Source organism: Streptomyces sp. CHD11 (assembly GCF_018638295.1).
GTDB lineage: Bacteria > Actinomycetota > Actinomycetes > Streptomycetales > Streptomycetaceae > Streptomyces.
The window spans coordinates 1-113,487 of sequence record NZ_JABTTS010000030.1; the positions used below are offsets into that span (position 1 = coordinate 1).

The window sequence follows — 113,487 nt, forward strand, 5'->3', positions numbered from 1 at the left end:
GCAGCTGGGTCCGGTGGGTCAGGTGCTGGCCGGGCCGCAGATGGGCTGTGATGTGGAGTTCTGGCAGGACGGGGCCGATGTGCTGGCCGGTCCTGAGGCGGAGGCGGAGCTGGCGAGGGTGTCGCCGCAGGCGTCGGCCGATGTGCTGGCGGATTCGCTGGTCGCCCCGCGCCGCAACCGCATCGCGGACGTCCTGCCGGCCGACGAGCGGAAGCCCGCGACGGTGACGGTCCGGGGTCGTGATGTCCCGACGCTGGAGGCGTTCACCGTGACGACGGTGGACGACGTGACGTTCCCCGTCGACGTCGTCTACACCTGGGTCGACGGCGAGGACCCGGAACTGCGGGCCAAGCGCGAGCGGTATTCCGCCGGATCGGATGCCGGCATCGCGGCGCGGGAGGTCGGCGAGTCCCGGTACACCAGCCATGACGAGCTGAAGTACTCCCTGCGGTCACTGCAGATGTACGCCGACTTCGTGCGGCACGTGTACATCGTCACCGACGGCCAGACTCCGGAGTGGCTGGACACCGAGGCGCCCGGCGTGACGGTCGTCGACCACAAGGACATCTTCCCCGAGGGGGTGCTGCCCGTCTTCAACTCGCACGCCATCGAGACGCGGCTGCACCACATCCCGGGGCTGTCCGACCACTACCTCTACTTCAACGACGACGTCTTCGTCGGACGCCCCGTCACCCCGCAGCACTTCTTCTACGGCAACGGCATCGCCCGTATCCCGGTCTCGCCCTACCAGATAGGGGTGGGCGCCCCGCATCCCATGGCATCCGCCCCGAACTCCGCCGGCAGGAACGTGCGCGGGCATCTCCTGAAGACGTTCGGGCGCTCCATCACGTACAAGTTCCTCCACACCCCGCATCCGCAGCTGCGGGACGTCATGAACGACCTGGAGCGCGACTACCCGGAGGCCATGGCGCAGACGATGCGCTCGAAGTTCCGCTCCATCGACGACGTGGCGCCGGCGACCTCCTTCCATCACCATATGGCGATGCTGACGGGCAGGGCCGTACCCGAGAAGTTCAGGTATCGCTACGTCGATGTGGGGAAGCCCCACATGGAGAAGCGGATGGAAGATCTGAAGGAGCGGCGCGGTTATGACTTCTTCTGCCTGAACGACGTGGACACGGAACCTAACCGACGGGAATACGTGCGCGCTTACGTCCGTGATTTCCTGGATTGGTACTTCCCCTGCCCGAGCAGCTTCGAACGCGCTTGACGGGCACGTACTCACGTCAAGGAACCCCGTTCTGCCGGGGCGTTCACGAGAGCCGCATCGTCCGTGAGGCGCGGCGTACCCGGGGTCGGTGCGTTCTCGTTCGGTGAGCCGCCGCACCGCTTCGGCCGGGTGCGGGTGCCGCGAACGTGTTCCGGGAGACCGCGGGACGTTGAAGACGCCGACCGTCGCTGCGGACGCACCGCTGCCCGGGTGCGGCCGGACACCTGGCGGAAGCGGCAGGTCCTCACGGCATCGACCGCGGTGAGGTCCCGCGGTCGATGACCACACCCCCGCCGTGGGACGTGTTCGAGCCACACATAAGATCTTGGCGCTCTTACGAAATCTTCACGTTCTCGTCAGGCGGAGAAGTGCTGCCCGGATCCGTTCGGTCGTGGCCACCTCCACCGCTGTGCGTCGGCCGCGCGGTCGAACGACCGCGGTCCACCACAATCCTCCCTTCCTCCAGTTGGTGCAGATGATAAAGAGACTGTGCGGCGTGGGCATAGCCATCGCCATCGGAGTCCTCATCACGGTGAACGTGCCGTCGATACAGACGTCCTCGGCCGCGAAGGCGGGGCGGAACGTCCTGCCGCTGGGCCCCTCCGACCTGGCCGAGACCCGCATCACGCGGACCCTGCAGCCGGGCGTCACCCTCACCCGCATCGTCCGCGGCGGCAAGGATCCGGCGCTCCGCTGGACGGTCGAGGTCGCCGTTCCGGGCGGTGACACCTCACCGGACCCCGACGCGCCGCCGACCGTCCTGAAGGACAGGGCGAGCGCCGAGGAGTGGGCCGCCGACCTGGAGCTGGACGGTTTCCGGGCTCGGGCCGAGGAGGTGAGGACACCGAAGGTGGCCGACTACGCCGGAGGCACGCTGGGATGGCGGGTCCGCGTCGGGTCGTTCGGCTCGGAGTCCGCCGCGATGTCCGAGCGGGCACGGTTGAAGGCGGCCGGCTACCCGGGGGCCGTCGTGTACACGGGCTGGGACGGTGATTCCGCGGCCAGGGGCCCGTGGCGCGTCGACGTCCTCACCATCGACCCGCGCCGGTTCCGCGGGAGTCTCCGGGCGTCGTACGGCCCGGACCTGGAGAACCGGGAGACGACCAGCGAGCTGGCGAACGCGGCCGGTGCCACCGCGGCGGTCAACGCCGGGTTCTTCGTCTTCGATCCCCGAGCGGGCGCGCCCGGAGAACCGGCCGGCACGGGTGTGTACGACGGGCGCCTGCTGAGTGAGCCGGTGAGGGGGCGGCCCAGTCTGGTGGTCCACGCCGACGGGCAGGGCACGGAGGTCACCCGGTTCACGTGGCAGGGGAGTGTCGACGGCCCGGACACCTCGCTGCGTCTGAGCGGCGTCAACCGCGTCCCGGGTCTGATCCGCAACTGCGGCGGATCCACGGGCGACATCCCGACCTCGCTGCCGCTGCACGACGTGACCTGCAGCAACGTCGACGAACTCGTCGCCTTCACGTCCGCCTACGGTCAGCGCACGCCGCGGGGCGAAGGGCTGGAGGCCGTGCTGGACGCCCAGGACATCGTCGTCGAGCTGCGCTCACCGCGCGGCGGAGTGCTCCCGCCGGGCGGCAGATCGGTCCAGGCGACCGGTCGCCGCGTCACCGAACTGGCGGGCCTCGCGCGGATCGGCGAGAACCTGCGCGTCACGACGACCCTGCTGGACCCCGAGGGGCGCCCGTTCTCGCCCTCTCCGGGGACCGACGTCCTGAACGCCGGCCCGGAACTGGTCCGCGACGGACGGCTCCACATCACCCCCGCCACCGACGGCATGGTGAACGAGGACGACCCCAGTTCCTACTACGGCTGGGTACACAAGCGGAGCCCGCGCACGCTGGCCGGGGTGGACGCGTCCGGCCGCACCGTGCTGATCACCGCCGACGGGCGCGGCGCCGACGCCCTCGGGCTCAGCATCGGCGAGAGCGCCGAGGTCGCCAAGGCGCTCGGGCTGCGCGACGCGGTCAGCCTCGACGGCGGCGGCTCGACCACGATGGTGATCGACGGCGCGGTGCTCAACGCCCCGTCCAACGCCACCGGTGAACGACCCGTGGGCGACGCCCTGCTGATTCTGCCCCGCAGGGACTGACCTGTTCGTCCGGCCCGGTCGGTCCGGACCGCCCGTGCGACGACGCACGGCGACGGACAGCAGGGCCGACGGCCACGACGCTTCTCCGCCGCAGTCCGCCGCCGCCACGGCCCGCACCACGTGATCGCCCGCCGGTGCGGCAGGACCCGTGCCGGCGGGCCCGCCGTCGCCGCTCGCCCGCCGCGTCCGCTAGGCCAGGTGCCCGGGCCGTTCCGGCACGGAGTGGAGGGGTGCCGGCGGGATCCGCGCCGGCACCGACTGCTCCTGTCGTGGAGCGGGGACCTCCGCGGCCGACCGCCCGGTCATCCGCGCCCTGTGCGTCCCGGCCGCCGTGCACAGGGCGCGCACGGCCGCGGCGAAGCGTTCCTGGGAGGAGGGCTCGTCCGGGCCCAGCAGCCGCAGTCTCAGGTCCGCGCGCGCCTGCGCCAGACCGTCCTTCTCCGGATTCCGGACCGCTTCCAGCAGGGCCGGCACCCCGGCCGCGTCCGGTGTCAGCACCGTCGCCGCGGCCACCGTCGGGAACGCCGCGCGGAACGCCTCCTCGGGCAGGTCGCCGGTGTTCACCACCGCGTACGGCTTGCCGCTCGCCAGAAAGTCGCTGATCACGCTCGATACGTCGCTGATCAGCAGGTCGGCGACGTTGAAGCAGGAGTACAGCGCGGGCCGGGAGTCCGTGACGATCCGGTGTTCCCACTCGGGCAGCGAGGCCCAGTACGCCTCCTCCCAGGCCGCCGACGCCCGCGCCACCCCTTCCGCCCGGCCCGGTTCGGGGGCGGACTGGGCCAGCATCCGCTCGACCTGGTCCGCGCCCGCCCGGAATCCGGCCGCGGTGAGCCGGCCCCACCCCGCGCCGGGGTGGGCGGCTTCCCCCGGCGGAGCGGGGTGTGGCCCGGACCGTGCCCGGCCGGCCGAGCGGATCAGGTCCCGGATGCGGCGGTCCGCGGCGCCCGCCCGCGGGTCCACCGAGCCGGTCAGCGGGTGTGGTTTGTACAGCAGCCGCAGGCCCGGGTCCGCGAGCAGTGCCCGTACCAGGTTCTCGCCGGCCGCGACGACCGAGGTGTTCCCGGGGTTGCCGTCCCAGCCCTCCCAGGTGGGCGCGTACAGCACGGTGACGCGGCGCCCGTCGGCGGCCGCGCCGCGGTTCCCGGCCGGTGGGCCCGAGTACGGCCGTACGACACCGAGCTGGGGCCGGCCGACCTCCACCACGTCCTTGTCCTCGACCCCGACCTCCGCCAGCGCGTACCGATCACGTGCCGCCGGACCGGCCACCCACACCTCGTCGTACGCCTTCGCGTACGGATTGCACGACGACAGCTTGTCGCTCTCGCCGTGGTTGACGAAGGCGTGCTTGATCGTGGGGATGCGCAGCACCTGCGAGGTCTTCCCGGAGTTGGAGGGGTGGAGGAGGACCCGGAGGGTGGAGTGTTCCAGGCGCATCAGCGTGGACACCTTCGGCAGGCACACGACCGGGAGGTCGGTCGCCGCGATCCGCTGCACCATCGACCGCTCCCGCAGCACGATCAGTGCCCGTTCCTCCAGCCGTGCGAGAGGCTCCAGCCACATGTTGGCCTGGTACGCCGAGGACTCCCCGCCCGAGAAGTACAGGCCGACGGTGGGCCGGTACTCCGCCAGCCACGCCTCGAACCAGTCGAGCACCTCCTGCTCGCCCGCCGGCCGGCGCCCCGGCAGCAACCGCAGCAGCAGTGCCACCAGGCCGGCCAGCGCCAGGGCCAGGGAGAGCGCGAGGCCGGCCGCGCCGTACACCGGCGCGCCGGTGGCCGCCGTGGTCAGCAGCCCGGCCGTCGACGGCAGCCCGAAGACGGTCAGCCGGTGACCGGGGTGGCGCAGCGGCACGGGCGGGGCCGGGGACAGCCGCAGCGCCGAGGCGTCGATGTTCCGGGTCACCACGGGCAGCGTCCGGGTGCGCCGGACCAGGACCGACGCCGCCTGGATCGCCCAGTGCAGCCCGTAGAAGGCGAGCAGGCCGGCGACGAGCGGGGCGTACACCGCCTCCCGGTGCTGCTCGCCGAGCCGCAGCAGGCCCACCACGAGCAGCAGGTCCCGCAGGACGTGGCGGACGGTGCTGTCCGCGTGCGCCTTGGCGAGCAGGGCCAGCACATCCCGCCGCCACCGGTACAGCGCGCCCTCGGCGGTCATCGACACGACGGTCGCGGTGAGGAGCAGTGGTACGTGCGGCAGGAGCGCCGCCACCGTCTGTGTGACCAGGGCGAGGGCGAGAACGGCGGCCATCAGCCCGTCTCGGAGGAGCGGGCGGGGGAGAGGTACGGGCACTGCGGTCACTCCAGGATCGTCGCGGGGCGTGCGCCGGGTTAACGCCGGCCGACCGCCGGACGACACGCGGGTGTCCCGGAACGTCCCGGCCGGCGCCCGATGTGCGGTACGGGCCTGTCCCGGAGCCTGGACCGCCGGGCGTCCTTCGCTCCGCTTCGCGTAGATTGCCTGGCGGGTGAAGGGTTCGACGGTTCGGCGTGAGGGGACGTGCGGCAAGGTGGCAGGGGCAAGGCGGGCCGTGGGCGAGGCGCACAGGATCGTCGTCAAGGTCGGCTCCTCGTCGCTGACCACCGCGTCGGGCGGTCTGGACGCCGACCGGGTGGACGCGCTCGTCGATGTGCTCGCCAAGGTGAGAAGCGCGGAGCGGGAGGTCGTCCTCGTCTCCTCCGGTGCCATCGCCGCCGGCCTCGCCCCGCTGGGCCTGCGCCGCCGCCCCACGGACCTGGCCCGTCAGCAGGCCGCCGCGAGTGTCGGCCAGGGGCTCCTGGTCGCCCGCTACACCGCCTCCTTCGCCCGCTACGGCGTCCGGGTCGGCCAGGTGCTGCTCACCAGCGACGACATGAGCCGCCGCGCCCACCACCGCAACGCCTCCCGCACCCTCGACAAACTGCTGGCGATGGGTGCTCTGCCGGTCGTCAACGAGAACGACACCGTCGCCACCGACGAGATCCGTTTCGGCGACAACGACCGGCTCGCGGCCCTCGTCGCCCACCTGGTCCGTGCCGACCTGCTGGTGCTGCTGTCCGACGTGGACGGCGTCTACGACGGTGACCCCGCCCGCCCCGGCACCGCACGGGTGGCGGAGGTCAGGGGCCCCGGGGACCTCGCCCATGTGGAGATCGGCAGCGCCGGGAAGGCGGGCGTCGGCACCGGTGGCATGGTCACCAAGGTCGAGGCGGCGCGGATCGCCGCCGCGGCCGGAGTCCAGGTGGTGCTGACCAGCGCCGTGCACGCCGCCGACGCGCTCGGCGGCGGTGACACCGGCACCTACTTCCACCCCACCGGGCGCCGCTCCGCCGACCGGCTGCTCTGGCTGCAGCACGCCTCCACCCCGCAGGGCTCCATCACCCTGGACGACGGTGCCGTGCGCGCGGTCGTGCAGGGCCGCAAGTCGCTGCTGCCGGCCGGGATCTGCGGTGTCGAGGGCGAGTTCAGCGCGGGCGACCCGGTCGAACTGCGCGACCGCGCGGGCCGTGCGGTGGCCCGGGGGCTGGTCAACTTCGACGCGAAGGAGATCCCCCTCCTGATCGGCCGCTCCACCCATGAGCTCGCCCGCGCTCTCGGCCCGGGGTACGAACGCGAGGTCGTACACAGGGACGATCTGGTGGTTCTGCTTCCGTAATATGACGGAACGTCCGCCCTCGGTGGTGGACGTTCCGCAAAACCGCCCCACGATCCGCGGCGGCCTGCTCAACTTTGTGGCAGGGACAAGCCCGCCCGACCCCCGGGCGGTCCGCGTGTGAAGGAGGCCGTCGTGAGACGAGTGCGCCCTGGGACGACGGCGTCCCGCGGTGGTCCCGGCTCCCGTGCGTCCGGCGACGAGCGCGCCCTGACCAGCGTCGCGGCCGGGGACCGGTTCCCGGGCGGCGCGTCCCGCGACCTCCCGCGGCTGTGGCACGTCACCCTCAGCGTCTCCGGTGAGTCCGCCCCGGTCGCGGAGGTCCGCAGGGCCCTGGAACAGCTCGCCCACGACCACCCCTTCCTGCTGACCAGCCGCTACGCCGAGGACCACGCGGAGATCCGCTACTGGGAGGAGGCCCGCGACCTGCACGACGCGGCCGCCGTGGCACTGCGCCTGTGGGGCGAGCACCGGCAGACGGCGGGCCTGCCGCCGTGGGAGATCGTCGGCCTGGAGGTCATCGACCGGCCGACCTACCACCAGCGGGTCGCCGCGGGGTACGGACCGGCCCTGGCCACCCCCGTCGGTGTCCATCCCTTTTGAACCCGTGTCTCATGGTTCGGGATGACGGCCGACGGCGTCCGCCGCCCGCACTACCCTTCCCCCATGACCACGCTCTCGCCGTACGACTCGATGTCCCCGGTCAACCAGGCCGCCTACCGGGCCAAGGGTGCCGCGGCCACGCTCGCCCCGCTGCCGCGTGCCGTCAAGGACGACGCGCTGCTCGCCGTCGCGGACGCGCTGGAGGTCCGCACGAGCGAGATCGTCGAGGCCAACGCCCAGGATGTGGCGAAGGCCCGGGAGGCAGGCATCAGCGAGGGCATGATCGACCGGCTCACGCTCACCCCTGAGCGGGTGCGGGCCATCGCCGCCGACGTACGGGACGTGGCCACGCTGCCCGACCCCGTCGGCGAGATCGTGCGCGGCTCCACCCTGCCGAACGGCATCGACCTGCGACAGGTCCGGGTGCCGCTGGGCGTCGTCGGGATCATCTACGAGGGCCGGCCCAACGTGACGGTCGACGCCGCCGCCCTCTGCCTGAAGTCCGGCAACGCGGTCCTGCTGCGCGGCTCCTCCTCCGCGTACCGGTCGAACACCGCGCTGGTGCGGGTGCTGCGCGACGCCGTGGGCGGTGCCGGACTGCCCGCCGACGCCGTGCAGCTGGTCCCCGGTGAGAGCCGCGACAGCGTGCGCGAGCTGATGCGGGCCCGGGGCCTGGTCGACGTGCTCATCCCGCGCGGCGGCGCCTCGCTGATCAACACGGTCGTCCAGGAGTCCGTCGTCCCGGTCATCGAGACCGGTACCGGCAACTGCCACGTGTACGTCGACGCGCAGGCCGACCTCGACATGGCCGTGGAGATCCTGGTCAACTCCAAGGCCCAGCGGGTGGGCGTGTGCAACGCCGCCGAGACCCTCCTGGTCCACCAGGACATCGCCGCCGAGTTCCTGCCGCGCGCCCTGGACGCCCTGGCCGGCGCCGGGGTGACCGTGCACGCCGACGAACGCGTGATGGCGTACGCCAAGGACTCCCGTGCCTCCGTCGTGGAGGCCACCACGGACGACTGGGAGACCGAGTACCTCTCCCTCGACATCGCCGCCGCCGTCGTCGACTCACTCGACCGGGCCGTCGAACACATCCGGCTGTGGACGTCCGGCCACACCGAGGCCATCGTCACCACCTCGCAGGCGGCCGCCCGCCGCTTCACCCAGCTGGTGGACTCCACCACGGTGGCGGTGAACGCCTCCACACGCTTCACCGACGGCGGCCAGTTCGGCTTCGGAGCGGAGATCGGCATCTCCACGCAGAAGCTGCACGCCCGCGGCCCGATGGGCCTGCCCGAGCTGACCAGCACCAAGTACATCGTCACCGGCGACGGACACGTACGGCGCTGAAACCGCACGGGGCCCCGCGGCCCGCCGGGGCCGGTGTCCCGGCAGATGGATGAATTTCCCTGCCGTCTGCCCAAAACGACCCCCCAGGTCTAGTCTGGACGTGTGCCGGAGGACGTGGGGGGCACGCCGTCCCCTGACGGCTGGGAGCCCGACGACGACCACGACCGCGGGGTGTCGGACGAAGAGTTCGCCTCCGTGGTCTTCGACGAGGATTTCGTCCGCGCGGCCGAGGTGCACGAGCCGACCGCCGTGGAGCGCCTCCTGGCCGCCGCCCGGGCCAGAGCCGAGGCATCCGAGGCCGCGGCCCGCCGGGCCCGCGCGCGCGGCGAGCGCCACGACGGGTACGGCGGCTACCGGGGCGGCCCCGGTGACGACCCGGACGGCGACGCCGACGCCCTGGAGGACGACTACGGCTCCCCGGGCCCGTACGGCAGGCAGGTGCGCTGGCACCGGCCCGTCGCCTGGATGCTCGCCCTGGTGATGGGCGTCGGCATGGTCGCGCTGGCCTTCTCGGCCGTCTACCGGGGCGGCTCCGCGGGCCGCCAGGACCCGGTCCCGCCGCCCGCCTCCACCGGCGTGGAGCAGGGCGGGGCGGCGCCCTCCGCGTCCGCCGACTACTCCCGGCCGGCCGTCCCGGTGATCCCGGGCGGGAGCCCCTGAGACCGCCCGGCCGCCCGTGGCCGGCTTGGGTGTCCGCCCGGGTGTCCGTCTGGTGGGAACCTGTCAGAACTTGAGGCGGGGCCGGGCGTTTACCGTGCCCTCCCCTGACCCACTCTGAACATATGGGAGGGCCTTCGGACCCGCCCGAGGGGACGCCCGAGGGAGCCCCCGGAGGTGGAGAGGACGCATACAGGTCCGTCGTCTTCGACGAGTCCTTCGTCCGTGCTGCCCGGCTGCAGGAGTACTCGGCCCGCGAGCGCATCACCGACCACACCCCCGCCGTACGCCGCAGCCCGCCCCGGCGCCTGCCGGGCCTGTCCCGGCAGGCCCTGGTCCTGGTGCTGCTGATCGCGGTGGCCTTCGGCACCGCCGTCTACATGGGCGTACGCCACCCTTACCGGGCGCCCGCCGGGGAGCGGCCCGCCGAGCCCCTGCGGATGACCGTCGTCCCGCTCGCCCCGCGGGGCGAGGTACCCGGCACCGCGGACGTCGAACGGCTGTACGCGAACAGTCCGGCGGCGCGGTTCCGTACCGGGGCCCAGGGGGTACCGCTGCCGGCCTCCCGCAGCACCGAGCACTTCTCCGCCGACCAGGTGGTGACCGCCCTGCTCACGGCGAAGGACTACCTCGTACGGTCCGCCCTCGACCCGGGCGTGCTCACCGGCGGCGAGACCCGCCCCGTGCGGGTGCTGCTCGACTCCGGACAGTTGGACCAGTTCGACCGGAGCCTCGAGCGGCCGGCCGCCGACGGGAGACACGCGTCCACCGGATGGCTGGTCCGCTTCGATCCCGCCCGGGTGGAGCTGGCCGACGACGGGGTCAGGGTCCGGGGCACCATGCAGGCCGAGGAGACCGATCCGGCCACCCTCGAGGTGACGACCGACCACACCTTCGCGTACGCGCTGCGGCCCGCCGGTGCCGGACGGGACGACCCGGCGTCGCTGTTCACCGTCCGCCGCGAGCTGCGATTCCGCTTCGACCGCGACGACCTGCGCCTGCACCGGGCGGAACTCGTCGTCGCCGATGTCCGGGCCGGACCGCTCTCCTGCGCCCAGGACACGGCCGGGCGGCTGCGCCCGCTGCTCGCCGGCCAGACGGCGCGGGAGAGCGGCCCCGCCGGCACCGACCCCTACGCCACGGGCAGCCCCCCGGCTCTGTGCGGCTCCCTGGCGACGGGGGCTCAGCCGAGCCTGTGAGCGGCCTGCTCCCAACCGGCGGACGGCCCCCGAGGGCGCGGAGGCCCTCAGGCGCCGTCGCGCGGAGGCTGCCCGCCGCCGTTCCCGTTGTCCCTGCCGTCGGTGCCGTCGGTGCCGTCCGACTCCGACGGTCCGCCCGGCTCCCGCGGCCCGGCCTTCGGCCCCGGGGCCGCGAAGCCGCCGAAGCCGCGGCGGACCCGGCCGCCCAGGTCACCGGCCCCGCCCGCGATGTCGTTGACCAGCTTCATCAGCGGGTCCTTGGAGTTCTTCACCTCACCGGCGTAGCTGGTCGCCGACTCCCGCCAGGAGTCCCGGACCGAGGCGTCCTTGTCCTCGTCGCGGCGCGGGTAGTGGCCGTCCATGATCCGCTGGTGGTCACGGGAGGCCTCCCACTTCTTCAGCTCGGCGGCCCGCACGGTGGTGAACGGGTGCGAGCGGGGCAGCACGTTGAGGATCTTCAGCACGGAATCGCGCAGGTCGCCCCCGGCCTCGTACTCCTCGGCCTGCTCCAGGAACGCGTCCACGTTCATCTCGTGCAGATGGTTGCCGCCCGCGATCTTCATCAGACCGCGCATCGAGGCCTGCAGATCCTGGCCGACCAGCAGCCCCGCGCGGTCCGCGGAGAGTTCCGACTTGCGGAACCACTCGCGCAGCGCGGTCACGATCGCCATGATCGCGACGTTCCCGAGGGGGATCCAGGCGACCCGGACCGCCAGCGACGTCAGGAACAGCAGGACCGTCCGGTACACCGCGTGCCCGGACAGCGCGTGTCCGACCTCGTGCCCGACGACCGCCCGCATCTCCTCCTCGTCGAGCAGCTCCACCAGCCCCGTGGTCACCACGATGATCGGCTCGTCCAGACCGATGCACATGGCGTTCGGGTTCGGGTCCTGCTTGACGTACATCGACGGGACCTTCTCCAGGTCCAGGATGTAGCAGGCGTCCCGCAGCATGTCGTTGAGATGGGCGAACTGCCGGTCCGAGACCCGTACCGAGTCGGACAGGAACAGCAGCCGCAGACTGCGCTCGGGCAGCAGACCGCTGAGCGCCTTGAAGACCGTGTCGAAGCCGCTCAGCTTTCGCAGCGCCACCAGCGCGGAGCGGTCGGCCGGATGCTCGTACGCGCGCGAGGAGATCCCGGGGAAGCGCCTGCGCTGCCTGCTCGGCACGCTCTCGTGCCCGTTGTGCTGATGATCGTCGGACATGTTTCCCCCAGGTGCGGATGAGTGACTCGGGCGGGCCGTCTTCGCTTCCCCGCGGCGGGGCCCAGCCTAGGCGGAGATACCCGGGAGGGGCAGTGCGGACGCCGGCACGGGCGGGCGGGTGCGCGGATGATGCTCCGGATCATCCTGATCGTGATGATGGTGGGCGGTGTGCTCACCGCGTGGTTCCTGTTGCGCGGCTACAGCCGGAAGGACGACGGGGAGCCGGGCATGGTTGCCTGCCCCGGAGGGTCCCGGACGGTGCCCGCGCCCGGAACGGCGGAGTCGGCGTGATCGTCGCGGAGGCGCCCGCATACGATGAGCGGACGTCTTTATCCCGCCCACACGCGATAGGTACTGCCGAAGATGAGCTTCCACAGCACCGCTGCCCAGTTGGTCACTCTCGCCGCCGAGGGCGGGGAGCACGGAGGCAACCACGAGAGCCTCAACCCCTACCTCACCGGAGGCGGAGCGCTGTTCGTCCTGCTGCTCCTGCTGTGGATCACCACCCGCTTCAACCGGGACCGCTGACCCGCGTCGGAGCGCCCGGCAGGGCGGTGGCGGACGGGGCGCCCGGACCGTGCCGGTAGGGTCTGCACGCATGGGAGAGCAGGACATGCCTACCGGCCCCGGCAGCGGCCCGGCCGAGCAGGGAAAGCGCCGTCTGGGTGTGATGGGCGGCACCTTCGACCCGATCCACCACGGGCACCTCGTGGCGGCCAGCGAGGTGGCCACGCGGTTCCACCTGGACGAGGTGGTCTTCGTCCCCACCGGCCAGCCGTGGCAGAAGAGCCACCGCGCGGTCTCCGCCGCCGAGGACCGCTATCTGCTGACGGTCATCGCGACCGTCGAGAACCCGCAGTTCTCGGTGAGCCGTATCGACATCGACCGCGGCGGTCCCACCTACACCGTGGACACCCTGCGCGATCTGCGCGCCCTGAACCCGGACACGGACCTGTTCTTCATCACCGGCGCCGACGCCCTGGCCCAGATCCTCACCTGGCGCGACAGCGAGGAACTGTTCTCCCTGGCGCACTTCATCGGCGTGACCCGGCCCGGCCACCATCTGACCGACGCCGGACTCCCCGAGGGCGGTGTGTCCCTGGTGGAGGTCCCCGCCCTCGCCATCTCCTCGACGGACTGCCGTGCGAGAGTCGCCAAGGGAGAACCCGTCTGGTACCTGGTGCCGGACGGCGTCGTGCGCTACATCGACAAGCGCGAGCTGTACCGCGGCGAGTGATCCGAGAGGGGCACCGGTGAACGACCGATACGACGCGGGATACGGGGGCGGCGCCCCGTACGAGATCGTCGGCTACGACGAGTACGGCCGGCCTGTCTACGGCCAGGCGACGGACCAGCAGGGCGGACAGTCCCAGCAGTCCCAGCAGTACGACACGTATCAGCAGCAGGGGCAGCAGGGGCAGCAGGGGCAGCAGGGGCAGCAGGGCTATGGCTACGACCCGTACGCCACGGGCGGGCACCAGCAGCCGTCGTACGACCCCTACGCGACCGGAGCCCCGCAGCAGCCGCAGGCGCCCTCCTACGACTCGTACGGCTCCTACGACCCGTACGGTGCCCAGCAGGGCGGCCCCGGCCCGACGGCCCCGTACGACCCCTACGGGCAGAGCGCGCACTCCGGCACCGGGCAGCAGCCCCGGGTCGCCGAGCAGACCGCGCACATCCCGCAGCAGGGCGGCCCGGTCGACGAGTACGAGGAGCAGACGGCGGACGGGCCCGGCCGGGAGTACCACACCGAGCAGTTCGCCTTCGTCGAGGAGCCCGACGGGGACTCCGAGGACGTCATCGACTGGCTGGCGTTCACCGAGAACCGCACCGAGCGGCGCGAGGAGGCCCGGCGGCGCGCGCGCAGCCGGATCGTCGCCCTGGTCGTGGTCTTCGCCCTGGTCGCGGCCGGCGGCGTCGGCTACCTCTGGTACGCGGGGAAGCTGCCCGGACTGTCCTCGGGTGAGGAGGAGGCCGCCACGACGGCCGCGGGCGCCCAGAAGCGGGACGTGCTCGTCGTCCACCTGCACGACACCGAGGGGGGCGGCACCGCGACCGCCCTGCTCGTCGACAACACCACCACCAAGCAGGGCACCACGGTCCTGCTGCCCAACTCCCTGGCCCTGACCGCCGACGACGGCACCACCACGCTCGCCAAGTCGGTCGACGACGACGGTTCCGAGGGCACCCGGACCGCCCTCGACACCGTCCTCGGCACCGACATCGAGGGCACCTGGCGCCTGGACACTCCCTTTCTGCTGACCCTGGTCGACCTCGTCGGCAACATCGAGGTCGACACCGACACCGACGTGCCCGACCCGGACGCCGGGAAGAAGGGCGAGGCGCCGCTGGTCAGGAAGGGGAAGAACCAGACCCTCAGCGGCAAGGCCGCCGTCGCCTACGCCACCCACCGCGGCTCCGGCGAGGCCCAGAACGCCCAGCTGGAGCGGTTCGGGCAGGTCCTGCACGGCGTCCTGCGCAAGATGACCTCCGACCCGGACGCCGCCACCCTCACCATCCAGACCCTCGGGCAGATCATCGAGCCGCCGCTGACCGACAAGGACCTCGGCGCCTTCCTCGCCCGGCTCTCCGACCTGGCCAAGGGCGGCGACCACAAGACCGCCGTACTGCCCGTGCAGGACGACGGCACGCTCACCGCGGAGGCGAGTGACAGCGTGGTCAAGGACGTCCTCGGCGGCACCGCCAAGAGCCCCGACCCGGACGCCGCCGTCAGCGTCTCCGTGCGCAACGCCACCGGCGCCGAGAACCGTACCGAGCAGGCCCGCGTGGTCCTCCTCAACGGCGGCTTCGCCTTCCGGGAGGCGGGCACCGCCGCCTCGGAGGCGACCTCGGAGGTCGTCTACGCGGACGCCGCCGACAAGGCGAACGCCGTCGAGGTCGCCAAGACCCTGGGCCTGCCCGCCGACTCCGTCAGCAAGGGCAGAACCTCCGCCAACGCCCGTGTCTCGGTCGTCCTCGGCCAGGACTACGACCCCGGCTCGTAGCGGCGCGGGGCGCGCCGGTCCGCAGGGGCCCGGCGTGCCCCGCGCGGCCGTCTCGGCCGCTCCGCGTGACGGGCCCGGCGCACCCCGCGTAAAGACGTGGGGTGTGTCCGGCGGTCCGTGAGACCCTTGAGGGCAAACGACCACCGAGCGAAAGCCTTGTAGTGACCGCAACCGACCGTTCCATCGAGCTCGTCCGAACCGCCGCCCAGGCGGCCGCCGACAAGCTCGCGCACGACATCGTCGCTTATGACGTCAGTGACGTGCTGTCCATCACCGACGCCTTCCTGCTGGCCTCCGCACCCAACGACCGCCAGGTCAAGTCGATCGTCGACGAGATCGAGGAGCGGCTCGGCAAGGAGCTCGGCATCAAGCCGGTCCGCCGGGAGGGCGACCGCGAGGCCCGCTGGGTGCTGCTCGACTACGTCGACATCGTCGTCCACGTCCAGCACAGCGAGGAGCGCGTCTTCTACGCCCTGGAGCGGCTGTGGAAGGACTGCCCCGAGCTGGATCTGCCCGGGGACGCCACGGCCACCCGGGGCAAGGCCGCCGAGCACGCCAGGCAGCAGGAGGCCGGGGAGGCGGTGCAGCCGGGCGGTGACTGGCGGTGAGCGCGACCGGTGAGGTGGGCGGATCCGGACGCCGGGGCCGCCGCGTCATCCTGTGGCGGCACGGCCAGACGTCCTGGAACCTGGAGCGCCGCTTCCAGGGCTCCACGGACGTCGAACTCACCGAAACCGGTGTCGCCCAGGCCCGCCGGGCAGCCCGTCTCCTCGCGGGCCTCAGGCCCGACGCCATCGTCGCCTCCGACCTGAAGCGGGCCGCCGCGACCGCGGCCGAGCTGGCCGCGCTGACCGGCCTGGAGGTCACCCACGACGAGGCCCTGCGGGAGACCTACGCGGGCGTCTGGCAGGGACTGACGCACGACGAGATCATCGCCAGGTTCGGCGACGAGTACACCGCGTGGAAGCGCGGTGAAGCGGTCCGCCGGGGCGGAGGCGAACTGGAGACCGAGGTAGCCGACCGCGCCGCCCCCGTGGTGCTGCGGCACGTCGACAAGCTTCCGGTGGACGGCACGCTCGTCGTGGTCAGCCACGGCGGCACGATCCGCACCACCATCGGCCGGCTGCTCGGCCTCGATCCGCACCACTGGGAGAGCCTGGGCGGGCTCACCAACTGCTGCTGGTCCGTCCTCGGCGAGGGTGCCCGCGGCTGGCGTCTGACGGAGCACAACGCCGGCACCCTGCCGGAAGCCGTGCTCGGCGACGACGACTGAGGCCCCGCGATCCGGCCCCGGCGGGCCCCGGGACCCGGATTTCACTTTCCGGCAGGACGCAGGCTAAAGTTCTTCTTGTTCGCCCCGCCGAGCGGGACCCGGACACCGGGAAGCCGCACCACAGGGCGACCAGGGGCTATAGCTCAGTTGGTAGAGCGCCTGCATGGCATGCAGGAGGTCAGGAGTTCAATTCTCCTTAGCTCCACATGACGAAGATCCCGTCTCCCTCCCAGGAGGCGGGATTTTTCGTTGTCCGCCGATGAGCAGGACGGCCCCATCAGGCGTATACCTCTGCGAGGCGTCGAGCCGTGTCCCGACCGGTACCACGGCGTCGCTGACCGTATTGGCCCGGTCGTGGCAGAATCAAACGACCGGAAGGGGGCGCGGCCCGACGGGAGGGAGTTGTGATGCCTGGGAGCATCCGCGAGGAGGTCGACCACCTTCTCGCAGCGGTGTCGACCCGACGGACCTCGACCAGGCTCAGCTGCCCTTCCTGCGGTTCCGCGCATGTCGCCCAGGTGCTCGGGGACAACGGCGGGATCTCCTACGTGTGCACGGCCTGCGGCCACAGCTGGAGCTGATCGATGGGTGCACACAGGCGGAAATGCGACTGGTGCGGCAGCGGCACGCCCATCGTCCGCGACATGGAGCCGATCAATCCCGACTACCAGTACTGGTGCGAGGAATGCGCCCGGGCGCTGATCATAAAAGGCGACCCCATCGAGACGTACCGCGAACTCGAGGGGGAGCCGATCTACGGGCGGCTGCTGGAGGAGCACTGCACCCTCAAGCGCTTCTATTCGTTCGTGACCGCTTGACCGCTTGACCGCTTGACCGCTTGACCGGCGGTGTGTTCTCCATGAGGGCATTTCGGACATGCGCGAGTGCGGTGAAACCGATTTGGTGTTGGGCCGGGTCGACCGTGTAAAGTTGGCGTCGCCGCGGGGGAAACCCCGCGGAGCGGTGCGAGGGGCTATAGCTCAGTTGGTAGAGCGCCTGCATGGCATGCAGGAGGTCAGGAGTTCAATTCTCCTTAGCTCCACAGAAGTCGAGGGCGGACCATCCGAACGGGTGGTCCGCCCTCGNCCGTGCCGCCCGGAGGCGGGCGGCACGGCGGACCCGCTTCCTCAGCGGCCCAGAGCCCGTCGGCCGCGCCCCTGGGAGAGCACCGGCAGATTGCGTGACGGCGCCTTGGCCTGCGGCGCCCCCTCCTCGATGCGCAGGGCCAGCGCCGGGCAGCGGCGCACCGCGCGCAGCGCCTTGGCCTCCGCGAAGCGGGGAACCTGCGCCTGAGCCACCGTCGGGAAGCCGTCCGCGCCGAGCTGGAAGACCTCCGGGAGGATGTCGGCGCACAGGCCGTGGCCCCGGCACAGCGTCCAGTCGACGAAGATCTTCTGGCGGCTGGGGCCGTTCTCCTCGCCTCCGCCGCCCGGGATGCCCGTAGGAGCTCTGCCCCCCTCGAAGAGCGGCAGCACGCCCGCCACGGGCCGTCCGCAGCCGTTGCCGAGGACATGGGCGGCGAGGTCGTCGGTGAACGCCTTGACGGTCGACTCCAGGAACATCGCGGAGCCGTCCGGATGCGAACACGCGCCGCGCCGCTTCACGTTCTTGGCGACCTGCTTGACCGCCTCCAGGGCGGCGGGACCGCCGCCGTTGAGAATGTCCTCCAGACCGCGCGCCGCGGCCGGCAGCCCCAGATAGCAGGGACCGCACTGCCCGGCGCTCTCCTCCGCCAGCCACTGGGCGACCCGCAGCGACTCGCCCAGCGGACAGGTGTCCTGACTGATCGGCAGAATCGCCCCGGCGCCGAGCGCACCGCCCACCGCGTCCAGCGAGTTGCGGGAGACGATCGCCTCGTTGACGGTGGCCGCGTCGATCCACTTGCCGTGGTAGCCGCCCGTCAGTACTCCCTGGGGCACCGGCGGGGCACCGGCGAGCTGGAGGATGTAGCGCAGCGGCACCCCCGTCGGAGCCTCGATGACCATGGGGCGGGCCACCGCACCGGACACCGTGAGCATCACGGTGCCCGGCTCGTCGTACAGGCCGGTGTTGCAGTAGCGCTCCGGGCCGATACGGGCGGCGATGGCGAGCTGGGCGAAGGTCTCGGCGTTGGACAGCAGCGTGGGAGCGCCGCCGACGCCGTTCTTCGAGGCGCTGGTCTTGCGGCCCGGCGGGATCGCCGGACCGCCGTCGATCGAGCGGATCAGGGAGGCCGCCGCACCGGTGACCATACGGACCGGGTTGCGCTGCACGCGGGCGCGCAGCGCGGAGCGGCGGCCGTTGTTCAGGCCGCGTTCGGCCAGCGCGGCCTCCATGGAGCGCTGGGTCGACTCCCGGGTGACCCCCACCACGAGCGTGCGGGCACCCATGGCCTCGGCGCACAGCAGCGCGCCGTCCAGGATGAGATGCGGGGCACGGTTGATCATCACCGTGTCCTTGCGGCAGGCCGGTTCGTCCTCACTGCCGTTGACGACGACGACCGGCCGGACACCGCGCTTGATCGCCGTCTCGGCGACCGAGCGCAGCTTCTTGTGGAAGGGGAAGCCCGCGCCGCCGCGCCCCCTGAGGTTGATGCGTTCGGCGAGCTGCGCGAGCTGCTCTCCGCCCAGCGGCTCGAGCGGCCCGTGCACCTTCAGGTGCATGGGCAGATCGAGCCGGTCCACAAGGTCGAAGCCCGACGTGAGCTGGGGAAGGCCGACCACGCGGACCTCGGGTACGTCGGGCAGGGCCTCGTTCACTGGCGACCTCCGGGGGTGCCCCCGGCTTCAGCCGGAGGATCAATCGGGTTCCTGCGGGGCGGGGAAGGACATGAGTCTTCGCCCCGAAAGGGACAGACCGCCGGCCCGGTGAGGCCGGCCGGCTGTCGTGCGTCGCGAGAAGCGAATACGCGCAACTCTTCCATCCTGAGGGCGACCGGGCGGGTTCCGTCCCGGCCGGTGTGATGAGCGTCAGACTCGATGGCCGGCTGGGTGGGTGGACAGCCTGAGCCAGGAATCCCCTGCTGTTGTCGGGGGAGGGGTCAATTGAAACCTCCGGAGGGCGTGTTCCAAGGTTCGCCCGAACCCGGTGCGTCGAAGTCATAGGACGGCGACGGCGACGCACCGGGGGGTGGATCAGTGGCGGGACCGCTGTTGTACGTGTCACCCGGGTTGTACGTGCCGTAGAGGCCGTTCGTCTCACCGGTGTCGTACACATCACTTGAACCGAAGCCGGAGCCGACCGAATTGTCATAGGCCGGGATGTTGTATCCGGTGTCATTGAGGGGGTCGTACGCCGAGGGCGGGGCCTCGCCGACCGGTGGCGGGGACGGGATCGGCCAGTTGCCCGAGGTGCTGGAGGGGCCGTCCACGCGCGGGATGGCCTCCGTGGGCTGCATGCCGAGCGGCATCTCCATGCGGGCGGTCGCGTCGGTGAGGGGGGTCTGGCCCGGTGGTGTGGCGGGAGCGGAGACCGCGCGGTAGGCGGCCGCGAAGCCGTTCGCCGGCTCCGGGGCCGGCACGCGTTCGGCGGTCTCGTAGAGCGGGGACTCCGCGCTCTCGTACCGCGGACGCTCCCCGCGCGGGCGCCGCTCGTCCCGCTCGGAGCCGCGCCCGCCGTCGTATCCGGGCTGGGCGGACCCGGCTGCCCGCGACCGGCTCTCCTCCAGCTGCTCGCGGTCCCGCTGGTCGGCGGCACCGAGCAGCTCGGTGAGCCGGTCGGCGATTCTGCGCTTGACGCGGGGCGGGGAGGCACGCAGCGAGAGCGCGCCCATGACGCCGAGCAGGGACAGGCCGTAGAGGACCATGAACAGCGGTTTCGCGGCTCGACCCGCGTAGAGGCCGTGCACCAGCGCGGCGCACCAGGCCGGGTAGGCCAGCATGTGCATCGCCCGCCAGCGGGCCGCGACCGGCGCCGGGGAGGCGAAGCGGTTGCGCAGGACGCCGGTGATGCCCACGAAGATCATCAGCATGCCGGCGAGGGTGCCGAGTCCGATGAGGAACGCCCGGCCGGTGACGGCCTCGTCGTCGGTGAGGAGGAGCCCGAAGGGGATCACCGCGGCGATCCACGTGGTGTGCTCCTGGCCCACCTTGATGCCGATGTGCACCAGCAGGAAGACGATCGCGGCGACCGCGGTGGAGCGGTGCACCGCCTGGGCCAGGATCCGCTGGCGCGGGCCGAGCAGGATCCGGTCCTGGGCGATGAGTCCCCAGATCACCGAGCAGCTGAGGCAGACGAGCGACAGCACGCCCACACCGAAACTGAGGAACTCGGCGAGCCAGTCGTCCGCCGTGCTGTCGTCCGGTCTCACGGCCTGCCTCCCGACGTCACGACGCGGAGCGGGCACGACGGAGCCGCAGCCGACCGGCCCCGAGCGAGGGGTGGGCTGCTGTCTGGACGAGGGTTCATGGGGGCAACTCCGAACGGTTCGGTAAAGCGGTCCCGCTGCCGAACTCTAAGCCCCGTCGTACCGATCAGTACGAGGTTTGAGTTATTGCGCTGTTATCAAAAGACAATGAGGACGTTGTGATGTCCCTTAGTGGTTGTTACGCGAAGTAACTTTGAACCGAGGTCAAGGTGGCGTGGAAGTGCGTCGCGGCGCGATCGGCGGCTGCGGTACCCTGACGCCATGCGTGCCGTACGCCTTCTGCTTAGCGGGCCGCGCTGATCAGTCCCGACCGCCGGTGACCGGCAGGCCGGAATCGGCGCGGCGTCCCCTCCTGTGCGAGGGGATTTTTCATTTCCGCCGGAGCCGCAGCAGCGGGCAGAGACGATCGATGGAGCTTTGAGGATCATGAGCGAGACGAACCCCGCAGCCGCGGAGGCCGCGCCGCACCGCTACACGGCCGCCCTGGCGGCCGAGATCGAGGCACGCTGGCAGGACTTCTGGGACGCCGACGGGACGTACGCCGCGCCCAACCCCAAGGGTGACCTGGCGGGCGACGCGGAGCTGGCCGCCCGGCCCAAGAAGTTCATCATGGACATGTTCCCCTACCCGTCGGGTGCCGGCCTGCACGTCGGCCACCCCCTGGGCTACATCGCCACCGACGTCTTCGCCCGTTTCCAGCGCATGACCGGGCACAACGTCCTGCACACCCTGGGCTTCGACGCCTTCGGCCTGCCCGCCGAGCAGTACGCCGTGCAGACCGGCACGCACCCGCGCGCCTCCACCGAGTCCAACATGGAGAACATGAAGTCCCAGCTGCGCCGGCTGGGTCTGGGCCACGACAAGCGCCGGTCGTTCGCCACGATCGACCCGGACTACTACAAGTGGACCCAGTGGATCTTCCTGCAGATCTTCAACTCCTGGTACGACGACGAGGCCGAGCGGGCCCGCCCGATCTCCGAGCTGATCGAACGGTTCGAGTCCGGTGAGCGCGGCGTCCCCGGCGGCCGCTCCTGGAGTGAGCTGACCGAAGCCGAGCGCGCCGACGTCCTGGGCGGGTACCGCCTGGCCTACGCCTCCGACGCGCCGGTGAACTGGTGCCCCGGCCTGGGCACGGTCCTGGCCAACGAGGAGGTCACCGCCGACGGCCGCTCCGAGCGTGGCAACTTCCCCGTCTTCAAGGCCAAGCTGCGCCAGTGGAACATGCGGATCACGGCTTACGCCGACCGCCTCCTGGACGACCTGGACGCCCTGGACTGGCCCGAGGCCATCAAGCTGCAGCAGCGCAACTGGATCGGACGCTCCGAGGGCGCCCGCGTCGACTTCCCCATCGACGGCGAGGACATCACCGTCTTCACCACGCGCCCCGACACCCTGTTCGGCGCCACCTACATGGTGCTGGCGCCCGAGCACCCGCTGGTCGAGAAGTTCACCCCCGGCACCTGGCCGGAGGGCACCCACGACGTGTGGACCGGCGGCCACGCCACCCCGGCCGAGGCGGTCGCCGCCTACCGCGCGCAGGCCGCCTCCAAGTCCGACGTCGAGCGGCAGGCCGAGGCCAAGGACAAGACCGGCGTCTTCATCGGCTCCTACGCGACCAACCCGGTCAACGGCGAGCGGGTGCCCGTCTTCATCGCCGACTACGTCCTGATGGGCTACGGCACCGGCGCGATCATGGCCGTACCGGCCGGCGACCAGCGTGACTTCGAGTTCGCGCGCGCCTTCGAGCTGCCGATCCGCTGCATCGTCGAACCGACCGACGGCCGCGGCACGGACACCGCGACGTGGGAGAACGCCTTCTCCTCCTACGACGCGAAGATCATCGGCTCGTCGAACGACCAGGTGTCCCTGGACGGCCTGGGCGTCGCCGAGGCCAAGACCCGCATCATCGACTGGCTGGAGCGCGGGGGCCACGGCGAGGGCACGGTCAACTTCCGCCTGCGTGACTGGCTGTTCAGCCGCCAGCGCTACTGGGGCGAGCCCTTCCCGATCGTGTACGACGAGGACGGCACCGCCCACGCCCTGCCCGAGTCGATGCTGCCGCTGGAGCTGCCCGAGGTCGAGGACTACTCGCCGCGCACCTTCGACCCGGACGACGCAGACACCCAGCCCGAGACACCGCTGTCCCGCAACGAGGACTGGGTGAACGTCACCCTGGACCTGGGCGACGGCCGCGGCCCGCGCAGGTACCGCCGCGAGACCAACACCATGCCCAACTGGGCCGGTTCCTGCTGGTACGAGCTGCGCTACCTGGACCCGCACAACGGCGGGAAACTGGTCGACCCGGAGATCGAGCGGTACTGGATGGGCCCGCGCGAGGGCATGCCGCACGGCGGTGTCGACCTGTACGTCGGCGGCGCCGAACACGCCGTACTGCACCTGCTGTACGCCCGCTTCTGGTCCAAGGTGCTGTTCGACCTGGGGCACGTCTCCTCCGCCGAGCCGTTCCACAAGCTGTTCAACCAGGGCATGATCCAGGCCTACGTCTACCGCGACAGCCGGGGCATCGCCGTACCGGCCGCCGAGGTGGAGGAGCGCGACGGCGGCTACTGGTACCAGGGCGAGAAGGTCTCCCGGCTGCTGGGCAAGATGGGCAAGTCCCTGAAGAACGCGGTCACCCCGGACGAGATCTGCGCCGAGTACGGCGCCGACACCCTGCGGCTGTACGAGATGGCCATGGGCCCGCTGGACGTGTCGCGGCCGTGGGACACCCGCGCGGTGGTCGGTCAGTTCCGGCTGCTGCAGCGGCTGTGGCGCAACATCGTCGACGAGGCGACCGGCGAGGTGACCGTCGTCGACACGGAGGAAGTGGACGAGGACACCCTGCGCGCGCTGCACAAGGCGATCGACGGCGTGCGCGGCGACCTGGAGGGCATGCGGTTCAACACCGCCATCGCCAAGGTCACCGAGCTGAACAACCACCTGACCAAGCGGGCCGGAGCCCTGCCGCGTCCGGTCGCGGAGGCTCTGGTGCTGCTGGTGGCGCCGCTGGCCCCGCACATCGCCGAGGAGCTGTGGCGCAAGCTGGGGCACACCGACTCGGTGGTGCACCGGGACTTCCCGGTGGCCGACCCGGCGTACGTGGTCGACGAGACCGTCACCTGCGTCGTGCAGATCAAGGGCAAGGTCAAGGCGCGCCTGGAGGTGTCCCCGGGCATCTCCGAGGACGAGCTGGAGAAGACCGCGCTGGCCGACGAGAAGGTCGTCACGGCGCTGGACGGGGCCGGGATCCGCAAGGTGATCGTGCGGGCGCCGAAGCTGGTGAACATCGTTCCGGCGTGAGGTGGCGCGGGGCCGGCTGGTCTCCTCGGGACCCGTCCGGTCCGGTGGCAGGTCCGGTCCGGTTCGGTGGCCGGTCCGGTCCGGTCCGGTGGCCGGGCGCGGGGCTGGGTAAAGGGCTGGGTGAAGGGTGGGCCTCGTGTCCGGATCCGGCCGTGGCTCGGGGTAGTCCCCTACGGGCAGGGTGGGGGTTCTCGCGGAACTCAGCACCCGCCCGTTGCGTTTACCGTTGAAGAGCGGCGCGGAGTGTGCCGGAACAGGCCGAAGGGCCCGGAGGAGGAGCCTCGTGGAAGCGGTGTTCGCAGTGGTCGCCCTGCTCTTCGTGCTCTTTGTGGTGCTCGGCGTCTACGCCACGGTGAAGGTCGTCGGCGCCGCCAAGCGCAGCGCCGACCGCCACATCACCCAGGCCCGGCGCACGGTCGAGGACCACACCCTGAGAGCCAAGGCCTTCGCCCAGACGGGCCCGGCCGGCGAGATCGCCCAGCTCCGGCTGCGGCTGCGCACCTCCATGCGGGCCACTCAGGACGCGCTGGAGTCCGCCGTCACCGAGGACGAGTCCATCAGGGAGTCCCTCGGCCTCTTCCAGCGCCTGAGCGCACACGGCCATGAACTGGACGGAGAGCTCAGGCGCCTGGAATCCGAACCGGACCGCACCACCCTCTCCGCGCGGCTGCCCGAACTGCGCGAGCGCACCGAGCGGGTCACCAGCTCCGCGGACTCCCTGCGCTGGGCGGTCCGCGACCGCGCCGACCGCTTCGCGGGAGACGACCTGGACTCCCTGAGCCGGCAGATCGACATGGAGACCGGGGCCCTGCGGCACTGGACCACCACGGAGCAGCAGCCCGCGCCCCCGCGCTGGCCCGAGGCGCCGGCCGCCGACGCTCCGGCGGCCGGCCAGACCTGGCCCGACACCCCGGAGCCCGCCGCTGGGCAGCAGCCGGAACAGGACACCGCGGACACCGCGCGGCCCGCACTCGACCCGCCCGCCCAGCGTCCCGTCTACCCCTGGCAGAAGAAGCCGCGCCCGGAGAGCACCACCTGAGAACCACCTGAGCACCACCTGATCCGGCCACGGCCACAGGCGGCCCGCGGGGCCGGGCTGCCGCACGGGCACTACGCCAGGTAACCTCCAGCTCATGTCCCGCCATGTCGCGATCGTCACTGATTCAACGGCCTACCTTCCGGCCCCGACGATGGAGCGGCACCGCATCACGGCGGTCCCCCTGACCGTGGTGCTGGGCGACCGGGCCCTCGAGGAGGGCACCGAGATCTCCACCCGGTCCCTCGCCCAGGCTTTGCAGAAGCGGCGCCCGGTGACGACGTCCCGGCCGGGCCCCGAGGTCTTCGCCGAGACCTACCGCAGGGTCGCTGAATCCGGCGCCACCGGCATCGTCTCCCTGCACCTGTCCGCCGAGCTCTCCGGCACCTACGACGCGGCGGTGGTCGCCGCCCGGCAGGCACCGGTTCCGGTGCGGGTCGTGGACACCGGCATGATCGCGATGGCGCTCGGGTTCTGCGCGCTGGCGGCGGCGGAGACCGCGGAGGCGGGCGGCACCGTCGACGAGGCGGTCACCTCCGCCGAGAAGCGGGCGGCCGGCACGTCGGCCTACTTCTACGTGGACACCCTCGACTATCTGCGCCGCGGCGGCCGGATCGGCGCCGCGCAGGCCCTGCTGGGCTCGGCGCTGGCGGTCAAGCCGCTGCTGGAGCTGGCCGGCGGCCGTATCGAACCGCTGGAGAAGGTGCGTACGGCATCGAAGGCGATCGCCCGCCTCGAGGAGATCGCCGCCGACCGGGCGGGCGCGGCGGATGTCGACATCGCCGTTCACCATCTGGCCGCCCCCGAACGCGCGGCGGCGCTCGCGGAGCGCCTGCGGACCCGGCTGCCGGGACTGGCCGATCTGCATGTCAGCGAGGTGGGCGCCGTGATCGGGGCGCATACGGGGCCCGGGCTGCTGGGGGTCGTGGTCTCGGCCAGGTGAGGCCGGTGCGCTCGCAGGGGTGACGGAGTTGTCCACAAGCAGGCGGTGATCCACCGAAAACAGGCAAGATCATCGTGTTGGGGCCGGTGTGCCGGATGCTCCTGGCATGGCACTTCGATCACGCTCACGCACAGCGACACCGACCAGCGGACCGGGCCGTGGCCCCTCCTCCGAGAGCCGTGCCCGCCACCGCCGCCCCGCCGGGCCCCGGCCCCGCCACGGGTACCGCTCCCGCGACCACGCGTCTGCGGAGGAACTCCGGCGCCGGGCGGAGTCACTGTTCGGCGACGGCGACGGCGACGGCGACGGCGGCGGCGACGGCGAGGTCGACGGCGATCGTGGAGCGGGGGACGCGAAGGACGCGGGAGTCGCCGGTGAAGCCGCGAGGCGCGTGCCGAGCTGGGCAGCGCGCGGGCCGGATGGCGCCGGTCGGACCGACGCGTCGGCGGCCGTGAACGCTGAGCAGGCCGGGGCCCGCGCGTCCGGGACGCGCGCCACGACGGCGCGAGCGCGCACGGAGGGCGGGCACCGCTCCACCGCGGACCGGGCAGCGGGAGCCACCGACCGTCAGTACCTCACGGGCCGAACGGCAGGGGGCCGTCGTGTGACGGTGGCGCGTTCGTTCGTGCCGGGTCCCCCGCCGGGCCGCCCACGCGCGGGGGCGGGCCGGGAGCCACGCGCGGATCACGCGGTGGCGGGCCGTGGGACGTCCGCGGATCATGCGACGCTCGGTCACCGCGCGCCGTCGGCGCGTTCGTCCGTGCCGGGACCTCCGACCGTTCCTCTGCGCGTGGTGGCGGTGGAGCACGGACCGCGGGAGGACCGCCGGGCGGGCCCGGGGCATTCTGCCCCGGCGCAGGGGGACCATCCGTCCGCGCGCCGCGGCGGTCGCCCGGTGGACGGGCAGGAGCGGGCCGGGGCCGGGGCCGGGGTCGGCGAGCGGGAGACGGGCGACGGCGTAACCGGGCGGGAGCCTCCCCCGGGGCGGCGCCCGGAGCGGGTGGGGTCCGCTCTGCGGGACCGCCTGCCACTGTGGGTGCAGACGCGATGCGGACTGGAGCGCCGGAGCGTCGTCGCCCTCTCGGTGCTTCTCGTCGTCGCCGTGGGATTCGCCGTGCAGCACTTCTGGACGGGCCGCACCCAGCCGGTACGGGCACCGGAGGTGGTGCGGGCCGCCGTCCCCCACGGGGCGCGAGCGGACGACGCGGACAGCGTGCCACCGGGTGCACCGGCCGACGCGGCCCGGGCGGGCGGTGAGGCTCCCGCGATCGTGGTCGACGTCAGCGGCAAGGTACGCGAGCCCGGGGTCCACCGCCTGCCGGCCGGCTCCCGCGTCGACGACGCCCTGCGCGCGGCGGGCGGGGTGCGGCCCGGTACCAAGATCGGCGCCCTGAACCGCGCCCGCTTTCTCGTCGACGGCGAACAGGTGGTCGTCGGAGGCCCGGCAGTCGCCGGCCAGACGTCCGGTACCGCCCCCGGTGCGGCCGGCGCGGCAGCCGGCCCCACCGCGCCGGTATCCCTCAACACCGCGACGCTGGAACAGCTCGACGGTCTTCCCGGAGTCGGCCCCGTGCTGGCGCAGCACATCGTGGACCACCGCACCCGCAACGGCGGCTTCCGTTCCGTGGACGAACTGCGCGAGGTCAACGGCATCGGCGACCGCCGCTTCGCGGACCTGCGTGACCTCGTACGGCCATGAGCGGCGGCACCACGGACACGGCCCCTGAAGCCGCCGCCTCCGCCACCGACGTCACGAGCACCACCGCCCGTCCGCCCGTCCACGCCGCCTCCGGGAAGCGGCTCGGGGCCGCGCATCCGCGGCAGGAGGGGCCCTTGGACCTGCGACTGGTCCCGCCGGCCCTGGCCGCCTGGGTCACCGCGGCGCTGATGCTGCACGCGCCGCCCACCTGGGTGGTGGGTGCCGTATGCGGCTCCCTGTCGGCGGCCGGCGTGCTGCTGGTGGCCCGTGGCCGGCTGACGGCGCGGGGACGCGCCACCGCCCACGCCGCGGCCGCCGCGCTGCTCTGCGCGGCCGCCGCCGCGGGATCGGCGGGACTGCACGGATCGGATCTGCGCCGTGGACCCGTGCCCGCGCTGGCGGGGGAGTACGCCCGGGTCACCGTTGAGGCCATGGTCACCGCCGACCCCCGGCTCACCCGGCCCAGGGTCAGCGGGAACCACCTGACCCCGGCGTCCGTGCTGATCGAGGCGGACGTGCGGCGCGTGGAGCGGGCCGGGGGAGGGGCGCAGCGGACCCGGGCGCCCGTTCTGCTGATCGTCGACACGGGCCCGGCCGGACGGACCACGCCACCCGGCGACGGCCGGGGCTCCCCCTGGCTCGGCCTGCTCCCCTCCACCCGGTTGCGGGTCGAGGCACGGTTCGCACCGGCCATGACCGGAGGCGACCGGTTCGCGGCGGTCCTGCGTGTCAGGGGGCGCGACGGACCGGAGACCGTGGGCGGGCCCTCGGCTCCGCAGCGGCTGGCGGGGCGGCTGCGGGCCGGACTGCGGGAGGCCACCGACAAACTGCCGGCCGACGCGCGGGCCCTGCTGCCCGGACTGGTCGTGGGCGACACCGCGAGGATCACCCCGGAGCTGGACGAGGCCTTCCGGGAGACCGACCTCACCCACACGCTCGCCGTCTCCGGTGCCAACTTCACGATCCTCCTCGCCCTCCTGCTCGGTCCGCCCGGCCTGGCGCAGCACACCGAGCGCCGCGGACTCGCGCCCCGGCTCGGCATCTCCCTGCGGACCACGGCCCTGCTCGGCGCGGTGCTGTCCCTCGCGTTCGTCGTCGTCTGCCGGCCCGACCCGAGCGTGCTGCGGGCCGCCGCCTGCGGATCCGTCGCCCTCCTCGCTCTCGCCACCGGCCGCCGCCGATCACTTCTCCCCGCCCTCGCGACCGCCGTCCTGCTCCTGGTGCTCTACGACCCGTGGCTGGCCCGCAGTTACGGCTTCCTCCTCTCCGTGCTGGCCACCGGCGCGCTGCTCACCCTCGCCCCGCGCTGGAGCGCGGGCCTGCGCCGGCACGGGGTGCCGCCCCGCCTCGCGGAGGCGCTGGCCGCCGCGGGCGCCGCCCAGGCACTCTGCGCACCGGTCGTCGCCGTGCTGGCGGCGCGGGTGAGCCTGGTGGCGGTCCCGTGCAATCTGCTCGCCGAGTTCGCGCTCGCGCCGGCCACGGTGCTGGGCTTCCTCGCCCTGGCCACGGCGCCGGCCGCGATGCCGGCGGCCCAGGCACTGGCGTGGTGCGCGAGCTGGCCCGCGGAGTGGATCGCCCAGGTCGCCAGAACCGGGGCCGCGCTGCCCGGCGCGGGCATCGACTGGCCCGGCAGCTGGGCCGGAGCGGCAGGACTCGGCGCGGTCACCGTGGTGGCGCTCCTGCTGGGACGCAGGCTCCTGGCACACCCCTGGTGGTGCGCTGCCTGCGCGCTCCTGCTGGTCCTGGTGATGACGCAGCCGAGACCCCTGACCCGGGCGATCACAGGCTGGCCGCCGCCGGACTGGCGCATGGTGATGTGCGACGTGGGGCAGGGTGACGCGATGGTGCTGGCGGCGGGGGAGGGCTCCGGCGTGGTCGTCGACACCGGACCCGACCCGGCCCTCGTGGACCACTGTCTGCGCACCCTGGGCGTCACCAGCGTCCCGCTCGTCGTACTGACCCACTTCCACGCCGACCACGTGGCGGGCCTGCCCGGTGTCCTGCGCGGACGCGCGGTGGGCGCCATCGGGACGACGGCCTTCGAGCAGCCCGCGGACCAGGCCGCGTCCGTGCGGAGGCTCGCGGCCGCCCGGCACATCCCGGTGACCCACGCCGCCGCCGGTGAGGAACGGCGCACGGGCGACCTGTCCTGGGAGGTGGTGTGGCCGCCGCCCGGCACCCACCCGGCGGCGGACGGACCGAACGACGCCAGCGTGGCCATGCTGGTCCGCACGGCGGGGCTGCGGCTGCTGCTGCTCGGGGACCTGGAACCCCCGTCCCAGCGGGCCCTGGCGAGATCACCGGCGGCCGCGGAACTGACCGCCGTGGACGTTCTCAAGGTCGCCCATCACGGCTCGGCCCACCAGGACCCGGACCTGCTGCGCCGGGCGGCCCCGCGACTGGCACTGATCAGCACGGGCGAGGGCAACACGTACGGACATCCCGCACCGGGCACGGTCGCCGCGCTCCGCGCCGGGGGAGCGACGGTGCTGCGCACGGACCGGGACGGCGCGCTGGCGGTACTCGGCGGCGAGAACGGCGGGAGCGGCGAGAGCGGAGACGGAGAAGCGGGAAGGAATGAACTGCGTGTGGTGCGCCACTGACCGCGCCCGGAGTGACGAACGATCGGAATTGCCGTCCCGTGATCGTGTGGAGGCGGGATGTGGTTCCCGCCGCGCATGGCACGCCCGCCCGCCAGACTGAGGACATGGACGCAACACGGATCGACGACTACCTGCATCGCCTGGGTGCCGCACCGCCCGACCGGCCCACCGTGGACGCACTGCGCGAACTGCACCTGCGGCACCTGCGGACCGTGCCGTTCGAGAACCTGTCCATCCATCTCGGCGAGGAGATCGTGCTGGACGGGAAACGGCTGCTGGACAAGGTGGTGCAGGCACGGCGGGGCGGGTTCTGCTACGAACTCAACGGCGCCTTCGGCGTGCTGCTCACCGCCCTCGGCTACGACGTCACCCTGCTCGCCGCGCGGGTGTACGACGACGAGGGTCGGCCGGGCATCCCTTACGACCATCTCGCCCTGCGGGTACGGACGGTGGACGGCGGCGACTGGCTGGCAGACGTCGGCTTCGGGTCGCACTTCCACCTCCCCCTCGCCCTCGGGGAGCGGGGCGAGCAGAAGGACCCCGGGGGCACGTTCCGGATCGTCGAGGCGGGGGCCGACGCGGCCGGGGTGCGCGGCGGGCACGGTACGGCGGACGCGGCGGACCTGGACGTGATCCGGGACGGCCGGCCGGTGTACCGCCTGGAGGTGCGGCCCAGGGCGCTCGGTGACTTCACGGCCGGGGCCTGGTGGCACAGCAGTTCGCCGGCGTCCCGCTTCACCCGCTCGCTCGTCTGCTCGCGGATCACCGGGGACGGTGGCCGGATCACACTCGGCGGCCGCCGGTTCACCGTCACCGCTCCGGACGGGACCCGGCGGGAACGGGAGACGGAGACGGACGAGGAAGTTCTCGCGCTCTACCGGGACCGGTTCGGGATCGTGCTGGACACGGTGCCGACGGTGCGGGACGCCGGGCGGGGCGCCTGACCTCCGGTGCCGGACAATGGTCCGTGTGAGTGATGTGCGACATGTGCTGGTGCTGCCCGACCGTGACAGCGCGGAGGAGGTGGCCGAGGCACTCGGGGAACGGTTCGGGGTGCACGAGGAGCCGCGGCTGGTGCGGGACGCGCTCGCCGGTGAGGACGACGCGGAGGACGCGCAGTGGCTCGTCCTCCTGCGCGACGAGGGGGAGCGGCTGGACCCCGGTGAGCTGAACGCGTTCGTGGCCCGGTGGGAGGGCTGGCGGGAGGAGCCCTAGCCGGGACCGCCGGGGCGGGGCGGCGTTGTCGGTGGTGCGTGGGATGCTTGCCGCAATGGCCAGGAAGACCGCATCCGACGACCTCCTCGCCCCGGTGACGCTCGCCGTGGGCCAGGAGGACCTGCTGCTCGATCGTGCCGTGCGGGAGGTGGTGGCCGCCGCGAGGGCCGCCGACGCCGACACGGACGTCCGCGACCTGACACCGGACCAGGTCCAGCCCGGCACCCTCGCCGAGCTGACCAGCCCGTCGCTCTTCGCCGAGCGCAAGGTCGTGGTGGTACGCAACGCGCAGGATCTGTCCGCCGACACCGTCAAGGACGTGAAGGCGTACCTCGGGTCGCCCGCCGAGGAGATCACCCTCGTCCTGCTGCACGCGGGCGGTGCCAAGGGCAAGGGTCTGCTCGACGCGGCGCGCAAGACGGGGGCGCGCGAGGTGGCGTGCCCGAAGATGACCAGGCCGGCCGACCGGCTGGGCTTCACCCGGGGCGAGTTCCGGGCCGCCGGCAGATCGGCCACCCCGGAGGCGTGCCAGGCGCTGGTCGACGCCATCGGCAGCGATCTGCGCGAGCTGGCCTCGGCGGTGTCCCAGCTGATCTCGGACGTCGAGGGCACCATCGACGAGGCGGTCGTCGGCCGGTACTACACCGGGCGGGCAGAGGCGTCGAGCTTCACGGTCGCCGACCGGGCGGTCGAGGGACGTACGGCGGAAGCCCTGGAGGCCCTGCGCTGGTCGCTGTCGACCGGGGTCGCCCCGGTACTGATCACCAGCGCGCTGGCCCAGGGAGTACGGGCGATCGGCAAGCTGTCGTCGGCGCGCGGCGGCAGACCCGCCGACCTCGCCCGCGAGCTGGGCATGCCGCCCTGGAAGATCGACCGGGTGCGCCAGCAGATGCGCGGCTGGACTCCGGACGGCGTGGCCGTGGCGCTGATCGCGGTCGCCGAGGCGGACGCGGGCGTCAAGGGCGGCGGGGACGACCCGGAGTACGTCCTGGAGAAGGCGGTCGTCACCATCGCGCGGGCGGCTCGCTCGAGGGGACGGGCGTAGGCCGCGCCGGCCGGGCTGATCGAGTCGCCCTCTCGGCCCCCCCGCGTGTCCTGGCTCCGCGCGTCCTGGTCCCGCGCGTCCTGGTCCCGTCCGCCGTGTGGTCCCGTGCGGCGTCGTGGAGCCATCCGGCGCGGAGCTCTGGCACCGGACGTCCGAAGGCCCCGTCCGTCACCCTGGGGAAGGGCGAGGGGCGGGGCCTTCGGATGAAGCTGCTGAGCCCGTACCCGCGTGGCGAACGCAGGCCGCGTACGAGCTCGGGGTGCCGGCCGGGGGCGGATGAGAGAGGGCCCGCCCGGGGTCCCGCCGGCGGTCAGATCAAAGGGTTGTTCAGCCCTTGACGGCCGCGACCTTCGTAGCCAGCGCCGACTTCTTGTTGGCGGCCTGGTTCTTGTGGATGACGCCCTTGGAGACGGCCTTGTCGAGCTGACGCGCGGCGACGCGCTGGTACTCGGTGGCCTTCTCGGTGTCACCCGCGGCAGCGGCCTCACGGGCCTTGCGGATCGCGGTCTTCAGAGAGGACTTGACGGCCTTGTTGCGCAGCCGCGCCTTCTCGTTGGTCTTGTTCCGCTTGATCTGGGACTTGATGTTCGCCACGAATGAGCCTCTACAGGTTCTGGCACGGGGCCGCACGGGAGCCGCACGGTCCGGTACCGGGTGATTTTCCAGAAGGCGTGCCTCGCACCGAGAGGGCATGAGACACAGCCCCCCACACTACCAGCGGCCCGTACGGCGGCCCAAACCCGTCTCCGCTCCGTACCCGTGGGACGATGGAAGCTACGTATCGATCCGACCCGAGACCGCAGACGGACAAGCACACGTATGCGGACGCCTCAAGAATCAGGACCCTGCGTGCCCGCGATCCCCAGCCATGTGCCCGAGCCGAGCCGTACCGACCCGGCGCTGATCCGCAATTTCTGCATCATCGCCCATATCGACCACGGCAAGTCCACCCTCGCCGACCGGATGCTCCAGCTGACGGGTGTGGTCGAGCAGCGGCAGATGCGCGCTCAGTACCTCGACCGCATGGACATCGAGCGTGAGCGCGGCATCACGATCAAGTCCCAGGCGGTGCGGCTGCCGTGGGCCCCGACCCACGACAAGAACGACACGCACATCCTCAACATGATCGACACCCCCGGGCACGTCGACTTCACCTACGAGGTGTCCCGGTCCCTCGCCGCCTGCGAGGGAACCGTCCTCCTCGTCGACGCCGCCCAGGGCATCGAGGCGCAGACCCTCGCCAACCTCTACCTGGCGATGGAGAACGACCTCACGATCATCCCGGTGCTCAACAAGATCGACCTGCCGGCCGCGCAGCCGGAGAAGTTCGCCGAGGAACTGGCGAACCTGGTCGGCTGCGACCCCGACGACGTGCTCAAGGTGTCCGCGAAGACCGGTCTGGGCGTCGAGGCGCTGCTGGACCGGGTGGTCGCCGAGGTCCCCGCACCGGTCGGCGTCAAGGACGCCCCCGCCCGCGCCATGATCTTCGACTCGGTCTACGACTCCTACCGCGGGGTCGTGACGTACGTCCGTGTCATCGACGGTCAGCTCAACAGGCGTGAGCGCATCCGGATGATGTCCACCAACGCCACCCACGAGCTGCTGGAGATCGGCACCAACTCCCCGGAGATGCTGTCCGCCGACGGTCTGGGTGTCGGCGAGGTGGGTTACCTCATCACCGGAGTGAAGGACGTCCGCCAGTCCAAGGTCGGTGACACCGTCACCAGCATGCACAAGGGCGCCGAGGAGGCGCTCGGCGGTTACAAGGACCCCAGGCCGATGGTCTTCTCCGGTCTGTATCCGCTGGACGGCTCGGACTACCCCCTGCTGCGTGACGCGCTGGACAAGCTCCTGCTCAACGACGCCGCCCTGGTCTACGAGCCGGAGACCTCCGCGGCCCTCGGTTTCGGCTTCCGCGTCGGCTTCCTGGGCCTGCTGCACCTCGACGTGATCCGCGAGCGGTTGGAGCGCGAGTTCGGCCTCGACCTCATCGCCACCGCGCCCAACGTGGTCTACCGGGTGATCATGGAGGACGGCGTCGAGCACACCGTCACCAACCCGAGCGAGTTCCCCGAGGGCAAGATCGACGAGGTGTACGAGCCGGTCGTGCGCGCCACGATCCTCGCGCCGACCGAGTTCATCGGCGCGATCATGGAGCTGTGCCAGACCCGGCGCGGCACCCTGCTCGGCATGGACTACCTCTCCGAGGACCGGGTGGAGATCCGCTACACCCTCCCCCTCGCCGAGATCGTCTTCGACTTCTTCGACCAGCTGAAGTCCAAGACCCGCGGCTATGCCTCCCTCGACTACGAGCCCACCGGCGAGCAGACCTCGAGCCTGGTCAAGGTGGACATCCTGCTGCACGGCGACAAGGTGGACGCGTTCTCCGCGATCACCCACAGGGACGCGGCGTACGCGTACGGGGTGCGGCTCGTCGCCAAGCTGCGCGAGCTCATCCCGCGCCAGGCGTTCGAGGTGCCCATCCAGGCCGCCATCGGCTCCCGGGTCATCGCCCGCGAGACCATCCGCGCCATCCGCAAGGACGTCCTCGCCAAGTGCTACGGCGGTGACATCTCCCGTAAGCGCAAGCTGCTGGAGAAGCAGAAGGAGGGCAAGAAGCGGATGAAGATGGTGGGCTCCGTGGAAGTGCCCCAGGAGGCCTTCATCGCCGTCCTCTCCAGTGACGAGAACGCGGGCTCGGGCAAGGGTAAGAAGTAACCCCGGGTAACCGCGGGTCACTCCGCGAACCGGGTGGAAAGCGGGCCCGTCGCACGTCGGTGCGGCGGGCCCCGCGCGTCCGCCGGGTAGCTCTCTGTACGAAGTAACAGGCCGTGGCCCCTTACGCCGAGGCCGGTCGGCCTTTACTCTGTCCGTGCTCGATAGTTACTCGCGAGTTAAACAACGACGCGAGGAAACCCTTAGCCGCACTGAGCCGGCCGCACCGTCGCGGGCCCCCGGAGGACGTCGTGAGCGACACACAGACACTGATCGAGAACCGACCGCAGACCCTTGCGGCCCTCTTCCTGGAGCGTGTGGCGGCCACACCGGACGCCGAGGCCTACCGCTACCCGGTCCCGCCGGCCTCCGGAGAGGGCCCGGACGACTGGAAGTCGTTCACCTGGGCGGGCGCCGCCGAACGGGTCCACGCCATTGCCGCCGGCCTGATCGAGCTCGGTGTGGGACCCGAGGAGCGCGTGGCACTCGCCGCCGCGACCCGTGTCGAGTGGATCCTGGCCGACCTGGGGATCCTCTGCGCGGGCGCCGCCACCACCACGATCTACCCGCAGACCAACGCCGACGAGTCCGCCTACATCCTGTCCGACTCCCAGAGCCGGGTGCTCATCGCGGAGAACGCCGAGCAGGCGGCCAAGGCTGTGGCCAAGCGCGCCGAGCTGCCCGAGCTCACCCGCGTCGTGGTCATCGACCCGGAGGGCGTGGAGACCGACGACTTCGTGATCACCCTCACCGAACTGGAGCAGCGCGGCGCCGCCCGGCTCCAGCAGGAACCGGAGGTGATCAAGGAGCGGGTCGCGGCGATCACCAGGGACCAGCTCGCCACCCTCATCTACACCTCCGGCACCACCGGCCGCCCCAAGGGTGTCCGCCTGCCCCACGACTGCTGGGCGTACATGGCCAAGGCGATCCCGGCGACCGGCATGGTCCACGGCGACGACGTGCAGTACCTGTGGCTGCCCCTCGCCCACGTCTTCGGCAAGGTGCTCATCTCCGGCCAGATCGAGGCCGGCCACGTCACCGCCGTCGACGGCCGCGTCGACAAGATCATCGAGAATCTGCCGCAGGTCCGCCCGACCTACATGGCGGCGGTGCCCCGCATCTTCGAGAAGGTCTACAACGGCGTGGCCGCCAAGGCGAAGGCCGGCGGCGGCGCCAAGTACAAGATCTTCCAGTGGGCCGCCGGGGTGGCACGCGAGTACGCCAAGGTCACCCAGGACAACTTCCGCCGCACCGGCGTCGCGAGCGCCCCCGCCGGCCTGCGCGCCAAGCACGCCGTCGCCGACAAGCTCGTCTACGCCAAGATCCGCGAGGCCTTCGGCGGCAACTTGCGCGCCTGCATCTCCGGCTCGGCCGCCCTCGCCCCCGAGATCGGCTTCTTCTTCGCCGGCGCCGGCGTCCACATCCTGGAGGGGTACGGCCTCACCGAGTCCTCGGCCGCCTCCTTCGTCAACCCCGGTGAGGCGTACCGCACCGGCACCGTCGGCAAGCCGCTGCCCGGCACCGAGGTCCGCATCGCCGACGACGGGGAGATCCTGCTGCGCGGCCCCGGCATCATGCAGGGTTACCACAACCTGCCCGACAAGACCGCCGAGGTCCTGGAGGAGGACGGCTGGTTCCACACCGGCGACATCGGCGAGCTCTCCGCCGACGGCTACCTCCGTATCACCGACCGCAAGAAGGACCTCATCAAGACCTCCGGCGGCAAGTACATCGCGCCCGCCGAGGTCGAGGGCCAGTTCAAGGCCGTCTGCCCCTACGTCTCCAACATCCTCGTCCACGGCGCAGACCGGAACTACTGCACCGCGCTCATCGCCCTCGACGAGATCGCCCTCTCCGCCTGGGCCGCCGAGAACGGCCTCGAGGGCAAGCCGTACGCCGAGATCGTCGCCGCGCCCGTCACGGTCGAGATGGTCGACGGCTACGTCAAGCAGCTCAACGAGGGCCTGCAGCGCTGGCAGACCATCAAGAAGTTCCGCCTCCTGCCCCGTGACCTCGACATCGAGCACGGCGAGATCACCCCGAGCCTGAAGCTGAAGCGCCCGGTGGTGGAGCGCGAGTACAAGCACCTCATCGAGGAGATGTACGAGGGCGCCCGCGAGGCGTGAGGGCCACTCCGTGACTGAGCGGGACGGAGGCGGGTGGTGATCCCCCGCCCCCGCCCGCTCAGTCCGCTGCCGCGAAGGCTACGAACGCGGCCCAGCCGTCCGCGCGCACGGAGAGGTGTGGCCGGTCCACGTCCTTGGAGTCACGGACATGGATCGCGGCGGTGCCGACCGCGACCTCCACACAGGCGCCGCCCTCGTTGCCGCTGTAGCTGTTCTTGTGCCAGGTGAGTCCTGCGTCTTCGGCACTCATCGCTCTGTCCGCATCCTGCTGCCGTACCCCATGGGGCAGTTGCGGCATCGTCCGGACCGAGGTCGCCGACTGCCGGGACGGCCGCCCGTCCCGGTGTCGGCGTCGTGGCCGGACGACGGGTGGGGGTGGGGCCCGTTCTCGTGGACGCGATGGCCGCCCGATGGGGTGTCAGCCCCGGCTGTTCCTCCGAGAAGGGTGTGTGGGCACCGAGCGGTGTCCCCGGCACACCGGATCCGTCCGCGGGCCCGGAACCGACGGGGCCTGCGCGGTAGCGCTCCAGCCCACCGGGCGCAGGGCAGGGTCCTGTCAACCGGCGGCATTATGCTGCCACTTCGAGGATCCTTGCTTCCTGATCACCGTTGCTGCGGTGCGAAGGCGTCCTCTTCCCGGACCTCCGGTCCGGCACTCCTTTGAGAGGTGACAGATGGCATCAGCCAAGAACGTCCGGTTCAGGTGGAAAGCGCGCCTGGTCTCCGTCGCGACGGCCGCGGCCGGCGTATTCGCCATGACCGGTGCTCCGCCCGCCGCCGCGGACGACCTGGGCAGCACCTGCCCCTACCCGCATGTGTGCTTCTACAACTCGCTGAGCTACTACGGGAACTACTTCCAGAGGTACCAGGACGTCACGAGTTACTACCAGAACGTCCCCGCCAGAAACGGCTACCTGACGGTCGTCAACACCCGCAACGACGACGTTGCTCGTGTCCGCTACATCTTCAATGGTGAGACCCGGGTGCGCTGTATGCCTCCCAGCTCCTCGTTCACCGTCACCGACGGACGCGCCACCGGCATCAAGATCAGCACCTCCTCGACCTGCTGACGTCTCCTGACGGAGCATGGCCCGGCTCCCCCACGATGTCCGCGGACATCGTGGGGGAGCCGGCTTCGGTGTTGCCTGAATGTGATCGTTTTTCGGTCAAGTAAGTGTCTGATTCGTGGTGCTGCTGTCGCTCGCAGTGGTCAACTTCGGTAACCGAGTGCTTATGGGCGGGCTCTGTCTGTCACCCTGTCGGCAGCGATCGAGATCTCTTCGTACGAACTGCCCGGGGAGCCGCCCATGCGGGCCATTCCGACCCAACGGGAGACCGCCTCGTGCGCCCCCGACGCACGGGGGTGCGCGCGGGTGGAAGCGACCCTGTCCGGAAGTCCGCTCGCGCCCGGATCCGCGCGGGCGCTGCTGCGCAAGACACTCACCGAGTGGGCGGAACTCGCCCTGCCCGGCGCCGAACACCTCACCGGCCGCCTGGGCGACGACGCCACGCTCATCGCCAGCGAACTGGTCACCAACGCCGTCGTGCACGCCGGCACCGAGGCACGGCTGACCTGCCGGCTGGAGCAGGAGACCGGCGCGCTCGTCATCGAGGTCACCGACCAGCACCCCTCCCGCGCCCCGCGCGGCGGGGAACCGGAGACCCCGCCGGCGCAGGACGCCCCGGAGTACGGGCGCGGACTGCGCCTGGTCGCCGCGCTCTCCGACTCCTGGGGGATCACCTACCGTCCCGGCACGAAGACCGTCTGGGCGCGGCTGCCCGGCGGGGACCGCACGATCGGTGAGCAGATCGACGCGTACGCGGGGGAGCGGTCACAGGCACACGACCTCAGGGTGGCGGAGAGCCTCGCGCCGGACCCGGTCGCCCCCTTCGGCGCCCGAGATGTGATCGGTCACCGGGAGGTGCACACCGGCGGCCGGGACACCTGGCACGCCGGCTCGTACGGCGACGACTGGCTCGCCCGCCGCCACGGGCGGGACGGGACCTGGCTGGGGCGCGGCGCCCTGTCCTTCCTCGCCGAGGCCTCCGACCTGCTCGCCGGGCAGCTCGACGAGGACCTGGTCACCTCCCTCACCGGACAGCTGATCGTGCCGAGGCTGGCCGACTGGTGCGCGGTGTGGCTGGAGGACGAGACGACCGGTCACGGCGGTTGGAACGAGGGCCGCCGACGGTCCGACGGCCCCCGCCTGGCCCGTGTCTGGCACGCCGGCGAGCACCACATCGAGGCCCTGAGCCGGGCCCTGCGGCGCAACCCGCCCGACCCCGGCGACCCGCTGAGTCCGGGCCCCGTCCCGTACCCGTGGCCGGGCAGGGCGCCGGACGGTGGCGGGCCGGACGGTGACGGGCCGGGCTGGATGTCCGACGGGCCGGGCGGGCCGGACGGCGGGACCGGTGTCCCGGACGGCGGGGACCGGGACGGAGACGGTGCCGGTGTGTCCGGCAGTGCCCTTGCCTACCGGCTCGCCGTCGGCGGACGGCCGCTCGGGACGCTGGTGATCGGGCGGGGCGGGATCGAACGCTTCCCCGACGAGATCACCGGGCTCGTGGAGGACCTCGGCCGGCGGGTGGCGCTGGCGGTCGGGGCCGCCCGGCAGTACTCCCGCCAGGCCACCATCAGCGCCGTGCTCCAGCGCGGTCTGCTGCCCGGCGCCGTCGCCGAGATCCCCGGCGTCCGCAGCGCCCTCGTCTACGAACCCTGCGACAAGGGCGGCCCGAGCGGCGACTTCTACGACCTCTTCCCGGCCGGTCAGGGCCGCTGGTGCTTCGCCGTCGGGGACGTCCAGGGCAAGGGCCCCGAGGCCGCCGTCGTCATCGGGCTCGCCCGGCCCTGGCTGCGGCTGCTGGCCCGCGAGGGCTACCGCGTCGCCGACGTCCTCGACCGCCTCAACCAGCTCCTCCTCGACGACGCCACGGAGGCCGCCGACGCCGCCGCCCGCGCGCTCGTGGCCGCCGGCGCCCGCCCCACCGCCCCCGGCGACGGCCCCCAGACCCGCTTCCTCTCCCTCCTCTACGGCGACCTGGTCCCCTTCAACGGCGGTGTCCGCTGCACCGTCGCCTCCGCCGGACACCCCCTGCCCCTGCTGCTCGAGCCCGACGGCTCGGTCCGCAGCGTCGCCCAGCCGCAGACCCTGCTCGGCGTCGTCGAGGACGCCACCTACACCAGCGAGACCTTCGAGCTGTACTCCGGCGACACCCTGCTCTGCGTCACCGACGGCATCACCGAGCGGCGCTCCGGAACCCGCCAGTTCGACGACGGCGACGGGCTCGCGGCGGCCCTGTCGACGTGCGCGGGGATGGACGCAGAGCCGATAGCGGAACGGATCACGCAGCTCGTGCACGAGTTCGGGGCCCGGCCGCCCGCGGACGATCTCGCGCTGCTGGTGCTCCAGGCGGAGTAACACGGCCGGTGCGGGACAATGGAGCACATGCCTTCCGCACTCCCCGACGGCGAGCCCGTCCCCGCCGACGGCGCGCTGCCCGCCTCCGCGCTCGCCGGGGCCCCGGGCCGCCCCCTCGGTTTCTATCTTCACGTCCCGTACTGCGCGACCCGCTGCGGCTACTGCGACTTCAACACCTACACCGCGACGGAGCTGCGCGGCAGCGGCGGGGCACTGGCCTCCCGCGACAACTACGCCGAGACGCTGATCGAAGAGGTCCGGCTGGCGCGCAAGGTACTGGGGGACGATCCGCGCGAGGTCCGCACGGTGTTCGTCGGGGGCGGTACGCCGACCCTGCTCGCCGCCGACGACCTCGTACGGATGCTGGGCGCGGTCCGGGACGAGTTCGGACTGGCGGCGGACGCCGAGGTGACGACGGAGGCGAACCCCGAGTCGGTCGACCCGGCCTACCTGGCGACCCTCCGCGCGGGAGGCTTCAACCGGGTCTCCTTCGGCATGCAGAGCGCCCGGCAGCACGTGCTGAAGGTGCTCGACCGCACCCACACCCCCGGCCGCCCCGAGGCGTGTGTCGCCGAGGCGCGGGCGGCGGGCTTCGAGCACGTCAACCTGGACCTGATCTACGGCACGCCGGGGGAGTCCGACGACGACTGGCGGGCGTCCCTGGACGCGGCGATCGGCGCCGGCCCCGACCACGTGTCGGCGTACGCGCTGATCGTCGAGGAGGGGACGCAGCTGGCCCGCCGCATCCGGCGCGGTGAGGTGCCGATGACGGACGACGACGTCCACGCGGACCGGTATCTGATCGCCGAGGAGATGATGTCGGGGGCGGGGTTCGACTGGTACGAGGTGTCGAACTGGGCGACCTCCGAAGCGGGGCGCTGTCTGCACAACGAGCTGTACTGGCGGGGCGCCGACTGGTGGGGTGCGGGACCCGGGGCCCACTCGCACGTGGGCGGGGTGCGGTGGTGGAACGTCAAGCATCCGGGAGCGTATGCGGGGGCGCTGGCGGAGGGGCGGTCGCCGGGGGCGGGACGGGAGGTCCTGTCGGACGAGGACCGGCGGGTGGAGCGGATCCTGCTCGAGCTGCGGCTGGTGGAGGGCGTTCCTCTCTCGCTGCTCCGTCCGGAGGGGCTGAAAGCGGCTCGCCGTGCCCTCGGAGACGGGCTGCTGGCCGAGGGGCCGTACGGGGAGGGGCGTGCGGTGCTCACTCTGCGGGGGCGGGAACACGGGTCTGTCAGGCCGGTGTCGTCACGAAGTCGATCAATTCCTCGACCCTGCCCAGCAACTGCGGCTCCAGGTCCTTGTACGACCGCACCGAGCCGAGAATCCGCTGCCATGCCTCCCCGGTGTTCGCCACCCGCCACCCCAGCGCCGCGCACACCCCCGTCTTCCAGTCCTGTCCCCGCGGCACCCGCGGCCACGCGGCGATGCCGGCCGACGCCGGCTTCACCGCCTCCCAGATGTCGATGTACGGGTGGCCCACCACCAGCGCGTGCTCGCTCGTGACCGCCTCCGCGATCCGCGACTCCTTCGAGCCCGGGACCAGGTGGTCCACCAGGACCCCCAGTCGCGCGTCCGGCCCCGGCGCGAACTCCTCGACGATCGACGGCAGGTCGTCCACACCCTCCAGGTACTCCACGACCACCCCCTCGATCCGGAGGTCGTCGCCCCACACCTTCTCGACCAGCTCCGCGTCGTGCCGGCCCTCCACGTAGATGCGTCCCGCCCGGGCGACCCGGGCCCGCGCACCGGGGACGGCCACCGATCCCGACGCCGTGCGGGCGGGCCGCCGGGGGCCGGAAGCGGGCCGCACCAGCGTCACCACACGCCCTTCCAGCAGGAACCCGAGCGGCTCCAGCGGGAACACCCGGTGCTTGCCGAAGCGGTCCTCCAGGGTCACCGTGCCCGCCTCGCAGCGGATCACCGCGCCGCAGAAACCGGTGCCGGGCTCCTCCACCACCAGGCCGGGCTCGGCCGCGACCTCGGGAACGGGAGGCTGGGGTTTCTTCCACGGAGGGGTCAGATCGGCGGAGTACCGGCGCATTCTGATGACGATACGAGGATCCCGGCCCCGGTGATCACTCCGACACGCCGAAACGGGCCGCCAGGGCGTCGCGCTGCGCCCGTACGAACGCCGCGTCCACGACCGCGCCGTGGCCGGGGACGTACCGCGCTTCCTCGCCGCCCAGTGCCAGCAGCCGGTCCAGCGCGGCCGGCCACCGTTCGGGTACGGAGTCGGGCCCGGCCTGCGGCTCACCCGACTCCTCGACCAGGTCGCCGCAGAAGACCACCCCGGGATCGCCGGGGACCAGCACCGCGAGATCGTGGGCGGTGTGCCCCGGGCCCACGTTCGCCAGCAGCACCGGCCGGCCGCCCTCCGGGCCCAGGTCGAGCGTCCACTCGCCGGACACCGCGTGCCGGGGCGTGACCAGCGCGTCCACCGCCTCCTCCGCCTCCCGCGCGTCCAGCCCCCACCGCACCGCGTCCGCGCGCAGTGCCTCCCGCCCGCGCCCCGTCAGCGCGGTCTCCACCCCCACCGCCCCGAACACCTCCGCGCCCGCGAACGCCGCCGCCCCGAGGATGTGGTCGAAGTGGGGATGGGTGAGCGCGAGATGTGTCACACGGCGGCCGGTGAGCGCGTGCGCCTCAGTTCGCAACCGTGCGCCCTCACCCAGCCGGGACCCCGCGTCGACGAGCAGGACACCGCCCGCGCCCACCACGAGCCCCGCCGTGCAGTCCCACACGGGCAGCCGGCGCCGGCCCACCCCGGGCGCCACTTGCTCCCATCCCGACTCTTCCCAAGTCACGGTCATGCGTCGACGCTAACGGGACGGCGCCCGGCCTTGCCCAGGGTGTACTACCCGGCCGTACACTGGGCCGGGGAAGTCTGGCACTCGAGTGCGAAGAGTGCCAGAACCGTTACGCGAAGGCCGCGGACAGCTACGGGAGGTGCGCGCGATGCTCAGTGAACGCAGGCTCCAGGTGTTGCGCGCCATCGTCCAGGACTATGTGGGCACCGAGGAACCGGTCGGTTCCAAGGCGCTCACCGAGCGGCACAACCTCGGCGTCTCCCCGGCCACCGTGCGCAACGACATGGCGGCCCTGGAGGACGAGGGCTTCATCGCCCAGCCGCACACCAGCGCCGGGCGCATCCCCACCGACAAGGGCTACCGGCTGTTCGTCGACAAGCTCGCCGGTGTGAAGCCGATGACCGCGCCCGAGCGGCGCGCGATCCAGAACTTCCTCGAGGGCGCCGTCGACCTCGACGACGTGGTGGCCAGGACCGTGCGGCTGCTCGCGCAGCTCACCCGGCAGGTCGCCGTCGTCCAGTACCCGTCGCTGACCCGCTCGACGGTGCGGCACGTGGAGCTGCTGGCGCTGGCGCCCGCGCGGCTGATGCTGGTGCTGATCACGGACACCGGCCGGGTCGAGCAGCGCATGGTCGACTGTCCGGCGCCGTTCGGCGAGGCGTCCCTGGCGGATCTGCGGGCGCGGCTCAACAGCCGTGTCGCGGGCCGCCGGTTCAGCGATGTGCCGGGCCTGGTGGAGGACCTCCCGGAGGCATTCGAGGCGGAGGACCGCGGTACGGTCTCGACGGTGCTCTCCACTCTGCTGGAGACGCTCGTCGAGGAGAACGAGGAGCGGCTGATGATCGGCGGTACCGCCAATCTCACCCGCTTCGGCCATGATTTCCCCTTGGTGATCCGGCCAGTCCTGGAGGCGCTGGAGGAGCAGGTCGTGCTCCTCAAGCTGCTCGGGGAGGCGAAGGATCCGGGCGTGACCGTCCGAATCGGTCATGAGAACGCCCACGAGGGACTCAACTCCACGTCTGTCGTGTCGGTCGGCTACGGTTCGGGCGGCGAGGCACTCGCCAAGCTCGGCGTGGTCGGACCGACCCGCATGGATTACCCCGGAACGATGGGAGCGGTACGCGCAGTGGCACGGTACGTCGGACAGATCCTGGCGGAGTCGTAGTGGCCACGGACTACTACGCCGTACTCGGCGTGCGCCGCGATGCGTCGCAGGAGGAGATCAAGAAGGCCTTCCGGCGGCTCGCCCGCGAGCTGCATCCGGACGTCAACCCGGATCCGAAGACCCAGGAGCGGTTCAAGGAGATCAACGCCGCTTACGAGGTGCTGTCGGACCCGCAGAAGAAGCAGGTCTACGACCTCGGCGGCGACCCGCTCTCCCAGGCGGGCGGCGCCGGTGGCGCGGGCGGATTCGGAGCCGGTGGCTTCGGCAACTTCTCCGACATCATGGACGCGTTCTTCGGCACGGCGTCGCAGCGCGGGCCGCGCTCGCGCACCCGCCGGGGCCAGGACGCCATGATCCGTATCGAGGTCGAGCTGGACGAGGCCGCCTTCGGGACGACCAAGGACATCCAGGTCGACACGGCGGTCGTCTGCACCACCTGCAGCGGCGAGGGCGCGGCGCCCGGCACCACCGCGCAGACCTGTGACATGTGCCGCGGCCGCGGCGAGGTCTCGCAGGTCACGCGGTCCTTCCTGGGCCAGGTCATGACGTCCCGGCCCTGCCCGCAGTGCCAGGGCTTCGGCACCGTGGTCCCGACCCCGTGCCCGGAGTGCGCGGGTGACGGCCGGGTCCGTTCCCGGCGCACGCTCACGGTCAAGATCCCGGCCGGTGTGGACAACGGCACGCGGATCCAGCTGGCCGGCGAGGGCGAGGTCGGCCCCGGCGGCGGGCCGGCCGGTGATCTGTACGTCGAGATCCACGAACTCCCGCACTCGACCTTCCAGCGGCGCGGTGACGACCTGCACTGCACGGTCACCATCCCGATGACCGCGGCGTCCCTCGGCACCAAGGTGCCGCTCGAGACGCTGGACGGCATGGAGGAGGTCGACATCCGGCCCGGCACCCAGTCCGGCCAGTCGATCCCGCTGCACGGCCGGGGCGTCACCCACCTGCGCGGCGGCGGCCGGGGCGACCTGATCGTCCACGTCGAGGTCCAGACCCCGAGCAAGCTCGACGTCGAACAGGAACGCCTGCTGCGCGAACTGGCCAAGCTGCGCGGCGAGGAACGGCCCCAGGGCACGTTCCAGCCGGGGCAGCAAGGGTTGTTCTCGCGGTTGAAGGACGCGTTCAACGGGCGCTGAGAACGGTGGCGGGTCCGCTCCGAAAAGTGGCTTATGCCAGAGGGAAGGGCGGATTCGGAGTTGTTCGGGGGACGTGACAACATGCCGTCATGTCCTCCGTACCGACCGATCTCTTCCCGCACCCCATCGTGCAGGCGCCGATGGCGGGCGGTGTCGCCGTACCGCAGCTGGCCGCCGCCGTGTCCGAGGCGGGCGGGCTCGGTTTCCTGGCCGCGGGATACAAGACCGCGGACGGGATGTACCAGGAGATCAAGCAGCTGCGGGGACTGACCGCGCGGCCGTTCGGCGTCAACCTCTTCCTGCCGCAGCCGGAGACCGCCGACCCCGCCGCCGTGGGTGTCTACGCCGACCAGCTGGCCGGTGAGGCCTCCTGGTACGAGACCGAGCCGGGCGACCCCGACAGCGGCCGCGACGACGGCTACGACGCCAAGCTCGCCGTCCTGCTGGACAACCCGGTGCCGGTGGTGTCGTTCCACTTCGGTGTGCCGGCGCGCGAGGTACTGGAGAGCCTGCGCCGCGCCGGTACGTACACGATGGTCAACGCCACGACCGCGGAGGAGGCCAGGGCCGTCGAGCGGGCCGGCGCGGACGCGGTGATCGCGCAGGGCGTGGAGGCCGGCGGCCACCAGGGCACCCACCGGGACATCCCGGAGGCGGACGGCGCCGGTGTCGGGCTGCTGTCCCTCGTCGCCCAGGTCCACGAGTCCGTCGGCATCCCGGTCGTCGCCGCCGGCGGCATCATGCGCGGCGGCCAGATCGCGGCCGTCCTCGCGGCCGGTGCCGCCGCCGCCCAGCTCGGTACGGCCTTCGTCGCCGCCCATGAGTCCGGCGCCCACGCCCTCCACAAGCAGGCCCTGACCAGCCCTCTGTACGTCCGCACCGAACTGACGCGGGCCTTCTCCGGCCGCCCGGCCCGCGCCCTGGCCAACCGCTTCCTGCGTGAGCACGGCCCGTACGCGCCCGCCGCCTACCCGGACGTCCACCATCTCACCGCGCCGCTGCGCAAGGCCGCCGCCAAGGCCGGTGACGCGCAGGGCATGGCGCTGTGGGCGGGGCAGGGACACCGGATGGCCCGCGAGCTGCCCGCCGGGCAGCTGGTGGAGGTCCTGGCCGCCGAGCTGGCCGCGGCCCGGACAGCGTTGTCGGCGGGAGGTGCCCGGTGACCGCGCCGGTGTTCGTCGTCAGCCACTTCGACACCGACGGCGGCGGCCGGTATGTGCTCGACGGCCCGGAAGGGCGGCACGCCGTCTCCGTGAAGCGGCTGCGGGCCGGCGAGGAGGTCGTCCTCACCGACGGGGCGGGCCGCTGGGCCGAGGGCGAGGTGGACGCCGCCGAGGGCAAGGACCGGCTGGTCGTGCGGCTCGGTGAGGTCACCGAGGAGCCCGGGGAGTCGCCCCGGCTGACGGTGGTCCAGGCCCTGCCCAAGGGGGACCGGGGCGAGGTGGCCGTGGAGACGATGACCGAGGTCGGTGTCGACGTGATCGTGCCGTGGTCGGCGTCGCGGTGCGTCACGCAGTGGAAGGGCGAGCGGGGAGCGAAGTCCCTCGCCAAGTGGCGGGCGACGGCCCGGGAGGCGGGCAAGCAGTCCCGCCGGGTGCGCTTCCCGGAGGTCGCGGACGCGGCGACGACCAGGCAGGTTGCCTCACTTCTGGCCGAAGCGGAGTTCGGGGCGGTGCTGCACGAGAGCGGCACGGAGCCGTTGGCGACCGCCGAACTCCCCGTCCGGAGTGACATCGTGCTGGTCGTCGGGCCCGAAGGGGGCGTCTCTCCGGAGGAGTTGGCGGTTTTCGAGGAGGCCGGTGCGCGGGCCTTCCGACTGGGGCGGAGTGTCCTGCGGACGTCGACGGCGGGTACGGCGGCAGCGGCGCTGCTGCTGGGGCGTACGGGCCGCTGGTCCTGACCCGAGGTTTCTTCGCCCCCGCCGCCCCTTCCCGTCCCGAAACCGGGGCTCCGCCCCGGACCCCGCTCCTCAAACGCCGGAGGGGCTGAATGCATCGGCCGGCAGGCTCAGCCTCGGTGGCGCTGGGAGCGCCAGATGAGGAAGAGGGCGGAGGCCACCGCCGCGCCGCGGATGACCCACGGCCAGGTCTCGGCGATCGCCGCGCTCATCTGTCCCTCGGCGATCGGTTCGCCCCAGCGGCCCGCTGTTCTGCCCCACAGCCACAGCACACCTCCCGTGAGCGCGAGACCGGGGATGATGACCACCGCCGCCTTCGATTCGGCGGGGCTGAGCCGCCGCGAGGCGTAGGCGATGAGCCAGCCGAGGATCAGGGCGAACCAGCTGCCCAGCACCGCGCCCGCGACCAGCAGCCCGGCGGCGAGCAGCAGCAGCGGGTTGCTCCAGCGCCGGGCCGGCAGCCGCAGCAGCCGGCGGCGGCCCGGCGCGGCGCCGACCGCGTCCGCCACGTCGGCCGGCTCGGCGGAGGTCTCCGGTTCGGGCTCCTTCTCCTTCGGCGCCGGCGGTTTGAGCAGTTCGGGGATCTCCACGCCCCCCACGAACCCCGGCACCTCGTCGCCGATGCCGAACGCGCTGTTGTCCACCCGCCACCAGTCGGGCCGGCCGGCGCTGTCCCCCAGTTCGTCCGTGCCGGCCCGGTGCGGCGGGGACGGTACGGACGTGGGGGCGGGGTCCGCCGGTTCGGCCGGGCGGGGCCGCGGGACGACCCGGCGCAGCACGCCCTTCGGACGGTCACCGCGGGCGGCGGCGCCGCGCTCCGGCTCCCGCTGTTCCGGGACGGCTGCGGGCCGCACGGGGTCGCTCGGGGCGGCGCCGGGGCCGTCGGTCTCCGCCGCCGCCACGACCTCGGTCGGCGTGCCGATGCGGGAGATGATGCGGCGGACCGCGGCCGGTGAGTCGACCACCGCCTTGGACCTGCGCCGGTCGATCTCGTCGCGCAGCTCGGCGACCAGCCGCATGCGGGCCGCCGACGGCAGCTGCCGCTGCTGCGCGACATCGCCGACACGGCTCAGATACTCGTAGACGACCTGGTCACTCTCGATAGCCACGAAGTCCCCTCCGGGACGGATGCGCCTGGACACCGTCGCCCGAAGGTATCGCGAGTGCCACCGGCCGGCCCAACTCCGGGACACCCCACGGACGTGACCAAGCGCTAACGTGAGGCGGATGAGCACCGAGGAGAAGCCCGCGGCGGCCCCCCGATCCCTCGCCGAGGCCCTTCGGGGGCGGGACGACGTCTCCCTGGCCGCCCTGCTGCGCGGCCGGCCGGATCTCATCACGCCCGTGCCCGCCGATCTCACCCAGCTCGCCACCCGGGCGGGCACGCGCGCCTCGGTCGTGCGGGCCCTGGAGCGGCTGGACCGGTTCACGCTGCAGACGGCGCAGGCGCTGGCGGTGGCGGCGGACCCGGCGTCGTACGGCGAACTGCTCGGGCTGCTGGCGGGTGACGACGGTGATCCGGCGGTGTCCGCCGCGCTGCCGCACGCGCTGGGCGTGCTGCGGGAGCAGGCTCTGGTGTGGGGCGGTGACGACCGGCTTCGGCTGGTGCGTACGGCCCGTGAGCTGCTGGCGCCGTCGCCGCAGCATCCGTCGCCGACCGGTCTCGGTCCGACGGTGCGGGAGGCCACCGCGGGGATGTCGCCGGGGCGGATCCAGGAGATCGTGATGGCGGCGGGACTGCCGTCCACGCACGATTCCGTCTCCGCCGTCACCGCGCTGACGGAGCTCTTCAACGACCCCGCGCGGATGTCCGCGCTGCTCGACGAGGCGCCGGCGGAGTCCGTGGAGGTGCTGGAGCGGCTGGTCTGGGGGCCACCGTACGGGCAGGTCACCGCGGATCCGGCGCCCCGGCTGCGCTGGCTCCTCGACCGGGGACTGCTGCTGCCGACGGCGCCGGGGACGGTCGTGCTGCCGCGCGAGGTGGCGCTGCGGCTGCGGGCCGGGCGGGCGCACCCGACGCCGGAGCCGGTGCCGCCGCCCGTCGAGCCGACCGCCACGCACCGTCCGGAGGTGGTGGACGCGACGGCGGCCGGGCAGGCGTACACGGCGGTGGCGACGGTCGAGGAGCTGCTGAAGGACTGGCACGAGGGCGGGCCGGCGGTGCTGCGCTCCGGCGGGCTGAGCGTGCGGGATCTGAAGCGGACCGCCGCGGCCCTGGACGTGACCGAGCCGGTGGCCGCGTTCTGGGCCGAACTGGCTTATGCCGCCGGGCTGCTGGCCTCCGACGGGGAGGCGTCCGAGCGGTACGCGGCGACGCCGGCGTACGACGCGTGGCGTGAGCTTCCGGACGGGGAGCGGTGGGCGCGGCTGGCCACGGCGTGGCTGACGGCGACGCGGACGGCGGGGCTGGTCGGCGGGCGGGACGCGAAGGACCACCCGCTGTCGGCGCTGGGCCCCGGCCTGGACCGCTCGGCGGCACCGGAGGTACGGCACCGGGTGCTGACCCTGCTGGCGTCCCTCCCGGAGGGAGCCGCCCCGTCGGCCGACTCGGTACTGGCCCGCCTGCGATGGGAGCGGCCACCGCGCGGGGGGCGGGGCGGGGCCGGGGGTGCCCCGGCAGCGGCGGCGGAGACCGGCCGGGGCGGGTTCGCCGCACCGGCGGGCGGCGAGCACGGCGCCGGGTTCGGGGGCACGGCGGGATCCGGGGCGGGGGCCTACGCGGGCGAGGGCGGGCACGGGCCGGCGTCCGGACATGCCGGCGCGGGCGGGCACGGGCCGGCCACCGGATACCCCGGTCCGGGCGGGCGGGGGCCGGCGGCCGGGTATTCCGGTGCCGGCGGGCGTGGGGCGGGGGACGGTGGCGACGATCTGCGGGCGCGGCTGGCCCGGTGGGCGCTGGGAGAGGCCGAAATGCTCGGGGTGACCGGGCGCGGCGCCCTCTCGGCGCACGGGCGGGCGCTGATCGGCGCGCCCGCGCCGCGGCGGCCCGAGCCGGCGGTGGAGGCGCAGCCCCGGGGGCCGGGTGACAAGTTGCCCGTGCATCACCGGCCCGCCCCGGCGCCGGCGCCGCTCTCCCCCGCCGCGCAGGGGGCCGCCGCGGCTGCCGCCGCCCGGCTGCTCACGCCGCTGCTGCCCGAGCCGCTGGACCACGTCCTGCTCCAGGCCGATCTGACGGCGGTCGCGCCGGGACCGCTGGAGCGGCCGCTGGCGGACGTGCTGGGGGTTCTCGCGGACGTGGAATCGAAGGGTGGCGCGACGGTCTACCGGTTCACGCCCGGCTCCGTGCGCCGCGCCCTCGACTCCGGTCGGACGGCCGCCGACCTGCACGCCTTCCTGGCCGCGCACTCCCGTACGCCGGTGCCGCAGCCACTGGCGTACCTGATCGACGACGTGGCCCGCAGGCACGGGCATCTGCGGGTGGGTGCCGCCTCGGCGTACGTCCGCTGCGACGACGACGCGGTGCTCGGCGAGATCCTCGCGGACAAACGGGCCGCCGGACTGGGCCTGCGCAGGCTCGCGCCGACCGTGCTGGCCGCGCGGGCCGATCCGGCCGGGCTGCTGGCCGGGCTGCGCGCGATGGGTTTCGCGCCGGCCGCCGAGTCCGCCGAGGGCGATGTCCTGATCGCCCGCGCGGACGCCCACCGCACGCCGCCGCGCACCCCGCCCGAGCCGGTGCCGGACGGGCCGCCGGCCCCCGACGAGACGCTGCTCGACGCGGCGGTCCGCGCCGTCCGCGCGGGCGACCGTGCCGCCACCGCGCCCCGCAGGCCTGCTCCCGGTGACCGTCCCGGCGAGCGCGGGGAGCTGCCCCGTACGACGGCCGCCGAGACCCTCGCCACCCTGCAGGCCGCCGTCCTCACCGGCGAGACGCTGTGGATCGGCCACGTCGACGCCGAAGGCGCGGCGAGCCGGCGCGTGATCGCCCCGGTGCGCGTGGAGGGCGGCTGCGTCACGGCGTACGACCACACCGCCGACGAGGTCCGTACGTATCCGCTGCACCGGATCACGGGGGTCGCGGAGCCGGCGGAGGAGGAGGGCTGACCGCGCCGGGCCGGATCCGCGCGGGCCTGACACGTGTGGCCGCTGTCACTCGTCGTCCCCGTGCGGCGGCCGATCAGGCAAACTGGACGTTTGGCCGAGCTGTGCCCGTGCCGAGCCCGTCGCAGAAAGGCAGCCGCGCGTGAATGGTCCGCTCATCGTCCAGTCCGACAAGACCCTCCTTCTCGAGGTCGATCACGAGCAGGCCGACGACTGCCGTCGGGTCATCGCCCCCTTCGCCGAGCTGGAGCGGGCGCCCGAGCACATCCACACCTACCGTCTGACCCCGCTCGGTCTGTGGAACGCGCGGGCGGCCGGGCACGACGCCGAGCAGGTGGTGGACGCGCTGGTGCAGTTCAGCCGCTACCCGGTGCCGCACGCGCTGCTCGTCGACATCGCCGACACCATGGACCGCTACGGACGGCTCAGCCTGCTCAAGCACCCGGCGCACGGTCTCGTCCTCACCAGCACCGACCGGCCCGTGCTGGAGGAGGTACTGCGCTCGAAGCGGATCGCCCCGCTCGTCGGCGCCCGGATCGACCCGGACACGGTCGCCGTGCACCCCTCGGAGCGCGGGCAGATCAAGCAGACGCTGCTGAAGCTGGGCTGGCCGGCCGAGGACCTCGCCGGGTACGTGGACGGTGAGGCGCATCCCATCGAGCTGGTCGAGGACGGGTGGGCGCTGCGCCCGTACCAGAAGCAGGCCGTGGAGAACTTCTGGCACGGCGGCTCCGGTGTGGTCGTCCTGCCCTGCGGCGCCGGGAAGACGCTGGTCGGCGCCGGTTCGATGGCACAGGCCAAGTCGACGACACTGATCCTGGTCACCAACACCGTCTCGGCCCGCCAGTGGAAGCACGAGCTGGTGAAGCGGACGTCGCTGACCGAGGAGGAGATCGGCGAGTACAGCGGGACGAAGAAGGAGATCCGGCCCGTCACCATCGCCACCTACCAGGTGCTGACGACGAGGCGGAAGGGCGTCTACCCCCACCTGGAGCTGTTCGACTCCCGGGACTGGGGCCTGATCCTCTACGACGAGGTGCACCTGCTGCCCGCGCCCGTCTTCAAGTTCACCGCCGACCTCCAGGCCCGGCGGCGGCTCGGTCTGACGGCGACCCTGGTCCGGGAGGACGGCCGCGAGTCGGACGTGTTCTCGCTGATCGGCCCGAAGCGGTTCGACGCGCCGTGGAAGGAGATCGAGGCCCAGGGCTACATCGCCCCGGCCGACTGCGTGGAGGTCCGGGTCAGCCTGACCGACTCCGAGCGGCTGGCGTACGCGACGGCGGAGCAGGAGGAGAAGTACCGCTTCTGCTCGACGACGGCGACCAAGCAGAAGGTGACGGAGGCGATCGTCCGGCGGTTCGCGGGACAGCAGATCCTCGTCATCGGGCAGTACATCGACCAGCTGGACGAGCTGGGCGAGCACCTGGACGCGCCGGTGATCAAGGGCGACACCTCCAACGCCCGGCGGGAGAAGCTGTTCGAGGCGTTCCGGCAGGGCGAGATCAGCGTCCTGGTGGTGTCCAAGGTCGCGAACTTCTCGATCGACCTGCCGGAGGCGACCGTGGCCGTCCAGGTGTCGGGAACCTTCGGCTCTAGGCAGGAGGAGGCACAGCGGCTCGGCCGGGTACTGCGGCCCAAGGCGGACGGGCACAAGGCCCACTTCTACTCCGTGGTCGCCCGGGACACCATCGACCAGGACTTCGCGGCACACCGCCAGCGGTTCCTCGCGGAGCAGGGGTACGCGTACCGGATCATGGACGCGGACGAGCTGCTGACGGAGAACTGAGGCGGTCGTCCACTCTCCTCCGGGGTCACCCGCGGCCGTCCTTCGTCGTGTCCGCCGGCGTCCGCGGTCATCCCTCGGGAAGGTTGAGCACCAGCGCCAGGACGACCAGCCAGGGCAGCAGCGACAGCCCGGCCAGCCAGGCGCGCGTCACCGTCCAGCGGCGGGTCCAGGGCAGCAGCCAGGACGTGAGACAGGCGGCGACCGCGAGGATGCCGCCGATGACCAGGGTCCCGAAGATCACGGCCAGGGTGGTCGTCAAGGCGTCGGAACAGTCGTCGGGACCGCAGCTGTCGGTCGCCATGACGGACAGCGCGCCGAACAGGAACGCCGTGGGCGCCAGCATCACCCCGAGCGCGGTGGCGACGGCGGGCGCCACCCAGGCACGGGGGTCCCGCTCGGCCCGGTACTGCTGAACCGGTGACACGGGAGCGGAGGCGGGGTACTGGTTCATACGGCCAGTGAACCGGGCGGGGAACGCCTGCGTACCCGCCCGGATACTCACTTCGGTGCGTGTCCGCGTACTCACCCGGTACGCGGACCCGTGTGCGAGGGGAGACCGAGGGAGGCGGGGCTACTTCGGGTCACGGCCGAACCTGGCGGCCGACCAGAGGTAACCGAGCACGGCCAGTCCCACGCACCAGGCCACCGCGAGCCATCCGTGGTGACCGATCTCCGTGCCGAGCAGCAGCCCCCGCAGGGTCTCGATCGCCGGGGTGAAGGGCTGGTACTCGGCGACGGGCCGGAACCAGCCCGGCATCCCGTCGACCGGGACGAAGGCGCTGGACAGCAGAGGATCACGGACGCGACGCGGACGCCGTGCGCGCGTACGAGGAAACGCTCACGACCGCCTTCACAGCGTCGGGCACACCCAGGACGATGGCCCGGATCATGGCCTGCCTGACCCTCACCGACAGCGGCAGCCTCACCGCCGCCGAACTGTCGCAGCGCCTCCGGGTCAGCCCGGCATCCATCTCCAAGGGGGTCACGTTCCCGGAGGGCCAGGACCTCGTCCGCCGGAAACGGGACCAGGGCCGACGTGAGCGCTACAGCTTCGACGAGGACATCTGGTACCGGTCCATGATGGCCGGCGCCCGGTCCACCGCGCAGATCGCCGAGACGTCACGGCAGGGCGTCGGCGTCATGGGGCCCCGCACACCGGCCGCCACGCGTCCGGAGAACGCCGCCCGCTTCCTCGACTTCATCTCCGAGACCATCGCCCACGCCGCCGAGCAGGCACGCGAGGTGCTGCACACGAAACCCGCAGCGGCCTCGGAGGACACCGGCGAACCGCGTGCGGATCAGGAGTAGGCGGCCGGCCACACTCGGACCGGGGTGGACGGCCGGACCGCGCCGGGCCGAGGGCAGGCGGCCGGCCCGTGTTCGGGCCGGGGTGGACCGACGGCCGCGGGCACGGCGGGCCGCCGGCCCGGGACGGCGGTTACTTGCGGCGGATGCCCGCTTCCTCGCCGTACTCGCCCAGGACGAGCACGTCGAAGGCGGCGCCGAGGAAGACCTTGACGGCACGCAGGGCATCGCCGACGCGGTGCGGATGACTGCCCTGGACCGGGGTCGCGCCGGTCGGCCGGACCGGCGGTGTGGTGGGATTGACGGTCGCTGCGCTCATATGTCCATGGTTGCTCTCCGGCCCCGGTACGGGCATCGGTCGAAGGGACCGATTCACGGTCCTCCCGGGTACGCCTCCGGAACGACCCGTAGCCCTCAGGCCGGACGGGCCGCCCCCTAGGGGAACGACCCGGTCCTGATGGTGCCGGCGACAGCCGCGGTCGCTTCGGAGCGGATCAGCGGCCGATGGAGTCCAGCTCGGCGATGTCCTTCCCGGACAGGGCGATGCCCGCGCCGGTGAGGTTCTCCCGCAGGTGTGCCACCGACGAGGTCCCGGGGATCAGCAGGATGTTGGGCGACCGCTGCAGCAGCCACGCCAGGGCAACGGACATCGGGCGGGCGCCGAGCCGGCCGGCCACGGCGGTCAGCGCCGAGGACTGCAGCGGACTGAAGCCGCCCAGCGGGAAGAACGGCACGTACGCGATGCCCTGTTCGGCGAGCCGGTCCACCAGGTCGTCGTCCTGGCGGTGGGCGAGGTTGTAGAGGTTCTGCACGCAGACGAACGGGGCGATGGTCCCTGCCTCGGCGATCTGGTCGGCGGTCGCGTTGCTCAGGCCGAGATGCCGGATCAGTCCCTGCTGCTGGAGCTCGACGAGGGTCCCGTACGCCTTGGCGAGCGAGCCGGGCTGCGGGCCCTCGGCGTCGCCGAGCCGGAGGTTGACCAGGTCCAGCCTCTCGACGCCGAGGTTCTCGAGGTTGCTGTGGACGGACCGGCGCAGGTCGTCCGGATCCCGGGCCGGGGGCCAGCCGCCCTGGGCGTCGCGCACCGCACCCACCTTGGTCACGATGTGCAGCGTGTCGGGGTAGGGGTCCAGCGCTTCGCGGATCAGCCGGTTGGTGATGTGCGGCCCGTAGGCGTCGGCGGTGTCGATGTGGGTGATGCCGAGACGTACGGCTTCGCGCAGGACCGCGAGCGCGCCGTCGTGGTCGTCCGGAGGGCCCATGACGCCGGGGCCGGCCAGTTGCATGGCCCCGTAGCCGAAGCGGGTGACGGTCAGGTCGCCCATCGTCCAGGTGCCGCCGGGAAGGGAGGTGGTCGAAGTGCTCATGGCCCCCACCGTCCATGCCCCCGGCCGTCCGGCCCAGGTCCCTGGTGATCCTGGGAGTGACAGGGCCAGGGACGAACGGCCCGGCACTCCTACGATGGAACACATGCCTGAGGAGAATCTGCTCGGTGACTACCTCCGGGCCCGCCGCGAACTGGTGACACCCGGGGACTTGGGACTGCCGGCCCACGGGGTCCGGCGGGTGCCGGGGCTGCGCCGCGAGGAGGTGGCCATGCTCGCCGGCATCAGCTCCGACTACTACCTGCGGCTCGAGCAGGGCCGTGACCGCAACCCGTCGGCGCAGGTCCTCGACGCGATCGGCCGGGTGCTCCGGCTCGACGACACCGCCACGGGCTACCTCCACCAGCTTGCCGCGCCGCGCCCCCGGGCCCAGCGCCGGACCCCGCGGCCGGCCGTCCCCCCGGCCACGGTCCAGCTGATCGAGGCGATCGGGCTGCCGGCCTTCGTGACCGACAGGTCCCTCGACGTGATCGCGGCCAATCCGCTCGCCACCGCGCTGGCGCCGAGCATCCGCGTGGGGGAGAACCGGCTCCGGTCGTTCTTCCTCGACCCCGCCGAGCAGGCACTGCACACGGACTGGGCCGACACGGCGGCCCGGTGCGTCGCCGCCTTCCGACGGCGGCTCGGGTCCGATGTCGACGACCCGCGGATCGTCCGGCTCGTCGGCGAACTCTCCCTGGCCAGTGAGGATTTCCGGCAGGTGTGGGCACGCCACGACGTGCGTCCGCTGGGCACCGGGCCGATCGGGATGAACCATCCACAGGTCGGCGAGCTCGATCTCATCATGTCCAAACTGGACGTCGACGGCCCCGACGGCGTCATGCTCGCGGTCTACCACGCGGCGCCGGGGACCGGGGACGCCGAACGGCTCGCCCTGCTCGCCTCGCTGACCACGGGACCGGCACGGCGGCCGGCCGACGCGCCCGGCGCACGGACAGCGGACGCACCCGGCGCACGGGCAGCGGACGGTTCGCCCCGTACGAGCTGACCGGAGCGGTCATGGGCGTGCCCGGCCCGCCTCCCCCGTTCGGCGCAGAAAACCGTTTGGACCGTTCCGGCCCCGCGTCCTAGAATCTCCGGTCCCCCCGCCTCCCCTCACGGAGCGCCGCCGCCCGGACGGAAACCGGCCGGTATTCCGCACCACCGCCAGCAGCAGGTTCCCCGGAGGCACCCCCTTGTCCGCGTCCACGCCCGTAGATGAACCCGTCGGCTTTTCCGACCCGGCGGGTGACGGCCCGCTCGCCCGCGAACGCTCCCACCTCGCCGCGTCCCGCTCCGCGCTGCGCGCCATGCGCGAGGACGTCGAGGCGCTCGACATCACCGACGTCACCGCGAACTGGGTCAACGCGGCCGCCCTGCACCATCAGATCGAGGAGCGCGTCAAAGCGCTGGCCGACCTCAGCGGCACCCCGCTGTTCTTCGGCCGCCTCGACTACCTGCACGCGCCCGGCGCCGAGGGGGCGGAAGGCGCGGAAGGGGAGCGCTTCTACATCGGGCGCCGGCATGTGCACGACGCGGACGGCGACCCGATGGTCATCGACTGGCGTGCGCCGGTGTCGCAGCCCTTCTACCGGGCGTCCAGGAAGGAGCCGCTGGACATCGCGCTGCGCCGTCGCTTCGGCTACACCGGCGGCGACCTCACCGCCTACGAGGACGAGCGTCTCTGCGACCCGTCCGAGGCGGCGACCACCAGCAGGCTGCTCCAGCGGGAGATCGAGCGTCCGCGCGTCGGCCCGATGCGGGACATCGTCGCGACGATCCAGCCGGAGCAGGACGAGATCGTACGCGCGGGCCTGTCCGGCAGCGTCTGCGTGCAGGGAGGGCCGGGGACCGGGAAGACGGCCGTCGGCCTGCACCGGGTCGCCTACCTCCTCTACGCCCACCGCGAGCGGCTGGCCCGCACCGGCACCCTGGTCGTCGGCCCGAACCGGTCCTTCCTGCACTACATCGAGCAGGTGCTCCCCGCCCTGGGCGAACTGACCGTCGCGCAGGCCACCGTGGACGACCTGGTGGCCCATGTCGAGGTGCGCGGGACGGACGGCGCGACGGCGGCGGTGATCAAGGGCGACGCCCGGATGGCCCAGGTGCTGCGCCGGGCCCTCTACTCCCACGTCACGATGCCCACCGAACCGGTCACGGTCGTCCGCGGCTCACGCCGCTGGCGGGTCCCCGCGTACGAACTGGAGGAGCTGGTCCAGCAGTTGCTCGACCGGGACATCCGCTACGGCGCCGCCCGCGACGCCCTCCCGCAGCGCGTCGCGCACGCCGTGCTGGTCCGGATGGAGCGGGCGGGCGAGGCGCCGGACGATCGCGTGCAGGACGCGGTGGCGCGCAACGCGGCGGTGAAGGCGGCGGTGAAGGCGGTCTGGCCCGCCGTCGATCCGGCGAAGCTGGTGCTGCGGCTGCTGGGCGACCCGGAGTTCCTGGCGGCCCACGCGGAGGGCCTGCTCGACGAGCGGGAGCAGCGGGAGATCCTCTGGGCGAAACCCGCCCGCTCGGTGAAGTCGGCCGCGTGGTCGGCGGCGGACACGGTGCTGATCGACGAGGCGACGGACCTCATCCGGCGCACGCACTCCCTCGGCCACGTGGTGCTCGACGAGGCGCAGGACCTCTCCCCCATGCAGTACCGCGCGGTGGGCCGCCGCTGCACGACCGGTTCGGCGACGGTCCTCGGCGACCTGGCCCAGGGCACCACGCCGTGGGCGACCCGCAGCTGGGAGGAGGCCCTGCTCCACCTGGGCAAGCAGGAGGCGGTCGTCGAGGAGCTGACGGCCGGTTTCCGCGTCCCGGCGGACGTGATCAGGTACGCCTCCCGGCTGCTCCCGCACATCGCGCCGGGCCTCGCCCCGGTCGCGTCGATCCGCGAGAACCCCGGCCACTTCGAGGTGCGCGGGTCCCGGGGAACGGACGACGTGCTGTCCGCGTGCCGCGAACTGCTCGGCAACGAGGGCTCGGTGGGCCTGATCGCGGCGGACTCCCGTGTCCCGGAACTGGCCGAGGCCCTGACGGCGGCGGGGATCACCTACGTCGCCCCCGGCGAGGAGACCACCCGCGCCACCCGCCTGACCCTGGTCCCCGCCTCCCTGGCGAAGGGCCTGGAGTACGACTACGTCCTCCTGCACGAACCCGGGGAGATCGTGGACGCCGAACCCGACGAACGCACCGGCCTGCGCCGCCTGTACGTCACGCTGACCCGAGCGGTCTCCGGCCTGACCATCACCCACACCACGGACCTCCCACCCCAACTCACCTGACCACAGACGCCCGCCACCCTCCGCGGGCAGTCGTGCCGCAGGGCGGCACGGGTGGGCGCGACGGCACCCCGCAAGCGCCGGGCCCGCGCGCACACCCCCCGCTCAGCCCCCCAGCACCCGCCGCCACTCGGCAACGGCCTCCGCCGCGACCGGCCCGCCCCACCCCCGGGGCCGGGCCGCCCCGCCGATGTGGAAAGCGTCGATCCCGGCACCCATCAGCGCCGGCAGATGCTCCAACCGCAGCCCACCCCCCACCAGCAGCTGCTGCTCGAATCCCGGCTCCCCCCGCCGCCCCGCCTCCGCCAGCAGCGTCGGCAGACCCGCGTCGACCCCCTCCGCCGCCCCGGCCGTCAGGTAGGTGTCCAGCCCGGGAAGGTCCGCGAGCTGCTTGCGCAACGCGGTCCGGTCCGCGGCCCGGTCGATGGCTCGGTGGAACGTCCACCGGCACCCCCCCAGAGCCCCGGCGACCCGCTCCACGGCCGCCAGGTCCACCCCGCCGTCCGCGCCGAGAAAACCGAGCACGAACTCCTCCGCCCCGGCCTCGCGCAGCTCACCCGCGGCAGCCACCAGCCGCTCCACGGAACCGGCCGCGAAACCGTCCGCCGGCCGCAGCATCACCCGCACCGGGATATCCACGGCCGCCCGGATGCCGGCGACGGTCGCCGCCGCCGGGGTGAGCCCGTCCGCCGCCATGTCCGTGACCAGCTCGAGGCGGTCCGCACCTCCGGCCTGGGCGGCCACCGCGTCCTCGGCGTCGAGGGCGATCACCTCCAGGACTGCACGCTTGCTCATGGGGCCCCATTCGTCGGACTCGGTCGGCTCGGTCTGCTGCGGGACAGGTACGGATACAGATCTGTCCACTACAGGTCTAGTCCAATCCAAGCCTAGCCCGGCCGCCCCCGCAGGGCTCCCCCGCCCTCCGCTCAGTCCCCGAAGATGTTCAGTTCCGCCGCCTCCACCCCGGCCAGCTCGTACGCGGCACCGTCCACCGGGCGCCCCGCGTACAGCCGTACGAGCGTCGGTCCGTCGCCGATGAAGCGGGCCGGGGGACGCTCCCCCGAGGTGCCACCCAGCCGCAGCGGCTCGTCGACGTCGTCCAGGTCGGCGTGCAGGGACACGTGCCCCGCCCGGCTCGTGGACTGCGCCAGCAGCACCAGCGCGTACGGGAGTCCCGCGCCCCCGTACGCGTCAGGTTCGCCGAGTGCGGCCCGTACGTCCCCGGCGTGCACCCACTCGCCCAGCGCGAGGCCGTCCAGCAGCCCGCCCGCCCCGGCGATCAGCGGACCGGCCCCGGTCATCCCGCGCTCCAGCTCGTCCAGGATCCGGGCGTTCGTCCAGCCGGCCCGCTCGGCGATATCCCGCTCATTGCTCTCGGGCGAGAACACGCCCTTCTCGAACCGGCTCTCCACCACCCGGGACAGCGCCGCCGAGCAGTGCGCCAGCACATCCCGCACGGTCCATCCCGGGCACGCCGCGACCGGCAGCGCGAAGTCCTCTTCGCTCCTCCCCCGCAGCAGCGGGATCAGCGCGTCCCGCTCGACCGTCAGCAGCCGCCCGGGCAGTTCGGGGTCTCGTACGTCCGTCACATCCGCAGGAGTCGTCATGCCGTCCACGCTAGAGCCTGGGCGGCGCCGGAACCGAGGCCTCCGTCAGGACCGCGCGGCGAGTTCCTCCAGGCCACCGGTCACCGCCCGCGGCGCACGGTGGGGACAATGGGCGCATGGCCGACACCGAAGCCCTGCGTGCCCGATTCGCCCGCGCCCTGGAAGGAGCCCGCGGGCCCGGGGGGACCGGTCCCGACCCGGCGCCGTACGCCGACGACCTGCTCGGGCGCTGGCAGGAGCCGCAGCGGCGCTACCACACGCTGACCCACCTCACGGCGGTCCTCGACCACGTCGACGAGCTGGCGGACCACGCGCGGGACCCGGACGCCGTCCGGCTGGCCGCCTGGTTCCACGACGCCGTGTACCTGCCGGACCGGTCCGAGAACGAGGAGCGTTCGGCCCGGCTCGCCGAGCGGGCCCTGCCCGAGGCCGGGGTGCCGGCCGGGAGGACCGCCGAGGTGGCGCGGCTGGTCCGGCTCACCGTCACGCACGATCCGGCGGGCGACGACCGCGACGGCCAGGTGCTGTGCGACGCCGACCTGGCGATCCTCGCCGCGCCGCCGTCGTCGTACGCCGCCTACACCGCCGCCGTCCGCGAGGAGTACTCCTTCGTGCCGAACGACGCCTTCCGGGCGGGCCGGGCGGACGTACTGCGGCAGCTCCTCGCCCTGCCCCGGCTGTTCCGTACGCCCCACGGGCAGGAGCGCTGGGAGGCCACCGCCCGCTACAACCTGCGGGGCGAGCTGGAAATGCTGTCGACCCCGGCGGCACCGCCCGCCTAGCCTGCCCCGCATGCGTGCTGTGGGAGCGGAACAGGTGGAGGAGGCCGTCGCGCACTGCGTGGCGGCGCTGGGGCCGGTCACCGACCGGGACTGGAGGAAGGCGGCGGCCGGGCGGCTGGAGTGGAGCTGCCGGGAGACGGCGGCGCACATCGCGAGCGATCTGGTCGCGTACGCGGGACAGCTCGCCGGCCGGGCGCAGGACGCGTACGTGCCCTTCGAGATCACCCTCGACGGCAGCGAGGACGGACTGGACCCGGCCGACAACGAGGGCACCCTCCAGGCGATCAGCACCACCGGCGCTCTGCTCGCGGCCGCGATCCGCACCACCCCGCGTGCGGTCCGCGCCTTCCACCCGTACCCCTTCCGGCACGCGAACCGCGAGGGTTTCGCCGCGATGGGCGTGGCCGAGGTGCTGCTGCACACGCACGACGTCGCCGAGGGGCTGGGCGCCGGCTACGAGCCGCCCGCCGAGCTGGCCTCCTTCGTCCTGACCCGGCTCTTCCCGCGGGTGCGGCCCGGCCCGACGCCGTGGGAGACCCTGCTGTGGGCGACCGGACGCGGTGACCTGCCGGGCCGGGAACCCGTCACCGGATGGCGGTGGAGCAACAACCCGGTGCTCCGGTCGGAGCGCCTGACCATGGAGGGCGTCACCCCGGCGACCGCCGCCGGCCTCTCCCTGGCGGGGGACGGCGGCTACGAGTGGGTCGGCGGGAGCGCCGCCGACGGCACGCGCGAGGGCGCGGGGATGATGGTGAAGCAGTACGGGGAGGGCGTGTTCCACCCCGAGTGGGGCATGTACGTGCTGGTCCGCCGGGAGGACGACCGCGCGGTGGGCGCGATGGGCTTCCACACCGTCCCCGACGCGGACGGCCGGGTCGAGATCGGCTACGACCTCGTCGTGGGCGCCCGCGGCCACGGTTACGCCACCGAGGCGCTGCGCGCCCTGTCGGCCTGGGCACTGGAGCAGGACGGCGTACGGACCGTGGCCGCCGTCGTCGGCCACGGGAACGTGCCCTCGCAGAAGGTCGTCGCGCGGGCCGGCTTCACCCGGGTCTGTGAGGACGTGAGACAGATCTCCTACGAACTGCGCGGCTGAGCCGCCCCCTTGCGCCGCCGCAGTCCCGCACCGTGCAGCAGCCGCACCACCTCGCGGCTGCTGACCTCGAGCGCCCCGGCGCGGACCGCGTCCGGGTACCGGTACTGGGGGATGTCGTAGTGGTCGCGCTCGAAGGCCCGGCGGGGCACGCCCAGGCGGTCGGCGAAGGTGTGCAGTTCGGCGTAGGAGACATCGCTGACGAGGTGGGACCAGAGCCGGCCGTGGCCCGGCCAGGTGGGCGGGTCGATGTACACGGTCACGAGGACGCCGCTCCGCCCAGGCCGCCGACCGCCGCGACCTTCACTCCCGCCTTGTGGCACACCCAGTGCGGGTCGGGGCCGAGTTCCGGCTCCACCTCCAGCGCGTGCGGGTCACCGGCGGGACACACCGGGCAGAGCGGCCAGCGGCCGTACCGCTCCAGCAGGGCGTCCTGGACGTCCTGGGCGACCAGTCCGGCGAGGAATCCGGCGCCGTCCGGCCACTGCTCGACCCACCAGCGCCGGTGCGTCACGGAGTCCTCGACCAGGGACACCACGTCCGCCTCGGCGACCTCGCGCGCGACCAGATCGGCGAGCACGAGGGCGCGCGCCGCGTGCAGCGCCTGTTCGAGGGGGCCGATCGGGTGGCGGCCGGGTTCGCCGGGTTCCCCGGGCACGCCGGGTCCGCCTGGGGGATGCTGGGGGTCCATGCCGTCCATGCCCCTATTGTGCGCACTCTTGACCGCGATGCCGGAACGAAAATATCTTTCATCATGTGACCGATGAAGTGAAGGAAATTTTCGGGGGCGGTCCGGGCCCCGCTCCCGCGCCGCCTCCGCCGCCCGCACCCGCCGCCCTCGCCGCCAAGGTGCGCACGCTGGCCCCGTCGATGACCCGCTCCATGCAGCGGGTCGCCGAGGCCGTCGCCGACGACCCGGCGGGCTGCGCGGCCCTCACGGTCACCGGGCTCGCCGGACTCACCGGCACCAGTGAGGCCACCGTCGTGCGCACCGCGCGGCTGCTCGGCTACCCCGGCTACCGCGATCTGCGCCTGGCCCTGGCCGGGCTCGCCGCCCAGCAGCAGTCCGGGCGGGCACCCGCCATCACCACGGACATCGCGGTGGACGACCCCATAGCCGACGTGGTGGCCAAGCTCGCCTACGACGAGCAGCAGACCCTCGCCGACACCGCGGCCGGCCTGGACACCACGCAGCTCACCGCCGCCGTGTCCGCCCTGGCCGGCGCCCGCCGCACGGATGTGTACGGCGTCGGCGCGTCGGGGCTCGTCGCCCAGGACCTCACCCAGAAACTGCTGCGCATAGGCCTGCTGGCGCACGCCCACAGCGATCCGCACCTCGCCGTCACCAACGCGGTGCAGCTGCGCCCGGGGGACGTGGCCATCGCCATCACCCACTCCGGGTCGACCGGGGACGTCATCGAGCCGCTCCGGGTGGCCTTCGAGCGCGGGGCGACGACGGTCGCGGTCACCGGCCGCCCGGACAGCCCCGTCACGCAGTACGCCGACCACATCCTGACCACCTCCACCGCCCGCGAGAGCGAGCTCCGCCCGGCCGCGATGTCCTCCCGGACGGGGCAGCTCCTGGTGGTGGACTGCCTGTTCGTGGGCGTCGCCCAGCGGACGTACGAAGCGGCGGCGCCCGCGCTGGCCGCTTCCTACGAAGCGTTGGCGCATCGGCACCGGTCGGTGCGCAGAGCGCCGTGACGGCGGGTGGTCGTTGTCGGCCGCGGGTGGTCCCGTGGTCGATCGCGCAGTTCCCCGCGCCCCTGAGGCAGGCCGCCCAACCCTGAGCCGGAAAGACACCGCCATGACTTCTACCTCTCACAACCGCGACCTCCGCTCCCAGCTGGAGACGCTGACCACCGAGGCACACCGGCCGGAGCTGGCCGGCGTCGACCGGTTGCCCACGCTCGAGATCGCCCGGCTGATGAACCGGGAGGACGCCTCGGTGGCCGGCGCCGTGGCCGAGCGGCTGCCGCAGATCGCCGGCGCGATCGACGCCGTCGCCGAGCGGATGGCCCGCGGCGGGCGGCTGATCTACGCGGGCGCGGGCACCGCCGGACGGCTGGGCGTACTGGACGCCTCCGAGTGCCCGCCGACGTTCAACACCGACCCGGCGCGGGTCGTCGGCCTGATCGCGGGCGGCCCGGGGGCCGTGGTCACCTCGGTGGAGGGTGCCGAGGACTCCCCCGAGCTGGCCGAGTCCGACCTGGCCGCGCTGGGGCTGACCGCCGACGACACGGTGGTCGGGATCTCCGCCTCCGGCCGCACCCCGTACCCGATCGGCGCCGTCGCGTACGCCCGCGCCCGCGGTGCCCTCACCGTCGGCCTTGCCTGCAACCGGGGCAGCGCGCTGGCGGCCGTGGCCGAGCACGGCATCGAGGTCGTCGTGGGCCCGGAGTTCCTCACCGGCTCCACCCGCCTCAAGGCCGGCACGGCCCAGAAGCTCGTCCTCAACATGCTGTCGACGATCACGATGATCCGGCTGGGCAAGACGTACGGGAACTGGATGGTCGACGTCCGGGCCTCGAACGAGAAGCTGCGTGCCCGCTCCCGCCGTATCGTCGCCCAGGTGACGGGAGCGGACGACGACGCCGTCGAGCGTGCGCTGGCCGCCACCGACGGCGAGGTCAAGAACGCGATCCTGGTCCTGCTGACCGGCGTGGACGGCCCCACCGCCGCCCGTCTCCTCTCGGAGTCCGCCGGTCATCTGCGCGCCGCACTGGCCGCGGCGGCGGACTGACGCCCGAGCCACGGGGAGGGATACTGGACCCTTCCCCCACCTGGAGCCCCACCATGAACCACGCGCAGCTCACCGCACTGGGCCGAGCCCTGCGTGTCCTCGGGGAGCACGGCGAGGCGCTCTCCGCCGACACCCCGGACGGCCGGCTGCACGAAGTGAAGGACGATCTGCGGCGGGCCCTGGACCTGCTGGAGGAGACCGTCACCACGGCCGTGCCCAGCACGCGCTGCGCCGAGCATCCCACGGGGCCCGTCGACAAGAGCGCCCCCGACCTGTGCCTGCTGTGCGAGACCCGGCGCCGCACCGCCCGCCGCTCCGAGTTCAACGGCCCCGCGCCGCACGCCCCGCCCGTCGAGCCCGCGCAGTCCCGGTACGGGGTGCGCGGCGACCGGCCGCAGCCCCAGCAGCGCTGGCTGCCGGAGCTGTGGAACGGACAGACGTGGCAGCTCTGCGGCACCCCGCGCCGGGACCGCCGCGAGGCCGAACTGTTCATCGCGGCCGAGCGACGCGGCCCCCGCCCCGCCATGGCCTACCGCCTCGTGCACGAGTTCACCGACTACGAGGTACTGCGTGTGTGGGGCACCCCGGTCCGAATCGACATCGAACCCATGGGCAACCTCTGACGCCCCCCGGGACGCGGAGAACTGCGCAAACGGGGGTCCGGGGGCAGCGCCCCCGGGGACGGGAAGGGAAGGGGCGGCGGGGGCGACCCCCCCCCCCCCCCCCCCCCCCGGGACGGGAAGGGAAGGGGCGGCGGGGGCGACACCCGACCCGCACCACCCCCACCCCCACCCAGCCGCACCCCGCACCCCGCACCCCGCACGACAGACGGCCACCGCCCCGGACCCACCCGGGACAGCGGCCGCACGCCTGCCGATGTACCCGGCTACGCCTTCACGGTCTCCGGCACCCGCCCGCCGGCGACGGCATCCTCCGCGCCGCCCGCCGCCGCCCGCGGAATGAACGCGGCGATGACGAACCCCAGCAGCGCCGCCCCGGCCCCGAGCGCCAGCACCGTCCGGAACGCGTCCTCGGACGGCAGCGCGAACCCGCCGAACTCCGTGGTCATCTGCGCCAGCACCACACCGGCGACAGCGCTCGCGACGGACGTACCGATGGACCGCATCAGGGTGTTGAGGGCGTTGGCGGCACCCGTCTCGGAGGCGGGCACCGCACCCATGATCAGCGTGGGCATCGCGCCGTAGCAGAAGCCGATACCGGCGCCGATGACGCAGGACGCCAGCACGAAGTGCCAGACCTCGGCCATCAGCAGGACGTTCAGGCCGTAGCCGGCGGCCACGATCAGCGCACCGGTCATCAGCGTCACCTTCGGCCCCTTGGCGCGCGAGACGAGCGCGGAGACCGGGGCCAGCGCCATCATCACCAGGCCGGACGGCGCCATGACCAGTCCGGCCGCCAGCAGCGACTGGCCGAGGCCGTAACCGGTGGCCTCCGGCAGCTGGAGCACCTGCGGGATGACCAGGGACATCGAGAACATCGCGAAGCCGATGGCGATCGAGGCGAGGTTGGTGATCAGCACCTGGGGACGGGCCGTGCTGCGCAGGTCCACCAGCGGCTGGTCACCGCGCAGTTCGAAGAAGCCCCAGGCCACCAGGATGACGACGGCCGCCGCGAACAGGCCGAGGGTGGTGCCGCTCGTCCAGCCCCAGTCGCCGCCCTTGGAGATCGCCAGCAGCAGGCAGACCAGACCGGCCGCCATACCGACCGCGCCGGCCAGGTCGAACCGGCCCCCGGTGCGCACCTTCGACTCCGGTACGAGGGCCAGCACCGCGATCAGTGCGACCACGCCCAGCACGGCGGAGGTCCAGAACAGCGCGTGCCAGTCGAAGTTGTCGGCGATGAGCGCGGAGACGGGCAGGCCGAGGGCGCCGCCGACGCCGAGCGAGGCGCTGATCATCGCGGTGGCCGAGCCCAGCTTCTCCGCGGGGAGTTCGTCGCGCAGGATGCTGATGCCCAGCGGGATCACCCCGGAGGAGAGACCCTGCAGGGCGCGGCCGACGATCATCGGGACCAGGCTGTCGCTGAATCCGGCGACCACGGAGCCCACGACCAGCATGAACATGCTGAACAGCAGCATGCGGCGCTTGCCGTACATGTCGCCGAGCCGGCCCATGACCGGGGTGGCGACGGCGGCGGCGAGCAGGGTGGCGGTGATGGCCCAGGCGGCGTCCGACGCGGAGGCGTTCAGGTACCGCGGCAGCTGCCCCACGATCGGGATCACCAGGGTCTGCATCAGTGAGACCACGATGCCGCTGAAGGCGAGCACGGCCACCACGGCCCCTGTCCTGGGCGGCGCGGCGGTGCCGGTCGTGGCGGATCGGGCGGGTGCGTCGGACATGAGGAGGTCTCCGTGATGACTCAGGTCTATTTGACTCAGGCAACTTTATGACGATTGATTGACTTAAGCAAGTTAAAGTCGCGCGACCTGCGCATGACGGGAGGATGACGACGCCCCGGCCCGGTCCGCCCTCGGGAGGGCGCCCAACGCCCGAGGGCGGCACCCCCGCTCGAAGCAGGGGTGCCGCCCTCGGTCACGCTACGGACGGATCCGATCCCGAAGGGATCAGAAGTCCATGTCACCGCCCGGCATGCCGCCGCCGGCCGGGGCCGCGTTCTTCTCCGGCTTGTCGGCGATGACGGCCTCGGTGGTGAGGAACAGCGCGGCGATGGAGGCGGCGTTCTGCAGCGCGGAACGGGTCACCTTCGCCGGGTCGATGATGCCTTCGGCGATCATGTCGACGTACTCGCCGGTCGCGGCGTTCAGACCGTGACCGACCTGAAGGTTGCGGACCTTCTCCACGACGACGCCGCCCTCGAGACCACCGTTGACGGCGATCTGCTTCAGCGGGGCCTCCAGGGCGAGCTTCACGGCGTTGGCGCCGGTCGCCTCGTCACCCTCGAGCTCCAGCTTCTCGAAGACCTGGGTGGCCTGCAGCAGGGCCACGCCACCACCGGCGACGATGCCCTCCTCGACGGCCGCCTTGGCGTTGCGCACGGCGTCCTCGATGCGGTGCTTGCGCTCCTTGAGCTCCACCTCGGTGGCGGCACCGGCCTTGATGACCGCGACACCGCCGGCGAGCTTCGCCAGGCGCTCCTGCAGCTTCTCGCGGTCGTAGTCCGAGTCGCTGTTCTCGATCTCGGCGCGGATCTGGTTGACCCGGCCCTGGACCTGGTCGGCGGAGCCGGCACCGTCGACGATGGTGGTCTCGTCCTTGGTGATGACGACCTTGCGCGCCTTGCCCAGCAGGTCGATCGTGGCGTTCTCCAGCTTGAGGCCGACCTCCTCGGAGATGACCTCGCCGCCCGTGAGGATGGCGATGTCGCCGAGCATGGCCTTGCGGCGGTCGCCGAAGCCCGGGGCCTTGACGGCGACGGACTTGAAGGTGCCGCGGATCTTGTTGACGACCAGGGTCGACAGGGCCTCGCCCTCGACGTCCTCGGCGATGATCAGCAGCGGCTTGCCGCCCTGCATGACCTTCTCCAGGAGCGGGAGCAGGTCCTTGACGTTGGAGATCTTGGAGTTGGCGATCAGGATGTACGGGTCGTCGAGGACGGCCTCCATACGCTCCATGTCGGTGGCGAAGTACGCCGAGATGTAGCCCTTGTCGAAGCGCATACCCTCGGTGAGCTCGAGCTCCAGACCGAAGGTCTGGGACTCCTCGACGGTGATGACGCCTTCCTTGCCGACCTTGTCCATGGCCTCGGCGATGAGCTCGCCGATCTGGGTGTCGGCGGCGGAGATGGAGGCCGTGGAGGCGATCTGCTCCTTGGTCTCGACATCCTTCGCCTGCTCGAGCAGGGCACCCGAGACGGCCTCGACGGCCTTCTCGATACCACGCTTGAGGGCCATCGGGTTGGCGCCGGCGGCTACGTTGCGCAGGCCCTCCTTGACCAGGGCCTGGGCGAGAACGGTCGCGGTGGTCGTACCGTCACCGGCGACGTCGTCCGTCTTCTTGGCGACTTCCTTGACCAGCTCGGCGCCGATCTTCTCGTACGGGTCCTCGAGCTCGATCTCCTTGGCGATGGACACACCATCGTTGGTGATCGTGGGAGCGCCCCACTTCTTCTCGAGGACGACGTTGCGGCCCTTGGGGCCGAGCGTCACCTTGACGGCGTCCGCGAGCTGGTTCATGCCGCGCTCGAGGCCGCGCCGCGCCTCCTCGTCGAACGCGATGATCTTGGCCATGTGAAGTGGTCCCTCCAGGACTGGGGGTGATTCCTTCGGACCGCGCCCGCGCCCGCGACGGACGGCTCGCCGGCCCTGTGGTTCCTTGCCCCACACGGCCTGCGGGCCTCACCGACCCGGTCCTTCGTTGTCACTCTCACCATCAGAGTGCTAACGCCAATGATTAGCACTCGACCCACCCGAGTGCAAGGTGCGCCCGCGAAGCGGGCTCGTCGGGGGGTGGTGGTCGGGTGACGGGTGGGCGCAAGCGCCCATGGGGCACGGACGGGCTCTCAGCCGCGCGCGAACACGTGTTCGCGGGCGTCGGCGGGCACGGCGAAGGGCCCGTACCCCGGGAGGTACGGGCCCTTCGTCAGCAGAAGACGCTGGTGGTTGGCAGCGCGTTCAGGCGCTGAGACGAACCATGTCGGCCTGTGGGCCCTTCTGACCCTGCGAGATCTCGAACTCGACCCGCTGGCCTTCTTCGAGGGTGCGGTAGCCGTCCATCTGAATCGCGCTGTAGTGGACGAAAACATCCGCACCACCGTCGACCGCGATGAAGCCGTACCCCTTCTCCGCGTTGAACCACTTGACGGTGCCCTGAGCCATGCCTAACTCCCCTATTACTGGCCCTTGCACAGATCCGCACTTCGCGAATCCGGGTCAGACCTCACCCCCCAACGGTTGGGGGCGTGCGCCGGAACGCGTCGACCGCGGCTGAATGTATCTGTCCAACTGCCGTCTGCAACAGGTCAATCGGACGAGAAATCTGGACGACGCCGGTCCGGAATGTGGCGAGAATTCGCACGATCTCAGGGCAAGTCGGGCCGGGCGAACGTCACAAATGCCGCGAAGTACGCCCGCACTTTGGCTACATCCAGTCGGGCGTACGGAAGGAATTCAAGATCCTCGATCAGAGGACCGGGAGCGCGTTCCCCAACTCTATCGCGCTCAACCCCATGGAATTGCCCCCTCCGCATCTCTCACGGAGGGGGCAAAGTCCTCGACACTCGGTAACCGTCATTACCGAAGGTAATGATCAGCCGCCGGCGACCGCCGGAATGATCGACACGCCGGCCCCGTCCGGGGTCGCCGTCTCCAGGCCCTGCTCGAACCGCACGTCGTCGTCATTGACGTAGACATTGACGAACCGGCGCAGCTTGCCCTGGTCGTCCAGCACCCGGGCGGCGATCCCGGTGTGGTTCTTCTCCAGGTCGGAGATGACCTCCCCGAGGGTCGCCCCCTCGGCGCTCACCTCGGCGCTGCCGCCGGTGTAGGTACGCAGGATGGTCGGGATCCGAACAGTAACGCTCACAACAAACCTCCGGTCAGATGACGCCCCAGGGGGCGCGGGGATGGTACGGCCGTGCGGCTCCGCCATGACGGCGCCGCGGACGGGAAGGGACCGACTCAGCCGAGCCCGGCCTCACGGAACGACTCCAGGCTGGGACGGATGGTCGCGGTCATCCCCGTGCCGGCCACCGCGTCCAGGGTCTTCAGACCGTCCCCCGTGTTCAGCACGACCGTGGTCAGGGACGGGTCGAGCGCCCCGCTCTCGAAGAGCTTCCTGGCGACCCCGACCGTCACACCGCCGGCGGTCTCCGCGAAGATCCCCTCCGTCCGCGCGAGCAGCCGGATCGCGTCGACGATCTGCCCGTCGTCCACGTCCTCGACCGCACCGCCCGTGCGCCGGGCGATGTCCAGCACGTACGGACCGTCCGCCGGGTTCCCGATCGCCAGCGACTTGGCGATCGTGTCGGGCTTCTGCGGCCGGACGACGTCGTGCCCCGCCTTGTAGGCGGTGGACACCGGCGAGCACCCCTCGGCCTGCGCGCCGAAGATCTTGTACGGCCTGTCCTCGACCAGGCCGAGCCGGATCAGCTCCTGCAGCCCCTTGTCGATCTTCGTGAGCTGCGAGCCGGAGGCGATCGGGACGACGAGCTGGTCCGGGAGCCGCCAGCCGAGCTGCTCGCAGATCTCGTAGGCGAGGGTCTTGGAACCCTCCGCGTAGTACGGCCGCAGGTTGACGTTGACGAAGCCCCAGCCCTCGCCGGCCGGGTCGCCGATCAGCTCGGAGCAGAAACGGTTCACGTCGTCGTAGTTGCCCTCGATGCCGACGAGCTCGCCGCCGTAGACGGCGGCCATGACGACCTTGCCCTGCTCCAGGTCGTGCGGGATGAACACGCAGGAGCGGAAACCCGCCCGGGCGGCGGCGGCACCGACCGCGCCGGCCAGGTTGCCGGTGGAGGAGCAGGAGAGGGTGGTGAAGCCGAAGGCACGGGCGGCCTCGATGGCCTGGGCGACGACGCGGTCCTTGAAGGAGTGCGTGGGGTTGCCGGAGTCGTCCTTGACGAACAGCTTGCCGGGGTCGGCCCCGAGCTCGCGGGCGAGGTTGTCGGCCTGGACGAGCTTGGTCCAGCCGGGGTTGATGTTCGGCTTGGTCGCCACGTCCGCCGGAACGGGCAGCAGGGGCGCGTAGCGCCAGATGTTCGCCGGTCCCGCTTCGATCCGCTTGAGGAGCTCTTCGGCGTCGTACGCCGAGAAGTCGTAGGCGATCTCCAGCGGGCCGAAACACTCCTCGCAGGCGAAGACCGGACCGAGAGGCACGCGGTGACCGCATTCGCGGCAGGAGAGCGCGGCGGCGGGGCCCAGGTCGACGGTGTCCGCGGCGGCGGAGCGGGTGGTACTTGCGACAGTCTGCACAGCCATGTGAGGCGAGGCCCTTTCTCCTCATCTTCCCCACGGCGCACTTCGCCGTGAGACGGATTTGGCACCTTCCCTAGCCGGGAGCCTCGCCACGTCCGCGTGACAGGAACCGACTGGAGGGTTGCCGGGGCTTCATCGGGCCGTATCCCTCTGCCCCTCTGGATGAGCGGTGTTCAGTTGTCGGCGCGGTGACCCCGATATGCGAGGGTCACCGGCGTTGCTCAAGACTGTAACCGAGGCCTGGAGGGTCGAGACAGCCCGTCCGAACCGCGAGATGGATCACAGGCCAGTGAGGAGCCGGGAACCGTGCTGGAAGAAGTCGAGCGCTGGCTGAGCGACCGCTCATGGTCCGTGGCCGACCGCCCGCTCCACCGGCTTCTGGCGGTGAAGCGGGCCACGGGGCAGACGGTGAGCGTGGTGCTGCCCGCGCTGAACGAGGAGGCGACGGTCGGCGGGATCGTGTCGGTCATCCGCCGTGATCTGGTGCTGCGGGCCCCGCTGGTCGACGAGGTGGTGGTGATCGACTCGGGATCCACCGACCGCACGTCCGAGGCCGCGGCGGCGGCGGGCGCGACGGTGGTGCACCGGGACGCGATCCTGCCCCGCATACCCGCGGTGCCCGGCAAGGGCGAGGTGCTGTGGCGGTCGCTGCTGGTCACCCGGGGCGACATCGTGTGCTTCGTCGACGCCGACCTCAGGGAGTTCTCCTCCGACTTCGTCACCGGCGTCGTCGGCCCGCTGCTCACCGAGCCGGACGTGCACCTGGTCAAGGCCATGTACGACCGCCCCCTCGGCTCGGCGGCCGGTCAGGGCGGCCGGGTCACGGAGCTGATGGCGCGCCCGCTGCTGAACATGCACTGGCCCAGGCTGGCCGGGTTCGTCCAGCCACTGGGCGGCGAGTACGCGGCCCGCCGGAACCTGCTCGAACGGCTCTGGTTCCCGGTCGGGTACGGCGTCGAGCTCGGCATGCTGGTCGACACCCTGCATCTGGTGGGTCTGGACGCCATGGCGCAGGTCGACGTCGGGGTGCGCAAACACCGGCACCAGGACGGCCAGGCCCTCGGCCGGATGGCCGCCACGATCTACCGCACCGCCCAGCTCCGGCTGGCCCGCGGCCACATGCTCCGGCCGCTCCTGACCCAGTTCGAGCGGGTGGGCGGCTCCTTCGAACCCCGGACGTACCCCGTCGACACGGAGGAACGGCCACCGATGACGAACATCGCGGAATACCAGTCCCGCAAGGTGGCCTGATCCAGGACGCGTGACCGGATCGCCACCGAGGTGACACGGGGGCACGTTTGAGGTTGCGGGGGCCGGGCTAGGTTGACGCGTATGGCTTCAAGCTTCGGTGCTGCTCAGGTGCTGGTCGCCTCCAATCGGGGGCCGGTCTCGTACGAGGTTCTGGACGACGGTTCGCTGCGGACCAAACGGGGCGGTGGCGGGCTGGTGTCCGGGCTGTCGGCGATCGGGCCGGAGGCGGACGCGCTGTGGGTCTGCTCGGCGCTGTCCGACGGCGACCGCGAGGCGGTACGGCGCGGGGCCGGCGAGGACGGCGTGCGGATGCTGGACATCCCGGCGGACGTCCACGCCGACGCGTACAACGGGATCGCCAACTCGGTGCTGTGGTTCGTGCACCACATGCTGTACCAGACCCCGCTGGAGCCGGTCTTCGACGCGGAGTTCCGCCGGCAGTGGGCGTCGTACGAGCGCTACAACCGCGCGTTCGCCGAGGCGCTGGCCGCGGAGGCGGCGCGGGGCGCGGCGGTGCTGGTGCAGGACTACCACCTGACCCTCGTCCCCGGGATGCTCCGCGAGCTCCGCCCCGACCTGCGCATCGCCCACTTCTCGCACACCCCCTGGGCGCCGCCGGAGTACTTCGCGATGCTGCCCGGCGACATCGCGCGGCAGGTGCTGCGCGGGATGCTCGGAGCCGACCGGCTGGGCTTCCTCACCCGGCGCTGGGCGGACGCCTTCACCGCGTGCGCCGAGCGGTTCGCGGACGGCCTCGGGGACACGCGGGTGGGGGTGCACGGTCTGGGCGCCGACGCCGACTTCCTGCGCGCCCGCGCCCACGAGGCGGACGTGGAGGAGCGGATCGCCGCGCTGCGGGAGGAGATCGGGGAGGGGCGCCGGACGATCGTCCGGGTGGACCGCACCGAGCTGTCGAAGAACATCGTGCGGGGCCTGCTGGCCTACCGGCAGCTCCTGGACGACCGCCCCGAATGGCGCGAACGCGTCGTGCACGTCGCCTTCGCCTACCCCTCCCGGCAGGATCTCGCCGTCTACCGCGACTACACCGCCGAGGTGCAGCGGCTCGCGGAGGAGATCAACGAGCGGTACGGCACTCCCGGCTGGCGGCCCGTCGTCCTCCACGTCAAGGACGACTTCGCGCGCTCCCTCGCCGCGTACCGGCTGGCCGACGTGGCGCTGGTCAACCCCATCCGCGACGGTATGAACCTGGTCGCCAAGGAGGTTCCGGTCGTCTCCGACGCGGGCTGCGCGCTGGTGCTGTCGCGGGAGGCGGGCGCCCACGAGGAGCTGGGCGAGGACGCGATCACGGTCAACCCGTACGACGTCGTCGAGACGGCCGGCGCCCTGCACGAGGCCCTGACCATGAGTGCGGGCGAGCGGACCGAGCGCACCAAGCGCCTGGCGGACTCGGCCACCGCACTCCCCCCGGCCCGCTGGTTCCTGGAGCAACTCGACGCACTGCGTGCCCTGCCCGGGGGCGAGCGTGGATAGGCCGGACCCGGGCGCCGCGCCGGCGCCCGCCACGCAAGCCGGACGGGACGGTCTCGAGGCGCTGCTCACCCGTCCGGAGAAGGCACTGATCGGGCTCGACTTCGACGGGACGCTCGCGCCGATCGTGGCGGACCCCGAGCGGGCCCGTGCCCACCCCGACGCGGTGCCCGCGCTCGCCGAGCTGGCCCCGAAGGTGGCCGCGGTCGCGGTCGTCACCGGCCGGCCGGCGGATGTCGCGGTCCGCAACGGCGGCTTCGCGGGTGTCCCCGGTCTGGAACACCTCGTCGTCCTCGGCCACTACGGCGCCGAGCGCTGGGACGCCGCGACGGGTACGGTCACCGCGCCCGCCCCGCACCCCGGGGTCGCCGCCGCCCGCGAGGAACTGCCGGGCCTCCTCGGCCGGGCCGGCACGGGGCAGGGCACATGGATCGAGGAGAAGGGCGGCCGTGCGGTGGCCGTCCACACCCGCAGGGCCGCCGATCCCGAGGCCGCGTTCGAGGCCCTGCGCGGACCCCTCACCGGCCTCGCCACCCGGCACGGCCTCGTCGTCGAGCCCGGCCGCATGGTGCTGGAACTGCGCCCGCCCGGCATGGACAAGGGCGTCGCCCTGACGGAGTACGCCCGAGAGATCGGCGCCGGTTCGGTCCTCTACGCCGGCGACGACCTCGGCGACCTCGCCGCCTACACGGCCGTCGACGAACTCCGCTCCACCGGCACCCCCGGCCTCCTCGTCTGCAGCGGCAGCCACGAGGTCACAGAACTGCGCGAACGCGCCGACGTGGTGACGGACGGCCCGTCCGGCATCGTACGGCTCCTGCGATCCCTGGCAGCAGCAATGCCGTAACCACACCCCCCACAACCCACCCGGCCCATGAAGACAAGACCCACCCCCACAGCCCGTCCGGCGTTTGAGGACGAGGCCCGCAGGGCCGAAGGGGGGTCTGGGGGCACAGCCCTCAGGGACGGGAAGGGAAGGGGCGGCGGGGGCGAACCCCCCTCCCGCCCGACCGAAGCGGGCGCCCACCACCCCGCACCACTCTCACCCCTCACCGCTCCGCGCGCCGCGCCTCCCGCACCCGCCGCAGACGGTTGACCGTCACCGGGTCATGGACCAGCGCCCGCGGATCGTCCAGCAGGGCGTTGAGAAGCTGGTAGTAGCGCACCGGAGCCAGCCCCAGCTCCTCACGGATCGCCCGCTCCTTCACACCGGGTGCGGCGAACCCCCGCCGCTCCAGCGCGAGGATGTCCCGCTCACGCCGGCCCAGCCCACCCCCGGCCCCAGGCTCGTCCTCAGCCTCGGTGTACTCGTCCCCCTGCTCCATGGGCCGCAGGCTACCCCGCGTTCTCCGCGCGCGTCGCCGCGGCCTGCAGCCCGCCCAGCACTCCCGCGGGGCTGCCACCGCGCGCCACCGCCTTGCCGATCTGCTTCTTGATCTCGGCGTTGACCGCCGCCCAGGACGTGTTGCCGACCGGGTAGAGCTCCGACGCCGGCAGCTGGTCGAGGAACGGCGCCAGGTCCCGGTCCTGCTCGGAGGCGGCCATCGCGCGGGACGCGGATCCGGTGACCGGCAGCAGGTTGTACTCACGGGAGAAGTCGAGCACGTTCTTCTCGCTGTAGACGAAGTCGAGGAAGTCGCCGACCTGGTCGCGGTGGCCGGGCTCCTTGAAGGCCATCATCCAGTCGGCCACCCCGAGGGTGGAGGAGCTCTCGCCGTCGACGCCCGGCGTCGGCACCATGCCGTACTTCACGCCCTTCTTCCCGGCCGTCTCCATCAGCGAGGGATGGCCGTTGAGCATGCCGACGTCCCCGGCCGCGAACGCCTCGAACGCCTTGGCCCGGTCGAGCCTGCCGGGCGCGACGGGCCCGGTGAGACCCTTGCCGACCAGTTCGTCGCGGAGCCAGCTGAAGGTCTCGACGTTCTCCGTGGAGTCGATGGCGTAGGTGTTGCCGAGTTCGGTGTAGCCGCCGTCGCCGCTGAGCAGCCACTGCATGGTCTCGGCCTGCGCCTCCTCCGGCCCGAGCGGCAGCGCGTACGGGTAGGTCACGCCCCGCGCCTCGAGCGCCTCGGCGGTCTCGGCGAGTTCGTCCCAGGTCGTCGGCGGGGTGAGGCCGGCCTCGCCGAACAGCTCCTTGTTGTAGAACAGCACGCGCGTGGACGCGGCGAACGGCATCCCGTACTGCACGCTGTTGACCTCGCCCGCGACGGACAGCTGCGAGAGGAAGTCGGCCTGGACGGGGATGGAGAGCAGGTCACCGGCCCGGTAGAGCTTTCCCTCGGCCGCGTAGTCGGCGTACGCGCCGATCTGCGCGATGTCCGGCGGGTCGCCGGCGTCGACCATCTCCTTGACCTCACGGTCGACGTCGTTCCAGGAGTACACGCTGACGTCGATCTTCACACCGGGGTGGTCGGACTCGTACTCCCCGGCCAGTTCGGACCAGTACTTCTCGGAGCTGTCAGCCGCACCCGTGCCGTAGTCGGCGGCGACGAGGCGCAGGGTGACGTCGGACGATCCGCCGTCGGCGCCGCATCCGCCGAGGGCTCCCGTCAGTCCCAGTGCGGACACCACCGCGATCGCCCTTGTCCTGACCCGCCGCTGCACGTGCCTTGCCCCTGTCCGGCGCCTCGCGCCATCCCGAAAGTATTCGATAGTCGGATTAAGGTCTACACCACGTGAGTGGACTAGACCTCTTGCGGGTCCGGGGGTCACACTGTTCCACGTGAAACACGTCATCGCCCTCGATGTGGGCGGCACTGGGATGAAGGCCGCCCTGGTCGGGGCGGACGGCGGGCTGCTGCATCAGGCCCGCCGGCCCACCGGCCGCGAACGCGGCCCGGACGCGGTGGTCGCGGACATCCTCGACTTCGCGGCGGAACTGCACGCCCACGGCATCAGCCGGTACGGCACACCCGCGGCCGCGGCCGGCGTCGCCGTCCCCGGCATCATCGACGAGGCGGAGGGCGTCGCCGTCTACGCCGCCAACCTCGGCTGGCGCGACATCCCGCTGCGCGCCCTGCTCACCGAGCGACTCGGCGGCATCCCCGTTGCCCTGGGCCACGACGTACGCACCGGTGGTCTCGCGGAGGGCCGTATCGGAGCCGGACACGGCGCCGACCGCTTCCTGTTCGTGGCGCTGGGCACCGGTATCGCGGGTGCCATCGGCATCGACGGCCGGGTGGAGGCCGGAGCGCACGGCTTCGCCGGCGAGATCGGCCACATCGTCGTACGGCCCGGAGGCGCCCCCTGTCCGTGCGGGCAGCGCGGTTGTCTGGAGCGGTCCGCGTCCGCGTCCGCGGTGAGCGAGGCGTGGGCCGCGGCCTGCGGCGACCCGGGCGCGGACGCGGCGGACTGCGCGAAGGCCGTCGAGTCCGGTGACGTACGGGCCCGTCAGGTGTGGCAGGAGGCGGTGGACGCGCTCGCCGACGGGGTGGTCACCGCCCTGACCCTGCTGGACCCCCGGGTGCTGATCATCGGTGGCGGGCTCGCCGAGGCGGGGGAAACCTTGTTCACACCACTCCGTGAGGCCGTCCGGCGGCGGATCACCTTCCAGAAGGAACCGTCCCTGGTCCCCGCGGCTCTCGGGGACACCGCCGGATGCCTGGGCGCGGGACTGCTCGCCCGGGACCTGATCGACGACGACAGCACCCACCTCTCGTACTCCTCACACCCCTCGGAGGTAACCACCTGATGGCCCCCACCAAGGTTCTCGCCGGTGCCCGGGTGGTCCTGCCCGCCGGGACCGTGGACGACGGCCGCGTGATCGTCGAGGGCACGCGGATCGCGGGTGGGGGTCCCCCCGGGCCGGGGACCGCCGGAGGTCCGGCGGAGGCGCCCGCCGACGCCGAGTCGGTCGACCTCTCCGGGCACTGGCTGGTGCCCGGCTTCGTCGATATCCACAACCACGGCGGCGGCGGTGCGTCGTTCGCCGGCGGCACCGCCGAGGACGTCCTCAAGGGCGTGCACACCCACCGCGCGCACGGCACCACCACGGTGGTCGCCTCCGCCGTCACCGGCGAACTGGACTTTCTCGCCCGGCACGCCGGGATGCTGGCGGAGCTGGCCCAGCAGGGCGACATCGCCGGCATCCACTTCGAGGGGCCGTTCATCTCGCCCTGCCGCAAAGGCGCGCACAACGAGCGGCTGCTGCGCGACCCCGACCCGGCCGAGGTGCGCAAGCTGGTCGACGCGGCGCACGGGCAGGCGAGGATGATGACGCTGGCCACCGAGCTGCCGGGCGGCCTGGACTCCGTACGGCTGCTCGCCGAGCACGGGGTGATCGCGGCCGTCGGGCACACGGACGCCACGTACGAGCAGACGCTGCGGGCCATCGACGCCGGCGCGACCGTCGCCACCCACCTCTTCAACGCCATGCCGCCGCTCGGCCACCGCGCCCCGGGCCCGGTCACCGCGCTCCTCGAGGACGAACGGGTCACCGTCGAGCTGATCAACGACGGCACGCATCTGCATCCGGCCGCGCTCCGGCTCGCCTTCCACCATGCCGGGCGCGACCGGGTCGCCTTCATCACCGACGCGATGGACGCGGCCGGGTTCGGCGACGGCCGCTACATGCTGGGCCCGATGGAGGTCGAGGTCGCGGACGGGGTGGCCCGGCTGGTGGAGGGCGGCTCGATCGCCGGTTCCACGCTCACCCTGGACCGCGCCTTCAAGCGGGCGGTGACGGTGGACGGGCTGCCCGTCGGGGACGTCGTCGCGGCGCTCTCCGCCAACCCCGCGCGGCTGCTCGGCCTGGACGACCGGATCGGCTCCCTGGAACCCGGAAAGGACGCCGACCTGGTGGTTCTGGACAGCGGGTTCGATCTGGTGGGTGTGATGCGCCGGGGGGAATGGGTGGTCGATCCCCGACTGGCCTGATCCGTCCCCCGGCCGACGGACGGTGGCCTGTCCGAGGGGTGGGCCGACCGCCGTCCGTTTGGCATGATCGTGCCGCCAGGACAGATGAAGGCGCGGGCACAAGGGGGGAGGCCGGTCCGGTGATCCTGACGGTCACGCTGAACACCGCTCTCGACATCACCTACCGCATACCGTCCTTGCGGGCGGGCTCCTCCCACCGGGTCTCCGAGGTGACGGAACGCCCCGGCGGCAAGGGGGTCAACGTGGCCCGGGTGCTCGCCGCCCTCGGCCACGAGGTGACGGTCACCGGCTTCTCGGGCGGTACGACGGGACGCATCCTGCGCGACCGCCTCACCGAGGTCCCGCACCTGACGGACGCGCTGGTCCCGGTCGCCGGCACCACCCGGCGCACCGTCGCCGTCGTCGACGAACGCTCCGGCGACACCACCCAGCTCAACGAGCCCGGCCCCGCCGTCGGCCACGCCGAGTGGTCCGCGTTCCAGGAGGTCTACCAGGACCTGCTGACCTCCGCCTCGGCGGTGGCCCTGTGCGGCAGTCTGCCCCCGGGAGTTCCGGTCGGCGCGTACGCGGCGCTGATCCGTACCGCCCGCGCGGCCGGGGTGCCGGCGCTCCTCGACACCAGCGGCGCGGCCCTGCGCCGGGGTGTCGCCGGCCGGCCCGACATCGTCAAGCCCAACGCCGGCGAACTGGCCGAACTCACCGGCTCCCACGAGCCGCTCCGCGCCACCCAGGACGCCCGCCGCCGAGGCGCCGGCACGGTGGTCGCCTCCCTGGGGCCCGAGGGTCTCCTCGCCGTCACCCCCGACGCCCGCTGGCGCGCCGTTCCGCCCGCCGGCCTCCACGGCAACCCGACCGGCGCCGGCGACTCGGCGGTCGCCGGCATCCTCTCCGCCCTGGTGGAACGACGTCCCTGGCCCGACCGCCTCTCCCGCGCGGTGGCCCTCTCCGCGGCGACGGTCCTCGCCCCGACGGCCGGCGAGTTCGACCGGACGGCCTACGAGGAGCTGCTGACCGGCGTCACGGTGACCCGGGACGCGGACGCGGCCTAGCTAGGCCCCCGATTCCCCCGTGAGCCAGAACTGGTCGAGGACGGCGTTGCACTTGTTGCCCTCGTTGCAGACGAGCTCGATGGTGTTCGTGCCGTCGGTCAGGTTCACGGTGGCCCAGGTGTTCTTCCAGCCCTTTTCCCAGTCGCCCTTGGGCGTGCCGCCGAAGTTCTCCATGTTCAGCGGACGGGTCGCGGCCTTGCCGTTGACCACCACGGTCGCGTCGGCGTCCTCGCCCGGGGTCCCGTAGCCCACGTAGAAGCGGTAGGTGCCTTCCTTGATGCCGTTGACGGTCCAGGTGGCCTTCGCGCCCACCTTGTTGAAACCCGTCACGTAGACGCCGCCGTCGGCCTTCGCGCCCTCGAACTCGGAGGCCGTGACCGCTCCCCCGTCCAGGCGGAGCGCCTTCGCGTCGATGGTCGGGAGCTCGGCGTTCTCCTCGTCCGCGCCGTCGCCGCTCGGCGACGGCGTGGGCTCGCCCTGGTCCTGGGTCTGGGACGGGCTCGCGCCCGCCTGGTCGCCGCCCTTCTCGTCGTCGTCGCCGCCGATCATCGCGATGCCGATGCCGATGACGACCGCGGCGACGACCGCGATCGCGCCGATGAGGAGGCCCTTGGTGTTGGGACCGCGGCCCCGGCCACCGCCGCCGTGCGACGACTGGTGCGACGAGGTCGTGGTGGCGCCGCCGGGCAGGGTCTCCGGGGCGGCGTAGTTGGCGCTCGGCTGGCCGTAGGCGCCCTGCTGCGGCGGTGCCTGGGGAGCGGGGCCCTGCTGGCCGTACTGCCGGGTTCCGACCGGCCGCACCCGGTTGACCGAGTTCGGGTAGCCGTAGCCGCCACCGGACGGCGGCTGGGCCCCGTTGGCCTGCCCGTCGGCGTAGAGGTAGCCGAACGGGTCGTCGTCCTCGGGCGTGCTCGCGCCGTTGTTGCCGGGCGTCATCCCTTGGTGCTCCTAGCTGCGGATCGGGTGTGGTACGTGTGCGGAGAAGGCGAGCCTACCCGGTCCCCCTGACCCGATCGGGTGACCCGGACCGCATCGACGCACTGACCTGCGGATCATCCCGCTCGTCTGTGCTGTTTGGGACGCGATCGTTTCTCGATGTACATCCGCTCGTCGGCGGATTTGAGGACTTCGTCCGCTGTCATCCCGCAATGCGCCCAGCCGATGCCGAAGCTGGCGCCGACCCGTACCGCCCGGCCCTCGGCCCGGATGGGCTGGATGATCTCGTTGCGCAGCCGTACGGCGAGGTCCTGGGCGTCGGCCCGGCCGAGCCCGTCGGCGAGGATCACGAACTCGTCGCCGCCGAGCCGGGCCACGGTGTCGCCGTCCCGTACGCCGTTGCCGAGCCGTCGGGCGACCTCGATGAGCACCGCGTCACCCGCGTTGTGACCGAACCGGTCGTTGATCGACTTGAAGCCGTCGAGGTCGCAGAAGAGCACCGCGAGCCCCTTGGTGCCGTCGTCGAACTCCGCGGCGGGCGCGATCATGTGCACATGGCGGTCGAAGTTGTCGTAGCCCTCGGCGCCGGGCGGGAAGTCGAAGTCGTGCCCCCGGTCGAAGACGGGCGGGCCGTGGGCGGCGTCATGGGAGTCGAACGACTCGAAGGGCTCCATGGAGTCGACGTCGGAGGGGAGCCCGCCCTGCGGCGGCTGCCGGCACAGCCGCGAGGACAGCCGCGCGCGCAGCTCGGCGGAGTTCGGCAGTCCGGTCAGCGAGTCGTGGGAGGCGCGGTGGGCGAGCTGGAGCTCGCGGCGTTTGCGCTCCTCGATGTCCTCGACGTGGGTGAGGAGGAAGCGGGGCCCGTCGGCGGCGTCGGCGACGACCGAGTTGCGCAGCGAGACCCAGACGAAGGTGCCGTCCCGGCGGCCCAGGCGCAGCTCGGCGCGGCCGCCCTCGGCGGAGGTGCGCAGCAGGGTGCCTATGTCCTCGGGGTGGACGAGGTCGGAGAAGGAGTAGCGGCGCATCGCGGAGGCGGGCCGGCCGAGCAGCCGGCACAGGGCGTCGTTGGTGCGCAGGATGCGCCCGTGCTGGTCGCCGCCCATCTCGGCGATGGCCATGCCGGAGGGCGCGTACTCGAAGGCCTGCCGGAAGCTCTCCTCGCTGGCCCGCAGTGCCTGCTGATCGCGTTCGAGACGGACCAGGGCGCGCTGCATGTTGGCGCGCAGACGCGCGTTGCTGATCGCTATGGCTGCCTGGAAGGCGTACATCTGCAGGGCCTCGCGGCCCCAGGCGCCGGGCCGCCGGCCGTTGCGCGGGCGGTCCACGGAGAGCACGCCGACCAGCTCGCCGGAGGTGCCGCCGCCCTGCGGGCCGGGCGCGTACATCGGGGCGAACAGCCGGTCGGAGGGGTGCCACTCGTCGTCGAAGCGGGGCGCGGGCCCGTCGGTGTACCACTGCGGGACGTCGTCGTCGTCGAGGACCCAGCCCTCGGTGTGCGGTATGAAGACCAGGTCGCCCCAGCGTTCGCCCATGGCGAGGCGGCGGTCCCAGGACTCGCGCGATCCGGCCCGGCCGGTGATCAGGGCCTCGGCGGCGGTGTTCCCGGCCAGGGCGGCGACCACGAGATCACCGTCGGGGCGTACGAGGTTGACGGCCGCGAGCTCGTAGCCGAGGGCTTCCACGACGCCGTCCGCGACCGTCTGCAGCGTGTCCGCCAGACTGCGTGCCGTGTTCATGTCGGCCATGGCCTGGTGGAGTTGCCGCAGCGACGCAAGACGAACGTAGGGTTCCGACTCGGTCTCCATCCTCGCCCTCCCCCCGAGACCTCGGAGCGAATCAAGGGTTCTCTTCGGCGTATCGTCGTACCAGCTTCCCCGCCACTGAATCACAGCGCGCTGCTCACTCGGTACACAGGGTCAACAATTCCCGCCCCTTGTGACTCAAGTCACAGCTAAACGTGAACAATTGCGTGACCTTCCCATGGTTTCCCCGCACATTTCCGACCGTGTTTTTTTGCGGTGGTTACGCAAGGGCTGTACCCGGATCGGGCGTTGGTCCTAGGTCCCGGTTCGGGCTGCGGTCCGATGCGGTGCCGGTGAGGCGGAGATTAGCGTTCCTGTGTGCTGAACACTCCCGCCGCCCCGGCCGCGATCACCGTTCCGACCCCCGCCCGGCATGCTGAGGGGGTGAGCAACGACGAGTTCCGTGCCGCCCTGTCCCGTCTGGCCGCCGGCGTGGTCCTGGTGACCGCGCGGGAGGCGTCGCTGGACCCGGACGACCCCGGCGCACCGGTCGGCGAGGACGTCGGCATGACCGCGACCGCGTTCCTGTCGGTCTCCCTGGACCCGCCTATGGTGCTGGTCAGCCTGCGCAACGGCTCCCGCATGGACGACCTGCTGGACGAACAGCCGATGTGGGCGGTGTCCGTGCTCTCCGAGAGCCAGCGGCACATCGCGGGCCGCTTCGCGATGAAGGGCCGCGTCAGCGACCGCCTGTTGTTCGCGGACATTCCCTACCAGCGCGGCGAGCACAGCGGGGCACCCCTGGTGGGCGGCGCGCTGGCGACCCTGGAGTGCCGCACCGAGCAGCGGGTGCCGGCCGGGGACCACACCCTGGTGATCGGCCGCGTCCTGACCGCCCGGGTCCCGAGCGCGGAGGGCGGCCCGCTGACGTATTTCCGGGGCCGCTACCGGCAGCTGGGCTGAACGCCGAAGCCCCGCCCACGTGGCCGGCATACCCTCCACTCGACGGGATCGGCGTCCGCAACGCACCCGGACACCGAATCACCCCGGGCGTGAAGCCCACTCCCCCGGGCCCTGGACCCTTGCCACAACAGCAAGGCCCGCGGACACCCCGTCGGCGGCCCCGGCCGAACCCGGCACCGGCACACACCCCCAGGGGCGCGGGGAACCGCGCGACCAGCCACGACGCACCCGCAGCGACAGTCATGCGGTGCCCCCTCCGCCCCAGGACCACCCACCCCCACAGGAGCGCCGGGGCCGGAGCCCCGCCCGGAGGGAGCCGGGGTTCACCCCCAGTCCCGCGCGGAGCGCCCCCGCTTCGTCTCGGACCGCTGCTTCTTCTCCCGCAGCCGCCGTTCGTTGATCCCGCGCGGAATACGCGTCGCCCGGCGCGGCTTCGGCGGCGGCGCGGTCGCCTCCGCGAGCAGCGCGGCCAGCCGCACGGCGGCGGTCTCACGGTTCCGCCACTGCGAGCGGTGCTCCGAAGCGCGCACAGTGATCACCCCACCCGTCAGCCGCCCCTCGAGCCGCTCCAGCGCCCGCTGCTTCCACACCTCGGGCAGCGCCCCGGTACCGGCGAGGTCGAAGCGCAGCTCGACCTGGGAGTCGCTGGTGTTCACATGCTGCCCACCCGGCCCCGACGACCGCGAGAAACGCCACATGAGCTCGGCCTCGGGCAGGGAGACGGAGCCACGGATGACATACGGACCGGACATGCCGTACAGGTTCCCGCGTCCGACAGGGCCACGTCACCCGAATATCCCGATCCCGGGTAAAGAAAGTAAAGCCAGCTGGAACCTCGCGTACCCCTCTCCGCGTTCAAGGTGGTAGCTGTAGCTTCTAAGCCGTACGTAAACGAGGGAAGGGACTCCCAACAATGGCTGTAAGCCTGTCCAAGGGTGGCAACGTCTCGCTCACCAAGGAGGCTCCGGGCCTGACCGCCGTCACCGTGGGCCTCGGCTGGGACGTCCGCACCACCACCGGCACGGACTTCGACCTCGACGCCTCGGCGATCGCGGTCAACACGCAGGGCAGGGTCTACTCGGACGGCCACTTCGTGTTCTTCAACAACAAGCAGACCCCGGACAGCACGATCGTCCACACCGGTGACAACCGCACGGGCGAGGGCGAGGGCGACGACGAGGCGATCAACGTCAACCTGGCCGGTCTCCCGGCCGACGTCGACAAGATCGTCTTCCCGGTGTCGATCTACGACGCCGAGAACCGCTCGCAGAACTTCGGCCAGGTGCGCAACGCGTACATCCGCATCCTCAACCAGGCCGGCGGCGCCGAGATCGCCCGCTACGACCTGTCGGAGGACGCGGCCACGGAGACCGCCATGGTCTTCGGCGAGCTCTACCGCAACGGCGCGGAGTGGAAGTTCCGCGCCGTCGGCCAGGGCTACGCCTCGGGTCTCGTGGGCATCGCCCAGGACTTCGGCGTCAGCGTCTGACGGACACCGCTTCCGTCGGCGGAGCCCCGGCCGGATTCCTTCCGGCCGGGGCTCCGGCGCGCGGCGGGGGCAGTCCGTATGCCCCGGCCCGCCCGAGGCGCCACCGGGCCGCACGGGTCGCAGGCATGCCTCACGGCCCTCACGGCCCTCACGGCCGCGCAGGCCGCCCCTCCCCGTACAGCCACTGCTCCCAGATCCCGCCGAAGTCCTCCTGTGGCGCCGACCTCTCCACGTACGCCGTGAACTCCGCCGTGTCCGCGTTGCCATGACGGTGCTCCTCCGCCCAGCCCCGCAGGAGCGCGGTGAAGGCGTCGTCACCGACCGTCTGCCGGACCTTGTGCAGGACCATCGCACCGCGCCAGTACACCGGGGTGGCGGAGATGCGCGCCGCGTCCGGCGGATCGGCCGGCGGGAAGGCCCAGACCGCCTCGTTGCTCTCCGCATCCGGGAAGTACCCACCGGCGTACAGCGCGTCGAAGGTCCGCTGCGCGCTGCCGCCGCCGTGGTCCTCCTCCCACAGCCACTGCGCGTAGGTCGCGAAGCCCTCGTTGAGCCACATGTCCCGCCAGGTCCGCGGGGTGACGGAGTTGCCGTACCACTGGTGGGCGATCTCGTGGACCAGCAGGCCGATGTCGGGAGGGCCGGCGAAGACGGGACGGTTCTGGGTCTCCAGCGCGTACCCGACGTCCCCCGGCCGGTCGACGATCGCGCCCGTGGAGGAGAAGGGGTACGGCCCGAAGGTCCGCTCCGCCCAGGCCACGACCTCCGGGATCCGCGCGAGGACCGCCCGGCTCGCCGCCGCCTGTTCCGGATCGACGGCCGTGTACACGGGCAGCCCGCCGGGGGTCTCCGTACGGCCGGTCTCGTACCTGCCGATCGCGACGGTGGCGAGGTATCCGGCCATCGGCTCACCGGCCCGCCACCGGTACGTCGTACGGTCCCCCTTCGTCTCCTCACCGTCCGGCTCCCCGTTGGACACCGCGCGCAGCCCCTTCGGCACGGTCACCGCGATGCTGTACGTCGCTTTGTCGGACGGGTGGTGGTTGCCCGGGAACCACGCCATCGACCCCACCGGCTGCCCCAGCGCCAGCGCCCCGTCGGCGGTGCGCAGCCAGCCCTCCTGGGAGCCGTCCGGGTCGGTGACGGTCTCCGGGGCGCCGGAGTAGCGGACGACGACACGGAAACGCGCCTCCCGGTCGAGCTTCTCGCGCGGCCGGACGGTCAGCTCCTGACCGTCGCGGCTCCACCGGGCGTCCACACCGCCGACGGTGACGGTCCGGACGTCGAGACCCTCGAGGTCGAGGTTGAACGCGGTGAGGTCCCGCGTCGCGCGGGCGGTGATCTCCGCGGTGCCGGTGAGACGGTGGGCGCCGGGGTCGTAGGAGAGGTCCAGGGCGTAGTGCAGGGCGTCATAGCCCCCGTTGCCGGCCTGCGGGAAGTACGGGTCGCCCGCGCCCGCTCCGCCGGACCCGTCCGAACCGGTCTCCGCACCGCTTCCGCACGCCGCCGACGACATCGCGAGCAGGACGGCGGCGACGGCGCGGGAACCTGAGCGGGGACGGGAGGAGCGCACTTCGGGATCCTACGAGGACGGCGGGCGCACCCTCCGCGATCCCGCCGGAGCCGGTGCGCCGCGTCATGACAACATCACCCACGTGCTCGACATCGGCTACGCCCTCTCCAACCGCTTCCCCGATCCCCCGCAGACCGACTACCGCCGCGTGGACGTCCACGCCCTGCGCCACGACCTGTTCTGCGGCGACGTCTATCTCGCCGACACCGCGTCGGACCGCGAGCTGTCCACAGCCTGGGGATGGGTGCCGGTACTCGACTTCGCGTGGGCGCTGTGCGACATCGTGGAGCACCTCGACCGGGACCCGGCCGGCTCCCGCGCCTCCCGGCCCCAGCACGCGGAACTGGACTTCACCGAGTCCACCGACCGCCTGCTCTTCGAGCGCCGCTTCGGCTGGGTGGACATCGAGGCGGAGTGGCTGCCCGCCGGCGAGCCCCCGCTGACCTTCTCCCACGCCGAACTCCGCCGCGAGGCACGCGACTTCCTCCACGACCTCATCGCCGACCTGACCGACCTGCACGACGACCTCGCCGAGAACCCGGCCATCTGGACCATCCAGGCCCGCTTCCCCCGGCTGGCCTGAGCCGTCCGGCGGATCACGTCGGAGGAAACCGGCGGCCTTTCCTCCTCCCGGCGCCTCAGCCCTCCACCCGGATCCCCAGCTCCCCCGCCAGCGACGGCGCCAGATCCAGCAGCTGGGCCGTGCTGATCACCGCCCCCGACAACCGGTCCACCCCCCGCGTGATCTCCAGCGCGGCGGCCCCGCGCAGGTCCACGTCCGCGAGCGTGGCGCCCGAGAGGTCCGCGCCCTTCAGCGCGCAGTCCACGAACTCCACCCGCTCCAGCCGCGCCCCGCCGAGATCCGGCTCGACCAGCACGCAGCCCTCGAAGACCACGTCCGTGAGCCGGGCCCCCCGCAGGTTCAGGAAATCGATCTTGCCGCCGCGGATCAGCACCCGCTCCAGCACCGCCCCGTGCAACTGCGTCCCCCCGAGCCGCGCGTCGGTCAGCTCGACATCGCGCAAGGTCGCCTCGGCGAGATCCGTGCCCACCCCGCGGACACCGGCCAGCACCGAATCCAGCACCCGCGCCCGGGACAGCCGCGTCCCGTCCAGGGCGCACCCCGTCAGCGCGCAGTCCATGAAGCGCGCTCCTCCGCCGTCCTGCCCCGCGAGGTCCGCCTCCCGGAAGTCCAGCCCGTCGTAGTCCCCGTCCGGCTCCAGCCCGCCCCCCTCGTACCGCTCGAGCGCCGGCAGCCGCAGCTCCGGGCGCCGCGCCGCCTTCACCCCTGGGCCGTCCGCCGCTCTCCTCGCCATGCACCCATGCTGCACGCCACCACTGACAATCACCCCTGCCTGCGAGACGCCGCGCATGTCACACTCCGGCGCCGTCGGCCCGCCCGGCACCACCGGGTGCGACCGGCCCGCCGTCGACCGGGGCGACGGCGTCCACCGGGCCCCCGGAGAGAACAGGGCCACCACCGGCAAGGTCGTCCTGAAGCCGTAAGAGGCCCCCGTACGGGCCCCTGGGCGAACTACCGTGCACGAGGTGATCGACATTCCCACCGAACTCGCCGCCGCCCAGGAGAAGTACAACAAGGAGGCCGGCCGGGCCTTCATCGCAGCCCTCCCCGGCCTCGCCGCCGAGTTCCTCGACCGCTGGAACCTGAGCGTCACCGGGGCCCCCATGCACGGCGTGAGCGCCCTGGTCCTCCCGGTCCACCGTGCGGACGGCACCCCCGCCGTCCTGAAACTCCAGCTCCGCGACCACGAGAGCGAGGGCGAACCGACCGCCCTGCGCCTGTGGAACGGTGACGGAGCGGTACGCCTCCTCGACCACGACGAACCCACCGGCACCATGCTCCTGGAACGCCTCGACGCCTCCCGGATGCTCGCCCACCGGCCCGACGTCCACGAGGGCGTCCTGGTCATCGCCCGTCTCCTCGCCCACCTCCACACCACCCCGGCCCCGCCGGGCATGCGTCACCTCCGCGACATCGCCGCCGCCATGCTGGAGCGGACCCCCGCCGTCCTGGAGCGCATCCCGGACCCGGCGGCCCGCCGCCTGACCGCCGACTGCGCCGCCGCCGTGCGCGAGGTCGCCGGCGAACCAGGCGACCGGCTCCTGCACTGGGACCTGCACGACGAGAACGTCCTCGCCGCCGACCGGGCCCCCTGGCTCGCCATCGACCCCAAACCCCTCGCCGGCGACCCGGGCTTCGACCTCTGGCCCGCCCTCGCCAACCGCTTCGACCCCGGTGACGTCCTCTGGCGCTTCGACGCCATGACCGAGATCCTCGGCCTCGACCGCGCGCGGGCACGCGCCTGGACCTACGGACGTCTGCTGCAGAACTGCCTGTGGGAGACCGAGGAAGGCCGCCCCCTGGACGAGGCGGACCTGGAGATCGCCCGCCGGCTGCGCGGTCGTGCGGCATGAAGAATCCCGGGCCGGAGAAGGTCCCGCCCGGGATGCATGGAGCCCCCTGTCGGATTCGAACCGACGACCTACGCATTACAAGTGCGTTGCTCTGGCCATCTGAGCTAAGGAGGCGGCGCGCGCGAAGGCTGGTCCACTGTACACAGGGCCGCTTCCGCGGTGCCACGCAGTTCAGGGGGCCGTTCCGGCCGGGCGGTGCCGGAGACGGGCGAGGAGTTCGCCCGGCCCGCCGGGTTCGACCTGGCCGCGTACCGGACGGAGTCCTCCCGGCGGCCCGAGGAGGCGATGCGGCGGAACACCGCGCGCCTGCGGGTCTCACCGCGCGGACAGAGGCTGCTGCCGACGCGCGGTTCGGGGCGGCGGGAGTGCGGGCGCTCGCGGAGGCGGGACCGCCGGACGCCCGGGGGTGGGTGAAGGTGATCGCGCACGAAACCGGACCGTCACGATCGCGATCGGAAGTTTCCGCGAAATTCACAGCCCTGGAACTACTGACAGACCAGGTGAACGCCAGGTACCGTCCTGAGCCAGTTCACTCATGTGGACCACACCACAACGGAACACCGTCGTGGCATCACCTTCCTACTCGGATCGTCCGGCACGTTCCTGCCGGTAGAAGGGGACCATTCACCATGGCCACTGTCACGTTCGACAAGGCGACCCGGGTCTACCCCGGCTCCACCAAGCCCGCCGTCGACGCCCTGGAAATCGACATCGCGGACGGCGAATTCCTCGTCCTCGTCGGCCCGTCCGGCTGCGGCAAGTCCACCTCGCTCCGCATGCTCGCGGGGCTCGAGGACGTCAACGGCGGCGCCATCCGCATCGGCGACCGCGACGTCACCCACCTGCCGCCGAAGGACCGGGACATCGCCATGGTGTTCCAGAACTACGCGCTCTACCCGCACATGTCGGTCGCCGACAACATGGGCTTCGCGCTCAAGATCGCCGGCGTCAACAAGGCCGAGATCCGCAAGAAGGTCGAAGAGGCCGCGAAGATCCTCGACCTCACCGAGTACCTGGACCGCAAGCCCAAGGCGCTCTCCGGCGGTCAGCGCCAGCGTGTCGCCATGGGCCGCGCCATCGTGCGTGAGCCGCAGGTGTTCCTCATGGACGAGCCGCTGTCCAACCTGGACGCCAAGCTCCGTGTGTCGACCCGTACGCAGATCGCGTCGCTCCAGCGCCGTCTGGGCATCACCACCGTCTACGTCACCCACGACCAGGTCGAGGCCCTCACCATGGGCGACCGGGTCGCGGTCCTCAAGGACGGTCTGCTCCAGCAGGTCGACACCCCCCGCAACATGTACGACAAGCCCGCGAACCTCTTCGTCGCCGGCTTCATCGGCTCTCCGGCCATGAACCTGATCGAGGTGCCGGTCGCCGACGGCGGTGTGAAGTTCGGCAACTCGGTGGTGCCGGTGCAGCGTGACGCGCTGGCCTCCGCCACCGACAAGACCGTCACCGTCGGTGTCCGCCCCGAGCACTTCGACGTGGCCGGCGCCGACTCCGACCAGGGCGTCGCGGTCACCGTCAACGTCGTCGAGGAGCTGGGCTCCGACGCGTTCGTCTACGGCACCGCGCACGTCGGCGGCGAGACCAAGGACATCGTGGTCCGCGTCGGCGGCCGTGAGGTCCCGGAGAAGGGCAGCGTGCTGCACGTCGTGCCGCGCGCGGGTGAGAGCCACGTGTTCTCCACGTCGACCGGCGCCCGCCTGTCCGACTGAGAGCGGCCGCACCGAACCGTACCGAACCGTCTTGACCTGGGAGGGCCCCGCAGCGCGCTGCGGGGCCCTCCCACGTTGTCGACAAATACCCTGGCACAACGGGCATTTCGAGCAGTGTGCGTCAACACGTCGTGCGAAATCGAAGGTTCCCTGTCCCCCGTAACGGTGACGGAATGTTTCCGCACCGCTACCGGACGCTACCCTCACACGCGTGAAGCACTCCACTAACCCTCAGACGCGACGCGGCCGCGGCACCGCCCGTCGGATCGGCCGTTCCCTCGCCCTCGTCCTCCCTGTCGTCCTGGTGCTTTCCGGGACCCTCGCGGTCGCGCGGGTGAACTGGTCGGGCACCCCCTCGAGCCCGGTGCTCGCCGCCGCGGACACCGCCGCCTCCGCCCCCGGCGCCTCCTCGCGGGCCGGTGCGCGGGCACCGCACGAGGTGCTGCGCGACACGCTGCTGGTCGAACTGCAGAAGGAGAACCCGGGTGTGGCGCTCACTCACCTCCAGCAGGCGGTGAACGACCGCCCGTCCCTGGCGAAGCACTGCGCCTCGATCGCCCGCTCCCTGGGCAGGGCCGCGGTCCGCGTCTACGGCCCGACCCAGGCCCAGTCCTACGCCCGCCCGGTCTGCGACACCTCCTTCGCCTCGGGAGTCGTCAAGGCCACCAGCTGACCCCACCGTCCCCGCCACCGCCGCCACCGCCGCCACCGCGGGCAATCGCGCCGCGGGGCGATGGGGGTCCCCCGCTCGAGCGCAGTCGAGCGTGGGTGAGGGTGGGCGCGGCGGCACCCCGCAAGCGCCGGGCAGGCGAACACCCCGCACCCCGCACCCCGCACCAGCAAACGCACGTGCCGGCGCATCGGCACGACTGCCCGCAACCCCAGGCCAGGCGCCGCGTAAAGTGCGGGCATGACCGACCCGCGTGCCGTCTCCCGCCCCGTACAAGCCGTCATCCTGGCCGGCGGCCAGGGCTCCCGGCTCCGTCCGTACACCGACGACCGGCCCAAGCCGATGGTCGAGATCCCCGGCACGGGAACCCCGATCATCGGCCATCAGCTCACCTGGCTCGCCGAGGAGGGCGTCACCGACGTCGTCGTCTCCTGCGGCCATCTCGCCGAGGTGCTGCAGAAGTGGCTGGAGACCGCCGAGCTGCCCGTCTCCGTCACCACCGTCGTCGAGACGGAACCCCTCGGCCGCGGCGGCGGCCTGAAGTACGCCGCCGCCCGTCTCCCGCACCCCGACCAGCCCTGGTACGCCACCAACGGCGACATCTGGACCCGGTTCTCGCTGCGCGACATGGCCGACTTCCACACCGAGCGGGACGCCGTCGCCACCCTCGCGCTGGCCCGCCCGCGCATCCCGTGGGGCGCGGTGCGCACCGACGGCTTCGGGCACATCACCGACTTCATCGAGGCTCCGCCGTCGACCTCCGAGATCAACGCGGGGGTGTACGTCTTCTCCGCCGAGTTCGCCGGTCTGCTGCCGGAGCGTGGTGACCACGAGCGCACCACGTTCCCTCGCCTCGCCCGTGAGCGCCGGCTCGCCGGATTCACCATCCCCCAGGGTTCCTACTGGCGGGCGATCGACACCGCGAAGGATCTGACGGAGGCCGCGAAGGAACTGGCGGGACAGGGCCGCTGACCTGAGTCACCGACGGATGCACGGACAGGTGGGGTCCCGCACGGCGAACCGTGNCTCCCCCGCGGACCGCCGCGAAAACCTGCCGGCACGCGCCCCGGACGGGTGGTGAACCGGGACAATCCGCCGCACTGCGGTACTCCGGACGGAGGTGATCCGCGACACGGTGCCACCGACCGGCGTCCCAGGATCTAATCTCGTGCCCACAAGCCCCCCCCCCCCCCCCCCCCCCCCCCCACCCCCCGTGGCGCCGGGAGCGCTATCCCAAAAGGCCGCCCACCAGACCCGGTTCGCCCGAGGAGCCGCCGTCTCCCTCGCTCGGGGCGCCGCCGCCGCTGCCTCCGGAGGCGCCGCCGCCCGAGGTCGGGCCGGATGTGGTGCTCGGGGCCTGACCGGCCGGGGAGGACTGCTGGGGCGGGGCCTGGCCGGCGCTGCCCTGGGTCTGGCTGGGCGCGCCGGTGGTGGCGCCCGCGCCCTGGGTCGCGCCGGGGGCGGTGGTCCCGGCGGTCGGGCTCGCCGAGCCCGACGTGGCGCCCTGGGTGGGCGAGGTGGAGGCGGACGGGGTCCGCTTCTCCTCCTGGCGCTCGCCCGACTCCTCCGGCAGCGGTGATCCCGGAAGCTCGTTGCGCGGGGCCTCGCCGGGCCCGGGGACGACCACCCGGTCGGCGTCCCGGACGGCGCCGCCGAGCAGCGAGCCGACGAGCATGGTCAGCCCGCACACCACGAAGGTGATGAGGACGCCGCGCCGCAGTACGTAGGCGCGCAGGTCCCAGATGTCCGCCCGGGGACCGAGCCGGCGCCAGGCGGCTCCGGCGAGGCGGCCGTCGACGGAGTAGACGGGGGCACCCGCGATGATCAGCGGCGACCAGGCGGCGAGGTAGATGATGTCGGGCGTCTCGTAGGCGGGGACGCTCTTCCAGCTGACGGTGACCAGCAGGGCCGCGGAGAGTGCCGCACCGGCGACGGCGGCCACCCGCTGCCAGCAGCCGAGGACGGTGAGGACACCGACGACGACCTGGGCGAAGGCGATGGCCAGCCCGGAGCCGATGGGGTGCTCGAGGGCGAACTGGCGCAGGGGCTCGGCGACCTCCCAGGGGTGCAGGGTGTGCAGCCACTTGACCATGGAGCCGCGGGTGCCGCCCTCGAAGTACAGCGGGTCGCAGAGCTTGCTCATCCCGGCGTAGACCGAGATGCCTCCGAGGAAGACGCGCAGCGGCAGCAGGACGACGCCGAGGTTCAGCCGGCGGCCCGGGTAGTAGGCGTGCCGGGCCGCTTCGTCGCCGGGCCGCCTGCCACGCCGGCCGGTGCTCGACTCGTCGTCGTGGACGGGTCCGCCGTGGCCCGGGGTGCCGTGGGCGTGGTCGTAGCCGGGCTCGTCGTCGGCGCTGCCGTAGGGGCGCATCGGGGGCAGCAGGGGACCGTCACCGGGTGGGCGGCGCTGGGCACCGACGAAGGGGGTCTCCAGGGGCTGTGTGGCCGGGCCCTCGTCGTAGCCGGCGTCGTACCCGGTGCCTGTGTGAGGCAGGACCCGGGTGCCTCCGGAGTCGGTGAACAGGTCGTCCGCGTGGCGGACGCCCCCGTGCTGCCGCACGGCCTGGAGCAGTCGGTGGGCCCCGGTGTCGTCGGGGGCGGACCGGCCGCTCCAGACGACGGGACGGCGACGGGCGGCCGCGGCCGGCAGCGCCGTGCCCATGCCGGTGACGACGGGGATGCGGGCGGTGTCCTCGGCTGCGCTCAGGTGCCGTGCGATCCGCGGCGACGGTGCGCGCCGCGCCGAGACGCCCAGCTGCACGCGGAAGCTGGCGTGATTGACGATGACCTGCGCCGGATCGCTCGGCACCTTCACCATGCTCAGCGCGGGAGCGTCGTCGATTCCCGACGAGCGGTCCCCCGTGGGTGTGCGGGGTGTTCTGGTGTCCACACTCATCTAACCGAGTGACACGGCGTTAGGACACTGCCTTGACCGGCCGGATGTGTCCGGACCGCGTCAAGCCTGTCCGGACCCCTCCGAATCCTCCATGTGGGTGACGCGACCGAACAGCCGTTCAGCTCCGTCGGCGCGCCGCCTCGTACAGCACGATGCCCGCCGCCACACCGGCGTTCAGCGACTCGGTACCGCCCGGCATCGGGATCCGCACCCGGTGGTCGCAGGTCTCGCCGACCAGCCGGGACAGCCCCTTGCCCTCACTGCCGACGACGATGACGACCGGCCCGTGCAGCGCGGCCAGTTCGCCGACCTCGGCCTCGCCGTCGGCGGCCAGGCCGACCACCGCGATACCGGCCTTCTTGTACGCCTCCAGCGTGCGCGTCAGATTGGTGGCGCGGGCGACGGGCGTACGGGCGGCCGCACCGGCGGACGTCTTCCAGGCTCCGGCGGTCATCCCGGCGGCCCGCCGCTCGGGCACGACGACACCGTGGCCGCCGAACGCCGAGACGGACCGGACGACCGCGCCGAGGTTGCGCGGGTCGGTCACCCCGTCCAGGACGACGATCAGCGGGTCCCGCCCCTCGTCGTGGGCGCCCGCGACCAGGTCCTCGGGGTGCGCGTACACGTACGGCGGCACCTGGAGGACCAGACCCTGGTGGTTCAGCCCGTTGGTCATGCGGTCGAGTTCGGGGCGCGGCGCCTCCATGAGGTTGATGCCGCCGCGCTCGGCCGCGAGCTGGAGCGCCTCGCGCACCCGCTCGTCGTTGTCGATGAACTGCTGGACGTACAGCGTGGACGCGGGCACGCCCTCGCGCAGCGCCTCGACGACCGAATTACGGCCGACGACGAGCTCGGAGGACGAACGGCCCCCGCCGCGCCGCGGCTGCGGGCGGCCGGCCGTGGCGCGGCGCGTCTTCGCCTGGGCGGCGCGCTGCTTGGCGTGCCCCTTGCGCATCTCGGCGGGCGGCGTCGGCCCCTTGCCTTCGAGGCCCCGGCGTCGCTGGCCGCCACTGCCGACCTGCGCGCCCTTCTTGCCGGACATGCGGCGGTTGTTCGCGGCCATGAGGTATCCGTCTCCGTGAAGTCGTGGGTGTACTGCTGTGGTGCGTACGTCTGTGAAGTGTGCCGTCCGGAGGCCCGGACGGCACACTTGATCTTCGAAGGCCCAGGCCGGGCGGCCCGGCCTCAGCGCGGTCCGAGGCTCCAGCGGGGTCCCTGCGGGCCGTCCTCGATCACCAGACCGGACTGGCCGAGCTGGTCGCGGATGGCGTCCGCGGTGGGCCAGTCCTTGCGCGCCCGTGCGGCCTCGCGCTGGTCGAGGACCATACGGACCAGGGTGTCGACCACGCCGTGGAGGTCCTCTCCGCGCCCGCTCCCGCCGGCCCACTGGGGGTCCAGCGGGTCGAGTCCGAGCACACCGAGCATGGAGCGGACCTCGGCGAGGCGCGCGACGGCCTCCTCCTTGTCGTCGGCGGCCAGCGCGCTGTTGCCCTGCCGGACCGTGGTGTGCACGACCGCGAGGGCCTGCGGGACGCCCAGGTCGTCGTCCATCGCCTCGGCGAACGCGGGCGGCACCTCGGCGGCGGGTTCGACGACACCGCCGGCCTTCTCCACCACGCGCTGCACGAAGCCCTCGATCCGCGCGAACGCGGACTCCGCCTCGCGCAGGGCCTCCTCGCTGTACTCGATCATCGACCGGTAGTGCGGGGTGCCCAGGTAGTAGCGCAGCACGATGGGCCGCCAGTGCTTCACCATCTCACTGACCAGCACCGAGTTGCCGAGCGACTTCGACATCTTCTCGCCGCTCATGGTGACCCAGGCGTTGTGCACCCAGTACCGGGCGAACTCGTCGCCGTAGGCCCGGGCCTGGGCGATCTCGTTCTCGTGGTGCGGGAAGATCAGGTCCAGGCCGCCGCCGTGGATGTCGAAGGCGCCGCCGAGGTACTTGTGCGCCATCGCCGAGCACTCCAGGTGCCAGCCCGGACGCCCGGGGCCCCACGGCGTCTCCCAGCTCGGCTCACCGGGCTTCGCCGTCTTCCACATGGCGAAGTCGCGCGGGTCCCGCTTGCCGGTCTCGCCCTCGCCCGAGGGCTGGAGCAGGTTGTCGAGCTCCTGGTTCGACAGCTTCAGGTACTCGGGGAACGAGGCGACGGCGAAGTACACGTTGCCCTCGGCCTCGTAGGCGTGCCCTCGCTCGATGAGGCCGCGCATCATCTCGACCATCTCGGTGATGTGGCCGGTGGCGCGCGGCTCGTAGGTCGGGGGGAGGCAGCCGAGTGCGCGGTAGCCGTCGGTGAACGCCCGCTCGTTCTCGTAGCCGATGGCCCACCACGGGCGGCCCTGCTCGGCGGACTTGGCGATGATCTTGTCGTCGATGTCGGTGACGTTCCGGACGAACGTCACCTCCAGGCCGCGGTACTCGAACCAGCGGCGCATGATGTCGAAGTTCAGGCCCGAGCGGATGTGCCCGATGTGGGGTGCCGCCTGCACGGTGGCACCACACAGGTAGATCGAGACGCAACCCGGCTGGAGCGGGGAGAAGTCACGGATCTGCCGGGCGCTGGTGTCGTACAGGCGAATAGTCACGGCACCAGGGTAGTAGGCGCGGCGGCGTGCGCGGTCCGTGGTGCCGCCCGGCGGCGGGGCGGCGTCGGCGATGCCTCCCGGCGGGGCCGGTCACGCCGGCGCGGCGGGACCGCGTTCCGGCGCGGCCCCGCGCCCCTCGGCGGCCGGGCCGCTCACCCCTCGCGCACGACCAGCGCCGTCGCCACCGCCATGAGGCCCTCTTCCCTGCCCGGGAAGCCCAGCCCGTCCGTCGTGGCACCGGAGACCGAGACCGGGGCGCCCGCCGCCTCCGAGAGCAGTGTCTGGGCCTCCTCCCGGCGTCTGCCGATCTTCGGACGGGGACCGACGACCTGTACGGCGATGTTGCCGATGCGGAAGCCGGACGCGCGGACGATGCGCGCGGCCTCCGTCAGCAGGGTGACACCCGGCGCGCCGGACCACTCCGGGCGGCCGGTGCCGAAGTGCTGTCCCAGGTCGCCGAGACCGGCGGCGGAGAACAGGGCGTTGCAGGCGGCGTGGGCGACCACGTCGGCGTCGGAGTGACCGGCGAGCCCCGGCCCCGCGTCCTCCCACTTCAGGCCGGCGCACCACAGGTCGCGGCCCTCCTCGAAGGCGTGGATGTCGGTGCCGATGCCGACCTGCGGCAGCGGGTACGGCCGCTCAGAAGCCATCGTTGAGCCTCCTGCGGGCCAGGACCGCCTCGGCGAGGACCAGATCGAGGGGGCGGGTGACCTTGAAGGCCTCCTCGTGCCCGGGGACGGCGACGACGGTGAGGCCGAGCTGTTCGACCATGCTCGCGTCGTCGGTGACGTCATCGGTCACCGTCGCGTGGGCGCGCACCAGGGTGTCCCGGTCGAAGCCCTGCGGGGTCTGCACCGCACGCAGCAGGGACCGGTCGGGAGTGGCGACGACGGCTTCCGGCTCGCCGGGGGCGGCGGGCTCGACCTGCTTGACGGTGTCGGCCAGCGGCAGCGCGGGGACGGCGGCGGGCGCTCCGTCACGTACCGCCTCGACGACGGCGTCGACGGTGTCCACCGGGACGAGCGGGCGGGCCGCGTCGTGCACCAGGACGATGTCGTAGCCGGGCGGCAGCGCGTCCAGGCCGAGTTTCACGGACTCCTGGCGGCTCTCACCGCCGGGGACGACGAGGAAGTCGGTGCGGTCGGGCAGCGCGTGCGCGTCGAGGAGTGTCCTCACCTCGGCGGCCCCGTCGGGCGGGGCCACGACCACGACCAGGGAGACGGCACGGGAATCGGCCATCGCGCGGATCGCGTGGATGAGCATGGGCGTGCCGCCCAGCGCGCGGAGAGCCTTGGGGGCGCCCGGCCCGAGGCGTACACCACGGCCCGCGGCCGGAATCACGGCCGCTGTGCGGGAGGCCGTACGGCCGGGCGCGGGGTTCGGCGACGGCGGAGGGAGCGGATCGGCAGACATCGGTTCCTGTCAGGTTTGTGTGCTCGGCCTACGTGGGTATGGCCTGGGCGTACCCCCTGCTCCGGAGCGGGGGAAGTGCCGGGCGTGCTCGCCTTGACCAGCCCCTTCCGTGACTCTGGTCGAGCCGGCCGCCCGGGGCCCGGCACGCCGGGGGTGGGGCGTGAGTGACGGCACATTCCTCACCACGGCGCAGGCAACAGCGTACGTACCGTGTTCGGGTACGAACATGCCGCAGCGCCCGGCGACGTCCATGACGTCATCGGGCACCGCGGCATTTCGATGCGCTGAGTGCTGCTTCGTCCTGCTGCTCCGGGGACCGGTGCGCTCCGCCGAGCGCCGGGACACCGACCGGATGAAGCTGCGCCCAAGAGGCCTCAGGAGGCGAGTACCTCGTCGAGCAGGGCCTCGGCCTTGTCCTCGTTGGTGTTTTCGGCGAGAGCGAGTTCGCTGACCAGAATCTGACGCGCCTTGGCGAGCATGCGCTTCTCACCGGCGGAGAGTCCGCGCTCGCGCTCACGACGCCACAGGTCACGCACGACTTCCGCGACCTTGATGACATCGCCCGAGGCGAGCTTCTCGAGATTTGCCTTGTAACGACGGGACCAGTTCGTGGGCTCTTCGGCATACGGTGCGCGCAGCACCTCGAAGACCCGGTCCAGCCCTTCCTGACCGACCACATCACGTACGCCGACGAACTCCGCATTGTCCGCTGGCACACGTACCGTCAGGTCACCCTGGGCGACCTTCAGCACCAAGTAGGTCTTGTCCACGCCTTTGATCTGGCGAGTTTCGATAGCCTCGATCAGCGCGGCCCCGTGATGGGGATAGACCACGGTGTCGCCAACCTTGAACGTCATGTGACAGGTACCCCTTCCGTGGCTATCCAGGGTAACACGGAAACGGCGTCTTCTGAATGGCGTTTTCGCAGGTCAGGGCCATTCTCGGGGCTTGACAACTGCAACAGGAACGTGCTGCGGACGCCTGGCGGAAGCAGGTATTCGCAGGTCGGAGCCTCTCTCCGGCGCAGGCAAATCACGCGGTCCACACGCCCCCGAAGCCGCACACAAGTAGCCGAACATCCCGATATGTCCGGTTGTCGCGCGCCCAAGTTCCGCTACTCCGTTCGATGAGCCCGGCCGGGTTCCGGCCGAATCCGGAATTGATCACACGGTGTGAGGATCGGCGGCGGTGATCAATTCCGCGGCCCGCCCTCATTCCTCCGCGGAAATACGTGATCAGCCGAAAGCCGTGGTCCCGGAGCGGGAGTGGCGCGCGGGGGAGAGCGGTAGCGAGAGCGGTAGCGGCACCGTCCTTACGCGACATCACGAAGCCGAAGTGACGGCTATTTACCGGTGAGTCGCACGTGACACACGTGACACACGGGACCGACTGGGCCGGAAGGGACCACCGGGGCACGAAGGCCGGTGATCGGGTGACGCCTCCGGCGCCCACACCGCTCCCTGGGCTAACCCCGGACCCCTCGGGGAGGGTCGGGTGCGACGCCGCCGGAACGGCTCGGTAACCTGAGGCCGCTGACACACACTTAGGGCGACCGGATGCACCCGGTCGCCAAACGCTCAAGTCAAGGAGTAGCCGCCGCCGTGAGCAGCAGCCTTCGACGCGGCGCCCTCGCCGCCGCCGTCATCGCGTTCTCGATCGCCTCGCTCTCCGCGTGCGCGGCCGGCAATAACGCCCAGAGCCTCCAGATCCAGCCGGACAACGCTGCGACGACCGTCGGCGACATCAAGGTCCAGAACGCCATGGTCGTGACCCAGCCCGACCTGGAGTCGACCGGCCCGGCCGTCGTCGCCGCCACCCTGTTCAACGAGGGCAGCACCGACCAGACGCTGGAGTCGATCACCCTCCCCGGCACCGGCAAGACCGCCGAACTGACCCCCGCCGAGGGGGGCAGCCTCACCGTCCCGGCCGGCGGCAGGCTGATCATCGGCGGCGAGGGCAACGCCTCCGCCGTCCTGCCCAGCAGCCGCGAGGCCGTCCGGGACGGCAACGCGCAGCAGGTCACGTTCACGCTCAGCGAGACCGGCGAGGTGAGCCTGCGGGCGTTCGTCTACCCGGCCGAGCACTTCTTCGAGGGCTGGGGCCCGAGCGACATCCCGGCCGCGCCGGGCGCCTCGACGGAGCCGTCGACGGAGCCGTCGGCGGAGTCCTCCGGCGAGCCGGACGCCGGCAGCACGGACGAGCCCGACGCCGGCGACACGGACACGGACCCCTCCGGCACCGGCGACTCCGCGGAGCCCGGCACCGCGACCGACGCCGCCTCCGCCAGCCAGTCGGCCGGCCAGTAGGCCCACGCACCACACGGAAGGGCGGGCCCCACACCGGGACCCGCCCTTCCGCACGACCACGGACACGTGACCGCGGGCACCCGGCACGGGGCACGGGGTGCTCCGCGGACCGGCGCCCCGCGGCCTACGGCCTACGGCCTACGGCCTACGGCTCGAACTTGTACCCGAGCCCCCGCACCGTCACCAGATACCGCGGCGCCCCCGGATCGGGCTCGATCTTCGCCCGCAGCCGCTTCACATGCACATCCAGCGTCTTGGTGTCCCCCACGTAGTCCGCCCCCCACACCCGGTCGATGAGCTGCATCCGGGTCAGGACCCGCCCCGCGTTGCGCAGCAGCATCTCCAGCAGGTCGAACTCCTTCAGGGGCAGATCGACCTTGGTTCCGCCCACGGTGACCACGTGCCGGTCGACATCCATCCGCACCGGTCCGGCCTCCAGCGCCGCGGGGGTCACCTCCTCCGGCTCCCCGCGCCGGCGCAGCACCGCGCGGATACGGGCGACCAGCTCCCGCGAGGAGAACGGCTTGGTGACATAGTCGTCCGCGCCTATTTCCAGGCCCACCACCTTGTCGATCTCACTGTCCTTGGCGGTCACCATGATGACGGGGACGTTGGAACGGCCGCGCAGCTGGCGGCAGACCTCGGTGCCCGGCAGCCCGGGCAGCATCAGATCGAGGAGAACGAGATCGGCGCCGTTGCGCTCGAACTCGTCGAGTCCGTCGGGCCCGGTGGTCGCGACCGCGACCTCGAAGCCCTCCTTGCGGAGCATGTACGACAGGGCGTCGGAGAAGGACTCCTCGTCCTCGACGACGAGCACTCGGGTCACGGAAGAACCTCCGGGGAGGGATGCGTTTCGTACGCGGATGATTCGGAAGAGTGGGGGGATGGCCGGGACACCCGTCGGGCCTCACCGTCGAGGCCTTCGGTGCCGTCCCGGTAGGGCACCTCGTCCCGGTCGGACATCTCGTCCGGGCGGGACATCTTGTGGGCGCGGTCGCGGGCCGCACGGCCCTCCGGCAACCGCAGGGTGAAGGTGGAGCCCTGGCCCTCGGCGCTCCACACGGTGACCTCCCCGCCGTGCGAGGCGGCCACGTGCTTCACGATCGCGAGACCCAGCCCCGTACCGCCGGTGGCACGGGAGCGAGCGGGGTCGACACGGTAGAAGCGCTCGAAAACGCGCTCCTTGTCCTTCTCGGAGATACCGATGCCCTGGTCGGTCACGGCTATCTCGATCAGATCCCCGCCGGGCTGCGCGACCGTACGGGCCGCGATGCCCACGCGGGTGCGGGCGGGTGAGTAGTTGACCGCATTCTCGACGAGATTGCCGAGCGCGGCGGCGAGCTGGCCGCGGTTGCCCCATATGCGCAGGTCGGCGGCGCCGGCGGCGGCCATGGTGATCTCCTTCGTCCCTGCCGCGTGCCGGCAGCGGTCGACGGCCTCGGCGACCAGTTCGTCGACGCGGATGGGTTCGGCGTCCTCCAGCGGGTCGTCGTTCTGCACCCGGGAGAGGTCGATGAGTTCCTGCACCAGGTTGGTCAGCCGGGTCGCCTCGATCTGCATCCGTCCGGCGAAGCGTTCCACGGCCTCGGGGTCTTCGGAGGCGTCCATCACGGCCTCGGAGAGCAGCGACAGCGCCCCGACGGGGGTCTTGAGCTCGTGGCTGACATTGGCCACGAAGTCACGTCGTACCGCCTCGATGCGGCGGGCCTCCGTGAGGTCCTCGACGAGCAGCAGGACGAGCCGGGAGCCGAGCGGCGCCACCCGCGCGGACACCGCGAGGGCCTCGCCGCGTCCGGTCCCCCGGCGGGGCAGATCCAGCTCCACCTGGCGTATCTCGCCGTCCCTGCGGGTGTCGCGGGCCATCTGCATCATGGGTTCCACGGCCAGTTTGCCGCCCCGGACCAGTCCGAGGGCGTACGCGGCGGAGCTGGCCTTGACGACGCCGTCCGCCTCGTCGAGGACGACGGCGGAGGAACGCAGCACGGACAGCACCGTGTCCACGCCCGGCGGGAGCACCGGGTCGGTGTGCAGGGAGGAGCGCGTGGGGCGCCGCTGTTCGCGCTCGCTGACGCGGAACGCCAGCATGGCGATGACGCCGGTGAGTACGCCGGCGATCGCAGCCAGTGCGGCGACCGCCGCGTTCACGTCCATGCACCCAGGTTAGGCATGTCGCGGCCGCTCCCCACAGCCGTCGGAGGGCGAGCTCGAACACTCGTCGCCCAGAGTTCACCTGGGAGCCAGGGATGGTTCATCCGTGGTGACGGAACCGGACGCGTGGAGGACCGAACGTGGGACGGTGGGCAGAAGCCCGGGCCCCTGAAGCCCGGACAGACGTACGAGAGGAACCCTGATGCGGGACGCGTACCACGAGGAACTGGATTCGATCGGCGACGGTCTGGTCGAAATGGCCCGGCTGGTCGGGTCGGCGATCGGGCGCGCCACGACGGCCATCCTCGACGCCGATCTGAAGCTGGCGGAGAACGTGATCGAGGCCGACCAGAGGGTCGACGATCTCCAGCACGAGCTGGAGGCGCGGGCCATCGCTCTGCTGGCGCGCCAGCAGCCGGTGGCGACCGACCTGCGCATCGTCGTCACCTCGCTGCGCATGTCGGCCGACCTGGAGCGCTCGGGCGACCTCGCCCAGCACGTGGCGAAGCTCGCGCGGCTGCGCTACCCGGAGCGTGGCGTCCCGCACGATCTGCACGCCACGATCCTGGAGATGGGCCAGCTCGCGCAGCGCCTGATGGCGAAGGCGGCCGAGGTGATCATCACGAAGGACGTCGACCTGGCGCTCCAGCTGGAGCAGGACGACGACGCGATGGACCTCCTCCACCGCACCCTCTTCCAGCACCTGATGGACGACCGCTGGAAGCACGGCATCGAGACGGCCGTCGACGTGACGCTGCTGGGCCGCTACTACGAGCGGTTCGCGGACCACGCGGTGTCGGTCGCCAAGCGGGTGGTCTACCTGGTCACGGGCGAGCACGCGGACGAGATCCAGGCCGATCTGCAGCCGGAGATCCAGACGGCGCCGGGGGCGGAAGGAGCCTGATCCCGGCTCACGGCTTCCGGCCAACGGCTCCCGGCTCCCGGCTCGCGAGCAGGCACGGGCAGGCGTGCAGGAGGTGGGCCGGAGTCCGTACAAGCCTCGATGCGCCGTTGATGCGCCCGCCGGGCAGGGTCTCCAATGGTCAGAGGTGTGCGCAGGGTGTGCGCAGGCCCCAGCCCCGAGGAGGGACCCATGGCCGAATCCCCCGGCACGACGCCCGACCCCACCCAGGACCGCGAGACCGAGCAGCCCACCGAGATCAGAAACCTCACCCTGATCGCCGCCTGCGGCTGCGGGTCGGGGTGCGGGTGCGGGTGCCAGTCGGGCAACCCGTGCCAGTGCGGCTGAGGCGACACATCGACGGGGGCCCCGGCGCCGCTCCGGCCGCCGGGGCCCCCGTCACCGCCCAGAGGGCCTCCACCTCGCGGCGACGCCCAGGACATGGTGTACATGCCCCGTAGGGCCCGCGGATCCCGTGAACCGTCCGCCAGGCGGGCAGGGCGCGCGGCCCTCTCGGAGCGTCTATTACGCTCGGGCACATGGCCGACGCACCGTACAAGCTGATCCTCCTCCGCCACGGCGAGAGCGAGTGGAACGAGAAGAACCTGTTCACCGGCTGGGTGGACGTCAACCTCACCCCGAAGGGCGAGAAGGAGGCGACGCGCGGCGGCGAGCTGCTCAAGGACGCCGGCCTGCTCCCCGACGTACTCCACACCTCCCTCCAGAAGCGCGCCATCCGCACCGCGCAGCTCGCGCTGGAGTCCGCCGACCGCCTGTGGATCCCGGTGAACCGCAGCTGGCGCCTGAACGAGCGTCACTACGGCGCTCTGCAGGGCAAGGACAAGGCGCAGACCCTCGCGGAGTTCGGCGAGGAGCAGTTCATGCTGTGGCGCCGCTCCTACGACACCCCGCCGCCCCCGCTCGACGACGACGCCGAGTACTCCCAGTTCTCCGACCCGCGCTACGCGACCCTCCCGCCGGAGGTGCGCCCGCGGACGGAGTGCCTGAAGGACGTCGTCGTCCGCATGCTTCCGTACTGGTTCGACTCGATCGTCCCGGACCTCCTGACCGGCCGCACGGTCCTCGTCGCCGCCCACGGCAACAGCCTGCGCGCCCTGGTCAAGCACCTCGACGGCATCTCGGACGCCGACATCGCGGGCCTGAACATCCCGACGGGCATCCCCCTGTCCTACGAGCTCGACTCCGACTTCAAGCCGGTCAACCCCGGCGGCACGTACCTCGACCCGGACGCGGCCGCGGCCGCGATCGAGGCGGTCAGGAACCAGGGCAAGAAGAAGTAGGCGCCCGCGCCACACAAGCCCCCCGCCCGCGGTTTCCCGCCGGGCAGGGGGCTTTTCTTCGCTGCCCGGCGCGTCGGGGAGGGCGGGATTCCGTGTGGGTCGGATCGTGCGCGGGCCCACGGGAGCCCACCGATCGCCTGCCCGGCACCGGGACCGCTCTGGCGGGCACGGGGCGGTCGGGAACGGGGCGGTGGGGAGGCGTTGTCAGGGTCCGGGGCCGTTGTCGAGTTGTTCGGCCAGGTCGGTCAGGTCGTCGGCGTGCAGGTCGAAGCGGTCCGAGGTGTGGGCGGGTCGCCGACGGGGCGGGCGACGTAGGCGGTGCGCAGGCCGAGTTCCTGTGCTCCGCGCAGGTCCCAGGCGTGGGCGGCGACCATCAGCAGCCACTCCGGCGGTCTCCCCGAGACGGTGACGGCGAGCCGACAGACCGCCGGGTCCGGTTTGTAGGTCCGGGCGTCCTCGGCGGACAGGGCCTGGTGCCGGCGGAGCCCGGAGTGGGCGTTGATCTCCAGCAGAGTCGTCCGGCTCGCATGGGAGAGTCCGATCAGCGGGAACCGTTCGGCGAGGCGGGCGAGGCCTGCGGCGGTGTCGGGTCACGGCGGGAGCCGGTGACCCGACCGGGCCAGTGCCGCCACGGCGGCCGGGTCGTCGACTCCGGCAGCGTGGGCCGTGAGCCCGGCCGCTTCCAGGTCCAGGACGTCGCCGGCCACGTAGGGCCTGACACCTTCGAGGATGTCCTGCTGCCACAGCGACAGGAGCTCCTCGATCCTGGACTCGTCGAGCGGGGCGAGTTCACGGATCCCGGCGCGGAGGCCGGCGGATTCGTCGACGAGTGTGCCGAGCACATCGAAGACGATGGCGTCGATCTCTGACCGGTGCATGAGAGAGGTCTCCAGGACCGTGCGGGGAAAACGGACAGGTCACCGTCCACTCGAACGCACCGGGAAGCCGTCCCGATTCCCCCCACGACACACGGGGACCGCGCCTTCCGGCGGGGTGTGATACCCGGGGCGGGCAGGTGCCGTCGGGCCGGGTTTCGGGCCGGCTGTCGTGCCTGCGCGCGTAGGCTGGTGCAACAAAGAGACAACGACCACAGCGGACGGGGCGCGTGTGGGCGCATACTGGGGTGACGATGACAAAATCTGCTGCCCCGAAGCGCCACTTGCCCACCAGCCCCTTCAAGGCCTCGGTCGCGCCGCCGCCCAAGCACTTCGCCGTGGGCGACCAGGTCACCCATGACGTGCACGGTCTCGGCCGGGTGATCGCCATGGAGGACGGAATCGCCGCTCTCGTGGACTTCGGTTCCACGCAGATGCGGATTCTGAGCCCGTACTCCAAGATGACCAAGCTGTAGGACCGTCGTGCCGGGTCACGGCACACCAGGCCGCCCATCTCAGGGGCCTGTACCGAAAGAGAGTCCTCTCATCGAATCGAACTCGCTGTTCTCCGCTCCGGAGGACCGGCCCCGCAGCTCCACCGCGGCATCACCGCCTCCGGCGATCCACCCGTTCCAGTCCCCCGACTTCGGGGACGACGAGACGTTCGTGCCCGAGGATGCGGACGACCCCGCCTCGGGCCCGCGGAGGGCACACTCCAGGGCCGCCTGAGGGCGCCCCCGCACCACCTTCCACGTCCCTCCGGCTGGGTCAGCCCCGTGCCGGCCCGTCCCCGGAGGATGTGTCCACGAGGTACCACGGTCGCGGTCACGGCTGCGGCCGGCCGACCGCCGCGTCCGGGTGATCGCCCGCCTCGCGCAAGGGAAAGTCACCCGACCCCTGAGCGGGCGTCGCGCGGAGTGCTTGACTGGCGCGCATGTCGACGACACTCGGTGTGCCCCGCCCCGACCAGACTTCGTACATGCTGCGCGCCGCGGCGAGCGACGCCGGCCGGGCGTACAAGCAGCGGCTTCTCGAACTGCTGGATGTACAGACGGGCCATACCGTCCTGGATGTCGGATGCGGGCCCGGTACCGATCTGCCCGCGCTGGCGGAGCGTGCGGGTGACACGGGCACCGTGATCGGTGTGGACCGGGACCCGACGATGCTGGCGCAGGCACGCTCCCGTACGGCGGGCCTGCGGCCGGTGGAGATCCGCGAAGGGGACGCCCACGCCCTGCCCGTCGAGGCGGGGTCGGTGGACCGCGCCAGGATCGACCGGGTGCTGATGCACGTGACCGAACCCCTCGACGTCCTCACGGAGTTGCACCGCGCCACCCGGCCGGGCGCACGGATCGCCCTGGCCGAACCCGACTGGGACACCCTGATCGTCGACGCCGAGGACCTCGGGACCAGCCGGGCCTTCACCCGCTACACCACGGCGGAAGTGGTCCGTCACGCGACCGTCGGGCGCCGTCTCGCCCGCCTCGCCGGGGAGGCCGGTCTCCGGGTCGAGAGCGTGGACGCCGTGACGCCCGTCTTCCTCGACTTCCCGGAGGCGGACCACACCCTGGGCCTGGGCCGCAATCTGCAGAAGGCCATCGACGGGGGCCACATCGACCGCTCTCGTGGCCGTGACTGGTTCGCCGGGCTGTCCCGGGGCCCCTTCTACGCCTCGTTCACCCTGATCAGTGTGGTCTGCTCGCGCTGACCCGCGCCCGGCTGTGACGGCGTCGGGTCATGCCGTCGGCGGAGGGTTCGCCTCCGCCGGGGATCGCTGATGCGGGCGTACAGCGGTGGTCGGCCTCACGGGTGCATGCGCGCTCCTTTCAGTACCTTGTCCACCGCGTTCCTCGGGCCGTGGACCGACAGGCCGACCAGGTCCAGGTCCGTGGTGCCGACCGCCCGTACCGCCGCCCGGTTCGCCTCGTCGTGTCCGGTGGCGAACAGGTCGCCGGTGAAGACCGCGCGGGGGAGCGCCCGGGTGAGGGCTCGCGTGTGGGCCGCCTTCAGGATCTCCTTCGTGCCCTGGAGGACCAGGACCGGCTGGCGGAACATCGGCAGGTACCGGACGCCGTCCGCGTCCTCGTACGGGGCCCCGATCACCTCGGGGACCTCGGCGCCGAGGCCGCTGACCAGGAACGCGGTGACATTGAGGCGCTGCCAGGGTTCCAGGTCCTCGCGCAGCAGTACGGCGATCTTCGTGTCGAAGCGGGTGCTGTTGGTCATGGGGTGAGACTGGCGGTCCGGGCGCGGCGGCGTCTTGTACGTTGTTTGCATGCCCTCCCAGGCCACCCCCCGGGCCACCTCCCGGACGGCCACGGCGTCCCGCGCGGCGGTGTCCGCCTGGCGGCCCCGCGTGCCGGGTGTCGTGGAGGTGTTCCACGCCCGCTTCACCGAGTACGCCTATCCGATGCACGTCCATGACGCCTGGACGCTGCTCATCGTCGACGACGGCGCCGTGCGGTACGACCTCGATCGGCATGAGCACGGCACCCCGCACGACACGGTGTCCCTGCTGCCGCCGCATGTTCCGCACAACGGTGCCGCCGTCACCTCCGACGGGTTCCGCAAACGGGTGCTGTACCTGGACACCAGCCGGCTCGGGGACGAACTCATCGGGGCCGCCGTCGACCGGCCCGATCTGCGGGACCCGCTGCTGCGGCGGCGTGTCGGGCAGGTGCACACCGCGCTGGTACGGCCCGGGGACGAGCTGGAGGCGGAGAGCAGGCTGACGCTGATCGGGGAGCGGCTGCGGGAGCATCTGCGGTCGCGGCCGGTTCCGGGGGCGGCCGGGCGGGACCCCGTACTGGCGCGGCGGCTGCGGGAGTTGCTCGACGAGCGGGTGGTGGAGGGACTCACGCTGGAGGAGGCGGGCACGCTGCTGTACGCCCATCCCGCGCATCTCGTACGGGCGTTCAGCGGGGCGTACGGCATCGCGCCGCACCAGTACCTGATGTCCCGCCGGGTCGGCCGTGCCCGGGGATTGCTGCTCGAGGGGCGGCAGCCGGGTGAGGTCGCCGTCGTCACCGGGTTCTACGACCAGGCCCATCTGACCCGGCACTTCCGGAAGCTGGTGGGCGTGACGCCCGGCCGGTACCGGACCAGCGGGCGGACCGGAAGCCGGGGAAGTGGGCGCGGGAGTACCGGAATCGGTGGATCGGCGACCGGAAGCCCCTGATACTCACCCCATGCATCGCATCATCATCGCCGTCCTGCGGCTCGGCATCGTGGCGGCGGCCGCGCTCGGCCTCTTCGGGCAGATCGTGGTGATCCCGACGACGGCCGCCGACGAGGTCGACCGCTTCCCGCCGTACGACCCGTTCGCCGTGCCCTACGTGGCGGTGGCGATCGCCGGGGTCGTCTGCGTCCAGGTGGCGCTCGTCGCCGTGTGGATGCTGCTGACCATGGTCGAGCGCGAGACGATCTTCACACCGCCGGCCTTCCGGTGGGTCGACACCCTCATCGGCTGCCTGGTCGCGGCGACGCTGCTGGCGCTCGGGGTCGCCGGGCATCTGGCCCTGGCCGACATACCCTCCCCGGACGACGGCATGGAGACCCTGGGCGCACTGGTCACCGCGATGGCGGGGGTGGGTGTGGGCGCGTCCCTCGCGATGCTCCTGGTCGTCCTGCGCGGTCTCCTGCGGAAGGCGACGCGGCTGCAGACACGGCTGCAGGACGAGACCGCCGCAGCCGGGTGAGCCCGGGGACGGGTGAGCCCGGGGACGGGTGAGCCCGGGTCCGCCGGGTCCGCGTCCGCCGGGTCCGGGTCCGGGTCCGGCCGGCGGGGCCGGTGCGTCCGTCCGGCGGGGTCAGGTCGTGGAGGGACGCTCCAGCAGGTGGGTGAACGCGTCCAGGTTGCGGGTGGACTCGCCGCGTGACACCCGCCAGTCGTACTCCTTGCGGATCGCGGTCGCGAAACCGAGCTCCAGAAGGGTGTTGAAGCTGCCGTCGGCGGCCTCGAGGACCTGGCCGAGGAGACGGTCGACCTCCTCCTCGGTGACCGCGGGCAGGGGCAGGCGGCCGGTGACGTAGATGTCGCCGAGCGGGTCGACGGCGTAGCTCACGCCGAACAGCTTGAGGTTGCGTTCCAGGAGCCAGCGGTGGACTCCGCCCTCGTTCTCGTCGGGGTGGCGGATGACGAAGGCGTTGAGGGAGAGGGTGTGCCGGCCGGCGATCAGGGACACGGTCGTGGAGAGCTTGCGGGTGCCGGGCAGTTTCACCACGTACGAGCCCGGCGCGGGGCTCTCCCACTCCAGCCCGGTGCCCCGCAGCACGTCCTCGATGACCCGCGCCGCCCGCCGCTGCTCTGCTTCCATCGCCTTGTCAGCCATGGTGCGAGCGTAGGTGACGGCGGTGGGCCTGGGTCGCGGCCGTGTAGACGTCGGCCGTGGCGGCGGCCGCGGTGTCCCAGCCGAAGCACTGGGCGTGCCGGGCGGCGGCCCGGCCCATGCGGTCGGCGAGGTGCGGGTGGTCGGCGAACTCGCCCAGCACACGCGCGTAGGCGCCGGGATCGTGGCCCTGGACGAGGAAGCCGGTGTGCCCGTCCCGCACGGCGACCGGGAGGCCGCCGACCGCGGCGGCGAGCACCGGGGTACCGGCGGCCTGCGCCTCTATGGCGACCAGGCCGAAGGACTCGCTGTAGGAGGGCATGACGAGCACGGACGCCGCGCGGAACCAGTCCGCGAGCCGCTCCTGCTCCACGGGCGGGTGGAAACGGACGACGTCGGCGATGCCGAGCCGAGCGGCGAGCTTCTGCAGGCCCTCCGGCTTGGCGAGGCCGCTGCCGCTGGGGCCGCCCACGACGGGGACGCAGAGGCGTGAGCGCAGCTCGGGGCGTGTCTCGAGCAGGGCGGCCACCGCGCGCAGGAGCACGTCGGGCGCCTTGAGGGGTTGTATGCGGCCCGCGAAGAGGGGGATCAGGGCGTCGCCGGGCAGCCCGAGGCGGGCCCGCGCGGCGGCGCGGCCGTCGGCGGGGCGGAAGCGGCCCAGGTTCACGCCGGGGTGGACGACGGCGACCTTGCCGGGGTCGGCGGCGTAGTGCTCGACGAGCTCGCCCGCCTCCTCGTCGGTGTTGGCGATCAGCCGGTCGGCGGCGGTGACGATCTGGGTCTCACCGATGACACGGGCGGCGGGCTCGGGGGTGTCGCCGTCGGCCAGGTTGGCGTTCTTGACCTTGGCCATGGTGTGCATGGCGTGCACCAGGGGGACGCCCCAGCGCTGGGCGGCCAGCCAGCCGACATGGCCGGAGAGCCAGTAGTGGGAGTGGACCAGGTCGTAGTGGCCGGGGCGGTGGCCGGCCCAGGCCTGCATCACGCCGTGGGTGAAGGCGCACAGCTGGGCGGGGAGGTCCTCCTTGGCGAGGCCCTCGTACGGGCCCGCGTCGACGTGCCGGACGAGGACCCCGGGGGCCAGCTCCACGCTGGGCGGGAGGGCGGCGGCGGTCGCGCGGGTGAAGATCTCGACCTCGATGTTGATCGCGGCGAGGCGCTGCGCGAGCTCCACGATGTAGACGTTCATGCCGCCCGCGTCGCCGGTGCCCGGCTGGTGGAGCGGAGAGGTGTGCACGGAGAGCATCGCCACGCGGCGGGGCCTGCGGTGCAGCCGCAGCCTCGCCGGTGCGGCGGGCGAACGCCGCCCGAGCCTCGCGATGTACTGGCTCACGTGGCGTTCCTCCTCGCTGTGGGCACGGCTGCCGGAGGGTCGTGCGGGCCCTCGGTGGCCTCAACACCGGAAGGTTCGGTCCCCATTTCCGGTCGGGCTCTCCGGTTTCCGTCTTTGCCGAATCATTACCGGCTGTCGCTCAACCGTTCGAGGATGGTGTGCGTGGCGCCGTGGCGCCGTGGCGGGCGTACCGGAGGGGCCCGCGGCCCGCAGCCCGCACTGCGCACTGCGCACGCCGCACGCCGCACGCCGCACGCCGCACTCCGCACGCCGCACTCCGCGAAGGCAGCGCTTCCTTCCCGCCGCTCCGCCCGGGTACCCGCTTACCCTCATGGGTATGACAGCCCGCGCCGCCTCCCTCTCCGTCGTGGGCACGGTGACGCGCGGGACCACCAACCCCAACCGGCTGCGCCGCATGGACCGCTGGATCGCGGCCGCACACGGCGCGGAACTGCGCCGCGCGGAGGACCCCGCAGCCGTCGACCTGGGGTACGGCGCGGCGCCCTGGACGGCGGTCGAGCTGCTGGACCGGCTGCGCTCCGTGGCGCCGCGCGCGCATGTCACGGGCGTGGAGATCGAACCGGCCCGGGTCACGGCGGCCCGGCCCTACGAGCGCGACGGC

103 protein-coding genes, 3 tRNA genes, 5 pseudogenes and 1 riboswitch (1 of these 112 only partly in view) are annotated in these 113,487 nt (G+C 72.4%); of the genes and pseudogenes, 68 read left to right on the top strand and 43 right to left on the bottom strand.

Going from position 1 to position 113,487, the window contains the following annotated elements:
- On the top strand, positions 1-1,231 hold a 1,231-nt coding region (locus HTV45_RS26365; RefSeq protein WP_215208389.1), incomplete at its 5' end, for a stealth family protein.
- Between the two features lie 475 nt (positions 1,232-1,706).
- Entirely contained in the window at positions 1,707-3,326 is a 1,620-nt protein-coding gene (locus tag HTV45_RS26370; RefSeq protein ID WP_215208390.1) for a phosphodiester glycosidase family protein, read from the top strand.
- 189 nt (positions 3,327-3,515) lie between these two features.
- Here the strand turns inward: HTV45_RS26370 and HTV45_RS26375 are convergent, their stop codons facing one another.
- A complete protein-coding gene (locus tag HTV45_RS26375; protein WP_251692800.1) occupies positions 3,516-5,576 on the bottom strand; it encodes a hypothetical protein in 2,061 nt (686 codons plus the stop codon).
- Positions 5,577-5,835: 259 nt separating this feature from the next.
- Between HTV45_RS26375 and proB the strand changes: the two genes are divergently transcribed.
- From proB to HTV45_RS26400, 5 genes are all read left to right on the top strand, one after another.
- Positions 5,836-6,960 carry a glutamate 5-kinase gene (gene proB, locus HTV45_RS26380; protein ID WP_215208391.1) on the top strand — a complete coding sequence of 375 codons (1,125 nt, stop codon included), beginning with the start codon at positions 5,836-5,838 and terminating at the stop codon, positions 6,958-6,960.
- 132 nt (positions 6,961-7,092) lie between these two features.
- Entirely contained in the window at positions 7,093-7,560 is a 468-nt protein-coding gene (locus HTV45_RS26385) for a hypothetical protein (RefSeq protein WP_215208392.1), read from the top strand.
- 63 nt (positions 7,561-7,623) lie between these two features.
- On the top strand, positions 7,624-8,910 hold the full coding sequence (locus tag HTV45_RS26390) for a glutamate-5-semialdehyde dehydrogenase (protein ID WP_215208393.1): 1,287 nt from the start codon (positions 7,624-7,626) through the stop codon (positions 8,908-8,910).
- Positions 8,911-9,012: 102 nt separating this feature from the next.
- Positions 9,013-9,570, top strand: a complete 558-nt coding sequence (locus HTV45_RS26395; RefSeq protein WP_215208394.1) for a hypothetical protein — start codon at positions 9,013-9,015, stop codon at positions 9,568-9,570.
- Between the two features lie 122 nt (positions 9,571-9,692).
- Positions 9,693-10,766 (top strand): hypothetical protein, encoded by a 1,074-nt coding sequence (locus HTV45_RS26400; RefSeq protein WP_215208395.1) that lies wholly within the window; start codon positions 9,693-9,695, stop codon positions 10,764-10,766.
- A 47-nt stretch (positions 10,767-10,813) separates the two neighbouring features.
- On the opposite strand, the gene HTV45_RS26405 is transcribed toward HTV45_RS26400, so the two are convergent.
- Positions 10,814-11,971, bottom strand: coding sequence for a M48 family metallopeptidase (locus tag HTV45_RS26405; protein WP_215208396.1), 1,158 nt, complete (start codon positions 11,969-11,971; stop codon positions 10,814-10,816).
- A gap of 126 nt (positions 11,972-12,097) precedes the next feature.
- Here HTV45_RS26405 and HTV45_RS26410 point away from each other — a divergent pair, with 126 nt between their 5' ends.
- From HTV45_RS26410 to HTV45_RS26455, 10 genes are all read left to right on the top strand, one after another.
- Positions 12,098-12,262, top strand: coding sequence for a hypothetical protein (locus HTV45_RS26410; RefSeq protein WP_215208560.1), 165 nt, complete (start codon positions 12,098-12,100; stop codon positions 12,260-12,262).
- Positions 12,263-12,334: 72 nt separating this feature from the next.
- Entirely contained in the window at positions 12,335-12,499 is a 165-nt protein-coding gene (locus HTV45_RS26415) for a hypothetical protein (RefSeq protein WP_215208397.1), read from the top strand.
- Positions 12,500-12,569: 70 nt separating this feature from the next.
- Positions 12,570-13,208, top strand: coding sequence for a nicotinate-nucleotide adenylyltransferase (nadD, locus tag HTV45_RS26420; RefSeq protein ID WP_215208398.1), 639 nt, complete (start codon positions 12,570-12,572; stop codon positions 13,206-13,208).
- Positions 13,209-13,224: 16 nt separating this feature from the next.
- Complete coding sequence (locus HTV45_RS26425; protein ID WP_215208399.1) at positions 13,225-14,976, top strand: LCP family protein; 1,752 nt, start codon at positions 13,225-13,227, stop codon at positions 14,974-14,976.
- Between the two features lie 161 nt (positions 14,977-15,137).
- A complete protein-coding gene (gene rsfS, locus HTV45_RS26430) occupies positions 15,138-15,584 on the top strand; it encodes a ribosome silencing factor (protein WP_215208400.1) in 447 nt (148 codons plus the stop codon).
- On the top strand, positions 15,575-16,249 hold the full coding sequence (locus tag HTV45_RS26435; protein ID WP_215208546.1) for a histidine phosphatase family protein: 675 nt from the start codon (positions 15,575-15,577) through the stop codon (positions 16,247-16,249). The genes rsfS and HTV45_RS26435 overlap by 10 nt, the downstream gene beginning before the upstream one ends.
- Before the next feature lie 132 nt (positions 16,250-16,381).
- Positions 16,382-16,454 (top strand) — tRNA-Ala (locus tag HTV45_RS26440).
- Positions 16,455-16,656: 202 nt separating this feature from the next.
- Complete coding sequence (locus HTV45_RS26445) at positions 16,657-16,830, top strand: hypothetical protein (protein ID WP_215208401.1); 174 nt, start codon at positions 16,657-16,659, stop codon at positions 16,828-16,830.
- A gap of 3 nt (positions 16,831-16,833) precedes the next feature.
- Positions 16,834-17,067 (top strand): hypothetical protein, encoded by a 234-nt coding sequence (locus HTV45_RS26450; protein ID WP_006136074.1) that lies wholly within the window; start codon positions 16,834-16,836, stop codon positions 17,065-17,067.
- 151 nt (positions 17,068-17,218) lie between these two features.
- Positions 17,219-17,291 (top strand) — tRNA-Ala (locus HTV45_RS26455).
- Between the two features lie 85 nt (positions 17,292-17,376).
- Here HTV45_RS26455 and HTV45_RS26460 read toward each other — a convergent pair.
- Together HTV45_RS26460 and HTV45_RS26465 are read right to left on the bottom strand one after the other, a co-directional pair.
- Complete coding sequence (locus HTV45_RS26460; protein WP_215208402.1) at positions 17,377-18,987, bottom strand: NADH-quinone oxidoreductase subunit NuoF family protein; 1,611 nt, start codon at positions 18,985-18,987, stop codon at positions 17,377-17,379.
- Positions 18,988-19,268: 281 nt separating this feature from the next.
- Positions 19,269-20,537 carry a ferric reductase-like transmembrane domain-containing protein gene (locus HTV45_RS26465; RefSeq protein ID WP_215208403.1) on the bottom strand — a complete coding sequence of 423 codons (1,269 nt, stop codon included), beginning with the start codon at positions 20,535-20,537 and terminating at the stop codon, positions 19,269-19,271.
- Positions 20,538-21,020: 483 nt separating this feature from the next.
- Between HTV45_RS26465 and leuS the strand changes: the two genes are divergently transcribed.
- The 3 genes from leuS (at position 21,021) to HTV45_RS26480 (ending at position 25,873) form a co-directional block, all read left to right on the top strand.
- Positions 21,021-23,894, top strand: a complete 2,874-nt coding sequence (gene leuS, locus HTV45_RS26470) for a leucine--tRNA ligase (protein WP_215208404.1) — start codon at positions 21,021-21,023, stop codon at positions 23,892-23,894.
- 283 nt (positions 23,895-24,177) lie between these two features.
- A complete protein-coding gene (locus tag HTV45_RS26475) occupies positions 24,178-24,933 on the top strand; it encodes a hypothetical protein (RefSeq protein ID WP_215208405.1) in 756 nt (251 codons plus the stop codon).
- Positions 24,934-25,027: 94 nt separating this feature from the next.
- Positions 25,028-25,873, top strand: coding sequence for a DegV family protein (locus tag HTV45_RS26480; RefSeq protein WP_215208406.1), 846 nt, complete (start codon positions 25,028-25,030; stop codon positions 25,871-25,873).
- Positions 25,874-26,147: 274 nt separating this feature from the next.
- Here the strand turns inward: HTV45_RS26480 and HTV45_RS26485 are convergent, their stop codons facing one another.
- Positions 26,148-26,402 (bottom strand): hypothetical protein, encoded by a 255-nt coding sequence (locus HTV45_RS26485; RefSeq protein ID WP_215208407.1) that lies wholly within the window; start codon positions 26,400-26,402, stop codon positions 26,148-26,150.
- Positions 26,403-26,477: 75 nt separating this feature from the next.
- Here HTV45_RS26485 and HTV45_RS35070 point away from each other — a divergent pair, with 75 nt between their 5' ends.
- The 5 genes from HTV45_RS35070 to holA all read left to right on the top strand — a co-directional run bounded on the left by HTV45_RS35070 (position 26,478) and on the right by holA (position 32,435).
- Positions 26,478-27,572 (top strand): ComEA family DNA-binding protein, encoded by a 1,095-nt coding sequence (locus HTV45_RS35070; protein ID WP_308309758.1) that lies wholly within the window; start codon positions 26,478-26,480, stop codon positions 27,570-27,572.
- Positions 27,569-30,175, top strand: coding sequence for a ComEC/Rec2 family competence protein (locus HTV45_RS26495; RefSeq protein WP_215208409.1), 2,607 nt, complete (start codon positions 27,569-27,571; stop codon positions 30,173-30,175). Before HTV45_RS35070 ends, HTV45_RS26495 begins: the two co-directional genes overlap by 4 nt.
- A 104-nt stretch (positions 30,176-30,279) precedes the next feature.
- Positions 30,280-31,119, top strand: coding sequence for an arylamine N-acetyltransferase (locus HTV45_RS26500; protein WP_215208410.1), 840 nt, complete (start codon positions 30,280-30,282; stop codon positions 31,117-31,119).
- Positions 31,120-31,144: 25 nt separating this feature from the next.
- Positions 31,145-31,390, top strand: a complete 246-nt coding sequence (locus HTV45_RS26505; protein ID WP_215208411.1) for a hypothetical protein — start codon at positions 31,145-31,147, stop codon at positions 31,388-31,390.
- Between the two features lie 55 nt (positions 31,391-31,445).
- A complete protein-coding gene (gene holA, locus HTV45_RS26510) occupies positions 31,446-32,435 on the top strand; it encodes a DNA polymerase III subunit delta (RefSeq protein WP_215208412.1) in 990 nt (329 codons plus the stop codon).
- Between the two features lie 327 nt (positions 32,436-32,762).
- Here holA and rpsT read toward each other — a convergent pair whose 3' ends face one another.
- Positions 32,763-33,029, bottom strand: a complete 267-nt coding sequence (rpsT, locus tag HTV45_RS26515; protein ID WP_215208413.1) for a 30S ribosomal protein S20 — start codon at positions 33,027-33,029, stop codon at positions 32,763-32,765.
- A gap of 255 nt (positions 33,030-33,284) precedes the next feature.
- Here rpsT and lepA point away from each other — a divergent pair, with 255 nt between their 5' ends.
- Both lepA and HTV45_RS26525 read left to right on the top strand, forming a co-directional pair.
- A complete protein-coding gene (gene lepA, locus HTV45_RS26520) occupies positions 33,285-35,153 on the top strand; it encodes a translation elongation factor 4 (protein ID WP_215208414.1) in 1,869 nt (622 codons plus the stop codon).
- Between the two features lie 248 nt (positions 35,154-35,401).
- Complete coding sequence (locus HTV45_RS26525; RefSeq protein ID WP_215208415.1) at positions 35,402-37,276, top strand: long-chain fatty acid--CoA ligase; 1,875 nt, start codon at positions 35,402-35,404, stop codon at positions 37,274-37,276.
- Positions 37,277-37,334: 58 nt separating this feature from the next.
- Here HTV45_RS26525 and HTV45_RS26530 read toward each other — a convergent pair whose 3' ends face one another.
- Entirely contained in the window at positions 37,335-37,526 is a 192-nt protein-coding gene (locus HTV45_RS26530; protein ID WP_215208416.1) for a DUF397 domain-containing protein, read from the bottom strand.
- 424 nt (positions 37,527-37,950) lie between these two features.
- Between HTV45_RS26530 and HTV45_RS26535 the strand changes: the two genes are divergently transcribed.
- From HTV45_RS26535 to hemW, 3 genes and pseudogenes are all read left to right on the top strand, one after another.
- A complete protein-coding gene (locus HTV45_RS26535; protein ID WP_215208417.1) occupies positions 37,951-38,346 on the top strand; it encodes a hypothetical protein in 396 nt (131 codons plus the stop codon).
- Between the two features lie 237 nt (positions 38,347-38,583).
- Positions 38,584-40,695: an ATP-binding SpoIIE family protein phosphatase gene (locus tag HTV45_RS26540; protein ID WP_215208418.1), complete on the top strand. Its 2,112-nt coding sequence runs from the start codon at positions 38,584-38,586 to the stop codon at positions 40,693-40,695.
- 27 nt (positions 40,696-40,722) lie between these two features.
- Positions 40,723-41,916 (top strand): annotated as a pseudogene (hemW, locus tag HTV45_RS26545) (radical SAM family heme chaperone HemW); the annotation flags it as partial.
- Between the two features lie 13 nt (positions 41,917-41,929).
- Here the strand turns inward: hemW and HTV45_RS26550 are convergent.
- Complete coding sequence (locus HTV45_RS26550; protein ID WP_215208419.1) at positions 41,930-42,739, bottom strand: DUF3097 domain-containing protein; 810 nt, start codon at positions 42,737-42,739, stop codon at positions 41,930-41,932.
- Positions 42,740-42,773: 34 nt separating this feature from the next.
- Complete coding sequence (locus HTV45_RS26555) at positions 42,774-43,508, bottom strand: MBL fold metallo-hydrolase (RefSeq protein ID WP_215208420.1); 735 nt, start codon at positions 43,506-43,508, stop codon at positions 42,774-42,776.
- A gap of 145 nt (positions 43,509-43,653) precedes the next feature.
- Here HTV45_RS26555 and hrcA point away from each other — a divergent pair, with 145 nt between their 5' ends.
- The 4 genes from hrcA to HTV45_RS26575 all read left to right on the top strand — a co-directional run bounded on the left by hrcA (position 43,654) and on the right by HTV45_RS26575 (position 47,709).
- A complete protein-coding gene (hrcA, locus tag HTV45_RS26560; RefSeq protein WP_215208421.1) occupies positions 43,654-44,670 on the top strand; it encodes a heat-inducible transcriptional repressor HrcA in 1,017 nt (338 codons plus the stop codon).
- A complete protein-coding gene (gene dnaJ / locus HTV45_RS26565; RefSeq protein WP_215208422.1) occupies positions 44,670-45,809 on the top strand; it encodes a molecular chaperone DnaJ in 1,140 nt (379 codons plus the stop codon). The genes hrcA and dnaJ overlap by 1 nt, the downstream gene beginning before the upstream one ends.
- An 89-nt stretch (positions 45,810-45,898) precedes the next feature.
- A complete protein-coding gene (locus HTV45_RS26570; RefSeq protein ID WP_215208423.1) occupies positions 45,899-46,972 on the top strand; it encodes a nitronate monooxygenase in 1,074 nt (357 codons plus the stop codon).
- Complete coding sequence (locus tag HTV45_RS26575) at positions 46,969-47,709, top strand: 16S rRNA (uracil(1498)-N(3))-methyltransferase (RefSeq protein WP_215208424.1); 741 nt, start codon at positions 46,969-46,971, stop codon at positions 47,707-47,709. Before HTV45_RS26570 ends, HTV45_RS26575 begins: the two co-directional genes overlap by 4 nt.
- 107 nt (positions 47,710-47,816) lie before the next feature.
- Here the strand turns inward: HTV45_RS26575 and HTV45_RS26580 are convergent, their stop codons facing one another.
- Positions 47,817-48,815 (bottom strand): hypothetical protein, encoded by a 999-nt coding sequence (locus tag HTV45_RS26580; protein ID WP_215208425.1) that lies wholly within the window; start codon positions 48,813-48,815, stop codon positions 47,817-47,819.
- 118 nt (positions 48,816-48,933) lie between these two features.
- Between HTV45_RS26580 and HTV45_RS26585 the strand changes: the two genes are divergently transcribed.
- Together HTV45_RS26585 and HTV45_RS26590 are read left to right on the top strand one after the other, a co-directional pair.
- The gene (locus HTV45_RS26585; protein ID WP_215208426.1) at positions 48,934-51,747 is read left to right on the top strand and encodes a helicase-associated domain-containing protein; all 2,814 of its coding nucleotides are present in this window, start codon (positions 48,934-48,936) and stop codon (positions 51,745-51,747) included.
- Between the two features lie 139 nt (positions 51,748-51,886).
- Positions 51,887-53,530 (top strand): DNA repair helicase XPB, encoded by a 1,644-nt coding sequence (locus HTV45_RS26590; RefSeq protein ID WP_215208427.1) that lies wholly within the window; start codon positions 51,887-51,889, stop codon positions 53,528-53,530.
- A gap of 67 nt (positions 53,531-53,597) precedes the next feature.
- Here the strand turns inward: HTV45_RS26590 and HTV45_RS26595 are convergent, their stop codons facing one another.
- Positions 53,598-53,981, bottom strand: coding sequence for a hypothetical protein (locus tag HTV45_RS26595; RefSeq protein ID WP_215208428.1), 384 nt, complete (start codon positions 53,979-53,981; stop codon positions 53,598-53,600).
- Between the two features lie 120 nt (positions 53,982-54,101).
- Positions 54,102-54,323: pseudogene (locus HTV45_RS26600) on the bottom strand (ABC transporter permease); the annotation flags it as partial.
- Between HTV45_RS26600 and HTV45_RS26605 the strand changes: the two are divergent.
- Positions 54,320-54,838, top strand: a pseudogene (locus tag HTV45_RS26605) (GbsR/MarR family transcriptional regulator); the annotation flags it as partial. The pseudogenes HTV45_RS26600 and HTV45_RS26605 sit on opposite strands and share 4 nt — an antisense overlap.
- A 130-nt stretch (positions 54,839-54,968) precedes the next feature.
- Here the strand turns inward: HTV45_RS26605 and HTV45_RS26610 are convergent.
- Together HTV45_RS26610 and HTV45_RS26615 are read right to left on the bottom strand one after the other, a co-directional pair.
- Entirely contained in the window at positions 54,969-55,154 is a 186-nt protein-coding gene (locus HTV45_RS26610; RefSeq protein ID WP_215208429.1) for a hypothetical protein, read from the bottom strand.
- A gap of 175 nt (positions 55,155-55,329) precedes the next feature.
- Positions 55,330-56,202 carry an aldo/keto reductase family oxidoreductase gene (locus tag HTV45_RS26615; RefSeq protein WP_215208430.1) on the bottom strand — a complete coding sequence of 291 codons (873 nt, stop codon included), beginning with the start codon at positions 56,200-56,202 and terminating at the stop codon, positions 55,330-55,332.
- 94 nt (positions 56,203-56,296) lie between these two features.
- Between HTV45_RS26615 and HTV45_RS26620 the strand changes: the two genes are divergently transcribed.
- Both HTV45_RS26620 and HTV45_RS26625 read left to right on the top strand, forming a co-directional pair.
- Positions 56,297-57,208 (top strand): helix-turn-helix domain-containing protein, encoded by a 912-nt coding sequence (locus tag HTV45_RS26620; protein WP_215208431.1) that lies wholly within the window; start codon positions 56,297-56,299, stop codon positions 57,206-57,208.
- 187 nt (positions 57,209-57,395) lie between these two features.
- Positions 57,396-59,474, top strand: a complete 2,079-nt coding sequence (locus HTV45_RS26625) for an AAA family ATPase (protein WP_215208432.1) — start codon at positions 57,396-57,398, stop codon at positions 59,472-59,474.
- Positions 59,475-59,576: 102 nt separating this feature from the next.
- Here HTV45_RS26625 and HTV45_RS26630 read toward each other — a convergent pair whose 3' ends face one another.
- On the bottom strand, positions 59,577-60,266 hold the full coding sequence (locus HTV45_RS26630; RefSeq protein WP_215208433.1) for a copper homeostasis protein CutC: 690 nt from the start codon (positions 60,264-60,266) through the stop codon (positions 59,577-59,579).
- A 131-nt stretch (positions 60,267-60,397) separates the two neighbouring features.
- Complete coding sequence (locus HTV45_RS26635; RefSeq protein WP_215208434.1) at positions 60,398-61,078, bottom strand: maleylpyruvate isomerase family mycothiol-dependent enzyme; 681 nt, start codon at positions 61,076-61,078, stop codon at positions 60,398-60,400.
- Positions 61,079-61,194: 116 nt separating this feature from the next.
- Here HTV45_RS26635 and HTV45_RS26640 point away from each other — a divergent pair, with 116 nt between their 5' ends.
- Together HTV45_RS26640 and HTV45_RS26645 are read left to right on the top strand one after the other, a co-directional pair.
- The gene (locus tag HTV45_RS26640) at positions 61,195-61,860 is read left to right on the top strand and encodes a hypothetical protein (RefSeq protein WP_215208435.1); all 666 of its coding nucleotides are present in this window, start codon (positions 61,195-61,197) and stop codon (positions 61,858-61,860) included.
- Between the two features lie 10 nt (positions 61,861-61,870).
- The gene (locus HTV45_RS26645) at positions 61,871-62,956 is read left to right on the top strand and encodes a GNAT family N-acetyltransferase (RefSeq protein WP_251692796.1); all 1,086 of its coding nucleotides are present in this window, start codon (positions 61,871-61,873) and stop codon (positions 62,954-62,956) included.
- Here the strand turns inward: HTV45_RS26645 and HTV45_RS26650 are convergent.
- Together HTV45_RS26650 and HTV45_RS26655 are read right to left on the bottom strand one after the other, a co-directional pair.
- A complete protein-coding gene (locus HTV45_RS26650) occupies positions 62,938-63,216 on the bottom strand; it encodes a DUF4031 domain-containing protein (protein WP_215208436.1) in 279 nt (92 codons plus the stop codon). The two genes, HTV45_RS26645 and HTV45_RS26650, sit on opposite strands and share 19 nt — an antisense overlap.
- Positions 63,213-63,644 carry a hypothetical protein gene (locus tag HTV45_RS26655; RefSeq protein ID WP_251692808.1) on the bottom strand — a complete coding sequence of 144 codons (432 nt, stop codon included), beginning with the start codon at positions 63,642-63,644 and terminating at the stop codon, positions 63,213-63,215. The genes HTV45_RS26650 and HTV45_RS26655 overlap by 4 nt, the downstream gene beginning before the upstream one ends.
- A gap of 65 nt (positions 63,645-63,709) precedes the next feature.
- Here HTV45_RS26655 and HTV45_RS26660 point away from each other — a divergent pair, with 65 nt between their 5' ends.
- The 3 genes from HTV45_RS26660 to HTV45_RS26670 all read left to right on the top strand — a co-directional run bounded on the left by HTV45_RS26660 (position 63,710) and on the right by HTV45_RS26670 (position 66,319).
- A complete protein-coding gene (locus HTV45_RS26660; protein ID WP_215208437.1) occupies positions 63,710-64,657 on the top strand; it encodes a MurR/RpiR family transcriptional regulator in 948 nt (315 codons plus the stop codon).
- A 103-nt stretch (positions 64,658-64,760) separates the two neighbouring features.
- Positions 64,761-65,696 carry an N-acetylmuramic acid 6-phosphate etherase gene (murQ, locus tag HTV45_RS26665; protein WP_215208438.1) on the top strand — a complete coding sequence of 312 codons (936 nt, stop codon included), beginning with the start codon at positions 64,761-64,763 and terminating at the stop codon, positions 65,694-65,696.
- 53 nt (positions 65,697-65,749) lie between these two features.
- Positions 65,750-66,319 carry a hypothetical protein gene (locus HTV45_RS26670; protein WP_215208439.1) on the top strand — a complete coding sequence of 190 codons (570 nt, stop codon included), beginning with the start codon at positions 65,750-65,752 and terminating at the stop codon, positions 66,317-66,319.
- 263 nt (positions 66,320-66,582) lie between these two features.
- Here HTV45_RS26670 and HTV45_RS26675 read toward each other — a convergent pair whose 3' ends face one another.
- From HTV45_RS26675 to thrC, 5 genes are all read right to left on the bottom strand, one after another.
- On the bottom strand, positions 66,583-68,055 hold the full coding sequence (locus tag HTV45_RS26675; RefSeq protein ID WP_215208440.1) for an MFS transporter: 1,473 nt from the start codon (positions 68,053-68,055) through the stop codon (positions 66,583-66,585).
- 225 nt (positions 68,056-68,280) lie between these two features.
- A complete protein-coding gene (groL, locus tag HTV45_RS26680; protein WP_215208441.1) occupies positions 68,281-69,903 on the bottom strand; it encodes a chaperonin GroEL in 1,623 nt (540 codons plus the stop codon).
- Positions 69,904-70,287: 384 nt separating this feature from the next.
- The gene (locus HTV45_RS26685) at positions 70,288-70,491 is read right to left on the bottom strand and encodes a cold-shock protein (RefSeq protein WP_004929928.1); all 204 of its coding nucleotides are present in this window, start codon (positions 70,489-70,491) and stop codon (positions 70,288-70,290) included.
- 430 nt (positions 70,492-70,921) lie between these two features.
- Positions 70,922-71,197 (bottom strand): MoaD/ThiS family protein, encoded by a 276-nt coding sequence (locus HTV45_RS26690; RefSeq protein WP_215208442.1) that lies wholly within the window; start codon positions 71,195-71,197, stop codon positions 70,922-70,924.
- Positions 71,198-71,292: 95 nt separating this feature from the next.
- Positions 71,293-72,591, bottom strand: a complete 1,299-nt coding sequence (thrC, locus tag HTV45_RS26695; protein ID WP_215208443.1) for a threonine synthase — start codon at positions 72,589-72,591, stop codon at positions 71,293-71,295.
- 18 nt (positions 72,592-72,609) lie between these two features.
- A riboswitch (SAM riboswitch) is annotated at positions 72,610-72,757 on the bottom strand.
- A gap of 137 nt (positions 72,758-72,894) precedes the next feature.
- Between thrC and HTV45_RS26700 the strand changes: the two genes are divergently transcribed.
- From HTV45_RS26700 to otsB, 3 genes are all read left to right on the top strand, one after another.
- Positions 72,895-73,839: a glucosyl-3-phosphoglycerate synthase gene (locus tag HTV45_RS26700; RefSeq protein ID WP_215208444.1), complete on the top strand. Its 945-nt coding sequence runs from the start codon at positions 72,895-72,897 to the stop codon at positions 73,837-73,839.
- Positions 73,840-73,920: 81 nt separating this feature from the next.
- The gene (locus tag HTV45_RS26705) at positions 73,921-75,330 is read left to right on the top strand and encodes a trehalose-6-phosphate synthase (RefSeq protein WP_215208445.1); all 1,410 of its coding nucleotides are present in this window, start codon (positions 73,921-73,923) and stop codon (positions 75,328-75,330) included.
- Positions 75,323-76,174 (top strand): trehalose-phosphatase, encoded by an 852-nt coding sequence (otsB, locus tag HTV45_RS26710; protein WP_215208446.1) that lies wholly within the window; start codon positions 75,323-75,325, stop codon positions 76,172-76,174. Before HTV45_RS26705 ends, otsB begins: the two co-directional genes overlap by 8 nt.
- A 202-nt stretch (positions 76,175-76,376) precedes the next feature.
- Here otsB and HTV45_RS26715 read toward each other — a convergent pair whose 3' ends face one another.
- Entirely contained in the window at positions 76,377-76,652 is a 276-nt protein-coding gene (locus tag HTV45_RS26715) for a DUF3263 domain-containing protein (protein ID WP_251692797.1), read from the bottom strand.
- Between the two features lie 10 nt (positions 76,653-76,662).
- Positions 76,663-77,931, bottom strand: a complete 1,269-nt coding sequence (locus HTV45_RS26720) for an extracellular solute-binding protein (RefSeq protein ID WP_215208447.1) — start codon at positions 77,929-77,931, stop codon at positions 76,663-76,665.
- Positions 77,932-78,049: 118 nt separating this feature from the next.
- Between HTV45_RS26720 and HTV45_RS26725 the strand changes: the two genes are divergently transcribed.
- From HTV45_RS26725 to HTV45_RS26735, 3 genes are all read left to right on the top strand, one after another.
- A complete protein-coding gene (locus HTV45_RS26725) occupies positions 78,050-79,018 on the top strand; it encodes an ROK family protein (RefSeq protein WP_215208448.1) in 969 nt (322 codons plus the stop codon).
- Positions 79,018-80,202: an N-acetylglucosamine-6-phosphate deacetylase gene (gene nagA, locus HTV45_RS26730; protein WP_215208449.1), complete on the top strand. Its 1,185-nt coding sequence runs from the start codon at positions 79,018-79,020 to the stop codon at positions 80,200-80,202. The genes HTV45_RS26725 and nagA overlap by 1 nt, the downstream gene beginning before the upstream one ends.
- Positions 80,203-80,321: 119 nt before the next feature.
- A complete protein-coding gene (locus HTV45_RS26735; protein ID WP_215208450.1) occupies positions 80,322-81,251 on the top strand; it encodes a 1-phosphofructokinase family hexose kinase in 930 nt (309 codons plus the stop codon).
- Here the strand turns inward: HTV45_RS26735 and HTV45_RS26740 are convergent, their stop codons facing one another.
- Entirely contained in the window at positions 81,252-82,187 is a 936-nt protein-coding gene (locus HTV45_RS26740; RefSeq protein ID WP_215208451.1) for a carbohydrate-binding protein, read from the bottom strand.
- Between the two features lie 116 nt (positions 82,188-82,303).
- Positions 82,304-83,992, bottom strand: coding sequence for a diguanylate cyclase CdgB (gene cdgB, locus HTV45_RS26745; RefSeq protein ID WP_215208452.1), 1,689 nt, complete (start codon positions 83,990-83,992; stop codon positions 82,304-82,306).
- Positions 83,993-84,307: 315 nt separating this feature from the next.
- On the opposite strand from cdgB, the gene HTV45_RS26750 reads away from it, so the two are divergent.
- Positions 84,308-84,892 carry a flavin reductase family protein gene (locus tag HTV45_RS26750; protein WP_215208453.1) on the top strand — a complete coding sequence of 195 codons (585 nt, stop codon included), beginning with the start codon at positions 84,308-84,310 and terminating at the stop codon, positions 84,890-84,892.
- A 323-nt stretch (positions 84,893-85,215) separates the two neighbouring features.
- Here HTV45_RS26750 and arfB read toward each other — a convergent pair whose 3' ends face one another.
- The gene (gene arfB / locus HTV45_RS26755; RefSeq protein WP_215208550.1) at positions 85,216-85,653 is read right to left on the bottom strand and encodes an alternative ribosome rescue aminoacyl-tRNA hydrolase ArfB; all 438 of its coding nucleotides are present in this window, start codon (positions 85,651-85,653) and stop codon (positions 85,216-85,218) included.
- A gap of 152 nt (positions 85,654-85,805) precedes the next feature.
- Between arfB and HTV45_RS26760 the strand changes: the two genes are divergently transcribed.
- A complete protein-coding gene (locus HTV45_RS26760) occupies positions 85,806-86,381 on the top strand; it encodes a TerD family protein (RefSeq protein WP_103543134.1) in 576 nt (191 codons plus the stop codon).
- 148 nt (positions 86,382-86,529) lie between these two features.
- On the opposite strand, the gene HTV45_RS26765 is transcribed toward HTV45_RS26760, so the two are convergent.
- Complete coding sequence (locus tag HTV45_RS26765) at positions 86,530-87,897, bottom strand: M1 family metallopeptidase (protein ID WP_215208551.1); 1,368 nt, start codon at positions 87,895-87,897, stop codon at positions 86,530-86,532.
- 139 nt (positions 87,898-88,036) lie between these two features.
- Here HTV45_RS26765 and HTV45_RS26770 point away from each other — a divergent pair, with 139 nt between their 5' ends.
- Positions 88,037-88,537: a hypothetical protein gene (locus HTV45_RS26770; RefSeq protein ID WP_215208454.1), complete on the top strand. Its 501-nt coding sequence runs from the start codon at positions 88,037-88,039 to the stop codon at positions 88,535-88,537.
- Positions 88,538-88,592: 55 nt separating this feature from the next.
- Here the strand turns inward: HTV45_RS26770 and HTV45_RS26775 are convergent, their stop codons facing one another.
- Entirely contained in the window at positions 88,593-89,270 is a 678-nt protein-coding gene (locus tag HTV45_RS26775) for a pentapeptide repeat-containing protein (RefSeq protein ID WP_251692798.1), read from the bottom strand.
- Positions 89,271-89,325: 55 nt separating this feature from the next.
- Between HTV45_RS26775 and HTV45_RS34890 the strand changes: the two genes are divergently transcribed.
- Positions 89,326-89,460 (top strand): hypothetical protein, encoded by a 135-nt coding sequence (locus tag HTV45_RS34890; RefSeq protein WP_285899688.1) that lies wholly within the window; start codon positions 89,326-89,328, stop codon positions 89,458-89,460.
- 33 nt (positions 89,461-89,493) lie between these two features.
- Positions 89,494-90,390: an aminoglycoside phosphotransferase family protein gene (locus HTV45_RS26780; RefSeq protein WP_215208456.1), complete on the top strand. Its 897-nt coding sequence runs from the start codon at positions 89,494-89,496 to the stop codon at positions 90,388-90,390.
- Between the two features lie 37 nt (positions 90,391-90,427).
- On the opposite strand, the gene HTV45_RS26785 is transcribed toward HTV45_RS26780, so the two are convergent.
- Positions 90,428-90,504, bottom strand: a tRNA-Thr gene (locus tag HTV45_RS26785).
- 78 nt (positions 90,505-90,582) lie between these two features.
- Between HTV45_RS26785 and HTV45_RS34500 the strand changes: the two are divergent.
- From HTV45_RS34500 to HTV45_RS26800, 4 genes and pseudogenes are all read left to right on the top strand, one after another.
- A pseudogene (locus tag HTV45_RS34500) lies at positions 90,583-90,809 on the top strand (transcriptional regulator); the annotation flags it as partial.
- A gap of 210 nt (positions 90,810-91,019) precedes the next feature.
- A complete protein-coding gene (locus tag HTV45_RS26790; protein ID WP_215208457.1) occupies positions 91,020-92,108 on the top strand; it encodes an ABC transporter ATP-binding protein in 1,089 nt (362 codons plus the stop codon).
- A 211-nt stretch (positions 92,109-92,319) separates the two neighbouring features.
- Positions 92,320-92,781 (top strand): hypothetical protein, encoded by a 462-nt coding sequence (locus HTV45_RS26795; RefSeq protein ID WP_215208458.1) that lies wholly within the window; start codon positions 92,320-92,322, stop codon positions 92,779-92,781.
- A 237-nt stretch (positions 92,782-93,018) separates the two neighbouring features.
- Positions 93,019-93,750 carry a nucleotidyltransferase family protein gene (locus tag HTV45_RS26800; protein WP_215208459.1) on the top strand — a complete coding sequence of 244 codons (732 nt, stop codon included), beginning with the start codon at positions 93,019-93,021 and terminating at the stop codon, positions 93,748-93,750.
- A gap of 256 nt (positions 93,751-94,006) precedes the next feature.
- On the opposite strand, the gene HTV45_RS26805 is transcribed toward HTV45_RS26800, so the two are convergent.
- From HTV45_RS26805 to HTV45_RS26830, 6 genes are all read right to left on the bottom strand, one after another.
- Positions 94,007-95,674: a DoxX family membrane protein gene (locus HTV45_RS26805; protein ID WP_215208460.1), complete on the bottom strand. Its 1,668-nt coding sequence runs from the start codon at positions 95,672-95,674 to the stop codon at positions 94,007-94,009.
- A 118-nt stretch (positions 95,675-95,792) separates the two neighbouring features.
- A complete protein-coding gene (rlmB, locus tag HTV45_RS26810; RefSeq protein ID WP_215208461.1) occupies positions 95,793-96,737 on the bottom strand; it encodes a 23S rRNA (guanosine(2251)-2'-O)-methyltransferase RlmB in 945 nt (314 codons plus the stop codon).
- 122 nt (positions 96,738-96,859) lie between these two features.
- The gene (cysS, locus tag HTV45_RS26815) at positions 96,860-98,260 is read right to left on the bottom strand and encodes a cysteine--tRNA ligase (RefSeq protein WP_215208462.1); all 1,401 of its coding nucleotides are present in this window, start codon (positions 98,258-98,260) and stop codon (positions 96,860-96,862) included.
- Positions 98,261-98,412: 152 nt separating this feature from the next.
- On the bottom strand, positions 98,413-98,910 hold the full coding sequence (gene ispF, locus HTV45_RS26820; protein ID WP_215208463.1) for a 2-C-methyl-D-erythritol 2,4-cyclodiphosphate synthase: 498 nt from the start codon (positions 98,908-98,910) through the stop codon (positions 98,413-98,415).
- Positions 98,900-99,673, bottom strand: coding sequence for a 2-C-methyl-D-erythritol 4-phosphate cytidylyltransferase (gene ispD / locus HTV45_RS26825; RefSeq protein ID WP_215208464.1), 774 nt, complete (start codon positions 99,671-99,673; stop codon positions 98,900-98,902). The genes ispF and ispD overlap by 11 nt, the downstream gene beginning before the upstream one ends.
- A 374-nt stretch (positions 99,674-100,047) precedes the next feature.
- Positions 100,048-100,530, bottom strand: coding sequence for a CarD family transcriptional regulator (locus tag HTV45_RS26830; protein ID WP_006380568.1), 483 nt, complete (start codon positions 100,528-100,530; stop codon positions 100,048-100,050).
- 744 nt (positions 100,531-101,274) lie between these two features.
- Here HTV45_RS26830 and HTV45_RS26835 point away from each other — a divergent pair.
- The gene (locus HTV45_RS26835) at positions 101,275-101,979 is read left to right on the top strand and encodes a DUF461 domain-containing protein (RefSeq protein ID WP_215208465.1); all 705 of its coding nucleotides are present in this window, start codon (positions 101,275-101,277) and stop codon (positions 101,977-101,979) included.
- Positions 101,980-102,124: 145 nt separating this feature from the next.
- Here the strand turns inward: HTV45_RS26835 and HTV45_RS26840 are convergent, their stop codons facing one another.
- Both HTV45_RS26840 and HTV45_RS26845 read right to left on the bottom strand, forming a co-directional pair.
- Complete coding sequence (locus HTV45_RS26840) at positions 102,125-102,805, bottom strand: response regulator transcription factor (protein WP_004929857.1); 681 nt, start codon at positions 102,803-102,805, stop codon at positions 102,125-102,127.
- Positions 102,802-104,130 carry a cell wall metabolism sensor histidine kinase WalK gene (locus HTV45_RS26845; RefSeq protein ID WP_215208466.1) on the bottom strand — a complete coding sequence of 443 codons (1,329 nt, stop codon included), beginning with the start codon at positions 104,128-104,130 and terminating at the stop codon, positions 102,802-102,804. Before HTV45_RS26845 ends, HTV45_RS26840 begins: the two co-directional genes overlap by 4 nt.
- A 199-nt stretch (positions 104,131-104,329) precedes the next feature.
- Between HTV45_RS26845 and phoU the strand changes: the two genes are divergently transcribed.
- From phoU to HTV45_RS26860, 3 genes are all read left to right on the top strand, one after another.
- Positions 104,330-105,031, top strand: a complete 702-nt coding sequence (phoU, locus tag HTV45_RS26850; RefSeq protein ID WP_215208467.1) for a phosphate signaling complex protein PhoU — start codon at positions 104,330-104,332, stop codon at positions 105,029-105,031.
- Between the two features lie 189 nt (positions 105,032-105,220).
- Positions 105,221-105,376 (top strand): hypothetical protein, encoded by a 156-nt coding sequence (locus HTV45_RS26855; protein WP_215208468.1) that lies wholly within the window; start codon positions 105,221-105,223, stop codon positions 105,374-105,376.
- A 191-nt stretch (positions 105,377-105,567) separates the two neighbouring features.
- Complete coding sequence (locus HTV45_RS26860; protein WP_215208469.1) at positions 105,568-106,329, top strand: phosphoglyceromutase; 762 nt, start codon at positions 105,568-105,570, stop codon at positions 106,327-106,329.
- A gap of 204 nt (positions 106,330-106,533) precedes the next feature.
- Here the strand turns inward: HTV45_RS26860 and HTV45_RS26865 are convergent.
- Positions 106,534-107,207: pseudogene (locus tag HTV45_RS26865) on the bottom strand (haloacid dehalogenase type II).
- A 251-nt stretch (positions 107,208-107,458) separates the two neighbouring features.
- Here HTV45_RS26865 and HTV45_RS26870 point away from each other — a divergent pair.
- Together HTV45_RS26870 and HTV45_RS26875 are read left to right on the top strand one after the other, a co-directional pair.
- On the top strand, positions 107,459-107,680 hold the full coding sequence (locus HTV45_RS26870) for a hypothetical protein (protein ID WP_215208470.1): 222 nt from the start codon (positions 107,459-107,461) through the stop codon (positions 107,678-107,680).
- A 458-nt stretch (positions 107,681-108,138) separates the two neighbouring features.
- Positions 108,139-108,912 (top strand): methyltransferase domain-containing protein, encoded by a 774-nt coding sequence (locus tag HTV45_RS26875; RefSeq protein ID WP_215208471.1) that lies wholly within the window; start codon positions 108,139-108,141, stop codon positions 108,910-108,912.
- Between the two features lie 95 nt (positions 108,913-109,007).
- Here the strand turns inward: HTV45_RS26875 and HTV45_RS26880 are convergent, their stop codons facing one another.
- Positions 109,008-109,430 carry a DUF2000 domain-containing protein gene (locus HTV45_RS26880; RefSeq protein WP_251692799.1) on the bottom strand — a complete coding sequence of 141 codons (423 nt, stop codon included), beginning with the start codon at positions 109,428-109,430 and terminating at the stop codon, positions 109,008-109,010.
- 49 nt (positions 109,431-109,479) lie between these two features.
- Between HTV45_RS26880 and HTV45_RS26885 the strand changes: the two genes are divergently transcribed.
- Together HTV45_RS26885 and HTV45_RS26890 are read left to right on the top strand one after the other, a co-directional pair.
- On the top strand, positions 109,480-110,382 hold the full coding sequence (locus HTV45_RS26885; protein ID WP_215208473.1) for an AraC family transcriptional regulator: 903 nt from the start codon (positions 109,480-109,482) through the stop codon (positions 110,380-110,382).
- Between the two features lie 10 nt (positions 110,383-110,392).
- Positions 110,393-110,902 (top strand): DUF2975 domain-containing protein, encoded by a 510-nt coding sequence (locus HTV45_RS26890; RefSeq protein WP_215208474.1) that lies wholly within the window; start codon positions 110,393-110,395, stop codon positions 110,900-110,902.
- Positions 110,903-111,013: 111 nt separating this feature from the next.
- Here the strand turns inward: HTV45_RS26890 and HTV45_RS26895 are convergent, their stop codons facing one another.
- Together HTV45_RS26895 and mshA are read right to left on the bottom strand one after the other, a co-directional pair.
- Positions 111,014-111,535: a YbjN domain-containing protein gene (locus tag HTV45_RS26895; protein WP_215208475.1), complete on the bottom strand. Its 522-nt coding sequence runs from the start codon at positions 111,533-111,535 to the stop codon at positions 111,014-111,016.
- Complete coding sequence (mshA, locus tag HTV45_RS26900) at positions 111,528-112,865, bottom strand: D-inositol-3-phosphate glycosyltransferase (protein WP_215208476.1); 1,338 nt, start codon at positions 112,863-112,865, stop codon at positions 111,528-111,530. Before mshA ends, HTV45_RS26895 begins: the two co-directional genes overlap by 8 nt.
- 337 nt (positions 112,866-113,202) lie before the next feature.
- Between mshA and HTV45_RS26905 the strand changes: the two genes are divergently transcribed.
- Positions 113,203-113,487 carry the 5' end (the start) of a class I SAM-dependent methyltransferase gene (locus HTV45_RS26905; RefSeq protein WP_215208477.1) on the top strand. It continues 537 nt past the right edge of the window, so the window shows 285 of its 822 coding nt (coding positions 1-285); it begins with the start codon at positions 113,203-113,205; the stop codon falls past the right edge of the window.

What these genes read in the sequence shown, in the direction of transcription:
- HTV45_RS26415 (WP_215208397.1), top strand. Translation starts at nt 12,335, where the DNA reads ATGAGCTTCCACAGCACCGCTGCCCAGTTGGTCACTCTCGCCGCCGAG.
- HTV45_RS26740 (WP_215208451.1), bottom strand. Translation starts at nt 82,187, where the DNA reads ATGACGCCCGGCAACAACGGCGCGAGCACGCCCGAGGACGACGACCCG.
- HTV45_RS26530 (WP_215208416.1), bottom strand. Translation starts at nt 37,526, where the DNA reads ATGAGTGCCGAAGACGCAGGACTCACCTGGCACAAGAACAGCTACAGC.
- HTV45_RS26445 (WP_215208401.1), top strand. Translation starts at nt 16,657, where the DNA reads ATGCCTGGGAGCATCCGCGAGGAGGTCGACCACCTTCTCGCAGCGGTG.
- HTV45_RS26845 (WP_215208466.1), bottom strand. Translation starts at nt 104,130, where the DNA reads ATGGACGTGAACGCGGCGGTCGCCGCACTGGCTGCGATCGCCGGCGTA.
- phoU (WP_215208467.1), top strand. Translation starts at nt 104,330, where the DNA reads ATGCGGGACGCGTACCACGAGGAACTGGATTCGATCGGCGACGGTCTG.
- HTV45_RS26880 (WP_251692799.1), bottom strand. Translation starts at nt 109,430, where the DNA reads ATGACCAACAGCACCCGCTTCGACACGAAGATCGCCGTACTGCTGCGC.
- HTV45_RS26405 (WP_215208396.1), bottom strand. Translation starts at nt 11,971, where the DNA reads ATGTCCGACGATCATCAGCACAACGGGCACGAGAGCGTGCCGAGCAGG.
- HTV45_RS26640 (WP_215208435.1), top strand. Translation starts at nt 61,195, where the DNA reads ATGGCCGACACCGAAGCCCTGCGTGCCCGATTCGCCCGCGCCCTGGAA.
- HTV45_RS26760 (WP_103543134.1), top strand. Translation starts at nt 85,806, where the DNA reads ATGGCTGTAAGCCTGTCCAAGGGTGGCAACGTCTCGCTCACCAAGGAG.
- HTV45_RS26550 (WP_215208419.1), bottom strand. Translation starts at nt 42,739, where the DNA reads ATGCGCCGGTACTCCGCCGATCTGACCCCTCCGTGGAAGAAACCCCAG.
- HTV45_RS34890 (WP_285899688.1), top strand. Translation starts at nt 89,326, where the DNA reads ATGTCACACTCCGGCGCCGTCGGCCCGCCCGGCACCACCGGGTGCGAC.
- HTV45_RS26450 (WP_006136074.1), top strand. Translation starts at nt 16,834, where the DNA reads ATGGGTGCACACAGGCGGAAATGCGACTGGTGCGGCAGCGGCACGCCC.
- ispD (WP_215208464.1), bottom strand. Translation starts at nt 99,673, where the DNA reads ATGTCTGCCGATCCGCTCCCTCCGCCGTCGCCGAACCCCGCGCCCGGC.
- ispF (WP_215208463.1), bottom strand. Translation starts at nt 98,910, where the DNA reads ATGGCTTCTGAGCGGCCGTACCCGCTGCCGCAGGTCGGCATCGGCACC.
- leuS (WP_215208404.1), top strand. Translation starts at nt 21,021, where the DNA reads ATGAGCGAGACGAACCCCGCAGCCGCGGAGGCCGCGCCGCACCGCTAC.
- murQ (WP_215208438.1), top strand. Translation starts at nt 64,761, where the DNA reads ATGACTTCTACCTCTCACAACCGCGACCTCCGCTCCCAGCTGGAGACG.
- groL (WP_215208441.1), bottom strand. Translation starts at nt 69,903, where the DNA reads ATGGCCAAGATCATCGCGTTCGACGAGGAGGCGCGGCGCGGCCTCGAG.
- HTV45_RS26390 (WP_215208393.1), top strand. Translation starts at nt 7,624, where the DNA reads ATGACCACGCTCTCGCCGTACGACTCGATGTCCCCGGTCAACCAGGCC.
- HTV45_RS26375 (WP_251692800.1), bottom strand. Translation starts at nt 5,576, where the DNA reads ATGGCCGCCGTTCTCGCCCTCGCCCTGGTCACACAGACGGTGGCGGCG.
- HTV45_RS26645 (WP_251692796.1), top strand. Translation starts at nt 61,871, where the DNA reads ATGCGTGCTGTGGGAGCGGAACAGGTGGAGGAGGCCGTCGCGCACTGC.
- cdgB (WP_215208452.1), bottom strand. Translation starts at nt 83,992, where the DNA reads ATGGAGACCGAGTCGGAACCCTACGTTCGTCTTGCGTCGCTGCGGCAA.
- HTV45_RS26715 (WP_251692797.1), bottom strand. Translation starts at nt 76,652, where the DNA reads ATGGAGCAGGGGGACGAGTACACCGAGGCTGAGGACGAGCCTGGGGCC.
- HTV45_RS26410 (WP_215208560.1), top strand. Translation starts at nt 12,098, where the DNA reads ATGATGCTCCGGATCATCCTGATCGTGATGATGGTGGGCGGTGTGCTC.
- rlmB (WP_215208461.1), bottom strand. Translation starts at nt 96,737, where the DNA reads ATGGCCGCGAACAACCGCCGCATGTCCGGCAAGAAGGGCGCGCAGGTC.
- HTV45_RS26655 (WP_251692808.1), bottom strand. Translation starts at nt 63,644, where the DNA reads ATGGACCCCCAGCATCCCCCAGGCGGACCCGGCGTGCCCGGGGAACCC.
- HTV45_RS26595 (WP_215208428.1), bottom strand. Translation starts at nt 53,981, where the DNA reads ATGAACCAGTACCCCGCCTCCGCTCCCGTGTCACCGGTTCAGCAGTAC.
- HTV45_RS26570 (WP_215208423.1), top strand. Translation starts at nt 45,899, where the DNA reads ATGTCCTCCGTACCGACCGATCTCTTCCCGCACCCCATCGTGCAGGCG.
- HTV45_RS26635 (WP_215208434.1), bottom strand. Translation starts at nt 61,078, where the DNA reads ATGACGACTCCTGCGGATGTGACGGACGTACGAGACCCCGAACTGCCC.
- HTV45_RS26500 (WP_215208410.1), top strand. Translation starts at nt 30,280, where the DNA reads ATGGACGCAACACGGATCGACGACTACCTGCATCGCCTGGGTGCCGCA.
- HTV45_RS26615 (WP_215208430.1), bottom strand. Translation starts at nt 56,202, where the DNA reads ATGAGCACTTCGACCACCTCCCTTCCCGGCGGCACCTGGACGATGGGC.
- HTV45_RS26670 (WP_215208439.1), top strand. Translation starts at nt 65,750, where the DNA reads ATGAACCACGCGCAGCTCACCGCACTGGGCCGAGCCCTGCGTGTCCTC.
- HTV45_RS26630 (WP_215208433.1), bottom strand. Translation starts at nt 60,266, where the DNA reads ATGAGCAAGCGTGCAGTCCTGGAGGTGATCGCCCTCGACGCCGAGGAC.
- nagA (WP_215208449.1), top strand. Translation starts at nt 79,018, where the DNA reads ATGGCCCCCACCAAGGTTCTCGCCGGTGCCCGGGTGGTCCTGCCCGCC.
- thrC (WP_215208443.1), bottom strand. Translation starts at nt 72,591, where the DNA reads ATGGCTGTGCAGACTGTCGCAAGTACCACCCGCTCCGCCGCCGCGGAC.
- HTV45_RS26875 (WP_215208471.1), top strand. Translation starts at nt 108,139, where the DNA reads ATGTCGACGACACTCGGTGTGCCCCGCCCCGACCAGACTTCGTACATG.
- HTV45_RS26885 (WP_215208473.1), top strand. Translation starts at nt 109,480, where the DNA reads ATGCCCTCCCAGGCCACCCCCCGGGCCACCTCCCGGACGGCCACGGCG.
- nadD (WP_215208398.1), top strand. Translation starts at nt 12,570, where the DNA reads ATGGGAGAGCAGGACATGCCTACCGGCCCCGGCAGCGGCCCGGCCGAG.
- HTV45_RS26775 (WP_251692798.1), bottom strand. Translation starts at nt 89,270, where the DNA reads ATGGCGAGGAGAGCGGCGGACGGCCCAGGGGTGAAGGCGGCGCGGCGC.
- HTV45_RS26620 (WP_215208431.1), top strand. Translation starts at nt 56,297, where the DNA reads ATGGAACACATGCCTGAGGAGAATCTGCTCGGTGACTACCTCCGGGCC.
- hrcA (WP_215208421.1), top strand. Translation starts at nt 43,654, where the DNA reads ATGCTCAGTGAACGCAGGCTCCAGGTGTTGCGCGCCATCGTCCAGGAC.
- HTV45_RS26860 (WP_215208469.1), top strand. Translation starts at nt 105,568, where the DNA reads ATGGCCGACGCACCGTACAAGCTGATCCTCCTCCGCCACGGCGAGAGC.
- HTV45_RS26540 (WP_215208418.1), top strand. Translation starts at nt 38,584, where the DNA reads ATGCGGGCCATTCCGACCCAACGGGAGACCGCCTCGTGCGCCCCCGAC.
- HTV45_RS26585 (WP_215208426.1), top strand. Translation starts at nt 48,934, where the DNA reads ATGAGCACCGAGGAGAAGCCCGCGGCGGCCCCCCGATCCCTCGCCGAG.
- HTV45_RS26705 (WP_215208445.1), top strand. Translation starts at nt 73,921, where the DNA reads ATGGCTTCAAGCTTCGGTGCTGCTCAGGTGCTGGTCGCCTCCAATCGG.
- holA (WP_215208412.1), top strand. Translation starts at nt 31,446, where the DNA reads ATGGCCAGGAAGACCGCATCCGACGACCTCCTCGCCCCGGTGACGCTC.
- HTV45_RS26610 (WP_215208429.1), bottom strand. Translation starts at nt 55,154, where the DNA reads ATGAGCGCAGCGACCGTCAATCCCACCACACCGCCGGTCCGGCCGACC.
- HTV45_RS26890 (WP_215208474.1), top strand. Translation starts at nt 110,393, where the DNA reads ATGCATCGCATCATCATCGCCGTCCTGCGGCTCGGCATCGTGGCGGCG.
- HTV45_RS26895 (WP_215208475.1), bottom strand. Translation starts at nt 111,535, where the DNA reads ATGGCTGACAAGGCGATGGAAGCAGAGCAGCGGCGGGCGGCGCGGGTC.
- HTV45_RS26805 (WP_215208460.1), bottom strand. Translation starts at nt 95,674, where the DNA reads ATGAGTGTGGACACCAGAACACCCCGCACACCCACGGGGGACCGCTCG.
- HTV45_RS26790 (WP_215208457.1), top strand. Translation starts at nt 91,020, where the DNA reads ATGGCCACTGTCACGTTCGACAAGGCGACCCGGGTCTACCCCGGCTCC.
- HTV45_RS26495 (WP_215208409.1), top strand. Translation starts at nt 27,569, where the DNA reads ATGAGCGGCGGCACCACGGACACGGCCCCTGAAGCCGCCGCCTCCGCC.
- HTV45_RS26370 (WP_215208390.1), top strand. Translation starts at nt 1,707, where the DNA reads ATGATAAAGAGACTGTGCGGCGTGGGCATAGCCATCGCCATCGGAGTC.
- HTV45_RS26675 (WP_215208440.1), bottom strand. Translation starts at nt 68,055, where the DNA reads ATGTCCGACGCACCCGCCCGATCCGCCACGACCGGCACCGCCGCGCCG.
- HTV45_RS26855 (WP_215208468.1), top strand. Translation starts at nt 105,221, where the DNA reads ATGGCCGAATCCCCCGGCACGACGCCCGACCCCACCCAGGACCGCGAG.
- HTV45_RS26400 (WP_215208395.1), top strand. Translation starts at nt 9,693, where the DNA reads ATGGGAGGGCCTTCGGACCCGCCCGAGGGGACGCCCGAGGGAGCCCCC.
- HTV45_RS26480 (WP_215208406.1), top strand. Translation starts at nt 25,028, where the DNA reads ATGTCCCGCCATGTCGCGATCGTCACTGATTCAACGGCCTACCTTCCG.
- HTV45_RS26555 (WP_215208420.1), bottom strand. Translation starts at nt 43,508, where the DNA reads ATGACCGTGACTTGGGAAGAGTCGGGATGGGAGCAAGTGGCGCCCGGG.
- HTV45_RS26800 (WP_215208459.1), top strand. Translation starts at nt 93,019, where the DNA reads ATGACCGACCCGCGTGCCGTCTCCCGCCCCGTACAAGCCGTCATCCTG.
- HTV45_RS26870 (WP_215208470.1), top strand. Translation starts at nt 107,459, where the DNA reads ATGACAAAATCTGCTGCCCCGAAGCGCCACTTGCCCACCAGCCCCTTC.
- HTV45_RS26535 (WP_215208417.1), top strand. Translation starts at nt 37,951, where the DNA reads ATGGCATCAGCCAAGAACGTCCGGTTCAGGTGGAAAGCGCGCCTGGTC.
- HTV45_RS26830 (WP_006380568.1), bottom strand. Translation starts at nt 100,530, where the DNA reads ATGACGTTCAAGGTTGGCGACACCGTGGTCTATCCCCATCACGGGGCC.
- HTV45_RS26765 (WP_215208551.1), bottom strand. Translation starts at nt 87,897, where the DNA reads ATGTCGTCGGCGGCGTGCGGAAGCGGTGCGGAGACCGGTTCGGACGGG.
- HTV45_RS26685 (WP_004929928.1), bottom strand. Translation starts at nt 70,491, where the DNA reads ATGGCTCAGGGCACCGTCAAGTGGTTCAACGCGGAGAAGGGGTACGGC.